This is a genomic window from Saccharothrix stipae, from assembly GCF_054781895.1.
The window spans coordinates 344,598-459,940 of sequence record NZ_BAAGTN010000001.1 but is presented as its reverse complement, the minus strand read 5'-3'; the positions used below and the strand labels follow the sequence as shown (position 1 = coordinate 459,940).

Here is a 115,343-nt window from a genome sequence, read left to right as displayed (position 1 = left end):
CCGCCGGCGGGTCGGGCCACCCCGTGACCGCTCCTAGCGCGACTGGAGGGCGTCGACCGCGACGGCTTGGGCGATCACCACGCGGCGGTCGACGTAGGGGTCGGCGATCTGGATCAGGTAGTGGTCGCGCACCCAGGTCTTCTTGTCCACGCTGAACACCGGCACGCCGTCGCGGACGAAGTCGAAGTGGTAGCGGAACGGGAACGGGACGTTGTTGACGAACGGCAGGAAGCCCCACACGCGGCGCAGGATCGCGATGCCCGCGTTGCGCTCGCTACCGGTGGCCGTCGGCGCGCCCGGCTGGTCGAGGTGCCAGGTGGAGTTGGTCAGCGACTTGCCGAAGTCCTTGCGGAACCGCCCGATGGGCTGCCCGTTGCCCTCGGTCACGTCGTAGCCGCTGCCGAGGTCGATCACCTTGCGCGCGCGGAAGCCCGCGAGCACCTGGTTCTTGCCGGCGTCGGTGTAGATGGTCACCTGCTCCTTGAAGGCCATCCGCTTCTGCTCGACGAAGGCCACGAGCGGACCCGGCTCACCGCCGTTGTCGGCGAAGACCTCGTAGCGGTTCACCATCAAGGTGACCTTCTGGTGCATGTGCAGCACGTTCGTCGCCTGCGTGAGCATCGTCGTCCCCCTGGGTCCGGTGGGACCGCAGTGTCCCACCCGATCGGGTGAAGATCACCACTGGGATCATCCGCTGTCGGACTCCGACCACGACCTCGACGGCAGGTCGGGGCCCCGGGTGCGCCCGACCTGCCGCCGCGGCCCGGTCGATCAGGCGGCCTGCGCCCTGGTGTAGAGGTTCTGGGCGTCGGCGCCGAAGTAGGGGCCGAACATCCAGTTCGGGAACAGGTTGATCTTGTAGCTGTTCACGGAGTTGATCGTGCCGGTGCCGGTGGCCTCGGAGAACGCTCGGAACCACGGGCCGCCGCTGGAGCCGCCGGTCATGTTGCACGTCATGCCGATGCCGTTGCTGAGGAAGGCGTTGAACGTCCGCCCGCTGCAGTAGATGAGCCTAGTGCCGTCGTACGGCGCGGCCGCGGGGTAGCCGAAGGCGTAGGTGTTGTCGGCCCGCGGCAGGTTGAACGCGATGCCCTGCGCACCGACGACGTCGGTGAGGGAACGGCCGTTCAGCTGGCCGACGACGATGGCGCCGATGTCGTAGTTGATGTCCTCACTGGCGTCCCACTGCGGGGTGGCCAGGGTGGAACGGGCGTTCCACGTGCCGTAGGGGGCGTTCCCGTTGTCGTAGGCCGGCACGAACGCCACGTTGGTGTGGTACGCGCCGTCGAGCTTGACGCAGTGGCCGGCCGTGATGACCGTGCTCTTGTTCGCGCTGGTGACGGCGTTGCCGCTGCACGAGGCGTTGCGGCCCTGGTAGGTGAAGAACACGCGACCCGCGGTCGCCACGACGGCGCCGCCGCCGGTCCACGCGCTGCCGCCGTTGGGGAAGGCCATCGGCGCGATGGTGGTGGGCTCGCCGGTCGGGACGGTGACGCGCGGTGCGAAGGGCGAGGCGGTGCGGATGTCCAGCGGAACGGCGGCGCGCATCCGGTCCGGTGTCCAGTACGTTCCGGGTGCGTCCGCCTGTGCCGCCGGGGCGACGGTGATCAGGGACAACGCCAGCGCGCTCGCCAGGGTGAGCAGTCTTGTCACAGCACGGTTCATGATCTTCCACCTTTCGTGGGTCGATCAATGGCAGGGGACCGTGAGGTGAAAGTTACTCAGCGCAACGCACGACCGTTTCCGGCGAACGGGTGAGAAATCTTCGCGTCCGGCGGGCGCTCAGCCTCGTCCGGCGGGCGACACGACTCGGGCCACGGTCCGCGCAGACCGGTGGCGAACTCGGCCGTGGACGGCCGTCGCTCGGGGTCCAAGCTCAGCGACCGCTCGATCAACCGCCGCCACGCGCTCAGGCCCGCCCCGGTCAGCCCGTCGGCGACGTACAGCGACGGGCTGTGGAACGGGTCGACCTCGCCGGGCATGGTCGTGCCGCGGGGCGTCCGGTACTTGCGCACCTCGCCGACGCTCTCCCCGCCGAGGACCTGCACCGCCATCACCGCCGGCGGGTAGACGTCGGCGGCGGGGTGGACCTGTTCACCCCGGACCTGTTCCGGCGCACCGGCCTCGACGTCGAACGAGTCGATCAACGTGACGCCGGACTTCAGCAGCAGCACGTTGTCCGGCTTGATGTCGCCGTGCACGAGACCGCGCGAGTGCAGGTCCACCGGGCACTCGTCGACGCCGTCCAGCACCAGGCGGGTGTTCGGCAGCGACCCGATGACGCTCTCGCACCGGAACGGCCGCCACTCGACCACCTGGCTCCCGCTCCAGCCGACCGGTGCAGCGGTTGAGCCGCTCGATCGGCCCGCCCTGCAGTCCACCGGTGGGCGGAACGGCTTCCTGGCCGTCGACCCGGAGACGGGCACGACCGGCGGACCGGCGGACCCGGCCGTGGCGAACCCTCCGGTCCGCCGGCGGTTTGTGGTCGGCGGGGACGGGGCACCTCATGGTGTCCGGAGCCCCGACCGGAGGGTGTGGCGTGTCGCTTCCTGTCAGTGACGAGCTGTTGGCCGGCCGGTACGAGCTGGCCGGGACGCTGGGTGTCGGCGGGATGGCCGAGGTGCGGCACGGGTGGGACACCGTGCTGCGGCGGGCCGTCGCGGTGAAGGTGTTCCACCCCACCGCGGACGTCGACGCGGGCAGGCGCTTCGACAACGAGGCGCGCACGCTGGCCCGGCTGTCGCACCCCGGTCTGGTCTCCGTGTACGACGCGGGGAGCAGCGGCAACACCGCGTTCGTGGTGCTCCAGTTGGTCGAGGGCCGCACGTTGCGCGCCCGGATCGCGGACGGGCCGTTGTCGGTGGCGGAGGTGCGGGTGTTGGGCGCGCGGTTGGCCGACGCGTTGGCCTACGTGCACGAGCAGGACGTGGTGCACCGCGACGTGAAGCCGTCCAACATCCTGCTTGACGGCGACGAAACGCCCTACCTGGCCGACTTCGGGCTGGCGCACCTGGCCGGCAGCACCCGGTTCACCCGCACCGACCAGCTGGTGGGCACGGCGGCCTACCTGTCACCGGAACAGGTCCGCGGCGGCGAGATCGGCCCGCCCTCCGACGTCTACTCGCTCGGGTTGGTGCTGCTGGAGTGCCTGACCGGCCGCCGTGAGTACCCCGGCGGTGACGTCGAGTCCGCGGTCGCCCGGCTGCACCGGCCGCCGGCCGTGCCCGACGAGCTCCCCGCCGACCTGGTGCGCCTGCTGTCGTTGATGACCTCCCTGTCGGTCCGTCGCCGACCGACCGCCCGCGACTGCGCCCACGTGCTGCGGACCGGTGAACTGCCCGTCGGCGACGACGAGGAACCGACCCTCGTCGCCGTGCCCCGGCCGCGCCGGGAACCGCCGGTCAAGGCGCTCGCCGCCGCGGCGGTCGGGCTGGTCGGCGCGCTCGGGATAGCCTGGGCGGTGTCCGGCGGTTCCGCCCCGGCCACGTCCGACCAGACCTCGACGCCGGCCGTCGTCCAGGGCACGTCCGCGACGCCGACGCCGAGCCCTTCCGCCCAGGCCGCGACCAGCGTGGCGACCACGACCGCCGCGGTCGTCGCGGAGGAGCAGCCCGCGGGCGAGGAGAGACCGGCGCCCGGCCCGGCCAAGTCCGGCAAGGGGAAGGACAAGGCGGGCAAGGGCAAACCCTGAGCCGGCCGGCCCCGGTCCGCTCGCGCGTGGAACCCTGTGGCCTTGATCCGCGTCGGTCCTGCAGTGGCGGCGTGGCGGACCCGGGGGAGTCATGGCGGAGGCGTTCGGGCCTTATCGTGTCGGTGAGCTGTTGGGGCGCGGGGGCATGGGCGAGGTGCACCGGGCCTACGACACGGCGCACGACCGCGTGGTGGCGTTGAAGCGGCTCTCCGCCGTGCACAACGACGACGAGGACTTCCGCGCCCGGTTCCGGCGTGAGTCGCGGATCGCGGCACGGCTGCGTGAGCCCCACGTCATCCCGATCCACGCCTTCGGTGAGATCGACGGCCGGCTCTACCTGGACATGCGGTTGGTGGAGGGGCGGGACCTGGCGGCGGTCGTCGAGGACGGTCCGCTGGACCCGGCGCGGGCCGTGCGGATCATCGCCCAGGTCGCCGGGGCGCTCGACGCCGCGCACGCCGACGACCTGGTGCACCGGGACGTGAAGCCGTCGAACATCCTGGTCACCCCGGACGACTTCGTGTACCTGGTGGACTTCGGGATCGCGCGCAGCCTGCTGCCCGCCGGGACGCACCTGACCGCGTCCGGCGCGGTGATCGGGACGCTGGACTACATGGCGCCCGAGCGGTTCGGGGACGGGCACGCAGACGGCCGCGCCGACGTCTACGCCCTGGCCTGCGTGCTCCACGCGTGCGTCACCGGCAACCGCCCGTTCGAGGCGGAGAGCGCCGCGGCCCTGCTCTGGGCGCACATCCAGCAACCGCCACCCGCCGCCTCGGCTGCCAACCCCACCGTGCCGCGCGAGCTGGACGACGTGATCCGGCGCGGGATGGCCAAGGACCCGGCCGAACGCTTCCCGACCGCCGGAGCACTGGCGACCGCCGCGGCACAAGCCCTCACCGCCTCATCCTCCCCACCCACGCCCGCCCCACCCACGCCCGTGCCGACGGCCGGCCCGGTGGCGCCATCCGGCTCGAACCCGGCGACCGGCTCGAACCCGGCAACCGGCCCGAATCCGGCGACCGGCCCGAATCCAGTGACCGGCCCAGGCCACGCGGTCGGTTCGCGGCCCGGCATCGGTCCGCAGACCGGCGTCGGCTCGAATCCCGGGATCAGCTCGATTCCTGTGGTCGGCGCGGGTCCTGGAAGCCGTCCGAACCCCGCGATCGGCCCCGCGCCCGCACCGGCCCGGACGGCCAACCCGGCGCCTCTGATCAACTCGGGTCCCGTGGGCAACCCCGGCTCGATGGCGAGCCCCCCGGCACCGGCCAAGGCACCGTCCGGCCGCAAGGTCCCGGTCGCGCCGATCGTCGCCGGTGCGGTGGCGGTGGTGCTCGTCGCGGTGGTGTTGGTCTGGTCGACGGACTTGGTGGGCAAGGGCCTGCTCGCGGGCTCGGCCACCGGGACCACCTCCACCGGGACGCCGAGCGTGAGCACGACCTCGTCCACCACCTCGACGTCCCCGACCACATCGACTGCTCCGACCACCACCACGACTCCGTCCGCCGCCGTCGACGAGCAAGCCACCGTCCTGCTCGGCCGGCTGCCGCAGGTCTACCGGGGCAACCCGACCTGCGCGCCGACCCCGTCGAGCGGCGCGGGTGCCGTGGCCACGGTCACGTGCACCAAGGCGAACCAGGAGCACTTCCGCTTCCCACCCCCGGACCAGGCCGTGTTCCACCTGTTCACCGACCGGGCGGCGCAGGACGCGCACTTCCTGGCCGTGGTCGGGGCCAACGGGATCCCGAGGGACGACCAGTACGGCGGCTGCCGGCCCTTGACCCGGCCCGCGCACTACGCCCTGTACTACCGCAGCGTCAGCGGCCCGGTGCCCGGCGAGTACACGACCTGCTTCGTCGCCGACGACGTCGGCCAGCTGTGGTGGGTCGACACCGGCACGTCGACCACGGGCCTGCTGCGGTCGTCGTCGGCGCTCGACCCGGACCGGCTCGACCAGCTCGGCTACTGGTGGAACACGATGATCCTCACCCGGATGTCCTGAGCTCGGCGAGCTTGCGCGCCAGCACGGCCCGTTCACGCTCGTTGCCGCACAACCGCACGGCGTGCTCCAGCTCGGTGCGCGCCTCCTCGGCTCGCCCCGACCGGATGAGCAGCTCCCCGCGCACGCTGGGCAGCAGGTAGGAGTTCGCGAACGCGTCCGAACCCGCCAGGCCGTCCACGATCGCCAGCGCCGCGGCCGGCCCGCGGGCCATCGACACCGCCACGGCCCGGTTGAGGTCGACCACCGGCGACGGCGCGAGCCGCCCGAGCGCCTCGTACAGCAGCACGATGCGCTCCCAGTCCGTCTCCCGCACCGACGACGCGACCGCGTGGCACTCGGCGATGGCCGCTTGCAGCCCGTAGGCGCCCAGACCCCGGCCGACCTTCTCGGCACGGGCCAGCGCCGCACGCCCCCGGCGGATCGCGGCCAGGTCCCACCGGCGGCGGTCCTGGTGCTCCAGCAGCACGGGCTCGCCGTCCGGCCCGGTGCGGGCGGGGAAGCGAGCCGCCGTCAGTTCGAGCAACGCCAGCAGGCCGTGCACCTCGGGCTGGTCCGGCACCAGCCGGGCCAGCACGCGGGCGAGGCGCTGCGCCTCGCCCGCGAGGTCGAACCGGATCAGGTCGTCACCGGAGCTGGCCGTCGACCCCTCGGTGAAGATCACGTAGATCACGTTCAGCACCGAACCGAGCCGCGCGGTCCGCTCCTCGGCCGTCGGCACCGCGAACGGCACCCGGGCCGCGCCCAGCGTCTTCTTCGCCCGCGTGATCCGGGCCTGCACGGTCGCCGTCGGCACCAGGCACGCCTTCGCGATCTCGTCGCTGGTCAGACCGCCGACCACGCGCAGCGTCAACGCCACCCTCGCCTCCCGCGACAGCACGGGGTGGCAGGAGACGAACATCAGCGCCAGCACGTCGTCGTCGATGCGGTCCGGATCCCACAGCACGTCGCCGCCGTCCCGCGCCGGGTCGGCGGGTCCGCCGCCCGAGACGGCGCCGCCCTCGCCCAGCTCGTGCGCCAGGGCGGCGTACCTCTCGTCCAGGGCGGAACGCCGGCGGAACGCGTCGATCGCGCGCCGCCGGCCGACGGTGAGCAACCACGCCGCGGGGTTGCGGGGCACGCCGTCGCGCGGCCAGGTGACCAGCGCCTCGGCCAGCGCTTCCTGCGCCAGGTCCTCGGCCAGCGCGAAGTCGCCGGTGTAGCGCGCGAGCGCACCGACGATCCGCGCCGACTCGATCCGCCAGACGGCGGCGACGGCCCCGCGACCGGTGGGATCGGTCCGGGTCGCCCCGCTCAGAGCTGACCGGTCGCTTCCCGCCACGCCCGCTCCTTCTGGATCCACTCGTTGTCCTGCGGGAACTCGTCGATCGTGGTGACCCGGCGGATCTCGGTCTTGAAGCCGGGGCCGCTGATCGGGGACCGCTTGGCCCACTCGACGGCCTCCTCCTTCGAGGCCACGTTGAGGATGTAGAACCCGTTGAACAGCTCCTTGGTCTCGCCGTACGGGCCGTCGGTGACCACCGGCGGCTCGGAGGAGTAGTCCACGACCACGCCCTCGGCGGCGTCGTCGAGCCCTTCCGCGGCGACCAGCACGCCGGCCCTGATCAGCTCCTCGTTGTACTTCCCGATCGTCTCCAGCATCTCGTTGAAGTCGATCTCCCCCATGCTCGCGAAGGCCTCGTCACTGGCGCGCATGATCAGCATGTACTTCATGGTTCCGTCTCCCTGACGTGGTCCGGGCCCCTCTCGGGCCCCTCTCGCCCCTAGGTCGAACGGGCCGAGCCGTGGATCGACAAGCCCGTCGAACTTTTTTCCGCGAGAGCGCGGGCAGCCTACTTCGAGGAGGTCGTGGGCGCGCCCGGGTGGCGAAGAGAACCAGCGCCACCAGCGCGGACGCCGCGGGCGACGCCCGGGTGACCGAGCCGTCGTCCGCGGCGCAGCGGCGATCACCACACCGATGGTTCCGACGGCCGAGCAGCACCAGACCGCCGCAGACCAGGGCGCAGGCCGCCACCACGTGGCAAGCTAGAGTTGCCGGTTTGGCAAGCTGGAGCGGTGGACGACGATCTGGACAGCGTGTTGACCGCAGTGGGGCCGCGGCTGCGGGCGCTGCGCCGCGCACGTGGCGCCACGCTCGCGGACCTGGCCGAGGCCACGGGCATCTCCGAGAGCACCCTGTCCCGGCTGGAGAGCGGCCTGCGGCGGCCGAACCTGGAATTGCTGCTGCCCCTGGCGCGAGCGCACGGCGTGCCGCTCGACGAACTGGTCGGCGCACCGCCCACCGGCGACCCGCGCGTGCACATCCGCCCGATCCGCCGCCACGGCATGACGCTCATGCCGCTGAGCCGCCGCCCCGGTGGCACGCAGGCGTTCAAGCTGATCATCCCGGGCGCCCCGCCCGGCGCCGAGCCCGAGCCGAAGACCCACGAGGGCCAGGAGTGGCTCTACGTCCTCAACGGACGGCTGCGGCTCGTGCTCGGCGAGCAGGACCTCGTGCTCGTCCCCGGCGAGGTGGCCGAGTTCGACACCCGCGTCCCGCACTGGCTGGGCGCCGCCGACACGGCGCCCGTCGAGGTGCTGGTCCTGTTCGGGCCTCAAGGCGAACGGGTCCACGTGCGCGCCCGGACCTGAGCGGGTCGGTCGCGACCGACCAGCGGGCGGAACCCGCCCGCGCCGCACGGGAAGCCCGCCGGTGTGCCCCTCACCTCGCTGTGACGGGCACACCGGCGCGCGTCATGGGGTCCGGCAGGAGACCGTCGGTGCGGCCCACTGGCCGTTGGCCATCACGGTGAAGCCGAACGTGGTGCTCGCACCGGCGGCGAGGTTGCCGTTGCCGTTGGGCTTCATGGTCATCACGGTGCCGCTGGAGTCCCAGCTCGGCGTGCCGCTCCAGGTCGCCGACACCCGCTGCGGGGAGGTGACCGTGACGGTGGCGGTCCAGCTGGTGATCGCCGACGAACCGGCCCTGATCGTCACCTCGCCGTTGAACCGGTCACCCCACTGCTGGCTCGTGCGGTAGCTCGCGGTGCAGGCGCCGGTGCCCGGCTGGGGCGTGGTGGTCGTGGTCGTCGGACCGGTGGTGGGCGGGGTGTCCGTCGGTGCGACCGCCCGACCGGTCGCCGGCGAGATCATGCCCGCGCACAAGCCGCGGCTCGCCAGGTTGGCGGCGATCTGCGGTACGGCGTTGATCGTCGTCTGGTAGCCGTCGTGCATCAGGATCACGCCACCGCTCTGGAGCGTCGACGCGGCCTGCACGATCTGGGCGGTGCTCGCGCCGTTCCAGTCCTGCGAGTCGACGTTCCACAGCACCTCGGTGAGGCCGAACTGCGCCTCGACCGCCTTGAGCGTGCTGTTGGTCTCGCCGTAGGGCGGGCGGAACAGCTTGGGCGCGACGCCCGTCGCCGACTGGATGGCCTGCTGGGTCTGGGAGATCTCCGAGGTCATCTGGGCCTGGCTGAGCTGCGTCATGTGCGGGTGCGACCAGCTGTGGTTCTCCACCCACATGCCGGCGTCGCGCTGGCTGCGGGTGAGGGCCTGGTTCGCCTGGACGTTGTTGCCCTGGTTGAAGAACGTCGCCCGCAACCCGGCCGACCGCAACGCGTTGAGCAGCGCGGTGGTGGTGTTCGCCTTGGGACCGTCGTCGTAGGTCAGCGCCACGTAACCGTTGGTGCAGTTGGCGTTGTTCGGCGGGGTGGTGGTCGTCGTGGTCGGGCCGGTGGTGGGTGCGGCGTTGAGGGCGTTGAGGGTGGAGGTGTAGGCGGCTTTCTTGTTGCCGGAGCCGTCGAAGAGCAGTGGGGTGCCGGAGGCGCGCCAGGAGTCGGTGTCGCGGATGCCCCAGACGGTGATGCCGGTGCAGCGGGTGACGGCGAGGCAGGCTTGGACGACGCCTTGGTATTGCTGGGCCTGGGTGTTGCCGGAGCCTTCGATGTCCAGTTCGGTGATCTGGACGTCGACGCCGAGGTTGGCGAAGTTCTGCAGGGTGGTGTGGTAGTTCGACGGAACCGGGTTGCCGCTGTTGAAGTGGGCCTGGAAGCCGACGCAGTCGATGGGGACGCCGCGGGACTTGAAGTCCTGGACCATGCGGTAGACGCCCTGGGTCTTGGCGTGCGACCAGTTGTCGGTGTTGTAGTCGTTGTAGCAGAGCTTCGCGTTGGGGTCGGCCGCCCGCGCCGCGCGGAAGGCGGCTTCGATCCAGTCGTTGCCGGTGCGTTGGAGGTTGGAGTCGCGGCGTCCGCCGCCGCTGCCGTCGGCGTAGGCCTCGTTGACGACGTCCCAGGCGTAGATCTTGCCGCGGTAGTAGGTCGCGACCTGGGTGACGTGGTTCAACATCGCGTTGCGCAATGCCGTGCCGGACATGTTCTGCATCCAGCCGGGTTGCTGGGAGTGCCAGGCCAGGGCGTGGCCGCGGACGCGTTTGCCCTGGTTGCGGGCCTGGTTGACGATGCGGTCGGCGTTGCCGTAGCTGAACTGGCCCTGGTTGGGTTCGGTGGCGTCCATCTTCATCTCGTTCTCGGCCGTGACCATGTCGAACTCACGGTTGAGAATCCCGACGTAGGTGGAGTCACCCAGTTTGCTCGCGGCGACCGCGGTGCCGAAGTACCGCCCGCTCTCCGCGGCGGACGCGCCCAACGTGGTGCCGGCGCTGGCCACGCTCGGCAGCACGACGGCCAGCGCGCCGAGCAACCCGACCGCACCGGCCAGGGCCGCGACGCGTCGCCGCCGCCCCTCTCGTGCCACCGGCCTGCCGGCAGCGGTGACAGCAGTTCTGGACATCACTTCCTCCAAGGGTCGAACCGCGGGCAGCCGGACCGAAAGTTGCGATACAGCCGTTTGACGATTTCGAAAACTAAGGCCGATGATCGTGAGAGTCAAGGATTGAAGTTCACCTATAGAGACGCATGAATGCAGGTAGAGCCGTAGGTAGGACTGATCGCACTACCTTCTGCGGCTTACGAAAGTATCGGACTCTGCCGCCGGCGAACGCAGGTCAGGTGTCACCAGGCGGAGCGGGCCGGGGTGATCGGCGGCTGAACCGACCGGACGGGTGCCCCTCCACGAGGTGTGGCGGCATCACACACGGGCGCGGCGGCAAGAGTGGGGCGGTCCACCAGCGACGAAGGGTCGCCCGGGCTCTTAGCGTCGGCGTATCGCACGTGACCGCCATCACTCAACGTGGAGGATGCGCATGTCGGATCGTCGCTCTGCCCGGACCGTGCGCGGTCCCGCCGCGACACTCGTCGCCGTGCTGGCCGTGGTGGTGATCGCCGCGATCCACCTGGTCTCCTCGCCGCCCCCGGCCGCCGCGGCGACCCTGCGGGAGGTCACCGGGTTCGGGTCGAACCCGGGCAACCTGCAGATGTTCCGCTACGTCCCCGACGGGTTGCCCGCCGGTCGCCCGGTTGTGGTCGCCCTGCACGGCTGCACGCAGAACGCCACCGGGTACGGCCCGAGCACCGGGTGGTTCCAGCTCGCCGACCGCTGGCGGTTCACCGTGGTGGTGCCGCAGCAGAAGTCCCAGAACAACGCCAACTCCTGCTTCAACTGGTTCGAGCCGGGGGACACCCGCCGCGGCTCCGGCGAGGCCCTGTCCATCAAGCAGATGGTGGACAAGGCCAAAACGGACCACGGCGGCACGTCCGCCTACGTCAGCGGGTTGTCCGCGGGTGGCGCGATGGCCGCCGTCATGCTCGCCACCTACCCGGACGTGTTCTCCGGCGGCGGTGTGGTCGCCGGGCTGCCCTACCAGTGCGCCACCACGGTGGCCGCCGCGTTCGGCTGCATGAACCCCGGCACGAACCTCACGCCCGCCCAGTGGGGCGACAAGGTCCGCGCGGCGTTCCCCCACTCCGGTCCGCGGCCGAAGGTGTCCATCTGGCACGGTTCCGCCGACACCACGGTCCGGCCGCTCAACGGCACCGAGTTGGTCGAGCAGTGGACCAACGTCAACGGCACCGACCAGGTCCCCGACGTGAGCGACACGGTCGCCGGTCACCCGCACCGGGTCTACGGCGGCACGGTCGAGCACTACTCGATCACCGGCATGAACCACGGCCAACCCGTCGACCCCGGCACCGGGACCACCCAGTGCGGCGGCACGGCCGCGTACATGCTCGACGTCGACATCTGCACCGCCTACCACCTGGCCCGCTTCTGGGGCCTCGACGGCGGCGGCACCACCCCGACCACGACCAGTGGCGGCAACCCCACCACGACGACCCCTCGGCCGCCCTACACCGAGACGGTCACCGGCACCGCCACGGACCACTACGTGGCCCAGCGTGTCGACGTCGGCGAGTACAACACCCTGGGCGCGCGCTACGGCTACAACACGTCCTTCCCGCTCTACCGGTGCGGTGCGGAGTGGACGGACAAGGCCGACTGCTCGGCGATCTGACCGCCCCCGTCGGGACAGCGGGTGCGACCTCGGGCCCGATCGGGGTGGTGGGATCGCGACCTATCCGTGCCGCGATCCCACCACCGCGCCACGATCGCGACGACGCCGCGAGGGGCGTCGTCGCGATCGTCACCAGCGGTCGGAGGTGGCGATCCGCACCAACTGCTCGACGGTCAGCGGCGGCTGGGCGCCGAGCAGGGCGCCGCTGCCCTTCGGCGACTGCCGGTTGCTCACGTGCATGCCGAACACCAGGCCGTCGGGGCGGATGAGCTTGACCTGGTTGGTGACGCCGGAGCCCTCCAGCGCGACCTGGCTCGTGGCCAGGGACGAGCCGTCGGGCAGGTCGCGCACGGTGCAGCCGGGCTCCTCGGGCAGGTCGCACTGCGCCTTGTCGCCGACCCTGCCCGGGTACATCAGCAGGTCGAACCCGCCGGTCACACCGGTCGCGGTGAGCGTGCCGACGATCGCCGCGCCGACCTGCGTGGTCGGCTTGGGCCCGAGGTCGGTCGGCGCACCGGTGGGCGGGCCTTCGGGCAGGGTCATCACCGACGCGCCGGGGCCGGTCTCGGTCACGACGAACGTCGCCAGGTCGCCCAGCACGGCCCGGAACCGCTCCGCCAGCACCTCGGGGTTCTCGTGGGCGGGAGGCGGCGGCGTGGACGTGGTGGTGACGGGCGGCGCGGTCGAGGACGCGCCGGGCTGGGCGGTCCGCGTGACCGGGTCGTCGCCGGGCACGAGCAGCACCGCGCCGGTCGCCACACCGGCCACCACGGCCGCCGCGAGGGCGATCGGCACCAGTCGGGTGCGCGATCGGGACGCGTCGGCACGCGTGCCCGGCGCGATGCCGGGCGGCAGGCCGGCGGTGGCCGCGTCCGCGCGCCGTTCCAGCTCGTCGAACGCGTCGTGGAGCGTGCGCAGGTCGGTCATCTCGTCTCCTGGTAGGTGTGGGGATTGGCGGTCAGGTCGACGCGGAGGGTCGCCAGCGCCCGGGAGATCTGGCTGCGCACCGTCGTCACCCGGCAGCCCAGCTCGGCGGCGATCTCGGCGTCGGGCAGCCCGGCGTAGTAGCGCAGGACCACCGCCGCGCGCTGCCGCCGGGGCAGCCGCGCCAGGCGGCGGATCATCGCGTCCCGGCTCGCCCGCTCGTCGGCGCCGTCGCCGATCCGCGCCACGTCCGGCTCGACCTCGGCCCGGGGCGACGTGCGGGCCAGCCGCCGTCGCCAGGACAGGTACTCGTTGACGACCATCCGCCGGACGTAGGCGTGCGGCTCGGCCATCACCGAGATCCGGTCCCACCGCTCGAAGGCGCGGCCGAGCACGTCGCTGACGATGTCCTCGGCCAGCCAGGTCCGGCAGGTCAGCACCGTGGCGAACCGCATCAGCGCCGGTCGCTGCCCGACCACGTACTCACCGAACTCCATCGGCTCTCTCCCGATCGGCCACTTGGCTTGTGATCACGCCCCTCAACGGGGAACCCGGCCGATCTGTTGCACGCCGTCGGGAAAAAGTCCCCATCCGACCGTCCCGGCACGTCCGGCGAGCATCCCCGTGCGGTTCGGGTGAATCCACCGAACGGGCGATAACCACACCCTGCAGTGGATCTTGCACGTACGGTGGGTGATTATGAGGGCCTGACACGTGCGACGTGTCGCACCCCGAGGCGATCTGACCCCTGGCACGAATGGCGAGCCACCATGACGTTTGTCGCGAGCAACCTGCTGCCGCCGTCGACCGGCTCCGCGGAGGCCCCCGAGGTCCCGCTCGGCTCGGCCGCCGAGGACCTGGTGCCGGTGGCCGACGTCGGCGCCGGCCGCGGGCCGCGGTGGCTCGACGAGTGGCTGGCCGCGAACCTCACGCTGGTGATGTCGTGGCGCCGCACCCTGCACGCGAACCCCGAGCCGATGCGCCAGGAGTTCCGCACCACGGCGATGATCGTGGAGATCCTGGGCTCGCTCGGCCTGCGGCCACGCGTGCTGCCCTCCGGGACGGGCGTGATCTGCGAGGTGGGCAGCGGGCCGCGCGGGGTCGCCCTGCGCGCCGACATCGACGCGCTGACCGTGGCCGAGGGCACCGGCGAGCCGTTCGCGTCCCGCGTGCCCGGCGTCTCCCACGCGTGCGGCCACGACGTGCACACCGCGATCCTGCTCGGCGCGGCGGCGGCGCTGGCCTCCGCGCCGGAACTGCCCGGCCGGGTGCGGCTGCTGTTCCAGCCCGCGGAGGAGGAGCCGGGCGGCGCGCACGACGTGATCGAGGCGGGCGGGGTCCAGGGCGTGGAGCGGGTCTACGGCCTGCACTGCGACCCGAAGGTGCTCGTCGGCCGGATCGGGACCAGGGTCGGACCCGTCACGTCGGCGTGCGACATGCTCGAACTGCGCGTGACGGGGTCCGGTGCGGGCAGGCGCAACGAGCTCAGCGCCGACGTGGTGCACGCGCTCGGCGTGGTGGCGACCGGGCTGCCCGCGATGCTGGCCCGCCGGGTCGACCCCCGCTCCGGGACGGTGCTGGCGTGGGGCCTGATGGACGCGCCGGACACGCCGCAGGGCACGCCCCGCGAAGGCGTCCTGCGCGGCACCCTGCGCACCGGTGACCCGGTGGTCAACGGCCAGTTGCCCGCGCTGGTGGAGGAGATCGTCGGCTCGTTGCTGGGACCGACGGGCGTGCGGTTCGAACTCGACCACGTCCAGGCCGTGCCGGTGGTCGACAACGACCCGGACAGCACCGCCGTGCTCCAGGCCGCGATCACCACCGCGCTCGGGCCGCAGGCCCTCACGTCGACCAGCCAGTCCAGCGGCGGCGAGGACTTCGGCTGGTACCTGCGGCACGTGCCCGGCTCGTACGCGCGCCTGGGCGTCTGGTCGGGCGAGGGACCCCAGGGCGACATCCACCAGCCGACGTTCCACGTCGACGAACGCGCGTTGCCGGTGGGGGTGCGCACGATGGCGCAGGTGGCGCTCAGCGCGCTGACCTCGCCCGCCCCGACCCTCACCAGCGCGCCGTGAACTCGTACCAGGGGCCGTCGATCGGTTCGAACGTGTAGCCCTCGCCGCCCGCGACGACGTCCACCGGCGCCCGGTCCGGGCAGTGGGCGAATCCCGTCGCGTCGAGGAAGCCCGCGTCGGCGACCTTGAGCACGGTGCACCCGCCGGCCCCCTCGACGTTCGCCCACGAGACCGTGAACAACCCGACCCGACGGTCCCCCACCGACCGGTCCGGGGCCGCCTCCACGTCCGCGAGCACGGCTTCGAGCCCCGACCGGTGCGCGGCGAACGCGGCGCGCGGTACCACGCCGGTGTCGACCACCACCTCCGTCGTCACCACCAACGCGGGCACCACCAGGTACGGCCACAGCCCGGCGAGGTGGCGCAGCCGCGGTGGTGGCAGCACCACCACCGCGGCCGCGCCCGTGCACAACCACACGAACCCCACCGCGACCCAGCACAGCAGCGCGAAGACGGACGTGGTGAAGTAGCCGCCGGGCGGCACGTGCGACCACAGCGTGAGCATTACCGGTACGGCCGCCGCGATCACGGTCCACCACGGAGACCACCGACGCGTCACGCGTTCGAGCATCGAACCCCCCTCGTCCGCTCAGGGGGACGTTCCGCGCAGGCCCCGGTTCCACTGTCGAGGTAGTCCTTGAACTGCACGGTCACCGCGTGCGCGTCCGACGGCCAGTTCGGCACCGCGATCGTGCGCGTCCGACCGCCCGTGCCGCGCGCGGTCTGGGTGACGCGGATCGTGCCGGCCGCGTCGGCCCGGGCGGGCAGGTAGCTGTCGACCGCGGTCAGGAACGGCAGCGTGGCGAACGGCGGCAGCACGACACCCGGCGTGGACGTCAGGTCGCAGTGGTCGTCGAACGCGAACGCGGCCAGCACCTGGCGCGACTTCGGCGAGACGGCCGGTGCGAGGACGTCGACGCCGTTGAGCTCCAGCCGGTCGCCGTCGGGTTGGTCCGACCACCACTCGCGGTTGCGGACGACCGTGAGCGCGGTGTGGGTCGGGCACCGGTCGACGTTGTCGGTGATCCCGCCCGGGCGCGACACCGGCAACCGCACGAAGCGGTCGCCGCGCTCGAACGGCTCGAAGTAGGAGTGGTGGGGCAGCTGACCGTCGCGCAGCACCACCAGCTCGTAGTGCGCGCGACCGTTGACGGGCAGCGGGCCGAACGCGCCGTCCGCGCCGGTCCGGACGCTGTGCCTGGGTCCGCCGACCCGCGCGCCGGTGCGGCTGTCGAGCTCCCAGACCTGCACCACGCCCTCGACGCCCGCGTTCTGCGGGTAGTACGTCGCCCGACCCGCGATCCGGACCAGGGCGGGCGGCTCGGGCACCACGCGGGTGGTCCACGCGGGCCGGCCGCGCAGGAACCGGTGCATGTGCGCGAACCCGTCGGCGGACGTGGTGGTTTCGGTGTGGCCCAACGTGGTGAGGTAGACGTTGGTCGCGCCGGTGATGGAGCCGTTGGGTTGCAGGCCGCCCCACAGCGCGAGCGTCGGCACGCCGCCGGGTGGCGCGGCGCTGGACCGCCCGTCGACGTTGACGTACTTGCGGACCGACGCGGCGCGGTCGGGTGCGGCCAGGTAGGCGTGCATGACCGTCGTGCCGCGCGAGTGGGCGATGACGTCCACTCGGGACGCGCCGGTTCGGGCCTTCACGGTGGAGATGAAGGCTTCCAGGCCGGCGATGGCGTGGTCGTTGGTCGGGATGCTGGTGTCGTACTCGTAGGCGTGCAGCGAGGCGTCGGGGTAGCCGTTGCCGGAGAACCGCTTGGCGTTGGACTGCCACTGCTGTGCCGAGCCCTGCTGGCCGTGCACGAAGACGACCGGGGTGGGCACGTCGGCGCGGGCGGGCGCCGCGGCGGCGGTCGACACCAGGGCGGCGATCAACGCCACCAGGGGGATCCTCATCGCGTGCCTCCGACGGCGTCCGCCAGGTTCTGCCGCGCGTCGGCGGGCAGCAGGTAGCCGGCGTGCACGTTGGCCACGTCGGTGGTGACCACCCGCTGCACGTAGTCGCCGCGTTGCGGGTAGAGGCGGGCCAACGTCGCCGCGTCGAACGGCACGTGCGTGCCGAACAGCCGGCAGAACGTCTCGCCGGAGTTGTCGCCGGTGTTCAACGCCCGCGGTGCGGCGACCTGTGACAGCCGGATGCCGCCCAGGGCGAGTCCCAGCCCGTCGCGCTTCTTGGTGATGCCGTCGGCCTCGAACTCCAGCGGTCGGGCGGTCGGCGGCGGTGTGCCGCGCTCGACCCACCGGCGCAGGTGGTCGTAGGACGCGGCGGTGACGTGGTGCATCGGGATCCGGCTGAACGGCGGCCGGTCGCAGTCGTACCGGGGCGCGCCGCCGAGGTCGCGTTCGGAGATCGGCGCCCGGTAGACCTGGCCCTCGTGGCCGGAGTGCGCGGCGCCCGCGACCTCCCAGCGGCGGAACCGGTCGGTGTCGGCCGGGCGCTGAGCGGTCCGCACGTCGGTCTCCGACAGCACCTGGAAGACGGGTTCCGCGCCGACCCGGGTCGGCGCGGTGCCGACGATGAAGCCGTAACCGTCGAACACGGGCTGTTGCTGCGGCAGGACGCGGTCGTACAGCACGGTCATCCGGGCGGCGGACTGGGACGCGCCGATGGCCAGCAACGTCCTGGCCCGCAGTCCGCCCGTGACCGCACCCGAGGCGATCGCGCGGCCCGCCTGGGTGAACACGTCGTAGGACAGCTCGTCGGCGGTGAACCGGCCGCCGCCGGTCACGTCCAGGGTGCCGTACCTGGCCGGGCTCCAGGTCTTGAGCTGGTCGACCCCCACCCGCTGCGCGGACACGCCGACCCACGCGTGACCGGCGCGGACGACGGACTCGGCGTTCCACAGGGCGTCCAGGTCGTACCCGGCGGTGACGTTCTGCCACTCGACCAGCGTCGTGCCGGTGAACTCCCGGGCGTGCGCGGGGCGGCGCACGACGACCCGGGTCGTGTACGGCACGCCGGTGGCGACCTTCGTGCCGTCGGGGGCGAAGCCGTCGGCCGTGCCGGAGAGGTGGAACTCCTCTTCGACGTAGCCGGCGGCGGCGAGGTCGTCGGGCGTGGCGAAGAACGGGTAGGTGTCCTCGATCCGGTCGGCCAACCGGTCGCCCGGCACGGTCCCGGGCAGCGGGCCGACCACGCGCGGCACCGGAGCGGCGGGTGCGGCGGAGGCGGGCGCGGACATCGGGAGGAGCAGACCGAGCACGGCCGCGGCCAGACCGAGGCGACGCCAGGGGGAAGGGGACATACCGGCTCCCACAGCGATGGGGGATGGGGGATCATCGCCGACCGTAGCCGGCCGCGCACGGCGCGCACCAGCACGCGGCCCGATCGTGAGACCGCTGTCGCAGCAGGGCTGCCGGGTCGCGGCGGTCGGTGGACCCGGAGCCTCAGCGGTGCTGGAGCAGGACCGTTCGGGCGGCCGTCTCGGCCAGGTCGGGGTCCAGCGGTGCGCCGGTGAGGAGTTCCGCGTAGAGCGCCGACTCCACGATCCGCACGTACAGGAAAGCCACCTGGTCCAAGGCGGCGGTCGACCACGGCCCGCCGTCGACTTCGAGCAGGATCTCCTTCTGCGCCGACACCGCCCGCCGGTGCACCCCACCGGACGCGTTGAACAGCACCCGCACCGCCGTCTCCGGCTCACCGCGCAGGAACGCCCGGAACGGCCCGGCCGCGCGCAGCTCCGCGACGAACCGCCGCGTCACCTCCAGCACGCCCTCGACCCCGCCGTTCGTGCGCTCCTGCCGCGCACGGGCCAACGACCGGTCGGCCAGCACCCACAGCACGTCGCCGAGCAGCCCGTCCCGGCTGTGCACGACCCGGTACAGCGTGGCCCGGCTGATGGCGAGGCTCGTCGCCAACGCGTCCATGTCCACCCGGCCGTGCCGAAGGAAGAACCGGCAGGCGCCGCGCAGCACCTGGTCCTGGCTCACGACCCGCCGGGCCGAACCCACCGCTCGCCCTCGCTCCCGCCGGCGCGCCCGTCCGGCCACCCCCGCATCATCGCGCCGACCCCGTCCCTCCGCGAGAGCCGTACCGGTGTGTGCGCCAGGTCACTCGTCCTCGCCGGGACGCTGCGAGCCCGTGGTCGAGGTTTACTTCGCGGACGAGGCCGGTTCCTGGAACAGCACGGGCGGCGCGTCGCCGGCCGGACGCGGTGACGTCGACTCCGGTCGGGGCGCCCACTCCTCGACGACGACCGGCTCCAGCTCGACCGCGACGTCCTCGACCACCACGGTCTCCACCACCGGCGCGGCGGTGGCCTGCACGGCCAGCTGCTGCTGGACCTGACCGATCCACATCAACCACATGGCCTCGTCGCGGTGACCGCGGTACTCGGCCTTCAGGCCCGCCAACGCGCCGCGGACGCGGGCGGCGATGACGTTGTCCTCACGCACGGCGGACCAGACGGCGCGCGCGGCGGCGTCTCGGGCCTTGACCAGGAGGCGGACCTGGTCTGTCAACTCCGGTGCGGGCAGGCTTGCCCACGCCGCTGCGATTCTCTGTGCCTTGGTCACGGTGCCATCCTTGTCGAGCGGACGGCGCGCGGTGGCCGTGACGCGATGTTATCAACCTCTCGTTTTTCGAGGTCAGACCCGGGCATTCGGTGACGTTCGGGCACCGGTCGGCTACGTCCGGGGGTCGAGTGCGGCGCGCTCGGACGGCCGGCCACGCCCGGCGGCACGGTTCACCGCCCTGCGTGCTCGAACTCGTGCTTGACCGGGCGGACTTCACCGCGGTGTGGGCCGAGCTGGTCTTCGACGACTGAGCCCTACCGCCCGATCGTGACGCATAGGTCGCGACTCGATCGGGAAGACAGGCACGGTGGAACTCCTCGGCATCGACCCCGTGCGCGCCGCAGGCGGCATCGCCAAAGGGCTGGTCGGACTGGCCCTTGCACCGCTGGAGCAGACCGCCGTGCTGCGCCGCGACCGCCGCAAGGTGTGGTCCTGCCCGGGACGGCTGCACATCGAGGCCCACGGCGTGCACGGCCCGCGGGGCAGGCAGGTGGCCACCCGGATCGAACGCTCCCTGGAAAGCCACCCGGGGGTGCTCTGGGCCCGCGTCAACGCGCCGTCCGCCCGGGTGATCGTCGCCGTCGAAGACCCCGCTCCACCCACGAAGGACCTGGTCGCGCTGGTGCGCCGGGCGGAGTCCGAACCCGCCACCGAGGACGAGCGCCTGGTCGAGGACGAACTGCACCACCCGGCGGACGGCCTCAAGGGCACCAGACTGCTGCCGACCCTCGCCGCCGACGCCGCCGGCCTCGCGCTGGCCGCCCTCACGAAGATCGCGCCGTGGGCGCCGATACCCGGTGAACTGGGCGCCTTGGTCGCCGCGGTCGACCTGCACCCGAGGCTGCGCGAACTGGCCGCCGGTCGGTTGCAGGGGCGGGAACGCGCCGACACCGCCACGTCGGTGGCCGCCGCCCTCGTGCAAGGACTGGCCTCGCGCAGCGAGGGCACGTTGCTCGACATCGCCCAGCGCGTGCAGCAGTGGCGCGAGGTGCGGTCGCACGAACAGGCGTGGTGCGCGGCCGAGGCCGACCTGATCCACGGCCCGGACGACGCCGAGGCCGAGCCGATCGTGGTGGAACGGCCGCGCCCGCTGCCCGAAGGCCCGGTCGACCGCTACGCGCGGCAGGCGTTGGCGGCGGGTGCGGCGGCGGTGGTCGCCGCGATCGGGTTCACCGGGCCGCGCCGGGCCGCCGCACTGGGCGTGGCGAGCCTGCCGAAGGCGCCGACGGTCGGCCAGGCCGCGTTCGCCGCGCAGCTGGGTCACGTGCTGGCCACCAGGAAGGCGCTGGTGATGGAGCGCTCGGCGCTGCGCCGCCTCGACGCGGTGGACGTCCTCGTGCTGGACGAGACCGCACTCGGTTCGGGCCGCTCCGTGCTCGGCGACCTCGTGCCGCTCCCGGACACCGGGCAGGCGAATTCCGGGCCGGCCGAAGCCGCCGAGCGGGCGTTCGCCCTGTTCGACCCCGAGGACCCGACCGCGGTGCGCCGGGACGGCGACTGGGCCATCGGCCCGATCGACCGCCTCGCCCCGCAGGGCCGCAAGGGCGTGCGCGAACAACGCCGGTTGGCGGGCCACGCGGCGGTGCTCGGCCTGACCAAGGGCGGGCGGCTGCACGCGGTGCTCGCGGTGGACGCCGAGACGCCGCCGGCGGTGGACGCGATCGCGGCGGCGGCACGGGAGGCCGGGCTGCGCGTGGTCGTCGCCACCGACCGCGACCACCTGCCGGTCCGGTTCGCCGACCGCCGCGTCCCGTCCGGCAAGGGCCTGGTCGGCGCGGTGCGCGAGCTCCAGGGCGACGGGCACGTGGTGATGCTCGTGTCCGACGACCGCCGGGCGCTCGGTTCGGCGGACTGCGGCGTCGGCGTGCACCGGGAGGGCTGCCCGCCGCCGTGGGGCGCGCACGTCGTCGTCCGGGACCTCGACGTGGCCGTGCTGCTGGTGGAGGCGGTCCCGGCCGCGCGGCGGGTCAACCGGGACGGGATCATGCTCGCCCAGGCGGCGAGCGGCATCGGCGCGGTCAGCGCGTTGAGCACGCGCGGCCCGGCGCCGGCGCGGGGTGCGGCGCGTGCGGTCGACGGCGCGTCGGCCATCGCCTTCGTGGACGGCGTGTGGCGGGCGAAGCGGTTGCCCGGCAGCCGTGCCGCGGCGGTCGCGCCGGCCACCACCCAGCCCTGGCACCTGATGCCCGCGGCCACCGTGCTCGACCGGCTCGGCTCGGGCCGCGACGGGCTGGCCGAAGCCGAGGCGCGACGCAGGCAGCGCACGTCCACCGGGCGGCAGGCCGTCGGCACGAGCCTGGGCAGCGCGTTCCTGGCCGAGTTGGCCAACCCGCTGACACCCGTGCTCGCGGGCGGCGCGGCGGTGTCGGCGGCGGTGGGCTCACCGGTCGACGCGGCGCTGGTGGCCGGTGTGGTGGGCGTGTCGGCGCTGATCGGCAGCGTGCAGCAGGTCGTCACGGACCGGGCGCTGGCCACCCTGCTCGGCCGCTCGGCGGTGCGCGCCACCGTGGTCCGCGACGGCCGCGACCGCCAGGTGACGGCCGACGAGCTGGTGCGCGGCGACGTGGTGCGCCTGGCGGCGGGCGACGTGGTGCCCGCCGACTGCCGCCTGCTCGCGGGTGACGGGCTGGAGGCGGACGAGTCGTCGGTCACCGGCGAATCCCTGCCGGTGACCAAGGACCCGGCGCCGGTGGTGGCCGCGGACCTGGCCGACCGGTCGTCCATGCTCTACGAGGGCACCACGATCGCGGCCGGCGAGGCGCTGGCCGTGGTCGTCGCGACCGGCGACGCCACGGAGGTCGGCCGCAGCATGGCCGCGGCCCGCCGCAACACGCCCACCACGGGTGTCGAGGCACGGCTGACCGAGCTGACCCGCAAGACGCTGCCGGTCGCGCTGGGTTCGGCGGCGGCGGTCACCGGCGCGGGCCTGCTGCGGGGCGTGCCGCTGCGGCAGAGCATGGGCGCGGCGGTGAACCTCGCCGTCGCCTCGGTGCCCGAAGGGCTCCCGTTCCTGGTCAACGCCGCCCAGCTGGCCGCGGCACGACGGCTGGCCGAGCACGGCGCGCTGGTGCGCAACCCCCGCACCATCGAGGCGCTCGGCCGGGTCGACGTGCTGTGCTTCGACAAGACCGGCACGCTGACCGAGGGCAGGCTGACCGTCAGCCGCGTCGACAACGGCCGCCGCGGCGCCGACCTCGACCGGCTCAACGACGAGCTGCGCCGCGTCCTGGCCGCCGCCGTCCGCGCCACGCCCGCCGCCGACGACCCGCGCGACCTCGCCCACCAGACCGACCGGGCGGTGCTGGAGGGCGCCCGGCGGGCCCGGGTCGGCCGCACGACCGGCGCCCGCGGTTGGACCCTGGTGGAGGCGTTGCCGTTCGAACCGTCCCGCGGCTACCACGCGACCGTCGGCCAAGTCGGCCGACGGCGGGTGCTGAGTGTCAAGGGCGCGCCGGAGACGGTGCTGCCGCGCTGCGACGTCGACCCGGGCGCGCTGCGGCGGCTGGAGGAGCGGGTGCGCCGGCTCGCCGGTCGTGGCCACCGGGTGCTGGCCGTCGCCGAACGCGCCGGGTTCGACGGCGACACCGTGACCGACGACGACGTGCGCGGCATGTCCCTGCTGGGTTTCGTCGCGCTGGCCGACCCGGTGCGCGACGGCGCGCCGCCGGCCGCGGCGAAGCTGCGCGAGGCGGGCGTGCGGATCGTGATGATCACCGGCGACCACCCGGCCACCGGTGAGGCGATCGCCGCGGAGGTCAACGGCGGCGACGACATGACCGTGGTGACCGGATCGCGGCTCGACGAGCTGGGCGACGAGGAGCTGGACGCCCTGCTGCCGACCGTGGACGTGATCGCCCGCTGCACGCCCGCGCAGAAGGTGCGGATCATCGAGGCCTACCAGCGGCTGGGCCGGGTGGTCGCGATGACCGGCGACGGCGCGAACGACGCGCCCGCGATCCGGCTCGCCGACGTCGGCATCGCGTTGGGCAGGCGCGGCACGCCGGCCGCCCGTGCCGCGGCCGACCTGGTGGTCACCGACGACCGGCTGGAGACGATCATCGCGGCGCTGGTCGAGGGCCGCGCCATGTGGGCGTCGGTGCGGGAGGCGTTGGCGATCCTGCTCGGCGGCAACCTCGGTGAGATCGCGTTCAGCGTGCTCGGCTCGGCGATCACCGGCCGGTCGCCGCTGACCGCGCGGCAGCTCCTGCTGGTGAACCTGCTGACCGACCTGGCGCCCGCGCTGGCCATCGCGCTGAGCCGGCCCGCCCGCGAGTCCGTGCCCGACCTGCTGCGCGAAGGCCCGACCTCGTCGCTGGGCAGCGCCCTGACCAAGGACATCACCGCCCGCGCGATCACCACCACGCTCGGTGCGACGGCGGCGTGGACGGCCGCCCGCCTCACCGGCCGCTCCCGCCGCGCGAGCACCGTGGCGCTGGCCGCGCTGGTCGGCACCCAGCTCGGTCAGACCCTGGTGACCGGCGGGCTGGACCGCTCGGTGCTCGCCGCGAGCCTCGGCTCGGCCGCGGCGCTCGGCGCGGTGATCCAGACACCGGGTGTCAGCCAGTTCTTCGGCTGCACACCGCTGGGCCCGATCGGCTGGGGCATCGCCCTGTCCAGCGCCACCGCCGCGAACGCCTTGGGCCTGGTGCTGAACCCGCTGGTCACTCGACGTGCTGAGTGACGGTGCCGCGCACGAAGTGCCGCTGCGCCACCAGGAACAGCAGCACCATCGGCACGGTCGCGACGGCGCTCGCGGCGAGCACCAGCTCCCACTGCTCCTCGCCGCCCTCGCCGAACCGGTCCAGCACCGCCTTCAACCCGCGCGGCAACGTGTAGAGCTGCGGCTCGCGCAGGTAGATCAACGGCTTGACCAGGTCCGTCCACGCCGCCTTCAGCTCGAACACGAACACCACGACCAGCCCCGGCTTCGCCAGCGGCAGCGCCATCGAGGTGAACAGCCGCCACGCGCTCGCGCCGTCGACCTTCGCCGCGTCGAACACCTCGCGCGGCAGGCCCAGGAAGAACTGGCGCAGCAGGAAGATGTAGAACGCCGAGCCGAACAGGTTCTGCGCCCACAGCGGGATCTGCGTGGTGGCCAGGCCCAGCGCGTGCCACTCCAGGTACACCGGCACCATCGTCACCGCGCCCGGCAGCATCATGGTCGCCAGCACCACGCCGAACAGCAGGTCGCGGCCCGGGAAGCGGAACATCGCGAAGCCGAACGCCACCAGCGCGCTCGTCACCGTGGCCGCCGCCGCGGCCGCCAACCCCACCGCGACGCTGTTGCCGATCCACGTCAGCAGCGGCACCGCCTGCCACACCTCGACGTAGTTGCCCGGCGAGAACGGCCGGGGCAGCAGGGCGTTGTCGAACACGTGCGCCCGGTCCTTCAACGACGCGCTGACCAGCCACCAGAACGGGTAGCCGAACGCCGTCGTGACGACCAGCAGCGCCGCCCACACCCCGACGCGCTTCACGACCGCTCACCCTCGTAGTGCACGTACCGGCGCGACAACCGCACCTGCACGGCGGTGATGACCGCGATCACCGCGAACAGGCCCCACGCCAACGCCGACGCGTACCCCATCCGCAGCGAGCCGAACGCCTCCTGGAACAGGTGGATCACGTAGAACAGCGCCGCGTCACCCTCGGCCGACGCCTTGGCCCGCGCGCCGAAGAACATCGCGTACGCCTCGGTGAACACCTGCAACGACGCGATCGTGTTCACCACGACGGTGAAGTACACCGTCCCGCTGATGCCCGGCAGCGTCACGTGCCAGAACTGCCGCCACGGGCTCGCGCCGTCCAGCCGCGCCGCCTCGTAGCGCTCCACCGGCACCCTGGTCAACGCCGCCAGGTACAGCACCGCCGTGCTGCCGACCGTCCACAGGCCCATCACCACCAGCCCCGGTTTGATCCAGTCCGGGTCGGTGGTCCAGTTCGGCCCCTGGAAACCGAACCAGCCCAGGAACCCGTTCACCGCGCCGTGCTGCCCGTTGAGCAGCAACAGGAACATGGCCGCCAACGCCACCGGCGGCGTCATCACCGGCAGGTACAGCACGGTGCGGAAGAAGCCGCTGCCGCGCCCCGCCCGGCGCAGCAGGCTCGCCAGGCCGAGCGCCAGCACGATCTGCGACGGCACGTGCAGCGCGGTGAAGAACACCGTGTTCCACAGCGCCGTGCCGACCCGCTCGTCGCCCAACGCCTCGCGGTAGTTCTCCAGGCCGACGAACGCGGGCGGTTTGAGCATGTCGTAGTGGGTCAGCGACAGCCCGAGGCTGAACAGCATGGGTCCGGCGGTGAACGCCAGGAACCCGACCACCCACGGCAGCAGGAACAACCACCCCGCCCGCGACTCGCGTCCGCTCACCGTCACGGCCCTACCTCCCGCCCACCCGCTTGAGCGCGCGTTCCGCCTCGCGCTGCGCCTGCTCCATCGCCTCCCGCGCGTCCTGCCGCCCGGTCAGCACGCGGTTCACCGCGCCCTCCCAGGCGCGCACCAACTCGCTCGCGGCCGGGCTCGGCGCCAGCGCGAACGCCTTGTCCTGCAACGACAGCACCACCGGCACGCCCTGTTCGAGGATGCGGTTGCCCCTCGGGTCGAACACCTCGCGGAAGATCCGCTCGTCGACCACCCGGTTGCCGGTGAACGTGCCGCCGTAGGGCCGCCCGGCCTTCGCCAACGCGTCCCGCCGCGCGGTGGCCGCCTTGACCCACGTCTCCGTGTCGCTCACCGTGACCAGGAAGCGGCAGGCCAGTTCCGGGTGCCGCGCGCCCTTCGGGATCGCCCACGCGTTCCCGCCCGACTCGGTCAACACCCGCCCGTCGCGGTCGGTGAACGGCGCGATCGTCACGTCGGCGTCGGGCGAGTTGGTCGCGAGCGTGTTGACGTACCAGGAGTCCATCGGCATCGCGGCGAGCTGACCGGTCACGTACTGGTTGTTCGCGCCGAACTGGTCGAAGGTGTCGCGGAAGGCCTTGAACGACGCCCAGCCGCCCTGCCTGGCCACCAGGTCGGTGGTGTGGCGGACGGCCTCGACGACGCGCGGGTCGTCCAGCCGGGCGCCCGGGCCGATCAGCTCGGCGCCGTTCGCCTTGGCCCACAGCGGCAGGAACTCGGGCACCTTGGGGTCGAAGCCGATGCGCTCCACCCGGCCGTCGCCGACCCTGGCCAGCCGGTCCGCCAGCGCGGGCAACGCCGACCAGTCCGAGGTGGACAGTGCGGCGGGGTCGAGGCCGGCCGCCCGCACCACCGGGTTGTTGACGATCATCAGGCGGACGCTGGAGAACTCCGGCAGCCCGTACACCCCGCCCTCGTAGGTGACCTGGCGCAGGGCGGCCTCCCGGAACCGGCCGAGGTCGACGCCGTGCTCCCGCAGGCATCCGTCCAGGCCCTGCACCGCACCTCGGGCCGCGTAGCCGCCGAGCTTGCGCCGTTCGGCGTAGACCAGGTCCGGCGGGTCGCCCGCGGCCACGGCGGACAGGAACTGCTGCTCGTCGAACGCGCCCTCGCTGATCCGCAGGTCCACGCCGGGATTGGCCTCGCGGAACACCGCCACGCGTGCCGTCGCGTGCTCGTCGGGCAACCCGAAGCCCATGGTGACCAGCGCGTCGGGCGAACCCGAGCCCAGCCCGCCGCACCCGGAGACGACCAGCGCCAGCGCCACCGCGACCAGGAGCCCCCGCATGCCCGCCTCCCCGTGCCCGACGTCGCCTCGCCGATGACGTCACCGGGACGGTTCCCGCCGCGACCGCCCGTCACACCAAGGTCGCCCGGTCGGCGCACGGCCGGGTGGGCACCCACCGCAGACCCGACCGGCCGACTGCACCAGAATCGGCACGTCACGCCACACGTCACCGATCCCGGGAGGTCGGCCCACCCATGAGTCGCAGCGCACCACCCGTCGGCCGCTGGGTCCACACCTGGGTCTGCGCACCGCAGACGACCGAGCCGGACAACCTGCCGCCCCCGCCGTTCACCCGCGACGGCCTGGTGCTCGCCGACGCCACGCTCCGGCAGACCGCTCGCGTCTCGATCGGCGGTGAACGGCTGCGGCTGCGGTTCTCCAACGCGTTCGGCGGTGCGGCGCTGCCCATCACCGCGGTGTCCGTGGCGCTGCCCGTCGACGGCCGGGCCGGGGTCGGCGCGGTCGAGCCGGGCTCGGTCCGCCCCGTCACGTTCCACGGCCGCACGGCCGTCGTGGTACCGGTCGGGGCGCAGGTGGTGTCGGACCCGCTCGACTTCCCGGTCGCGCCGGAGTCGGACCTGACCGTGACCGTGTTCCTGGCCGACGGGCAGGCGTCCGGACTCGTCACCTCGCACCCCGGCTCCCGGACGACCTCCCACCTGCTGGCGGGCGAGCACGTCGAGGCCGACGACCTGCCGGGCGCGTCGACCACCGACCACTGGTACTTCCTCGGCGGCATCGAGGTGTGGTCGCCACCCACCGCCGCGGCCGCGGTGGTGCTGGGCGACTCGCTGACCGACGGCCGGGGCTCCACCACCAACGGCAACGACCGCTGGCCGAACCGCCTGTCGGCCCGGCTGCGGGCACACCCGGCCACCGCCGACGTGGCCGTGCTCAACCAGGGCACCGGCGGCAACCGCGTGCTCAGCGACGGTATCGGCCCGAGCGCGTTGGCCCGGTTGGACCGCGACGTGCTGGCGCAGTCCGGGGTGGCGTGGCTGGTGGTGTTCGAGGGCATCAACGACATCTGCACCGCGGACGCCACGCCGGTCGCGCAGAAGCAGGTGGTGGAAGACCTCTGCGCGGCCTACGAGCAGATCGTGGTGCGCGCCCACGCGCACGGCATCGCGGTGTACGGGGCCACGCTCGCGCCGCTGGGCGGCAACGGGGCCTACGACGACCGGGACGGGCACCGCGACGCCGCACGGCAGGCGGTCAACGAGTGGATCCGCACCAGCGGGGTGTTCGACGCGGTGCTCGACTTCGACGTGGCGGCACGTGACCCGCTGGAGCCCCGGCGGCTGCGCGCGGCCTACGACGAAGGCGACCACCTGCACATGACCCCGGCCGGCTACCAGGCGCTCGCCGACGCCGTCCCGGTGGAGCTGTTCACCCGGCCCGCGTGAGGTGGCCCGGACCACCGAGGTGTTGCCACGCAAAAGTTTCGTGGCCGCAGCCGTCGAAAGTGGACGTACCCGGGCGTCTCGTTTCCTTGCCCGGAAAGCGAACCCGACATAGGTTGGGGTTGTCACCGCGCCCGGACCGGAGGGAACCCGTTCATGATCGACGTGCACCCCGCGTGGCTGCCCACCTCGGCGTTCCGGCCGGTCGGCTCGCGGCGGATCCGGGTCGTCGGCGCCGGGCCGGTCGTCGCCACGGTGCGCGGCGAGGTCGGGGCGGCGGTGGCCGAGCACGGCGGCGCGCTGGTCGACGACGGCCCGGTGGACCTGGACCTGGTGTGCGGGCCCGACGACGGCGAGGCGGACCCCGAGGCGTTCGTGGTGGGACGCACGGGCACGACCACCTCGGTCCGCGCGATCGACGGGGTCGGCCTGCTCTACGGCCTGCACCACGTGGTGCGCCTGGGCGAGTCGGCGTTCACCGGCGAGGTGGCGCCGGAACGGCACGCGCCCCGGCAGCCGATCCGGATGCTCGACCACTGGGACAACGTCGACGTGCACCCGCAGATGGGCCAGGTCGAACGCGGGTACGCGGGCGGCTCGATCTTCTACGCCGACGGCGCCGTGCGCGCCGACCTGTCCCGGGCACGGGCCTACGCGCGGCTGCTCGGCTCGATCGGCGTCAACCGGGTGGGCCTCAACAACGTCAACGTGCACCGCACCGAAGCCCGGCTGCTGACCGACCTGCGGCCGGACGTGGTGCGGCTGGCCGAGGTGTTCCGCCCGCACGGGATCAGGGTGCACCTCTCGGTGAGCTTCGCCGCGCCGATGACGCTCGGCGGCCTGCCCACGGCCGACCCGCTCGACCCGGCCGTCCGGGACTGGTGGGCGCGCACCACGGCCGAGGTCTACGCCGCCATCCCCGACTTCGGCGGGTACGTCGTCAAGGCCGACTCGGAAGGCCAACCCGGTCCGTTCGCCTACGGCCGCGACCACGCCGACGGGGCGAACGCGCTGGCCCGCGCCCTCGCGCCGTTCGGCGGCACGGTGTTCTGGCGCGCGTTCGTCTACGACCACCACCAGGACTGGCGTGACCGCTCCACCGACCGCGCCCGTGCCGCGCACGACAACTTCGCCCCGCTGGACGGCTCGTTCGACCCGAACGTGGTGCTCCAGGTGAAGGCCGGACCGGTGGACTTCCAGGTGCGCGAGCCGGTGTCCCCGGTGATCGCGGCGATGCCCCGCACCGCGCTCGCGGTCGAGTTGCAGGTGACCCAGGAGTACACCGGTCAGCAGAAGCACGTGTGCTACCTCAACCCGCTGTGGCAGGAGATGCTCGCCTTCCGGCCGTGGGGCGAGGGCGGGCCGACGGTCGCGGACGTCGCCGCGGGCCGTGCCGCCGCGCCCGCCGGCGGTGTGGTGGCGGTGTCCAACGTCGGCGACGACCCGTTCTGGACCGGGCACCCGTTGGCGCAGGCCAACCTGTTCGGCTTCGGACGGCTCGCGTGGGACGAGCGGTTCGCGCCGGAGGCGGTGCTGGACGAGTGGATCGGCCTCACGTTCGGCGAGGGGACGACCGCGCGCGAGGCGTTGCACGACGTCATGGACGGCTCGTGGCTGACCTACGAGCGCTACACCGCGCCGCTCGGCGTCGGTTTCATGGTCAACCCGGGCGACCACTACGGGCCCGGCGTCGACGGCTACGAGTACTCGCGGTGGGGCACCTACCACTTCGCCGACCGCGACGGCATCGGCGTGGACCGCACGTGCGCCACGGGCACCGGCTACGCGGGCCAGTACCCGGCGCCGTGGCGCGACCTCTACGAGTCCGCCGACACGTGCCCGGACGAGCTGCTGCTGTTCTTCCACCACGTGCCCTACGGCCACGTCCTGCACTCGGGGACGACGGTCGTGCAGCACATCTACGACACGCACTTCGCCGGCCACGAGGAGGTGTGCCGGATGGCGGCGACGTGGGCGTCGCTGGAGGGGCGTGTGCCCGACGACGTGTTCGTCCGCGTCACCGAGCTGCTGGCCGAGCAGCTGCGGTGCGCGACCGAGTGGCGTGACCAGGTGAACACGTACTTCCGGCGCAAGTCCGGCGTGCCCGACGCCCGCGGCCGGCTGATCTACTGACGGATCACCAGGACCGCCGTCGGCGCCAGCTCCAGCGGCTCACCGGCCCGCAGCACCCGCCCGTCCAGCAGGTTCGTCCCGTCGACCGGGCACGCCACCCGACGGGCGGGCCCGTGGTTGAGCACGAACAGGTGCCGCGCCCCGTCGGGTGAGACGCGTTCGGCGACCTCGACGTCCGGCACGTCGCCGAGGGGCCCGACCAGCCCGTGCTCGGCCAACGCCGCGCGCACCACGGCGGCCACACCGGCGTCGTCGAGCAACGTCGCGACGTACCAGGCGCCGCCACGCCCCCTGGCCGCCCGGGTCACGGCGGGTGTGCCGGCGTAGAAGTCCGCGCCGTAGGTGCCGAGCACCTCCGCGTCGTCCGGCACGACCACCTCGAACACGTGCCGTGCCTCGTGCTCCGCGCCGAACAGCGTCACCGGGTTCACCACGTCGGGCTGCTGGGCGTCGGTCTCCTCGACCCGCAGCCCGAGCAGCGACGCGAACGGTCCCGGCACGTCGGTGAGGAACGCGTTGTCGTCCTCGTCCACCCGACCGGACAACGCCGTGGTCACGAACGTGCCGCCGCGCTCCACCAGCTCCGCCACGCGTTCGGCCAGGTCGCCCTTCACCATGTGCAGCAACGGCGCGACGACCACGTCGTAACCGGAGAGGTCGGCGGTCACCGGCACCACGTCCAGCGGGACGTTCGCCTGCCACAGCGCCCGGTGGTAGGCGGTCAGCACCTCCAGGTAGCGCACGTTGCGGTTGGGCCCGTCGGACATCTCCACGGCCCACCAGCTGTCCCAGTCGACGAGCAGCGCGACCCGCGCGGGCGTGCGACCGCCCGGCAGCGCGTCACCGACCCGGGCGAACTCCGCGCCGACCTCGGCGACCTCCCGGAACACCCGCGTGTCCGTGCGGCCCGCGTGGTCGAGCACCGCGCCGTGGTACTTCTCGCACGCCCCGCGCGACTGCCGCAGCTGGAAGTACAGCACCGCGTCCGCGCCGTGCGCGACCGACTGCCACGACCACAGCCGCAGCACGCCGGGCCGCTTGACCGGGTTCACGTCCCGGCTCGCGGTGACCGACGGGGTCTGCTCCATGACCCAGAACGGCGCACCGCCGCGCAGCCCGCGCATCAGCCCGTGCGCCAACGCCATCCGCGCGGCCGTCCGCGACGACGAGCGGTCCTCCGGCGGGTAGTTGTCCCACGACGCGAAGTCCAGGTGCGGCGCCCACCGGTGGTAGTCGATCGGCTGGTAGAGGCCCATCATGTTCGTCGTCACCGGCGTGTGCGGCGCGTGCTCGCGGATGGCGGCCTTCTCCGCCAGGAACCCGTCCAGCAGCGCGTCGGACATGAACCGCCGGTAGTCCAGCGTGATGCCCTGGAAGGCGGTGTGGTTCGGCCCGCGCCAGTGCTCCGACAGCGCGTTCGGCGGCTCGACCTCCGCCCAGTCGGTGAACGTGTGCGACCAGAACGTGGTGTTCCACGCGGCGTTGAGCCGGTCGAGGTCGCCGTAGCACAGGCGGAGCCAGGCGCGGAACGCGTCGCCGCACGCCGGGCACCAGCAGGCACCGCCGTACTCGTTGCCGACGTGCCACGCCACGACCGCCGGGTTGCCCCCGTACCGCTGCGCCAGCCGCCCCGCCAGCGCCGCGGAGAGCCGGCGGAAGTCGGGCGAGGACGGGCAGGCGTTGTGCCGCTGCCCGTAGACGTGCCGCCGTCCCTCGAAGTCGACCCGGCACGCGTCCGGGTACTTCCGCGCCAGCCACGGCGGCATCGCGCCGCTGGGCGTGGCCGGCACGATCCGCATCCCCTCGGCCGTCGCGCGCTCCACGATCGCGTCCAACGTCGTGAAGTCGTAGCGGTCCTCGGCGGGTTGGAGGTGGGCCCACGCGAACACGCCGACCGTGACCGTGTTGATGCCGGCGAGCTCGAACGCCGCGTAGTCGTCGTCCCAGACCTCACGAGGCCACTGCTCGGGGTTGTAGTCGCCGCCGTAGCCGATCACCCCGGGCACGATCACCCCGGGCACGCTCTGCCGGGTCACGCGGTGAACCTCTCGGTGGCGTCGCGCAGCACCGGTTCGGCGTTGCACAGCAGGAGGAGGGTGAACGGCGAGGCCAGCAGCGCGAGCACCCAGTCCGAGGTCAGCACGACGAGCCCACCCGCGGCGATGATCAGCGACAACGCGCCGAGCGCGCTCGCCGGCCGTGCGGCGAGGTAGTAGGACGCCAGGCGCGCGGTGTCACGGGTGCGCAGCGAGAGCGTGGACGACAGCACCAGCGCCTGGGTCGACCACACCAGCACCGCCACCGCGACCACGACCAGCACCAGGCCGTACCCGGCGGGCACACCGGCCAGGTCCAGGTTCGCCAGGCTGAAGCCGATCACCGTGAGCACCGCCAGCGCGGGCAGCCACCAGCGCAGCACGTCGAGCCAGTTGAGCCGGTAGCCGCGGCGGAAGTGCCGGGCGGGGGAGAGGTCGCGGTCGTGGAGGAACACCCGCCACGCGTAGACGGCGGCCGACAGCGCCGGGCCCACGGGGGCGAAGCACAGCCCGATGAGCGGCGCGTTGCCCGCGCTGCGGTCGAGGAACAGCAGCGCGAGGAACCCTGGCGCCGTCGTCAGCACGAGCATGACCTCGATGACGATGAACCAGTACACGACGGCCGCGACGCGCGACAGGATGCCCGCGCCGATCTCGGCGGCGGGATCACCCCGTCGTTCGGCGGACACCGTCACGACCTCTCGTGCGGCGCCACGAGCCGGTCGTCGGACGCGCCGAGCAGCCGCCGGTCGTCCAGCCCTTCGTGCTCCTCGGCGTGCACCGGGGTCAGCTCGACGAACGTCACCTCGTGCCGCGCCAGCACCAGGTCCAGCTCGACCCGCCCGTCCACCACCGCCTCCGACCGGTGTTCCACGGCCGGTCGCGCGCAGTCGCGCAGGACGTCGAGCGTGCGCGGGTCGGGGGAGCGGGGACGGCCGAGCTCCCGCCACGCGCCGAACGCGTTGCCGTCGTGCTCGTTGACCCGCTCACGGCGGACGAATGCGCACGGACCGCTCATCGGGACCGACAGCCGCACGTCGTGCCGGCCGGGCGCGTCCGGCCCGTCGGTGCCGCCGACCGGCTGCCAGGCCAGCACGGTGACCCGGCCGTCGTCGGACGAGCACACCAGGTGGTCCGCGCCGCGCGCCAGCACGTGGGCGCCCATCCGGGCCATGAACGCGTAGAGGTGGTAGGTCGGCTTCGGCACCTGCCGGTGCGTGAGCAGGCCGAAACCGCCGTGGAACAACGACGTCGGCACGTCGACCTCCTCGAAGACGTCGCAGAACGTCCAGTAGGAGTACGAGTCCACCAGGTCCGTGCCGCCGGTGAGCACCGGGGCCAGGTAGGCGGCGTGGTAGGCGGTGTCGTGGATCGGGTTGTCCGGCCGGTAGGAGCTGTTGTACTCGGTGATGTGCACCGGCAGCCCGGCCAGCGCGGTGCCCGCGAGGTGCTTGCGCGGCGCGTCGAACTGGTCCAGCAACCGCTGGGGCGCGGTGAGGGTCTGGTAGGTGCCGAACGGCACGGGCTGCGCCGGGCCGGACGAGTAGGCGTGCCTGCTGACGAAGTCGACCGGCACGTCGCGGCGGGTGACGAACTCGGCGAACGGCTCCCACCACTCGTCCGAGCCGGGCGAGATCGCCGGACCGCCGACCTGGAGCCCGGCGTCGACGTCCTTGACGGTCCGCGCAGTGATCTCGTACAGGCGGAAGTACGCCTCCTGGTCGGCGTCCTTCCAGAAGTTCACCAGGTTCGGCTCGTTCCACACCTCGATCGGCCAGGTGCGGACCTCGTCGACGCCGTAGCGGTCCACGAGGTGGCGAACCACGGCGCGGACCAGCGCGGCCCACTCGTCCCAGTCCTTCGGCGGGGTGATGTTGCCCTTCCACCAGAACACCGTGTCGTCGCCCGAGGCGAGCGCGCTCGGCATGAACCCCAGCTCCACGAACGGCCGGATGCCCAGCTCCAGGAACCGGTCGAAGACCTGGTCCACGTAGGTGAACGAGTAGCGGGTCACCCCGTCGTCGGACCGCCGGTGCACGCCCATGTCGTCGGACAGCAGCCCGTGACCGCGGATGAAGCGGAAACCGATGTCGCGCTGCACGAGGGCCAGGGACTCCTGGTAGTCCGCGCGCAACGCCAGGTTGAGCCTGCCCGTGCCCACGCAGTGCCGCCAGGACTCGGAGAGGCGGCCGATCGGCTCGCCGGGGACGGTAACGCGGTTCACGGACCCTCCAGACACGGACACCCACACCGCCAAGTCGCGTCGGGCGCGAACGACCGACGCGACTTGGCCGCCGTCTGCGGAGCAGCGGCAGATTTAACCGTTCTTCTCCTTGTAGCGCTTGTGCGCGCTGTTCACCAGATCGATGTAGTCCTTGGAGCCCTTGGCCTCCAGCTCCTTGACGTAGGCGTCCCACGTCGAGAGGTCGCGCTGGCCGAGGATGAACTGGAGCGTCGACTGCGTGACGAGGTCCTTGAGCGGCGTCTCCCACAGGCCCGCGCGCTCGCGCTCCTCCTCGCTCAGCGGCGCCGGCGGGGAGAGCGGGAGCTGCTTCTTGTTCGCCAGGGTCTTCTGGAAGGCGAGCTCCTCCTCGGTGAACATCGACTGCACCAGCTCGGTGGCGCCGCCGTAGCTGAAGACACCGCCGTGGAAGCCGAAGTCACGCTGGAGGTTCTTCGGCGCGCCGACGTTGATGCCGCCGAAGGCGATCTCCGGGTTGAGCGTCCGCTTGCCGGAGCCGTCCTTGGTGTAGGTCGTGTCCTTGACGCCCCACTTGGTGAACTCCTGGGCCTCGTCGGAGTACCACAGCCAGTCGATGAACTGCATCGTGGCGACGAACTTGTCGCTCTCGGCGAGCTTCGCGGAGACCATCAGACCGCTCTCCAGCCGCGAACCGCGCAGGACGTCGCCGTTCGGGCCCGCCGGCACGGGGATCTTGGCCACCGTCGCGCCGGGGATCTTGGAGACGTTCGGCCGGTAGTCGTTGACGATGTTCTGCGCGTTGCTGCTGATCGCGTACGACTTGCCGCTGGCGAACTTCTGGATCGCCGCGTCGTCCTTCTGGGTGAAGCTCTCCGGGTCCATCAAGCCTTCGGAGACGAGCTTGTGGAAGAACTCGATGAGCTCCTTGTACTCGGGGGTCGCGCCGGCGAACTCGAACGCCTGCTTCTCCTCGTTCCAGAAGGAGTTCTTGACGTAGCCCCAGCCGGCCTGGGCGCCGTAGGTCTGGGCCGCGATGTTGAGGATCGACTTGCCCTCGAAGCGGTCCGACAGCGGGTAGACGTCCGGGTGCGCGGCCTTGATCGCCTTGAGGACGGTGTAGACGTCGTCCCAGTTCTTCGGCGTCTGCAGGCCGAGGCGCTGCAACTCGTCGGTGCGGAACGCCAGCGTGTAGTCCTGCTGCACCTTCTCGTGCATGCCGGGCAGCACGTAGAACTTGCCGTCCTCCTGGCGCAGCGTGTTCAGCTCCGGCTGGAGCTTCCACTTCTCGACCTTCTCCTTGAAGTTCGGCATCAGGTCGAGGTAGTCGCTCACCGGCAGGATCGCGCCCGAGGAGACGAACGGCTCCTCCTGGCCGGGATAGGTCTTGGAGATGATCGTGGGCGCGTCACCCGAGCTGATCAGCAGGCCGCGCTTCTGCTCGTAGTCGCTGTAGGGCACGACCGTCGGCTTGATCGTGATGTTGGTCCGCCGGCTGACCTCCTGCCACAGCAGCCAGTCCTCCTTGAGCGGGTAGTGCGACTGGTCCAGGAAGAGCAGGCTCACGTCCAGCGGCTCGGTGGCCTTGAACTGCGTGCCGGTCTTGTAGTCCGCCATCGACGCGGTCTTCTTGCCGTCGAGGTTGACGCCACCGCCCGCGCCCGCGCCTTCCTCGCTGCACGCCGCCAGGCTGACCACGAGGCTGCCGGCCACGAGAGTCAGAAGCGTGCGCTTCCATTTCGTTCGCATCGTGCTCTCTCCTCAGGTGTTGACACCGTCGTCGACTGAAGCGGACGCGCTACTGCTTGACCGCGCCGAGCATCACGCCCGACACGAAATAGCGCTGGATGAAGGGGTAAACAGCCACGATGGGCAGCACCGTGAGCACCATCGTCACAGCCTTGATGTTCGCCGAGATGGCCACCGCGTTGGTCTCGACGGCGCCGACCGACGTCGCCGAGGTGGCGCCGGCGATCATGTTGCGCAGGTACACCGTCACCGGGAACAGGTCGGCCCGGTCGAGGTAGAGGAACGCCTGGAACCAGGAGTTCCAGTTCGCCACCGCGTAGAACAGGATCATCGTCGCCAGCACGGCCTTGGACAGCGGCAGCACGATCCTCAGGAGGATGCCGTAGGTGTTCAGGCCGTCGATCGCGGCGGCCTCCTCCAGTTCCACCGGCAGGCTCTCGAAGAACGCCTTCATCACCAGCAGGTTGAACACGCTGATCGCGTTCGGCAGCACGATCGCCCAGATCGTGTTGGTCATCCCGAGCCCGTTCACCAGGACGTAGTTCGGGATCAGGCCACCGTTGAAGAACATGGTGAACACCGCGATGCCGACGAGCAGGCCGCGGCCCTTGAGGCGGTGCTTGGACAGCACGTACGCGTAGATCGTGGTGAGCACGATCGAGATCGCGGTGGCCGTCACCGTGTAGATGACGGTGTTGAGGTAGCTGTTCCAGAACGCCGAGTCGGACGCCACGAGCTTGTAGGTGTCGAGGTTGAACCCGCGCGGCACCAGGTTGACCTGGCCGGTGCGGATGTAGACCTCGCTGCTGAACGACTGCGCGACGATGTTGACGAACGGGTACAGCGTCACCGCTACCACGCCGAGCAGCACGACCACGTTGACGACGCGGAAGATCCGGTAGCCGCGCGAGTCGTCCAGCGAAGTGCGGCGTGCCCCGACGGGCTTGTCGATCCGCTCCATCAGGCGCGTCGGGTCGGTGGTCACCACAGGCTCGTCCCCACTGCTCGGCGCGAGATCGCGTTGGCGGACAGGATCAGCGTCAGGCCGATGATCGACTCGAACAGGCCGATCGCGGCGGCGTAGCTGAAGTTGTTGGACACCAGGCCGACCCGGTAGAGGTAGGTCGAGACGACGTCCGCGGTGGGATAGGTCAGCGGGTTGTACAGCAGCAAGACCTTCTCGAACCCGACCGCCATGAAGGTGCCGATGTTGAGGATCATCAGCGTCACCATCGTCGGGCGGATGCCGGGCAGCGTCACGTGCCAGGTCTGCTGCCACCGGTTCGCGCCGTCGATCCGGGCTGCCTCGTAGAGCTGCGCGTCGATCGTGGTCAACGCGGCCAGGTAGAGGATCGTGCCCCAGCCGACGGTCTGCCAGACCTCGGAGGAGACGTAGATCGAGCGGAACCAGCTCGGGTCCTGGATGAACGAGACCGCTTCGCCGCCGAACGCGCGCACGATCTGGTTGACCGTGCCCTCCAGCGAGACCAGCTGCATGACCATGCCGGCCACGATCACGATGGACAGGAAGTGCGGCAGGTAGGACACCGTCTGCACGAACCGCTTGAAGTAGCGCGAGCGGACCTCGTTGAGCAGCAGCGCGAGCACGATCGGCAGCGGGAAGGTGAACAGCAGCGACAGCGCGCCGAGCACCATCGTGTTGCCGAAGACCTCCCAGAAGTTCGGGTCGCTGATGAACAGCTTGACGTACCGCAGGCCGACCCACTGCTCGCCGTAGATGCTGCCGCCCGGCACGAACTTGCGGAACGCGATCACGTTGCCGAGCATCGGGGCGTAGCGGAAGACCAGGAAGAACAGCAACGGGACGATGACGAGCGTGTAGAGCTGCCAATCGCGCTTCCACGCCTTGCGCCACGTGGTCTTGTACCGGGGTGACTTCGGTGCCTTCGGCGGTTTCCCTGGCTGGTCCGGCGCGGCTTCGGCGGCCGGTTCGCTGATCTGGGTGGTCATGCCCGCTCCACCTCCTCGTGGGCGACCGACACGGCGGTGAGCCAACGCCGCGTGTGGTCGACTTCGCGCGGCGGCCCGACGAGCCGCAGGTCCACCGCCTCGTGCACGTCCGCGCTCGACCGGGACACGCGCAGCTGAACGGCGCCCGGTTCCACCACCCGTCGCCCGGCCAGTCCGGTGAACGACGTGACGTCGGCCGGGACGCGGAACGTGACGCGCGCCGACGCGCCGCCGTCCAGCTCCACCCGCGCGTAGCCGACGAGCCGCACGACCGGGCGGGTCACCTGTGCGACCGGGTCGTGCAGGTAGAGCTGCACCACGTCCGCGCCGGGACGGGCGCCGGGGTTGCGCACGTCCAGTTCCAGCTCCACCTCGCCGTCGGTGCGCCACGGCCGGCCGCCGGACACCACCCGCACGGCCGACCAGGTGAACGTGTCGTAGCCCAGGCCGTGGCCGAACGGGAAGGCGTGCGTCGGGTCCACGTTGGACACTTCGGTGCGCCGCCCGAGAGGTGCGGACAGGTAGGTGCCGGGCTGACCGGCCGGGTCGGCGGGGATGCCGACGGGCAGCCGACCCGACGGCGCCACCGCGCCGGTCAGCACGTCCGCGACGGCCCGGCCGCCGAGCTGCCCCGGGAAGAACGCCTGCACGACCGCCGCCGCGCCGTCGGCCAGGTCTCCGATCGCGTACGGCCGTCCGGTGATCAGCAGCAGCACGACCGGCGTGCCGGTGGCGAGGACCGCGCGGACCAGGTCCGCCTGCGCACCGGGCAGGCGCAGGTCGGTCGCGTCGCACCCCTCGCCCGACGTGCCGCGCCCGAACAGGCCCGCCAGGTCGCCGACGGCGACCACGCAGACGTCCGCAGCGGCGGCCGCGGCCACCGCGGCCGCGATGTCGTCGGCGTCGGGCTCGGCGGAGACCTCGCAGCCCTTCGCGTGGGTCACCGTCCCGTCCACGGCGTCGCGCAGCGCGGAGAGCACGGTCGGGATCTCCAGCCCCAGCCCGGCGTCCGGGTGGTGCACGCCGATGTGCGCCGGGAACGAGTAGCAGCCCAGCATCGCCATCGGGTCGTCCGCCAGGGGGCCGACGACGGCGAGTTCCAAGCCCGGGCGCAGCGGCAGCACGCCGTCGTTGGCCAGCAGCACCACGGACTCCCGCGCCAGCCGGAGCGCGACCTCCTGCGCCTCCGGCGAGTCCAGCCGCAGGTCTTCGACGTGGTCGGGCAGCGGCGACCAGTCCGGGTCGAGCAGGCCGAGTTCGGCCTTCTGGTGGAGCACCCGGCGCAACGCCCGGTCGACCAGCGCCTCGTCCACGTCGCCGCGCTCGACCGCCTCGCGCAACGGCGCGCCGTAGCAGCGGACGGTGGGCAGCTCCACGTCCACTCCGGCGGTCAGCGCCAGCGCGGCGGCGTGCGCCTCGTCCTCGGCGACACCGTGCAGCGTCTGCAGGAACTTGATCGCGAAGTAGTCGGCGACCACCGTGCCGTCGAAGCCCCAGGTGTCGCGCAGCAGCGTGGTGAGCAGGCCGGCGTCGGCGGCCGACGGCACGCCGTCGATCTCGGTGTAGGACTGCATGACCGACCGCACGCCGCCGTCGCGGACGGCCATCTCGAACGGCGGCAGGACCACGTCGGCGAACTCGCGCGGCCCGATGGCCACCGGGGCGAGGTTGCGCCCGGCGCGCGAGGCCGAGTAGCCGGCGAAGTGCTTGAGCGTGGCGACGACCCCGGACCGCTCCAGGCCGCGCACGTACGCCGTGCCCACCGTGCCGACGAGGTACGGGTCTTCGCCGATGGTCTCTTCGGTGCGGCCCCAGCGGTAGTCACGCGTGACGTCGAGGACCGGCGCCAATCCCTGGTGCACGCCCGCCGCGCGCATCGAACGGCCGATCAGACCGGCCATCTCGGCGACCAGGTCCGGGTCGAACGACGCGCCCCAGGCCAGTGGCGCGGGGTAGGCGGTGGCCTGCCAGGCGGCGAAACCGGTGAGGCACTCCTCGTGCACCAGCGCCGGGATGCCGAACCGGTTGGCTTCGGCCACCTGGCGCTGCGACGCGGCGAGCGAACGGGCGCCCGCGACCGGGTCGACGGGCCGGGTGCCGAACGGGCGGGTGAGCTGGCCGAGGCCGGCCGAGATGACGTCGTCCCAGATCACCGGGTCGGCGGTCATGTCGTGCTGGTGCGGTGCGACGCCCGCGCCGGAGGGGTCGGCGCCGACCCATACACCGACGAGCTGGGCGAGCTTCTCCTCCGGCGTCATCGCGCCCACGAGCGCTTCGACCCGCTCCGCGACGGGCCGGGTGACGTCCCGCCACACCGCGCTCGGTCGGTCGGCGGCAGTCCGACCGGCATCGCCGACCGGCGTCGCCGCGACCTCCGTCGTCCTGTTCATCATCGACCAGGTACCCCCGATCACGTCCTCGTGAAGACCGAAACTATCGAAGTAACTTCCGACACGCCGGTCCGGTGTGGAGACCGTAGGAGGATCTCCGCACGACGTCAACAGTCCGTGTCCTTCCTGTGTCTTCGCAGTTCACAGGTATGAACAGGGCCCGAAGTGCGCCCTGAAAACGTCAATGATCGACGCTGTGAGCTGCCATGCTGGAGAACGAAAGGTCGAACCTTTACGCTCGGCCGTCGAAACTTTAGATCGGTGTTCGGGGCACCTGCCGGACGCGAACAGGGGGCAGCATGAGTTCGTCGACCGAGCGGGACGCCGGCGCGGTGCCGGAGAAGACCGTGAAGGGCGCGGCGTCCATCTCGTCCATCGCGGCCGAGGCGGGCGTGTCGATCCCGACCGTCTCGAAAGTCCTCAACGGACGCCCGGACGTCGCCCCGGACACGCGTGCCCGCGTCGAGAGCATCATCGAACAGCACCGGTACCGACGGCGGCGGTCACGCCAGTCGTCCCGGCCCGCGCTCATCGACCTCGTCTTCCACGAGATGCACTCGGCGTGGTCGACCGAGATCATCCGCGGCGTGGAACTGGCCGCGGCCAACGAGCGCGCCGCCGTGGTGCTGTCGGAACTCGGCGGGGAGCACCGGCCGCGCCGCGAGTGGTTCGACGACCTGCTGGCCCGCCGGCCGCTCGGGGTGATCCTGGTGCTGGCCGGGCTGGACGCCGAGCAGCGCCGTCAGCTCACCACGCGCAACATCCCGTTCGTGTTCGTGGACACGGCCGGCGAGCCGCCGCCCGGCGTGCCGACGGTGGGTTCGGCGAACTGGGCGGGCGGCCTGGCCGCGACCCGGCACCTGCTCGCGCTCGGGCACCGCCGGATCGCCGTCATCTCGGGGCCGACGACCATGCTGTGCAGCCGGGCCCGGGTGGACGGCTACCGCAGCGCGCTGGAGGACGCGAACGTCGTCGTGGACCCGGATTTCGTGCGCTACGGCGACTTCTACGTCCAGGGCGGTTACGGGCACGGCATGGAGCTGCTCGGCCGCCCCGACCCGCCGACCGCGATCTTCGCCGGCTCCGACTTCCAGGCTCTCGGCGTCATGCGTGCGGCCCGTGAACTCGGACTGTCCATTCCGGACGACCTGTCGATCGTCGGTTACGACGACCTGTCGGTCAGCGAGTGGATCGGGCCCCAGCTGACCACCGTGCGCCAGCCGCTGCGCGAGATGGCGACCACGGCGGCGCAGATGGTGTTCAGCCTGGCGCGCGGCGAGCGCCCGCCGAACGAGCGCATAGACCTCGCCACGGAACTGGTGGTGCGGGAGAGCACGTGCCCGCCCCGTTCGGCTTAGCCCACTGGTCGTCGCCGTTGGCCGCAGAGTCGACTGGTTGATCGCCCAGGGCTGTTGGTGGCTCTTCGGTGTCGCGGTGGCCGGACAGCTGAGCGGGTCGGCTCCGCGACAGAGACGTCGCGGAGTCGACCCGCCGGGAACTCCGCTGTCAGCAGAGCACGCCGCTGCCGCCGTCCTTCAGCAGGTCGTCACGGACCCAACCGGCCACGTTGGTGCGGACGTTGCGCAGGTAGGTCCAGGTGAAGTCGTCGAGGCCGAATGTGTAGCAGTGGTAGTCCAGCCGGTCGGAGGTCTGTACGGTGCCCAGGGCTTCGCACGACGTGGACGATCCGCTGCGCTGCTTGGCCGCGGTTCTGGCGGTGGCCAGCCACGAGCTGGAGTCCTTGTCGGGCGCGGTGGTTCCGCACGGCGCATGTGCCGAGCCGACCTCGTTGCCGGGCTTGGACGACGCGGCCCCGGCCGGGAGTGCGAACATCGTCGCCAGGGCGACGGTGGCACCGGTGACGGCGAGCAGACGTGTTCGAGTAGACATGGTTGTGCCCCCTTGATCACAGACACCAGAAGCCGGCATGGCGACGGACATCCGCGTTGAAAGTCGACGCGACGTGGACTCCCCCGAGTCCCCCTGGTGACAGGAGAACATCTCCCGCGCTACAAGCATTACACGAAAACTTCCCACCGATCGACCGGTCTGCCCGATCAGGAACGGAATACCGTCTGATTGAGCCGATCGGACTGCTCATCGTCGTATGTCCGGCGGTGTCTCCGGAAGTTCCTCCCCAGCCGCGGCTTGCGGCAGGGCACCGTGATCGACGGTTCGAGTCGTCGCACCGAGTCGGGCCACATTGCCGGCGATGTATTCGCGTTGTGCGTCGGTGAACGGCCACCTCGAATACTTCGCAACGGCCGAGGCGACGACGACACCTGAGATGGTCAGCGCGTGGAGCACCACCGGATCGAGAACGGTGGCTGTGGCCGACAGCGGGCCCGGTTGCGGCGCAGGACTCTGTCGGCTGCACGGACCGTTCGATTTCGCCTACCCGACAACCACCCCGACGAGATGCGGTCTCAGCGCAGCGGCGTGTGCGCCGGGTCCACCCGTTCGCCGTCGCGGACCGGGCCCGGTGGGGTGCCGTCGCCGAAGGGGCGACCGCCGAGCGCCTCCCGTCCGTGCGAAGTGACCCAGCCGGACAGGTCCGGCCCGGCGGGCACGATCCCGCTCGGGTTGATGTCCTTGTGCACGACGTAGTAGTGCTGCTTGATCTGGGTGAAGTCGACCGTGTCGCCGAACCCGGGAGTCTGGAACAGGTCGCGGGCGTAGGCCCACAACACCGGCATCTCGGCCAGCTTGTTCCGGTTGCACTTGAAGTGGCCGTGGTAGACCGGGTCGAAGCGCACGAGCGTGGTGAACAGGCGCACGTCGGCCTCGGTGATGGTGTCGCCGACGAGGTAGCGCCGGTCGCGCAGGCGGTCCTCCAGCCAGTCCAGGGCGGTCCACAGGCGGACGTACGCCTCGTCGTAAGCCTCCTGCTTGCCCGCGAACCCGCACCGGTACACGCCGTTGTTGACCTCGGTGAAGACCCGCTCGTTCACCGCGTCGATCTCGTCGCGGTGCCGTTGCGGCCACAGGTCGGGCGCACCCTCCCGGTGGTGGTCGCGCCACTGCGTGGACAGGTCCAGCGTGATCTGCGCGAAGTCGTTGGTCACCACGGCGCCCGTGGTCGTGTCGACGATGGCCGGCACCGTGATGCCGCGCGGGTACTCGGGGTCGCGCTTGAAGTAGGCCTCCTGGATCCGCTCGATGCCCAGCACGGGATCCCGCCCGCCGGGGTCGAGGTCGAACGTCCAGGACCGCTCGTCGTGCGTCGGGCCCGGCAACCCGAGCGAGATCGCGTCCTCCAGCCCCAGCAACCGCCGCACGATGATCGACCGGTTGGCCCACGGGCAGGCCCGGGCCGCCACCAACCGGTAGCGGCCCGCCTCGACCGGGAACCCGTCCCGCCCGTCCACCGTGATCCGCGTGGTGATGTACCGCGTGTCGCGGGTGTACTCCTTGCCCTTCACCGAGTACATCCCACCCCGCCGGTGCTCGGGATTCCCACTGCCGACCGCGGCTGCCGAAGTCTCACTCACGTCCGTGAGCCTACGTCCCCCTACGCCCCGGGGCCTCTTGTCCGCCGAGCCGCCCGGACAGAACGGGGAGCCTGACACGGGGTGGGCGACACGATCGGCGCGCGCGGTTCTGGCAGGCTGCCGCACAGGCGCCGCACGGCGCGACGCGGTGGAGGGATGGGGACACGTGAGCGCTGGAGACCGCCGCTGGACCGATCGCGGTGAGGCCATCGGGCACGCGGTGACCTGGATGGCCCGGTGGAGCACGCGCCTGGCGCTGGTCGCGATCGGCTTCGTGCTGCTGTGGATGCTCATCGGCAGGCTGTGGGTCGTGGTCATGCCGGTGCTGCTCGCCCTGCTGATCACGACCGTGCTGTGGCCGCCCGCCCGGTGGCTGCGCGGGCGCGGTGTGCCCGCCGCGCTGGCCGCGTCGATCGTGCTGCTGGTCGGGTTGGCCGTGCTCGGCGGCGTGCTGGCGCTGATCTCGTCCTCGATCGCCTCCGGCGTGCCCGAGATCGCCGACAGCGCCACCCGCGCCCTCCAGCAGGCCCGGGAGTGGATGGCGGGTCCGCCGCTCAACCTCGGCAAGAGCCAGCTCGACCAGCTGCTCCAGCAGGGCATCGACCAGCTGCAGTCCAGCGTCGGCTCGATCGCGAACGGCCTGATCACCGGGGTGGGCACGGTGACCTCGGGCATCGTCACCGGCATCCTGGCGCTGCTGCTGGCGTTCCTGTTCGTCAAGGACGGGCCCCGGTTCACGCCGTGGCTGCGCGGGGTGATCGGCGAGCGCGCCGGCGGGCACGTGACCGTCGTGCTGGACCGGATCTGGACCACGTTGGGCGACTTCATCCGCACGCAGGCGATCGTGAGCCTGGTGGACGCGGTGCTGATCGGCCTCGGCCTGGTCGTGCTGGGCGTGCCGCTGGCCGTCCCGCTGGCCGCGTTGACGTTCCTGGGTGGTTTCGTGCCGATCGTCGGCGCGTTCATCGCGGGCGCCCTGGCCGTCCTCGTCGCGCTGGTGAGCAACGGCCCGACCACGGCGCTGATCATGCTGGTGATCGTGGTGGTGGTGCAGCAGGTGGAGGGCAACGTGCTCCAGCCGGTGCTCCAGTCGCGGAGCCTGCGCCTGCACGCCGCCGTCGTGCTGCTGGCCGTGACCGCGGGCAGCACCCTCTACGGCATCGCGGGCGCGTTCCTCGCCGTGCCGGTCGTCGCGGCCGCCGCGGTCGTGCTGCGGTACCTGGGCGAGGTCATCGACGGGCGGACCGCGCCGCAACCCGGCGCGCCGGACCTACCGGACGAACCGGATCGCGCCCCCGGCGACGAAGTCCGGTGAACCGAAGTGTCGCGAGGGGAGGTGTCCACGAAGTGAGAGCGTTCCCAGAATAGGGGACGCCAGGGCCCACCCCACGTGATCAGCATCGCTGACCGCGACGCCTCGATCACGGCCGGCAATCGGATCACCGGATGACTCGGTTTCGTGCAGAAACCCGTGGTTATCATGCGGAGATGCTCCGACGCACTTACGACGACCAGGTCTGCTCCGTCGCACGCACACTTGAGGTCGTCGGCGAGCGCTGGACGCTGCTGATCGTGCGGGACGCCCTGTCGGGCGTCACCCGGTTCGACGGCTTCCTCAACCGCATGCCGATCGCGCGCAACGTGCTCAGCGACCGCCTCAACGGCCTGGTCGAGTACGGCGTGCTGGAACGCGTGCCCTACCAGGACCGGCCGCCGCGCCACGAGTACCGGCTCACCGCCCGGGGACGCGAGCTGACACCGGTGATCCTGGCGCTCACCGCCTGGGGCGACCGCCACCTGCCGACGCCCACCGGTCCGCCGAGCGTGGCCGAGCACGCGGGCTGCGGCGGGACCGTCCGCACCCGGATGATCTGCGACTGCTGCGAGCAGGAGGTCGCGCCCGGCACCGTGGTCAGGCGGTCAAACGACGCTGCCACCACACCAGGACGGGCCCGACGATGAGCTCGACGGCGAGCAGCACCAGCATCAACGCGTGCGGCTGACCGACCGTCAGCCAGGACACGAGCCGCGCCAGCCCGCCGACGAACACGGCCGCGCTGACGAACCGCAGCACCGCGGTGGCCTCGCGGACGCGGGGCACCACCGACAGCAGCGCCACGCCGATCGCGAGCCACATCGCCGAGAAGAACCGGTAGTTGCTGTCCAGCGTCGGCCCGGGCTCGGGGCTACCCGGCAGCAGCACGGTCGGTCCGAGCACGACCTCCAGCAACCCGGTGACCGCGGCGAACAGCCCGAGCACCGCCACCACCGCTTGGAACGCCTTCACTGCGACCCCCGTCGTCCGAGCGCGCCGACCTCCGCCGACCTCGGCCGATCCGCCGGAGCCGGCGGACGTCGTGCGGCAGAAGGAGATCCCGCGTCACGATCAAGCTCCCCGGCGTGACGGTACCACCGGGTAACTTCAGCGGACTTCAGCGGGCACGCGGTGGCGGCCGGCGGGTGCCGGTGCGGCTCAGCTCGCGGCCGGGGGAACCGAGGTCGGTGTCGGTTCGAACGAGGCGAGCATCTGCTGCAGGGCGGCCTGGTCCGGGCCGACGAACGCGTCCGCCGAGGGCGCCTCGGAGAGCGTCCGCAGGAGTTCCCCCGTGCGGTCCACGGCCGGCGGCAGGTGGGCGCTGAGGATGAGTTCCGGGTTCATGGCGTGCAGCGGCGCGACCGTGTCGAGGTAGAGGTTCCGGTCGACCGAGTGCACCCACGGGCTGTCCACCGAGGCCCACAGGAGCTGCCCTGCGCGCAGGTCGGCGGACGGGATGGCGGCGACGTCGTCGGCGAGGGCGCTCTCGACGGTCGCCACGGGGGAGCCGAAGCAGTCGGAGCTGAACAGGGCGCCGCTGCGGTCGTCGTGGAACCCCACGGTCGCGGGGCTGTCGTACAGCGGCGGGCGGAGCGCGGTCAGCCGCCGGTCGCCCACGTCGATGGTCTGGCCCGGGTTGAGCAGGTACACGCGGTTCAGCGGCAGGGGGCGTTCGGTGGACATGATGCCCGCACCGATGAAGGTCGTGATCACCCGCGCCTTGGGCGCGGCCGTGAGCAGGTCGAACAGACCGCCGGTGTGGTCGCGGTCGGGGTGGGTGAGCCAGATCCACTCGACGTCGGCTGGGTCGATGACGGCACTGATCGTGTCCACGAAACGGCGGTTCGGCAGGCTCAGGCCCGTGTCGACGACGACGGGTTGGCTCGCGTGCAGCACGAAGGCGTTGACGGTGAGGAACCCCATTCCGGGCACCTCGACGTGATCTGCGATGACGCTGATGTCGCGCCGGACTCTGTTGATGTTCATCGGGTGTCCAATCCCCGAGGTGTGGTGAGCCGTCGAGGGTATGTCCGGGTCGGCCGGAGCGCCGGACGGGTCAGCGCACGCCGCGCGGGCGGAACTGGACGCTGATGCGCGGGCCGACGGCCCCGGTCGCCTTGGGCACGGCGTGCTCCCACGTCCGCTGGCACGACCCGCCCATCACGATCAGGTCGCCGTGGCCCAGCGCGTACCGCACGGTCGCGCCGCCGCCACGCGGGCGCAACGCCAACGCGCGGGGCGTGCCGACGGACACGATCGCCACCATCGTGTCCTCGGTGGAACCTCGCCCGATGGTGTCACCGTGCCAGGCCACGGAGTCGCGCCCGTCGCGGTAGTAGCAGAGGCCGGCGGTGCGGAACGGCTCGCCGAGCTCCTCGGCGTACCAGGCGCTGAGCTCGGCACGCGCCAGCGTCAGCACGGGGTCCGGGAGCGGCACGTGCTCGTCGTAGAAGCAGAGCAGGCGCGGGACGTCGACCACGCGCTCGTACATCTGCCTGCGCTCGGCCCGCCAGGGCACCTCGTCGGCCAGGCTCCGGAACAGCGCGTCCGCGCCGGTCAGCCAGCCGGGGAGGACGTCGACCCAGGCGCCGTCACCCAGCGCGGTCCGCCGCACACCGGTCAGCGGGCGCAGCCCCGGCGCCTCGGCGCCGTCGTCGAACAGCGACACCTGCATGGCAGCAGCATAACGCGAGGTCGAACAAGTGTTCGACCCCAATGAGTTCTATAGCTTCAGTGTTGACTAAAAAGCTCAGGCGTCCGGTTCGGGCTTGCGCCGCCGACCGCCGGTGCGGACCGGCTTGGAGGCATCGTCGACCGGCTCGGTCTGCTGCTTCCCGGCGGCCGCGTCCGCGGTGCCGGGGTGGTCGGCGAGCAGGATGGCGGCCAGCTCGTCGTAGATAGGTGTGCTGCTCATGGAAGATCCTCTACCCCGTTTGGACGGAAGTTACACGCGTGCTCTAGGACACCTACGGCCAGGGTTGCGAAAAGGATCGACGTCGGGCGGAATAGGTCCGATTCGTCCGGGTTCGCCACTCGTTGGTGACCCGGCGCACAACTCGCTAGTGCTTCCGATAGACGGATGTCCTAGTAATCTGGAGGCAGTTCCGCGCTGCCGAAGGAGCCAGTCGTGACCGCTGCCCCGCTGCACACCCCGCTGCACACCCCGCTGCACCCGGTCCGCTTCGTGACGGCGGCCAGCCTGTTCGACGGGCACGATGCCGCGATCAACATCATGCGCCGGATCCTGCAGTCCCAGGGCGCCGAGGTGGTGCACCTGGGGCACAACCGCTCGGTGCGCGAGGTCGTCGCCGCGGCCGTGCAGGAGGACGTGCAGGGCATCGCGATCAGCGCCTACCAGGGCGGGCACGTCGAGTACTTCAGCTACCTGGTCGAGCTGCTGGCCGAGCGCGGCGCGGGGCACATCAAGGTCTTCGGCGGCGGTGGCGGCGTCATCGTGCCCGAGGAGATCGAGCTGCTGCACTCGCGCGGGGTGGCGCGGATCTTCTCCCCGGCCGACGGTCAGGAGCTCGGCCTCGCCCGCATGATCAACACCATGGTGGAGGCGTGCGACCACCCGCTGGCCGAGCGCCCGCCGTCGTCGTGGGACGGCCTGTTCACCGGCAGCGAGGACGTGCTGGCCAGGGCGATCACGTTCATCGAGGCGGGTGCGCTGCCCGGGGACGTGCGCGAGCGGATGGCGCGTGCGGCGGCGGAGCGCCCGGTGCCGGTGCTGGGCATCACGGGCACGGGTGGTTCGGGCAAGTCGTCGTTGACCGACGAGCTGGTGCGCCGGTTCCGGCTGGACCAGCAGGACAAGCTGCGGGTGGCGGTGCTGGCGGTCGACCCGACCCGCCGCCGCGGCGGCGGTGCGCTGCTCGGCGACCGGATCCGGATGAACTGCCTGGACGGCGACCGGGTGTTCTTCCGCTCGCTGGCGACCCGCCGGGCGGGCTCGGAGGTGCCCGACGGCCTGGCCGACGCGATCGTGGCGTGCAAGGCGGCCGGGTTCGACCTGATCGTGGTGGAGACGCCGGGCATCGGCCAGGGTGACGCGGCGATCGTGCCGTTCGTGGACCTCTCGCTGTACGTGATGACGCCGGAGTTCGGCGCCGCGTCGCAGCTGGAGAAGATCGACATGCTGGACTTCGCCGACGCGGTGGCGATCAACAAGTTCGAGCGCCGCGGCGCGGAGGACGCGCGCCGGGACGTGGCGCGGCAGCTGGTGCGCAACCGGGAGGCGTTCGGGGTGTCGTGGGAGGACATGCCGGTCTTCGGCACGTCCGCGGCGACGTTCAACGACGACGGCGTGACCGCGTTGTACCAGCACCTGCGCGGCGAGCTGGGGCAGCGGGGGCTGGACGTGGCCGAGGGCGCGTTGCCGGTCGTGTCGGGCAAGGTCTCGACGTCGGCGGCGACGGTGGTGCCCGCGACGCGGGTGCGGTACCTGGCCGAGATCGCCGAGACGGTGCGGGGCTACCACCGTGCCACCGAGACGCACGTGGACGCGGTGCGGCGGGTGGCGCACCTGGTGGCGGCGCGGGCGGAGCTGGAGGCGGCCGGGCACGACACGGCGGCGATCTCGGCGCTGGTGGAGTCGGCGCGCGGGCAGGTCGACGCGGTGTCGGCGGAGCTGCTGGCGTCGTGGCCGGGGGTGGTGGACGCCTACAGCGGTGACGAGATGGTCGTGCGGGTGCGGGACAAGGAGATCCACACCAAGCTGACCCGGGAGACGTTGTCCGGCAACAAGGTCCGGCGGGTGTCGTTGCCGCGCTACGAGGACGACGGCACGTTGCTGCGGTTCCTGCGCAAGGAGAACCTGCCCGGTCACTTCCCCTACACGGCGGGGGTGTTCCCGTTCAAGCGGGACGGTGAGGACCCGGCGCGGATGTTCGCGGGGGAGGGTGACGCGTTCCGCACGAACCGCCGGTTCAAGTACCTGTCGAAGGGGTCGGAGGCGACCCGGTTGTCGACCGCGTTCGACTCGGTGACGCTGTACGGGCGCGACCCGGACACCCCGCCGGACGTCTACGGCAAGATCGGCACGTCGGGTGTGTCGATCGCGTCGCTGGACGACATGAAGGCGCTCTACGCCGGGTTCGACCTGACCGCGCCGTCCACGTCGGTGTCGATGACGATCAACGGTCCGGCGCCGACGATCCTGGCGTTCTTCCTCAACACGGTGGTCGACCAGCAGGTCGACAAGTTCCGCGCCGAGCACGGGCGGGAGCCCTCGGCGCAGGAGGCGGCGGAGCTGGAGGCGTGGGCGCTGTCGACGGTGCGGGGCACCGTGCAGGCGGACATCCTCAAGGAGGACCAGGGGCAGAACACCTGCATCTTCTCCACCGAGTTCTCGTTGCGGATGATGGCCGACATCCAGGAGTGGTTCATCCGGCGGAAGGTGCGCAACTTCTACTCGGTGTCCATCTCGGGCTACCACATCGCCGAGGCGGGGGCGAACCCGATCAGCCAGCTCGCGTTCACGCTGGCGAACGGGTTCACCTACGTGGAGTCGTACCTGGCGCGGGGCATGGCGATCGACGACTTCGCGCCGAACCTGTCGTTCTTCTTCTCCAACGGCATGGACGCCGAGTACAGCGTGATCGGCCGGGTGGCGCGGCGGATCTGGGCGGTCGCGATGCGCGAGCGATACGGGGCGAACGAGCGGTCGCAGAAGTTCAAGTACCACGTGCAGACGTCCGGTCGGTCGTTGCACGCGCAGGAGATGGACTTCAACGACATCCGGACGACGTTGCAGGCGTTGTGCGCGCTGTACGACAACACGAACTCGTTGCACACCAACGCCTACGACGAGGCGATCACGACGCCGACGGAGTCGTCGGTGCGCCGGGCGATGGCGATCCAGCTGATCATCAACAAGGAGTGGGGGCTGTCGGCGAACGAGAACCCGTTGCAGGGCTCGTTCGTGGTCGAGGAGCTGACCGACCTGGTCGAGGAGGCGGTGCTGGCGGAGTTCGACCGGCTCTCCGAGCGCGGTGGTGTGCTGGGTGCGATGGAGACCGGCTACCAGCGGGGTCGGATCCAGGACGAGTCGATGCTGTACGAGCAGCGCAAGCACGACGGTTCGCTGCCGTTGATCGGGGTGAACACGTTCCTGCCGGAGGACGGCGGGCGGGAGCACGTGACCATCGAGTTGGCGCGGGCGACGGAGGACGAGAAGCGGTCGCAGGTGGAGCGGACGCGGGCGTTCGCGGTGGCGCACGCGGCCGAGGCGGAGCCCGCGTTGCGGCGGTTGAAGGAGGCGGCGGCGTCGGGTGAGAACGTGTTCGCCGTGCTGGTGGACGCGGCGCGGGTGTGCACGCTGGGGCAGATCACCGAGGCGTTCTTCGAGGTGGGCGGCCAGTACCGGCGCAACGTCTGACCGGTCGGCCGGGCCATCGGCTCGTTGCCGCGAGGCGGATTCGCGGTACTACCCTTTCGGTCACCAGATCGGGGAGGGGGAGCATGACGGATCCGCTCGCGCTCTCGGTGCTCGGCGCCGCGGCGCTGACCGAGGGCATCAAGTTCCTGTACGGCCAGGCGACGGAGCTGCTGCGGCGGCGTCGGGAGCGCCGGGACGAGGCGGCCGGGGTCGGTGCCGTGGAGGTGGAGCCGGCGGACGTGCCGGAGCTGGAGGGCGAGCTGCGGTTGCCGCTGCGCGCCGACGGCGCGGTGCTGGACCGGGTCGAGCCCGACCTGCGGGAGCTGCGCCGCAAGCTCCAGGACTACGCCGACGGGGTGGAGCCGATCGCCTCGGACGACCGGGACCTGCTGGAGTCGGCCGACGCGGTGCGCGCGCTGCTGGAGGCGGTCTACGGGCAGCGCATCACGTTCCGCGGCGAGCGGCGGGCGTCCTCCGGCCCGGTGGTCGAGGGTGAGATCGACGTGGACGTCGTGGCCGGGTACGCGGCGGCGGTCCGGGCGCGTGCGATCACCGGCGGCGCCACCGTGCGCGCGTCCGTGCGGGCCAACGAGGTGGCCGAGGGCGGCGAGGTCGTCGGTGTGGACGTGGATCGGATCGGCGGGTGACCGACCCGGCTTACACCGCCTCACCGAGGCCGAGCTGCTCTTCGAGCACGTGGTCGCGCGACGGTTCGGCGTGTCGCCCCGGTACTTCCCGGGCAAGGTGGGAGGCGGGTCGTCGGCCGGTGGGGACGCGAAGTCGCTGCTGATCCGGCTGGGCAACCAGCTCGCCGCGCTCCGGCCCGGCGTGATGGGCGCCGACCTGGACGTGCGGGTCGAGCAGACGGTGGGCGAGGTGCGGGGCCGGGCGACCGGAGTGCGCTGGTCGAGGACCGGTGGTACCGCGACAGCGGTCGGTCCGACCTGCTGGACAGGTACCGCGCCCGTGCGGCGGTGGTGACGGGGGACTGGCGGACCGCGGCGGAGCTGTTCGCCGAGGTGCCGGCGGACGAGCTGGACGACCCGCCCGCGCACCGCGAGGAAGTCGCCCGCGACCTGTTCTACTGCGGCCGGGCGTTGGCCGGGCTCGGTGACCAGGACGGCGCCCGCCGGGTGTGGGAGCCGGCGTTGCGCTGCCCCGACAACGCGGCCTGAAGGACAGCAGGACGACTGCGCGGTTCCCGCCCCGATGTTCGGCCGCTCGTATCTGAACCCCTGCTCCGAAACTCCTATTGAGTGAACCCAAAGGAGCAACCCGGGGCGGTGAAGCCCGATGAAGTGGATAACCGGAGGATCATTCGCAATTCTGGCGTGTGCGTTGGTGGCCGGCTGTGCCGAGGAGCCCGGACGGCCGGTGTCCGGGCAGGCGACCACCATCCAGTCGGCGGCGCCGGGGGAGCCCGACGTGGGCACCGCACCCGCGGAGCCGGGGACGGTCGCACCCCCCGCGCCGGGGGAGCCCACCACGCGCGACACGCCCAAGACCGACAAGGACGACCTGCCGGGGGTGCCCGGCAGTCCGATCACCTACGACCCCACCAACCTCCAGGGCTTGCACCCCGAGCGGGTGCGGAGGGTGATCGAGGAACGGGTGGCGGCGGAGTTGCCGCCCCACTGCCGGGCGACCCTGTGCGGGATCAAGTTCGCGTACTCGACGACGCAGGACGGCGAGAAGTGCTTCCGGTCGGCCTCGCCGACGACCGTGTACCCCGGCGGCACCATCACGTTGTTCGTCGGGCTCACGTGCGACCAACCCGAGCGGGACGAACCCGTCACGGAGGAGCCCGCACCGGAGGAGCCCGCGCCCGGCGAACCCGAACCCGGCGAACCCGAACCCGGGGAGCCCGAACCGGAGGAGCCGGCCGGACCGACCACCACCACGACCGTGCCGACGGTGGGCGGCGAGGGATGAGCACCGCCGGCACCCGCCGGTCGGTCGCCACACCCGCGCCGCAGGCGGCGCCCGACCCCACCGACCCGCAGACGGGACCGGGGCGGGCGCTGCGGATCGTGGCGTCGGTGGTCGCCAACACGACCCTGCTCACGGCACTGCTGTACTTCTTCGGCCTGGTGGCCACGCAGGTGTTCTTCGCCCACTTCCGGGTGCACTACACCCTGCTCAGCCAGACCCCGGACGAGATCCTGGCGCGTGGCGCGGACGGCCTGTTCATGCCGCTGGCCGGTATCGCGATCGCCGTCCTGGCCGTCACGTTCCTGGCCCGGTACCTCAGGGCGCGGCTGTCGCCACGGCGGTGGGCGGTGTTGCTGCACGTGTGCACGCCGGTCGCCGCCCTGCTCGGGCTCGCCCTGCTCGCGGTGGCGGTGCCGATCACCGTCGACCCCGAGCCGTTCCGCGTCTACCCGGGCCTGCCGGGGTTGGGTTTCGCGGTCGGCGTCGTGCTGCTGGCGTTCGCCTGGCGGCAGTGGGGTGCCACCGCTGGCCGGGGACGCCGGGGTTCCGCGTTCGGCGTGGTGGAGTCGCTGGCGGCGTTCCTGCTGGTCAGCATCGGTCTGTTCTGGTCCGTCGGCGACTACTCGTCCTCGGTCGGCACGCGGCGCGGCGCCGAGACCGAGGTACGGGTGCCGCAGATGCCCGCCGTGGTCGTCTACAGCAAGCAGAGCCTGAACCTGACCGGGGAGGGCGTGCGCCAGGTGTCCTGCGCGCAGGCCGACGCGGCCTACCAGTACCGCTACGACGGGCTGAAACTGCTGCTCCAGTCGGGCGGCCAGTACGTGTTCCTGCCCGCGACGTGGGGATCGTCGGCGGGCACCGCGTTCGTCGTGCCCCGCACCGACTCGCTGCGCCTGGAGTTCGGGCCGCCGGACAGCAGACCGGCGCCGTCGTGCTGACGCCGCCGTGGTGCTGACCGCCGCTCACCGGCTGGAGGCCCGCACCACCAGCCTGGTCGGCAGGAACGCGGGCGACGGCTTGTCGCCGCCGTGCACCATGGTCAGCACGGCCCGTGCCGCGGCCACCCCGATCCCCGCCTTGTCCTGCGCCAGCGTGGTCAGCGGCGGGTCGACCAGGGCGGCCAGCTCGATGTCGTCGAACCCCACCACGGCCAGCTCGTCCGGCACGCGCAGGCCCGCGTGGCGTGCGGCCAGCAACGCGCCCACCGCCATCTCGTCGCTCGCGCAGAACACCGCTGTCGGCGGCTCGGGCAGCGCTATCAGCGACCGCATCGCCGCCTGCCCGCTCGGCCGGTAGAAGTCGCCCTCCACCACGTACTCCGGCGGCACGGCCAGACCCGCCTCGCCCATCGCCGCGCGGAAGCCGTCGAGCCGGTCCGCGGCCGGGCGGTTGGTGCGCGGCCCGGTGATCGTGGCGATCCGGCGGTGGCCCGTGTCGACGAGGTGCCGCACCGCCATCGCCGCGCCGCCGACGTTGTCCGACGTCACGTACGTCGCACGGGGACCGTCGACGGCCACGTCCACCGCCACGCACGGCAGCCCGGACTGGGCGAACGCGGCGAACGCCGGGGCGTCGGACCCGCTGTCGATGAGCACCAGCCCGCCGAGGTGGTGCCGCCTGGTCATGTTCACGTACGCCACCGGGTCGGCCAGCGACGCGCCGACCGCCCGCAGCGCGGCCGACCCGCTCGTGGCGAGCATCAGCAGGTGGTAGCCGTGCGCGCTCAGCGCCGACTTCAACCCGATCAGCAGCTCCTGCAGGTACGGGTGCCGCCAGCCCGGCCTGCGGTGGTCGGTGTCCCACACCAGACCGATCAACCCCGACCGCTTGGTGGCCAGCGCGCGGGCCGACTCGTTGGGCCGGTAGTCCAGCTCGCGGGCCACCCGCTCCACCACTTCGCGCTTTTCCTTGCTGACCGTCAGCGGCTGGTTGAAAACGCGCGAAACGGTCGCCACGGACACCCCGCACAGCTGGGCGATCTCACGGATCGTGGTCATCTCCCGCCTTTCTTTGTAACCGCTTACAGACCCTCCGTCAGGGTGTCCTGACCAGGGTGGACACGGTATCACCTGCGGAAACGTCGGAGCGCTCGATCGGTGAGGTTATCTGTTCGTTACTTGACGGTATCGCGTGGAAACGGCTGTCATGTAGACCACACCGGCCGGGCGCAGATCCCGGTCGAATTCGCCGGAAACCCCCGGAACGACCTGCGCGGGTCCGGCGTGCCCGAATAAGGCCCGCTTTGTGAGGTAGAGGGAGAGCCGCGATATGAGACGAACTCCGACCCTGGTCGGCGTCGGCCTGCTGGCCGCGAGCCTGCTGGCCGGCTGCGGCAGCGGCAGCGGCGACGGCAAGACCAGGATCACCATCGGGCTGTTCGGCAACTTCGGCTACCAGCAGCTGTTCGAGGAGTACGAGAAGGCGCACCCGGACGTCGACATCACCGACCGCACCGCCTCCTACTCCGACCACCACAAGAACCTCGCCGCCCACCTCGCCACCAACAACGGCGCCGCCGACGTCGAGGCCGTCGACGTCGGCTACATCAACCAGTTCAAGGCCAACCCCGGCCAGTTCGTCGAGCTGAAGTCCGACGTCAAGGACCGCTGGCTGGACTGGAAGTGGGAGGGCTCGCTGTCCAAGGACGGCAAGCAGATCGGCTACGGCACCGACGTCGGCGGCCTGGCCATCTGCTACCGCCGCGACCTGTTCGAGGCCGCGGGCCTGCCCGCCGACCGCGACCAGGTCTCCGCGCTGTGGCCCACGTGGGAGCAGTTCATGGCCACCGGCGAGCGGTTCGCGGCCAAGGCGCCGGCCGGCGCGAAGTTCTTCGACGGCGGGCCGACCGTGCTCAACGCGATCGTCGGCCAGGCGCCCACCGGCTACTACGACAAGGACGACAAGATCGTCGTCGGTGACAACGCCGACATCAAGAAGGGCTGGAGCCTCGTCGCCCAAGGCGTCGCCAACGGCCTGTCCGCCGGTCTGCTGCACAGCACCCCGGCCTGGAACACCGGCTTCAAGCAGGGCCAGTTCGCCACCCTCGCCTGCCCGGCCTGGATGATGGCCAAGATCAAGGACCAGGCGCCCGACACCGCCGGCAAGTGGGACCTCGCGGCCGTGCCCGGCGGCGGCGGCAACTGGGGCGGTTCCTACCTGACCGTGCCCAAGCAGGGCAAGAACGTCGACAAGGCCGTGGCGCTGGCCACCTGGCTCACCGCGCCCGAGCAGCAGGCCAAGGTCTTCGCCACCGCCGGCCTCCTGCCGTCCGCGCCGAAGCTCTACAGCGAGCAGTCGGTCGCGCAGAAGACGGACCCGTTCTTCAACAACGCGCCCACCGGCAAGGTGTTCACCGACGCCGCCCGCGCGCTGAAGCCGCAGTACCAGGGCCCGAAGGCCGGTGACGTGCAGACCGAGCTCGGCAACGCCATGCAGCGCGTCGAGCAGGGCAAGCAGAGCCCGGACGAGTCGTGGACGCAGTTCGTCGGCGACGTCAAGAGGCTCGAAGACTGATGAAGACGGACTGGCGCGAACGCCGCCACCGGTGGGACATCCGGTACGCGCCGTACGCCTACATCGCGCCGTACTTCCTGCTGTTCGCGGTGTTCGGCCTGTTCCCCCTGCTCTACACCGCGTGGGTGTCGATGCAGGACCGCAACCTGCTCGACGGCGACGCGGCCACCTTCATCGGCATCGACAACTACGTCGAACTGCTCACCGCGGACCCGTACTTCTGGAACGCCATGGGCAACACGCTGAGCCTGTGGCTGCTCACCACCGTCCCGCAGATCCTGTTCGCGCTCGGCATCGCGCAGCTGCTCAACCGGCGGCTGCGCGGCCGGACGTTCTTCCGGATGGGCGTGCTGCTGCCCAACATCACCTCCGTGGCGGCGGTGACGATCATCTTCGCGCAGCTGTTCGGCCGTGACTTCGGCCTGATCAACTGGGCGCTGGAGCTGTTCGGCGCCGGCCGGGTCGACTGGCAGGCGGGCACCGGCAGCTCCCACACCGCCATCGCCGCGATGGTGGTGTGGCGCTGGACCGGCTACCACGCGCTGATCTTCCTGGCATCCATGCAGGCCATCCCGACCAGCGTGTACGAGGCGGCGCGGCTGGACGGCGCGAGCGCGTGGCAGCAGTTCTGGCGGATCACCGTGCCGATGCTGCGGCCGCAGATCATCTTCTCCACCGTGATCGCCACCGCGGGCAACATGCGCCTGTTGGCCGAGCCGCTGCTGTTCAACCCCGGCGCGGGCGCGGCGACCGGCGGCTCGGACCGGCAGTTCCAGACCGCCGCGCTCTACCTGTACGAGCAGGGCTTCGCGAAGTTCGACTTCGGCTACGCGTCGGCCATCGCGTGGCTGCTGCTCATCGCGACGGTCGTCATCACCGGGCTGAGCTACCTGGCCGCACGCCGCATCCGGACCGACTGAGAGGGCTGGACATGACCACCGTGCTCGAACCGCAGGCGCCGGCCACGCCCGCGCCACCCCGGCGGCGCGGGGCGTTGCGGCTGCCCGGACCGTGGACCTACGCGGCGTTGATCGCGGTGCTCGCCGGGTCGGCGTTCCCGGTGTACTGGTCGCTCGTCGTGTCGTCGCAGACGCCGGACAAGGTCGACAGCGTGCCGCCGGTGCTGGTGCCCGGCGGCAACCTGTTCGCCAACATCTCGCGGGTGTTCGACCAGTCGGACTTCGCGCTGGCGATGATGAACTCGCTGATCGTGTCGGGGACGATCACCGTCTCGGTGGTGTTCTTCTCCACCCTGGCGGGCTTCGCCTTCGCCAAGCTGAGGTTCCGCGGCCGGTCGGCGCTCATGCTGCTCGTCGTCGCCACCCAGGCCGTGCCCACCGAGCTCGGCGTGATCCCGCTGTACATGATGATGAGCGACTTCGGCTGGGCGGGGGAGATCCACGCGGTCATCGTGCCCGGCCTGGTCACCGCGTTCGGCGTGTTCTTCATGCGGCAGTACTTCGAGCGGGCGGTGCCCGACGAGCTGCTGGAGGCGGGGCGGATGGACGGGTGCAGCTCCCTGCGCCTGTACTGGCACGTCGTGCTGCCCGCCGCCCGCCCCGCCGCCGCCGTGCTGGGCCTGTTCACGTTCATGCAGGCGTGGAACGACTTCTTCTGGCCCCTGGTCGTGCTGACCCCGGAGAACCCCACCGTGCAGACCGCCCTGTCCACCCTGGCCAGCGGCTACACCACCGACTACACCCTCGTGCTCACCGCGGCGACCATCGGCACCGTGCCGGTGCTCGCGGTGTTCCTGCTGTTCGGCCGGCAGATCGTCGGCGGGATCATGCAGGGCGCGTTGAAGGGGTGAAGGCTCCGCTTCGCCGGCATCCTTCCCACAGTTCACCTGTCGACCGCTTGCCTAGGAGTTTCAGTTGACCGACTTCCCCCGAGGATTCCGCTGGGGCGTCGCCACCTCGGCCTACCAGATCGAAGGGGCCGTGGACGCCGACGGGAGGGGCCCGTCGATCTGGGACGCGTTCGGCGCGGTGCCGGGCGCCGTCGCCGGTGGTGACACCGGGGCCGTGGCGTGCGACCACTACCACCGGATGCCGGAGGACCTGGCGCTGCTGGGCGAGCTCGGCGTGGACGCGTACCGGTTCTCGGTGTCGTGGCCGCGGGTGCTGCCGACCGGCGCGGGCCGGGTCGAGCCGCGCGGGCTGGACTTCTACAGCCGGCTGGTCGACGGGCTGCTGGAACGCGGTATCGAGCCGTTCCTCACGCTGTACCACTGGGACCTGCCGCAGGCGTTGGAGGAGCTGGGCGGCTGGCGGTCGCGGGACACCGCGCAGCGGTTCGCCGAGTACGCGGTGATCGTGCACGACGCCCTGGGCGACCGGGTGACGAAGTGGACGACGTTCAACGAGCCGTACGTGTCGGCGATCGTCGGCTACGGCGAGGGCAGACACGCGCCCGGCGCGCGGGAGGGCCACGGCTCCCTCGCCGCCGCGCACCACCTGATGGTGGCGCACGGGCTCGCGGTGCGGGCCATGCGCGGCACGCCGGGCCACGAGTTCGGCATCGTGCTCAACCAGTCTCCGTCGACCCCGGTCACCTCGTCGGAGGCCGACGTCGCCGCCGCGCGCCGGCACGACCTGCTGCTGCGCCGCCAGTTCACCGAACCGCTGTTCGCCGGCCGCTACCCGGACGACTACGAGGACACCTTCGCGGGGGTCACCGACCTGTCGTTCCGGCACGACGGCGACCTGGAGCTGATCTCCACGCCGCTGGACTACGTCGGCATCAACTACTACTACCGGCAGCACGTGGCCGACGCGCCGCACCGCGACCCCGACCCGGCCACCCGCACGTCCATCGACATCGGCATCGACACCACCCGCCTGCCGGACGTCCCGCGCACCGCGATGAACTGGCCGGTCGAACCGGAAGGGCTCACCCGGACGTTGGTGGGGCTCAGGGAGCGGTACCCGAACCTGCCGCCGGTGTACGTGACCGAGAACGGGTGCGTCTACCCGGACAACCCCGGGTTCGTCGACCAGGAGCGCATCGACTACCTGCGCACCCACCTCGCCGCGGCCCGTGACGCGATCACCGCCGGGGTCGACCTGCGCGGCTACTTCGTCTGGTCGTTCCTGGACAACTTCGAGTGGGCGCACGGCTACAAGCACCGGTTCGGCCTGGTGCACGTCGACTACGAGACCCTGGTCCGCACACCACGGGCGAGCTTCTACTGGTACGCGGACCTGATCGCCGGGAAATGAGGTCGCGAACGACCGACGCGACCTCGCGAGTGGTGCGGGCCGGGCGTCGTGGACTGCCGACCCGGCCTCGTGGTGAGGGCGGGTCGGTGTGGTGACCGGGTCACCGTGAGATCGCGGTGATCTGCGAGGTCACCGTCGCGCGGAGGCGCGTCCGTGCGACGGTGGCCGTGACGTTGTGACCGGTTCGGGTGGTGGCGGTCGGAGTGCGGGGAGGGCAGGGTCGGAGCGGGAGGCGACTGTGGTCGTGCCGCGATACCTGCCCGATCCCGGGCCGCGGGCGTTGGCCGTGCGGTTGGGTGCGCTCGCGACGGCCGGTGTGCCGGTGCGGTGCCGGGTGTACGTCGGGCTGCACGAGCCGGGGGAGACCTCGCCGCCGCACGCCGTCGTCACCCACACCATCGCCCGGCACCTCGCGTCCGGCACGACGGCGGCGTTGCCCCGGTTCACCACGAACCCGTCGCCGATGCAGCGCGTGTACGACGCCGCCTCGCTGGGACGGGTGGACGCGATCGGCGGCGACCTGGCGGTGTTCCCCGCCGACCTGGCCTCCGACCTGTGGTCGCGGGTCCGCGAGCGGTCGGTCGAGCCGGACGACCGCGTGACGGCGGCCGACCTGCTGCTGCGCCTGGGCTACCAGCGGCACGCGGCGGACGTGCTCGGGATGGCGCAGGTCGACCCGCGCACCCACGTGTTCGACCCGACCACGGCCGTGAAGCAGCTCGCGGTGCTGTTCTGGCACCCCCACCGACCCGCCGACCTGGAGGCCCTGGCCCTGCGCGGCGCCCGGGACGAACGCCTGCCCGCCGACGCGCGGCGCACGCTCGCGCTCTTCGTCGTGGTCCGCAACGGACGCCGGGGCGACGACACGCCCGCGCTGCACGAAGCCGCCGCCCTCGCCCGAGCCCTGCCGCCGGCGGACGGCCTGGCGTGGCAGTCGCTGCACCGCGCCCTGGCGTTCATCCCGTTCCTGCGCGGCGACGTGGTGGGGACGTTCCGGCTGCTGGACCTGGCGTTGGAGGCGCAGCTGGAGGTCCGGCCGACCACCGCGCTCGACCGGCTGGCCTGGGCCGACCACGCGTTCCCCCTGCACGAGACGATCGCCAGGACCCACCTGCGCACCGGCTCACCGGACCGCGCCGTCACCGCGTCCGACGAGCTGGTGTCCCTCGCGCCGCACGACCACCGCACGTGGGCCGTGCGCGGGGACGCCCTGCTGGCCGCCCGGCGGTGGCGCGAAGCCGTCGAGGCGTTCGACCGCGCCGTCGCGCTGGGCGGCCTGCCCGCGGCCCGTGCCGCGTTCCTGCGCGGCTGGGCGCTGGACCGGCTCGGCCGCCGCGCCGACGCGACCGACTCCTACCGGCTCTCGCACCGGATCGACCCGACCGTCACGGCCACGGGTTCGGCCCGCACGACTTCCCGTCCGGGGTGACCACGACACCCTGGTCGCTGCCCGTGGTGATCGACGCCAGCCCGTCGTTGTCGACGCTCAGCGTCTGCTGCATCATCACCGGCGCCGGCGCGCCGTCCCGGGGGCACACCTCGTGGCCCAGGCCGAGGAAGTGCCCCACCTCGTGGTTGACCGCGTAGAGCCGGTAGCGGCGCAGGTCGTCGCCGTAGGTGTGGGCGCCGCGGAACCAGCGCGCCGTGCTCAGGTGCACGGCCGGCCCGATCCGGCACGACGTGTCGTACGGCAGCTCGAACCCGCACAGCGACCGCGCGGTGCGCTGCGAGGTCAACCGGATCCGCAGCTCCGGCTCCACCCCGCCGCCCACCCGTCGGAACGCCTGCCGCGTCGACCACCCGCGCGGGTGGCGCAACGCGTAGTCGACCACCGCGGCGAACGAGTCGTCACCGTTGGGCAGCACCACCCCGTCCTCGACCTCCACCGCGTAGGTGATGCCGGACGTGCCGCCGCCGCCCGGTGGCGGCACGACGTGCCACGTGCCCGCGCCCTGCTCCGGGAACGCCGGACCGGGCGGCAGGTCCGCGCCGGAGCGCAACGCGTCGACCACCGGCGTGCTGCGCGTCGAGGCCTGCGGCGGCGCGGGTGGCACGACCCCGGAGGTGGGCCACGCCACGGTCGTCGGCCGCGCCGCCGTGCCGACGTCCAACGCCACCACGGTCGTCGCGGCCAGGCAGACCCCGGTCAGGTAGGGCAGGAGCGGGAACCACCTCATGCGGGCTCCAGGCCGGCCGATCCGTAGGTGCAGGCCGCGTTCCAGAGCAGGAACGACGGCGCGCCGGCGTCCCGGGTGGCCCGCACCTGCGCCTGCACCTCACCCGGGCCGTAGTGGTGGCCCAGCGAGAACGCCTGCAACCACGGCACCACGGTCGCGCCGGTGCCGCCGGTCATCCCGACGAAGTCCGCCACCGACGCCCGCACGATCTCGTACGGCATGGCGTTGGGGTTGCCCACGCCGTACTCGCCGGGACCCCAGTGCGACGGGTAGACCATCGGCGCCACGTAGTCCACGTGCGCGGCGATGGCCGGGATGTCCTGCGCCACGTCGGTCGGGCTGTGCGCGGCGATGCCGAACACCGACGCGCCCAGGTAGGCCCCCTTCGGCCGCACGGCCGCCCGGTTGTCCCTCAGGAAGTCCACTATGGACTGCTCAGGGCTGGTGGCCAGGCCGGGGAACACCATCTGCCCGAGCGGGCCGTCCGGCCGCCGCACGTAGTCGTAGAGGATGTCGTCGAAGCCCAGGGACGCGGCCTCCTCGGCGATCGCGATGTTGTAGGCGCGGACCTCCGGGTTGGCGAAGTTGGTGAACGCGTACTCCCCGTAGTGCGCCGACCAGGGCGCGCCCGACGAGTTCTGCGCCACCCGGTCGCGCGCGCCCGAGTCCCACGACGCCTTGCCCAGCACCGGGTCGCGGAACGCCACCAGCCTGCCGACCACCCGCAGCCCCATCTTGTGCAGCTCGTCGATCGCCGCGCGGGCGTCGTAGTAGTTGCGGTTCGCGCCGATCTGCCTGGCCAGCGGCACCTGCGAGTCGTAGCCGATCTCGCCGCTCTCGTCCTTGATGTCGAGCTGCACGGTGTCGATGCGGCCCTCGCGCGCCATCGCCAGCACCGGGTCGCGCAACGACGCGGTCGCCCAGGCGGCGGCGCTCATGTGCACGCCGCGCATCCCGGGGTGGGTGACCTTGACCGCGACGTCGTGCCGCTGCGCGTTGCCCGCGGCGTCGGTGGCCTCGACCCGGATGCTGGCGGGCACCTCCTTCAGCGACGCCTCGAACCTCCCGTCGCGCAACGGCACCTGCTGGTCGCCGACCTTCACCGACTCCGCGCCGTCCGCGCTGCCCTTCACGGTCACCGGACCGCGCGGCGACCCGGCCTCGGCCACGTCCACCGTCAACGCGGGTGGCGTGGCGTCGACGGTGAACTCGCGCTCCACCTCGACGTCGGGCATCCACGGCAGCGGGTTGGCCGCCCGGACCGACAGCGTGTGCCTGCCCTCGGCGAGCTTCACCCCGGTCAACGTCATGCGGCCGTCGGCGCGTCGTGCCTCGACCGGCTGTCCGTCCACGTGCACGGTGACACGGTCGAGCCCACCGGCGTCGGCGGTGGTGATGGACACGCGCTCGACACCCGAAGGAGTGACAGCGGATCCCTCGCCCAGCTCCGCCACGGCGAGCCCGACGCCGCGGCCGTGCAGCATCGTCGTGACGACCCCCGCGATCAGCAACAGCACCACGACACCGACCGCTGGTATCAGCACGCGCTTGAACTTGCGGGGTGACTCCGACATCAGGCGACTCCGATCTCGACGTGGCTCGGCCACCTGCGGCTTAACCGGGAAGTCGAGCGCCAAACCGAAGGTCATCCGATGGGGTGTACGGCGGTGTCGACCGGCTCCGGACGCGAAATCATCCGGGGGTGAAGAGCATGTCGCCCAGGCCCGTCCGGACCGTTGTGGCGCTCGTCGCGGCCCTGTGCTGCGCGTGCGCCGCCCAACCGGCGGCCGAGCCGCCCGGCGAGGCCGCGGCGCAGCTGCCCGGCCCGTCCTCGGCCTCCCCGCCGTCGTCCTCGGCGGCACCGGACCCGGCGGCCGTGGGCGCCAACGAGCTCGGCCAGGTGCCGATCCTGATGTACCACCGGCTGGTCGAGCAGACGACGTCGGTCTACGACCGGACCCCGGCGGCGTTCCGCGCCGAACTCGAACGGCTGGCCCGCGAGGGGTACGTGCCGGTGACCACCGCCGAGTACGCGACCGGGCGCATCGACCTCCCGGCCGGCGCGCACCCGGTCGTGCTCACGTTCGACGACGGCGACGCGACCCAGTTCGCGCTCGGCCCCGACGGGCAGCCGGCGCCCGGCACGGCCATCGCCATCCTGCTGGACGTGGCCGCCCGGCACCCCGGCTTCCGACCGGTGGCCAGCATGTACGTCAACGCCGGGCCGTTCGGGTCACCCGACGGGGCCGCCCTGCGCTGGCTGCGCGACCACGGGTTCGAGATCGGCAACCACACGCGCGACCACACCAACCTCGCGCTGGCCGGTGACCAGGGCGTGCAGGAGGCGATCGCGGCCGGGCAGCGGGAGATCCAGCAGGCCGTGCCCGAGTACCGGGTGTCCAGCCTCGCCCTGCCGTTCGGCGCGATCCCGGCCAACGGCGCGCTCGCCCTCCGCGGCGGCTCCGGCGGGACGTCGTACGAGTACGCGTGCGTGCTGATGGTGGGCGCGGGACCGGCGCCGTCGCCGTACGCGGCGGACTTCGACCCGCAGAACACCCCGCGCATCCGGTCGCAGGACCCGACCGGCGAGGACGCCCGCTACGGCTCCTCGGTGTGGCTCGACCAGCTGGCCGCCGCACCGGCGCAGCGCTACACCTCCGACGGCGTGCTCGACCGCATCTCCTACCCGGCGTCGGCCGGCGTCGCGCCCGCACCGCAGTTCGCCGACCGTGCGGCCGCCTACTGACCGCGACCCAGGGGGCACGAGGCCTCGCACGGCCGCCGCCTACCGCGTCGGTCGGGTCCCAGGTCGGTCAGGGCGTTCAGGCCGTGGCGCGGGCGTGGTTGCGCAGGGCGACCGCGGCCCGTTCCAGGCTGCCCAGCACGCCCGGCGGCAGCTCGTGGTGGCGCCCCACCACCTCCTGCGCCATGACCTGCATCGGCGCCGACTCCTCGGCCTCCACCACCGCCAGCACCTTGAACGCGGTGCCCGGCGGGAACACCACCCGCTCCTGGATCACGCTGCCGAACGAGTCGACCACCGACACCCGCCGCCCGGTCACCGACCAGAGCAGGAACTCCACCCGCCCGTCGACCGGCACCGAAGGCCCGGCCACGGTGTTGAGCAGACCGTGCTCCACCAGCACGTCACCCGTGCGGAACCGGCGCGGCTCGCCCCAGCACACCGTCACGCCCTGGTGCGTCGGCAGCCGGCGCAGACCCGACACCACCGCCGCCGCGTACGGCCACAGCCGACCCAGCTTCCCGCTGCGCAACGCCTCGACCAGGATCTCCTCGTCGTGCCGCAGGCACGCCGACACCGCCGCGAGATCGGTCACCACCGCCTCGAACGCCTCCGGGTCGTCCGGGCGCTCCACGATGTGCCGGCACGCCACCGCCGCGTGCTCGCCGTAGCGCTCCCCGAGCATCCGGCGCAGCGCATCCCGCTCCGGCTCCGTGCTGCGGTGGTCGACCGGCACGACCTCCTCGCCCACCTGCTCGCCCCACACCGGCGCGGGGGAGTCCGCCAACGGGCCGTCCACGCTCAGCGGCACCGGCTCGTCGGCCGGCACGGGCGGCGGCGGCTCCTCGGCCACCGGCGGCCGCGGCATCGGCGCCGGGTCGCAGAACACGACCTTCAGCAGCCGCCGCACCTCCGGCTCCAGCCGTTCCACCAGCGACGCGCCCGCCACCGCGACCGCGCCCGCCGTGGTGCGACCGGGCGTGCCGACGGTCAACCGAGCCCACTCCGGGTCCACCGGCAGGGACCGCACCTCAGGGCCGTTGTCCTCCGCGTCACGCACCCACAGCCCGGACGGCACGACCTCCAGCACCACGCCACCGCCGAGGTCGAAGACACCCGCGCCGCGCTCGACCAGCCCGGGCACCGGCACCCGGTAACCCGACACGATCGGCGGACCCGCCGGGGTGTGGCGCACCTCGGTCACGTACGGCCGCCAGGTCTGCTGCCCGCGCGGGTTCACCGCCACCACCGCCGCGCCGTTGCGCAGCGAACCCACCGGCAAGCCCGTGTACAGCGAGATCGGCTCACCGAGTTGGTCGGCCACCGCCTGCGCCTGGTGCTCGCCGCCGTACCAGACCAGCCGCACCCGCGACCGCGCCGCCGACGGCAGCCCGCCGAGCAGGCGGCACACCTCGTCGGTCGGGATCGGCGGCTGGCCCGGACCGCCGACCACGACGGTCAGCACGTTGTCCCGGCACGGCAGGCCCAGGACCGCCCGCGCGTCCGGCGCCTGGGGATCGAACTGCGTCCGTTGCGCGCGCAGCCACAGCCCGGCCGGGATGGGCTCGGAGATGCCGACGTCACCGGTCGGCCACGGCGTGTTCGGGTCGACCGCCTCCCAGTTCGGCACCGGGAACCGCCTGCCCATCGGCACCGGCGAGGCACCCGGCAGGAACCGCAGCCAGCAGCCGTACCCGCCGTTGCCCGCGACGAACGCCGCGCCCGGCACCGTGGCGACCGCGCCGTCCGGCGCCACCACCTCGGCCTGCAACTGCTCGGTCAGCCACTGGGCGGGCGCGGTCGGCCGCATCGAGCCGGAGTGCGGCGTCATCAGCCGCACCGGGCCGCGGCCCTGCAACGCGGCGGCCACGGCGGGCCAGAACGAGGTCTCGTCGCCGTTGGGCGGGTCGATGACGACCACCGTGCGACCGCGGTCGACCGGCAGGCTGCGACCCAGCGCGACCGCGGCCGGACCGGCACCGCCGGGCGGCCCGACCACCAGCGCCGCCCCCGCGAACGAGGCCGAGAACTGGGCCGGTGCGGGCACGGGCGGCGCGGTCTGGACCACGGGTTCTCGCTCGACCACCGGCTCCACCTGCGGGGCACGCTCCTTCGGTGCGGCACGTCGGAACATCAAGGCGCCCGATCACCTCCAGGCACGACAGCGCGGGAACGCCAGCACTCTACGCGGATGACACCCGAACGGGGGTAGCCGCACTCGACCACGGCCGTCCACTGTGGACCGCAGAACGGCTCCCACCAGGGCGCCGAACGCCACGTGGTCGGCCCACTGCGCCGCCCGCGGCAAGGCCCGGACCGCCGGGAACCGCCGCCCGACCACCTCCAGGTCCACCACCGCGACGACCGCACCGGCCACCGCGCCCGTGCGCGCGTCCAACGACCACCGCCGGTCCACGGCCGCCAGCACGACGGTCCAGCAGGCCGACACGCCGAAGTGCGCGACCGCGCCGCGGATCACACCCGTGCCTCCCAGCAGCGTCGCCGCCGCCCGCGTCGAACGCAGAACGTCACCACCGGTCAACACCGCGTGCACGGTCGACGGCACTCCGCTCAACGTCGACGCGACCAGCCAGGCCCGCACCAGGCGTGGACCCGCCGCGCGACGGGTACCAATCCGGGAAGGCCGCCCGCACTCGTGGAGCCTCTGCTCCATATGTGATGCCATCCTTCGAACCTGTGTTCGAGCACGCTATGGCAAGATCGCGGATGACTTGCCGGAACACTTGTCCGACGGTAATCGGTGGGACCGGGAGGGACGCGAATCCCGTGCCACCCTCCTCGGTTACCGTGAACCGCTCGACGCACGCCACGACCTGGGGAGACCGACCCGGTGACCGCTGAGATCCTGTACGGGGCCGACGACCTGACCCACCTGGAGGGTCTGGAGGCGGTACGCAAGCGCCCCGGCATGTACATCGGGTCCACCGACAGCAGGGGCATCAACCACCTGTTCACCGAGGTGGTCGACAACTCCACCGACGAGGGCGTGGCCGGCCACGCCACCAAGATCGTCGTCACCCTGCACGCCGACGGCAGCGTCCAGGTCGACGACGACGGCCGCGGCATCCCCACCGGCACCCACGCCAAGTCCGGCCTGTCCGGCGTCGAGCTCGTGCTCACCCGCCTGCACGCCGGCGGCAAGTTCGGCGGCTCCGGCTACAAGACCTCCGGCGGCCTGCACGGCGTCGGCGCCTCCGCCGTCAACGCCCTGTCGCACCGCTTCGACGTCGTCGTCCGGCGCGAGGGCAAGACCCACGAGATGTCGTTCGCGCACGGCGTCCCCGGCGTGTTCGACGGCCCCGGCCCCAAGGCCGCCTTCACCCGCCAGTCGGGCCTGCGCGTCACCGGCCGCACCAAGCGCACCGGCACGTCCATCCGCTACTGGCACGACGCCCGCTACTTCGAGAACAGCGCCGCGCTCGACGTCGAGGCCGTGCGCACCAAGCTGCGCAACACCGCGTTCCTCGTCCCCGGCGTGACCTACGTGCTGCGCGTCGCCACCGACGGCGCGATCGCCGAAGAGACCTTCCACTACCCCGGCGGCCTGGTCGACATGGTCGACCACCTCGCGCCCGCGAGCGAGAAGCCGGTCTCCGGCACCCTGCTCATCACCGGCGACGGCATCTACCACGAGAACGCGGCCGACGAGAACGGCGTCATGCGGTCCAAGGTCGAACGCCAGGCCGAGGTCGAGATCGCGTTGCGCTGGGGCACCGGCTACGAGCGCACGGTCGAGTGCTTCACCAACACGATCCGCAACGTGCACGGCGGCACGCACCGCCGCGGCTTCGAACGCGCCGTGCTCAAGGCGGTCCAGGACGCGATCGGCAAGACCAGGGGCCTGCTCAAGCCCAAGGAGGACCCGCCGACGCTGGACGACGTGCTGGAGGGCATGACCGCCGTCGTCCACGTCCGCATCCCCGAGCCGCAGTTCACCTCCCAGACCAAGGACGAACTGTCCACCGCGGGCATCACCAAGGTCACCCTCGGCGTGGTCGAGAAGCACATCAAGGCCTGGACCGAGGACCGCCGCACCAAGTCCGAGGCCAAGGTCGTCCTGCAAAAAGTCGTCGACGCCGCCCGCGTCCGCCTCACCCAGAAACACCAGAAGGACGCCGCCCGCCGCAAGACCGCCCTCGAAGGCGCCGCGATGCCCGCGAAACTGGTCGACTGCCGCACCACCGGCGTCGCGCGCAGCGAGCTGTTCCTCGTGGAAGGCGACAGCGCCCTCGGCTCGGCCCGAATGGCGCGCGTCTCGGAGTACCAGGCCCTGCTCCCGTTGCGCGGCAAGATCCTCAACGTGCAGAAGGCCAGCCTCGCCGACACGCTGCGCAACGCCGAGATCGCCAGCATCGTGCAGGTCCTCGGCGCCGGCACCGGCCGGACGTTCGACCTGACCACGATGCGCTACGGCCGGGTCATCCTGATGGCCGACGCGGACGTCGACGGCTCGCACATCCGGACCCTGCTGATCACCCTGTTCGCCAAGTACATGCGACCGGTGATCGAGGACGGTCGCCTCTACGCCGCCATGCCGCCGCTGCACAAGGTCATGACCAAGGGCCGCAACGCCGAGACCCACTTCACCTTCAGCCAGCGCGAGATGGAGCAGAAGGTCGCCAAACTGGAGAAGGCCGGCAAGACGGTGGTCAAGCCGGTGCCCCGGTTCAAGGGCCTCGGCGAGATGGACGCGGACGAGCTGTGGGAGACCACGATGAACCCCGCCACCCGCTCCGTGCGCCGCATCACCATGCACGACGCCGAGGCCGCGGAGGCCGCGTTGGAGCTGCTGATGGGCGAGAAGGTCGAGCCGCGCCGCGCTTGGCTCGTCGAGTCGTCCGCCCGCGTCGACCAGTCCGCGATCGACATCTGACCCGCCTGACACACGAGGGAACGACCGACCATGGCACGCCGCAAGACCCCCACGACCAGGGTCGACCCGTCCGCCTTCGACCGCGCGGGCGCCCAGGTCTTCGACAACTCCCTGACCACCGAGATCGAGGACTCCTACCTGGAGTACGCGTACTCGGTGATCCACTCCCGCGCCCTGCCCGACGCGCGGGACGGCCTCAAGCCGGTGCACCGCCGGATCCTGTTCTCGATGAACGAGCAGGGCTACCGCCCCACCAGCGCCTACGTGAAGTCCTCGCGCGTGGTCGGCGACTGCTTCGTGCGCGGCGCGCTCGTCTCGACGCCGCGAGGCCTGCGGCCGATCGAGGACATCGAGGTCGGCGACCTCGTCCTGGACGGGCGGGGCGAGCCGGTCGAGGTCCGCGAGGTCTACCGGAACCCGGTGTCGGAACTCGTCCGCGTCACCTGGTCCGACGGCCACTCGATGCTCGTCACCCCGGGCCAGCGGTTCCGCACCGGCGTCGACCCCGACCGCTGGACCGACGCCGACTGGACCGCCGCCCGCGACCTCACCGGCGCCCGCACGGTCGGGTTCGGCTCCGAACGGCACGCCAACCTGCTCGCCGACGGCGACGCGACCGGTTTCGTGCTCGGCCTGCTCGCCGCGTCCGGTGACGTGCTCGCCGACGGCCGGGTGCGCCTGGAACTGGCGGACGCCGAGGCCGTCGACACCGCGCACGGCTGGGCCATCGCGCACGACATCACCACCTCCCGCGAGAAGGACGCCGACCGGCTCACCCTCACCTTCGCCCGCCACCCCGACCTCGAAGCCGCCGCGACCGGTCGGCTGGACGCCGTGCTGCGCGACCGGTCGACGTGGACGCCGTTCCTCGCGGGCCTGTTCACGGCCACCGGTGGCGTGCGCGACGGCCGCGACGTCGTGCTGCCCGGCGGCGAGGCCGAGTACGCCGTGCTCGCCGACGCCGGCATCCGCACCCGCCGTGACGCGACGACCCTGACCGTCACCGGCCGTGACGCCGCGGCGCTCGCCGTGGCGCTGCTGCGCTGGACCGGCGTAGGCCCGCTCCAGGACGGCCTGGTCCAGGTGATCCGCGCCGCCAGGCACGCCGCCGACGAGCCGTTCCCGCACGTCGTGTCGGTCGAACCGGCCGCGCCGGACACCACCTACGACATCCAGGTCGCCGCCCCCGAGCACGCGTTCGTGGTGAGCGGTTTCGTGGTGCACAACTGCATGGGCAAGTACCACCCCCACGGCGACACCGCGATCTACGACGCGATGGTCCGCCTGGCCCAGGACTTCTCCCTGAACACCCCGCTGGTCGACGGGCACGGCAACTTCGGCTCTCCGGACGACGGCCCTGCCGCCTCGCGTTACTGCTTGGTCGGCGATACCCGAGTTCGGCTTGCCGATGGCACCAGTCCGCGCATCGCGGATCTGGTGAAACTTCCGGCAGACGCCGAAGCCGACGCGGATTTCGAGGTGTTGGACAAGGACGGCAAGGCGGTCCGGGTCAACAAGGTCTTCAACTCGGGTGTGCACCCCACGATCCGCATGGCGACGAAGTCGGGTTTCTCGCTGCGCGGTAGCGAGAACCACCTCGTGCTCTGTCTTGAAGCCCCGATGGGCGTGCCGATCTTCCAGTGGCGCCGACTGGACGAACTCAAGCCCGGTACGGTCGTGGCGGTCGCACGAAACGCCTGGTCGCAGGTCGTGCCGACGGCTCAGGAGTACATGCTCGGCATCCTCGGCGGCGCGTGGGTCTCGGAGGGCTACGCCAGCGAGACCCGGGCGGGTTTCAACAACACCGACGAGCACTTCTTCACTGAGGTGCTGCACGCGTACGACCAAGTGGTCGCTGGTCGACGGTACGTCTCGGAGCGGCACACCCGCCAGGACCGGAAGCTGATCCGCGAGATCGACATCCAACACCACGCCGGCGGGATGGAAGCCTTCCGGAAGAGCGTGCTCGCGGAGTTCATCGGTCACCAGGCGCGGGAGAAGTTCGTTCCCGAATTCGTGTGGAACGGCGGGTTGGGCGTAAAGCGCGCGTTCCTGATGGCGGCGTTCGAGGGTGACGGTGGTTGTCGCGAGGCCGACAACGGCTTCACGGTTCAGTACAGCACCTACAGTGCCAAGCTGGCTGCGCAGTTGCAGGAACTGTTGGCTGAATTCGGCGTGATCGCCACTCGTCGCCAGTACCGACGCCCCAACGGCTCGGTGGAATACCGCTTGGTGGTGTCGGGCCTCCGGAATGTTCGGGCCTTCGCGGAACGCGTCGGGTTCCTGAGGACCAAGCAGGCGAAGTTGAACGTCCTGCTCCGTCGGTCCCCGCTGCGGGCGCACCGGTTGAGCATGGACAGCGTGCCGTTCGTGGCCGATTACGTCCGCGGTGCGCTGGACTTCGATCGCCGCGGCAGCGGCCGCAAGTGGCTCACGAAGCACAACTTCGACCGGGTCGAGCGGTGGGAGACCGAGCGTCTGCGGATCATCGACCGGATCAAGGACACCGAGGTTCTGGCCACGATCCTGCCGGTCATGGACTCGGGTTACCGCTTCGAGGCGGTGACCGAGGTGGAGGCGTGCGAGCCGGCCGAGGTCTACTCGGTCCGGGTGGAGTCCGACGACCACTCGTTCCTGGCGGGCGGGTTCGTCAACCACAACACCGAGGCACGGATGTCCCCGGCGGCGATGTTGCTGGTGGGGGAGTTGGACGAGGACACGGTCGACTTCCGGCCCAACTACGACGGGTCGTTGCAGGAGCCGTCGGTGCTGCCTGCGGCGTTCCCGAACCTGCTGGTCAACGGCACGTCGGGGATCGCGGTCGGGATGGCGACGAACATGATCCCGCACAACCTGGGCGAGGTCGTGGCGGCGGCGCGGCACCTGGTGACGCACCCGGACGCGACGCTGGACGAGTTGATGGGGTTCATCCCCGGCCCGGACCTGCCGACCGGTGGTGTGCTGCTCGGGTTGGACGAGGTGCGCAAGGCCTACGAGACCGGGCGCGGTGTGGTGCGGATGCGGGCCAAGGTGGAGACCGGGTTGCTGGAGGGCAGCCGCGGTCGGCAGGCGATCACGGTCACCGAGCTGCCCTACGGCGTCGGGCCGGAGAAAATCATCGAGAAGATCACCGACGAGGTGACGAAGTCCAAGCGGTTGACCGGGATCTCCGACGTCAAGGACCTGACCGACCGCGAGAACGGCACCCGCGTGGTGATCGAGTGCAAGGTCGGGGTGAACCCGCAGGCGCTGCTGGCCGACCTGTACCGGCTCACGCCGATGGAGCAGTCGTTCGGCATCAACAACCTGGTGCTGGTGGAGGGCCAGCCGCGGACGTTGGGGCTCAAGGCGCTGCTGGAGGTGTTCCTCAAGCACCGCTACGAGGTGGTCACGCGGCGCACCCGGTACCGGCGGCGCAAGCGCGAGGACCGGCTGCACCTGGTCGAGGGCCTGCTGCGGGCGTTGCTGGACATCGACAAGGTGATCAAGCTCATCCGGGGCAGCGAGAACGCGGCCGCCGCGAAGGAGGGCTTGATGAAGTCGTTCAAGCTCTCCGAGATCCAGGCGACCTACATCCTGGACACGCCGTTGCGCCGGTTGACCCGCTACGACTCGTTGGAGTTGGAGGCGGAGCAGGAGAAGCTGCGCAACGAGATCGCCGAGCTGAGCAAGATCCTGGACGACCCGGCCGTGTTGAAGAAGGTCGTGTCCGCGGAGTTGGCGAAGGTGGCCAAGGACCTCCAGCAGGAGCGCCGGACCGCGCTGCTCGACGGTGACCTCAAGGAGGTGCTGGCGGCGTCGAAGCCGGCCGGGCCGCTGGAGGTCGCCGACGACCCGTGCCAGGTCATCCTGTCCGCGACGGGGTTGGTGGCGCGGACGGCGGCCGAGTCGGAGGAGTCGTCGGAGGCGCGTCGGCGCAACGGGCGGATCAAGCACGACGCGGTGGCGGCGACCGTGCACACGACGGCGCGTGGTCAGGTGCTGCTGGTAACGAACCGGGGGCGGGCGTTCAAGACGGACGTGCTGCCGCTGCCGGTGTTGCCGGAGCAGAGCGGCACGGTGTCGTTGAGCGGTGGCATGGCGGCCGGTGAGCTGGTCGACCTGCAGGCCGGTGAGCGGGTCGTGGGCATCGCGCCGTTGACCGACACGGAGGCGCCGGGGCTGGCGCTGGGCACGAGGTCGGGCACGGTGAAGGTGTGCGCGCCGGAGTGGCCGGTGCGGTCCGACGAGTTCGAGGTGATCACCCTCAAGGAGGGTGACGAGGTGGTCGGTGCGACCTGGTTGGCCGACGCCGCGCAGACGCTGGTGTTCGTGACGTCGGACGCGTCGCTGTTGCGGTACTCGGCGTCGCTGGTGCGGCCGCAGGGTCTGCGGGGCGGTGGCATGGCGGGTATCAACGTGGGGTCGGACGCGCGGGTGGTGTTCTTCGCCGCGGTGCGCACGGACGACGACGAGCACGGTGAGCCGATGGTGGTCACGTCGACGGGGCAGAGCGTGAAGGTGACGCCGTTCGCCGCGTACCCGGCGAAGGGGCGGGCGACGGGTGGTGTGCGGGCGCACCGGTTCCTCAAGGGTGAGACGGCGTTGGCGCTGGCCTGGGTGGGGCCGCGGCCCGCGGGCGCGGCGGACAACGGTGCGCCGGTCGAGTTGCCCGCGCCGGACGAGCGCCGGGACGGTTCGGGGCACGCGCATCCCGGGCCGGACGTGGTGGGTCACCTGATCGAGCGCGACTGACAATCGTTTTCGATAGGCTCGGTGGGGTGACGACACGACTGAGCTTCGCCGACGCCGAGGAACTGCGGCGCGGTTGGGACGTGCGGCAGGAACCGTTCCTGCCGCACCGGGACGAGGCGTTCGCCGTGCTGGCGGACGTCGCCGTCGGACGTCGGGCGCTCGACCTCGCGGGCGGCACCGGGTCGATCGCGGCCCGGCTGGTCGGCGCCGAGGTGACGGTGCTCGACGTCGACCCGGTGCTGTTGGCGATCGCCCGTGCCGCGCTGGGCGACCGGGTCGCGGTGGTGTCGGCCGACCTGGGCGCGCCGGGGTGGGGCGCCGGGCTGGAGTTCGACGCCGTGGTGGCCGGGACCGCGCTGCACTGCTTCGGCCCGGACCGGTTGCGGGCGCTGTACGGGGAGGTCCACGACGTGCTCGCGCCGGGTGGCGTGTTCGCCAACGCCGACCGGATGCCCGAGGTCGGGCCGGTCGCGTCGGGCGGGGACGGCATGGCGGGGTGGCACGAGTGGTGGGCGGAGGCGCTGGCGCACCCGGCGTTGGCCGAGGCCGCCCGGGACCGGGTGGACGGCGGGTCCGCCGACTTCTACCCGCCCGCGTCCTGGCACCTGGAAGCGCTGCGCGCGGCCGGGTTCGGTGACGTCGAGGTGCGGTGGCGGCGCGACGACACCGCTGTCGTGGTCGGGCGTCGGATGCGTTGACCGGCGACCGGCCGTGCCGAGGGACACCCGGACGGGACGGCGACCGTCCGTGACGGTGAATGCGCTGACGGCGACCGCCGCTCGTGGGAGAGTCGGTGCGTGGTCACGGGCACACCGCGCGTCTTCGTCAGCTACTCGCGCCGGGACTTCTACTTCGCCGAGGCGCTGACCTCCGAACTCGCCGCCACAGGACGGGTGCGCCCGTGGCTGGACGTGGCGAACCTGCGCCCGGGCACCGACTGGTCGGCGGCCATCGACGCCGCGCTGGACGAGTCGGACGCGGTGATCCTGGTGGCGTCGCCCGCCGCGCTGCGATCGCCCTATGTCCGTGACGAGTGGCAGCGCGCGCTGGCGGCGGGCAAGCCGATCCACGTCGCGTTGGCGCGACGGACCCGATTACCGGACGAGCTGTCGTCGTTCCCGGTGCACGACCTGCGCGGTGACGTCCGGGCGGCGGCTCGACGGCTGGCCGCGTTGCCGCCCACGGGGCACCGGTCGATCCCCGTCGCGTGGCCGGTCGCCCTGGTCCACGTGGTGTGGTTGCTGTGCCTTCTCTGCTTGGTCGTGGGCGCGGTGTTCGGTTGGCACCTCTACGACGTGTTCAGCACCATCGCCGGGACGCGGCGCGGCGACGAGTCGCGGTACGCGCAGGTCGCGTTGGCGCTGGCGGTGCTGAACGCGGTGATCGCGCTGGGGATCGCCGGTCTGCCGGTGACGCTGGTCCGGCGCACGGCTTCCGCGGAGGCCCTGTTCGTGGGCTTCCTGAGCGCGGCGGCCGCCCTGGGGCTGACCCTCACGCTGGGCGGCCTCCAGACGATCCTGCATGCCTACCGGACGTTCCCCGATCCCGGCCCGCTGCGCGTGACCTCGGCGGCCTGGCCCTACCTCGCCGGTGTGGTCGCCGCCGTGATCGGGGTCGGGACGATCCGCCGATCCCGGTCGTTGCGCCTGCGGATGCCGACGGGGCAGGACCTGCCACGCCGCCGTCGGCGGTTCGCCCCGTCGCCCGTGCCGGGGCCACCGGGTCCGCCCGAGACCTTCGACGTGCGCAGCCAGCCCGCCGACACGCCCATCGCCGCCCAGTTCTTCGCCGGCTGCCGGCAGGCGGGCCTGCGCCGGGACCGCACCGATCCGCGCTGGACGTTCATCCTCGTCGGCACGCGCACCGACCTGACCTCGTTGGCGCACGCCCGCGAGGTCTTCGGGCCGGGTGCGGTGTTCGTCCAGGCGACCAGCCTGGAGCTGCCCGAGGACGATCACGAGCTGCGGCGCCACCAGTGGATCGACTTCCGCCGGCAGGACCAGGTCGAGCTCCAGGCGCAGCTGCGCGACCTCGGCGCCGCGCCGGTCACCGTGCCGGTCGCGCCGGACCGCTTCCGCGGGCCGCTCCGGGTGGAGTACTTCCTGCGGGTGGCGGTCGGGCTCGTGGCGTTCACCGCCGCCGCGCCGTTGGCCCAGGTCGTGGCGGGTGGCGGGGTGCGCGTGGTGCCGGCCGCGGTGGTCACCCTGCTGCTGGCCGCGGTGCTGGCGCCGTTGACGTGGCGCACGGCGACCCGGGACATCACCGCCGGCCAGTGGCGCCTCCGGGCCGTGCTGGCGTGCGTGCTGTTCGCGGCCTGGAACCTGTTGCCGCTGACGGGCGGTACCGCGCCACCGCTCATCCGGATCGTGCTCGTCGTCATGCTTGCCGTGTCGTTGGCCGGGACGTTGCAGGTGGTGCGGCTGCAATGGCTGCCGTCGGAGGAGACCGTGCGGCAACCGCACCTGACCCGGGCCGTGGCGCCGAAGGTGCTCGGCCGGCCGATGTCGATCGGGGCGATCGCGTTCGGCCTCGGCTACCTGCACACGCTGCTGTTCGCCTGGTAGCCCGCGTCAGCCCTCGCGTCGTCCGCCCTGGAAGACCGGGCCGTAGCGCTCCAGGTTGGCGTTGGGGTGCAGGATCGCGTGCAGGTTGAGCGCGTGCGCGTCCCGCTGGACGCGGTGCGACGCCGGTCCGATCCCGCCGAGGACGTCGACCGCGTCCCGGGCCCGCAGGCAGGCCTCGCCCAGGTCGCGGCGCACGCGGGCGCGGTCCTCCGGGGTCCACTCCTCGCCGCCGGCGGCCTTGAGGTCGACCGCGGCGGCGGTGCGGCGGGCGTGGAACTCGGCCTCGTCGGCCAGCACGGTCGCCTCCCTGAGCGCGGCCGCCGACGCCGACCCGCGGGCCGCGTCCACCGCCGCGCGCGCCAGCCCGGCGGCGGGTGCGCTGACCGCGGCGCAGGCGGCGGGCATGAACGGCGCGCGGAACATCGGGGCGGACGCGTCCGGGTGCGCCCGCAGCACGGGCGCCAGGCGCAGCACCCGCTCCGCCGGCACGAACAGGTCCTTCGCCACCGTGGTCACGCTGCCGGTCGCGCGCAGGCCGGTGGTGTGCCAGTCGTCCACGACCTCCAGGTCGACCGACGGGATGGCCAACGCCACGGGCACGCGGTCCGGCGCCAGGATCGCGGCGTTGGTGGTCCAGTGGCTCTGCGACGCGCCCGTGGTGAACGCCCACCGCCCGTTGACCAGCACCCCACCGCCGACCGGCTCGGCCGTCGCGGTGGGACTGAGGATGCCGGTGACCCGCACGTCCGGCTTGGCGAAGACGTCCTGCCGCACGCCGTCCGGGAACTGGCCGACCACCCACGTCGAGGTCGCCCACACCGCCGCCGTCCAGGCCGCCGACCCGTCACCGCGGGCCAGCTCGGCGATCACCTCGACCACCGTGGCCAGGTCCGCCTCGTGCCCACCGTGCTCGGCGGGCACCCGCAGGCGCAGCACGCCCGCGTGGGCCATCGCCTCCAGCGCGCCCTCGTGCAGCCTGCGGTGCTCGTCACCCCAGGCGGCGTGGGCGCGCAGGACCGGGACGATCTCCGCGGCGCGCCGGACCAGCTCGTGCTGCACCCTGCCGTGCCTCCCCCATCGGTGACGCGTGCCACTCACCTTGGCGTGCTCCGCGCCACCGGACAACACCGGAATACCCGGTGATCCGGTACCGTTGTGCCCAGTAGTTGAAAGCGCAACTATCAGATCGAGGAGTGGCCATGCAGTTCGGTGTCTTCACCGTCGGCGACGTGACGCCCGACCCCACCACGGGGCGGACGCCGACCGAGGCCGAGCGCATCAAGGCCATGGTCGCCATCGCGCTCAAGGCCGAAGAGGTCGGCCTGGACGTGTTCGCGACCGGCGAGCACCACAACCCGCCGTTCGTGCCGTCGTCGCCGACGACCATGCTCGGCTACGTCGCGGCGCGCACCGAGCGGTTGATCCTGTCCACCGCCACCACGCTGATCACCACCAACGACCCGGTGAAGATCGCCGAGGACTACGCCATGCTCCAGCACCTGGCCGACGGCCGGGTCGACCTGATCATGGGCCGCGGCAACACCGGCCCGGTGTACCCGTGGTTCGGCAAGGACATCCGCGACGGCATCGACCTGGCCATCGAGAACTACGCCCTGCTGCACAAGCTGTGGCGGGAGGACGTGGTGGACTGGGAGGGCAAGCACCGCACGCCGCTGCAGTCGTTCACCTCCACCCCGCGCCCGCTCGACGACGTGCCGCCGTTCGTCTGGCACGGCTCGATCCGCAGCCCGCAGATCGCCGAGCAGGCCGCGTACTACGGCGACGGCTTCTTCGCCAACCACATCTTCTGGCCCAAGGAGCACTTCCAGCGGCTGATCGGCTTCTACCGCGAGCGCTTCGAGCACTACGGCCACGGCGCCGCGCACCAGGCGATCGTCGGGCTCGGCGGCCAGGTGTTCATGCGCCGCAACTCGCAGGACGCGGTCCGCGAGTTCCGGCCGTACTTCGACAACGCCCCGGTGTACGGGCACGGCCCGTCGCTGGAGGAGTTCACCGAGCAGACGCCGCTGACCGTCGGCAGCCCGCAGGAGGTCATCGACAAGACGCTGACCTTCCGCGAGCACTTCGGCGACTACCAGCGCCAGCTGTTCCTGATGGACCACGCGGGCCTGCCGCTCAAGACCGTGCTGGAGCAGCTGGACCTGCTCGGCGAGATCGTGCCGACGCTGCGCCGCGAGTTCGCGGTCGGCCGCCCGGCCGACGTGCCCGACGCGCCCACCCACTCCTCGATGCTGAAGGCCGCCGTCGACGGGGTGAGCAGCCGATGACCGCGCTCGCGGTCGTGCAGGCCGGGCTCAGCTCGCCGTCGTCGACCCAACTGCTGGCGACGCGGCTGGCCGAGGCCACCGAACGGCTCGTGCCCGGCCTGGAGGTGCGCACGGTGCACGTGCGGGACGTGGCGCGCGACGTCGCGGACAACCTCGTCACCGGGTTCCCGAGCGCGCGGCTGCGCGAGGTGGTGGCGTCGGTGGTCGGCGCGGACGCGGTGATCGCCGTGACGCCGACGTTCAACGCCTCCTACAGCGGGCTGTTCAAGTCGTTCGTGGACGTGCTGGAGCCGGAGTCGCTGGCGGGCAAGCCGGTGCTGATCGGCGCGACCGGCGGCACCGAGCGCCACTCGCTGGTCCTCGACCACGCGCTGCGCCCGCTGTTCGCCTACCTGCGGGCGGTCGTGGTGCCGACCGGCGTGTACGCCGCGTCGTCCGACTGGGGCGCGCAGGGGTTGCCCGGCCGCGTCGACCGGGCCGCGGGCGAGCTGGCCGACCTGCTCGTCGGCCGGGCACCGGTCGAGCGGGCCGACCACGGGTTCGTGCCGTTCGACCAGCTCCTCGCCGGCCGGTGAGCGGCGGCGGAAATGGACCTGACCACCGGTCGCGCGCCGAATAGGGTTCGGTCCATGTCCGCCTCGCTGGAGCTCGCGGTGCGCAACGCCGCCGTCCTGACGACCGCGCTCGCCCGCGCCCGCGGGCACGACCTGATCACCCGCCCGGGGTTCCTCGCGATCAGCGGGCCGACCCTGCTGCGGGTGCTCGCGGTGCGCCCGAACCCGGACCCGGACGACTTCGCCGAACTGGAACTGCTGGTCAAGCGCGCCGAGGCACGGGTCGTGGTCGAGGACTCGTTCGGCACGATCGACGGCGCGGCGCTCGGGCTCACCGCACGGCACCTGCCCGTGATGATCCGGCCGCACGAGCCCGTGCCGCCGCCCGCGGTGCGGATCACGCCCGTGCGCACGGCCGACGAGTGGGCGGTGGCCGAGCAGGTCGTGGTCGACGGCTTCCCGCTGCCGGGCTTCCCGACCGGCAACGGGCTGCCCGTGGCGCTGAAGGACCGGGATGGCTTCCGGATGCACACGGCGTGGCTCGACGACTCGGTGGCCGGGGCCTGCCTGACCGTCGAGGACGACGACTCGGTCGGCGTGTACTGGGTGACCACCCTGCCCGCGCAGCGCTCACGCGGCGTCGGCCGCGCCCTGATGCACGCGGTCATCAACGAGTTCCCGGTGCCCATGACGCTCACCGCGGCCAAGCCGGGCCGGCCGCTGTACGAGTCGCTGGGCTTCTCGGTGGTCACCCTCGCGACCTGGTGGTCGAACGCCGACTGACCGCTCGGCACGTGACGCCCCCGGCGCGGCGCCCGGTCGACGAGCCCGTCCCCGGCACCGCCGAAGTGCGGCCGGGCAACCCGCAATTCCGCCGGTCTCCTCCCCGCCCCGAGCCGTTACCTTGGAAGGATGACCGCAGAGTTGGCGCAGCGGTCCCGGCTGGCCGCGGTGGACAACCTGAAGGTGCTGCTCGTCGCCTGGGTGATCGGCGGGCACGCTCTCCTCGGGTACTCGGCGGTGGGCGGGTGGCCGTACGACGAGGTCAACGAAGTCACCTTCGAACCACACGTCGAAGTGGTGCTCGCGGCCGTCATCGGACCGTCCGGGCTCTTCCTGATGGGCACCTTCTACCTGCTGTCCGGCCTGTTCGTGCCGGAGTCGGTGGCACGCAAGGGCGCCGGCCGGTTCGTCGTGGACCGACTCGTGCGCCTGGGCATCCCGTTCGCGCTCTCGGTGCTGCTGGTGTGGCCGCTGACGCTGTGGGTGGCCTACCGCGCCGCCGGTCACGACGTCACGCCGTGGTGGGTCTTCACCCACCGCGACCCGCTGCTGGACTCCGGCTCGCTGTGGTTCGTCGAGATCCTGCTGCTGTTCTCCGTCGCCTACGCGCTGTTCGGCCGGCCGCGCGCGACGCCGGTCACGCTCACCGGCGGCCACCTGGTGGCCGTCACCGCCGGTGTCGTGGTGAGCACGTTCGCCGTGCGGCTGTGGTTCCCGGCGCGCAGCGGCCAGATCGGCGACCTGCACGTCTGGTGGTGGCCGCAGCTGATCGCCATGTTCGGGGTGGGGATCGTGGGCGCGCGCTCCGGCCTCGCCCAGCGCGTGCCGGACCGGATGTGGCGCGGCAGCCGGGTGGTCGCGGCGCTGACCGTCCTGGCCGTGCCGGTCGTCGCGGTCGCCCTGGGCGTGTCGGACCTGGCCGGTCAGGCGGGACCGTTCCTCGGCGGCTGGCGGTGGGAGGCGCTGGTGTTCGCCGTCGTGGAGGCGGTGCTCGTGGTCGGCGGGTCGGTGTGGCTGCTCGGCCTGGCGCAACGGCGGCTGACCCGCACCGGTCCGCTCGCCACCGCGCTGGCCCGCGGCGCGTTCGCCGCGTTCTTCATCCAGGGGCCGGTGCTCATCGTGCTCGCGGTGGCGGCCCGACCCCTGCCGTTCCCGGCCGAGGTGAAAGCGTTCCTGGTCGCCGCGGCCGCGATCGCGGTGTCGTTCACGGCGGGTTGGGCGTTGACCACGAGAACGCGCGCGGGTCGTTTTTTCTGATTGGCCGACCGGCCGCCGGCAATCGGCAACAATGGTTGCGGGTGAATATCCGGTTGAATGCGCGGGCGCCGTGTGCTCACGTGGTGGGAAGCCCGGACGGGTGACGTCGGCACGACACCTGGCGGTTTCCACACCGTGGGACACCTGGGCATACCCGGGACGGGGACGGGCCGCTCCATGTGGGAGACTCCCGGCCATGGCTCCTCTTCGCTTCGCCCTGCCCAACAAGGGCTCGTTGAGTGCTCCCGCGGCCCAAATGCTGGCCGAAGCGGGTTACCGGGTGAACAGGTCCGGCCGTGAGCTGATCGTGGCGGACCCGGCAAATGATGTGCAGTTCTTTTTCCTGCGGCCCCGCGACATCGCGGTGTACGTGGGGGAGGGGTCGTTGGACGTCGGCATCACCGGTCGTGACTTGCTGCTCGATTCCACCGTGTCGGCGAAGGAAATCCTGCCGCTCGGCTTCGGCCGGGCGTCGTTCTACTTCGCGTCCAAGCCCGGCGGCATCCACGACGCCGCGGGCCTGGAGGGCAAGCGGATCGCCACCAGCTACCCGAACCTGGTCGAGCACCACCTGGCCGACCTCGGCATCAAGGCGCACCTCGTGCGGCTCGACGGCGCGGTGGAGACCGCCGTGGAGCTCGGCGTGGCCGACGCGATCGCCGACGTCGTGGAGACCGGCATCACGCTGAAGACCTCGGGCCTGGAGACGTTCGGCTCGCCGATCCTCAAGTCCGAGGCCGTGCTGATCCAGGGCGACACCGTGGCCGACGCGCCGGACGCGGTGCGCGCGGTCGAGATCCTGCACCGCCGGTTGCAGGGCGTGCTGATCGCCCGCCGCTACGTGATCCTCGACTTCGACTGCCCGGTCGAGGCGCAGGAGGAGGCGTTCAAGCTGGTGCCCGGCATCGAGTCGCCCACCGTGTCGCCGCTGGCCCGCGAGGGCTGGGTGGCCGTCCGCTCCCTCGTGCCGCGCGACGACGCCCCGTTCATCATGGACGAGCTGTGGCGCGTGGGCGCCCGCGCGATCCTGGTCAGCTCCCTGGACACCTGCCGCATCTAGCACCAGCTCACCCGGACTCCACGTTTCCGCACGTCACAGCGTGTGGAGGCGTGGAGTTCGGCGTTCTGGCGGGCCGCCAGATCCGGTCTGGCAGGCCGTCTCGCGCCTCCTTGGTGAGAGGAGGTGGCACATGCAGCCGCTGCACATCGCGGTGATCGTCGGCAGCACCCGGGAAGGACGCGTCGGCGACGGCGTCGGCCGGTGGGTCACCGAGGTCGCCGCACAGCGCGCCGACGTGGAGCCGGTCGTGCTCGACCTGGCCGACTACGACTTCCCGCCGTGCTACCCGGGTCAGCCGACGCCCGAGATCCGGCGGTTCACCGGGCAGGTGGCGGACGCGGACGGGTTCGTCGTCGTCACCCCCGAGTACAACCGCAGCTTCCCGGCCTCCCTCAAGCAGGCCATCGACTACGCCTACGACGAGTGGCACGCCAAGCCCGTCGGGTTCGTCTCCTACGGCTACCGCTCCGAGGGCTTCCACGCGGTCGAGCACCTCCGCTCAGTTTTCACCGAGTTGCACGTCATGACAGTGCGGACGAACGTCGGCGTGAACCTGCTCGTCGACGAACCGCTCGACACCGAGCACCGCCGCCGCGCCGCGGACGCGATGTTCGACCAGCTCACCTGGTGGGCGTCGGCCCTGAAGGATGCCCGCACCCGACGCCCGTACGTCTCCTAGTGAAAGGGAAACCATGAACGCCATCGAAACGTCGGGCCTGGTCAAGGTCTTCGGCGACACCCGAGCGGTGGACGGCGTCGACCTGACCGTGCCCGCCGGGACGGTGTACGGCCTGCTCGGCCCGAACGGCGCGGGCAAGACGACGACGGTCCGCATGCTCGCCACGCTGCTACGACCGGACGACGGGGAGGCGCGGGTGTTCGGTCACGACGTGCGCGCCGACCCGAACGCGGTCCGTCAGCTGGTCAGCCTCACCGGGCAGTACGCCTCGGTGGACGAGGACCTGACCGGCACCGAGAACCTGATCCTGCTGGGCAGGCTCCTCGGTCACAGCCGAGCGCACGCCCGTGCCCGGGCCGGGCAGCTGCTGGAGGCGTTCGGGCTCACCGACGCGGCCGCCAAGCAGGTCAAGCACTACTCGGGCGGCATGCGCCGCCGGCTCGACATCGCGGCCAGCATCCTCAACACGCCGAAGCTGCTGTTCCTGGACGAGCCGACCACCGGCCTCGACCCGCGCAGCCGCAACCAGGTGTGGGACATCATCCGCGCGGTCGTCGCGCACGGCACCACCGTGCTGCTCACCACGCAGTACCTGGACGAGGCCGACCAGCTCGCGTCCCGCATCGCGGTCATCGACCACGGCAAGGTCATCGCCGAGGGCACCAAAGGCGAGCTGAAGGCGTCGGTCGGTGTCGGCGCGGTGCACCTGCGGCTGCGTGACGCCGACCAGCGGCCGCGGGCGCAGCAGGTGCTGGCCGGCGCGCTGGAGGCCGACGTGCAGCTGGACGCCGACCCCGTCGCGCTGACCGCGCGGCTGTCCGGCCGGGCCACCGAGCAGGCCGCCGAGGCGTTGGCCCAGCTCGCCCGCGAGGGCATCACCGTCGACACGTTCTCCCTCGGCCAGCCCAGCCTGGACGAGGTCTTCCTGGCCCTCACCGACAAGAAGGAGGCGGCGGCGTGACCGTCACCAAGGAAGTCGAACTCCTGCCCGCGCCCAAGGCGGAGGACTTGGCGGCGGTGCTGCTGGAGACCGAGCAGCCGCGCCGGCCGACCGCGCTGTCGGCGTCGCTCACGTTCGGCTGGCGGGCCGTGCTCAAGATCAAGCACGTGCCGGAGCAGCTGTTCGACGTGACCGCGTTCCCGATCATGATGATCCTGATGTTCACCTACCTGTTCGGCGGTGCGCTGGCCGGGTCGCCGGGGGAGTACATCCAGTACCTGCTGCCCGGCATCACGGTGACCAGCGTCGTGATGATCACCATGTACACCGGTGTCGCGGTGAACACCGACATCGAGAAGGGCGTCTTCGACCGGTTCCGCACGCTGCCGATCTGGCGGCCCGCGCCCATGGTCGGGTACATCCTGGGCGACCTGCTGCGGTACGTGCTGGCGTCGTTCACCATCATGGTCGTCGGCCTGATCCTCGGCTTCCGGCCCGAGGGCGGGTTCGTCGGGGTCGTGCTCGGCGTGGCGCTGCTGGTGGCGTTCTCGTTCGCGTTCTCCTGGATCTGGACGATGTTCGGCCTGCTGCTGCGCAGCGAGAAGTCCGTGATGGGCACGAGCATGCTGGTGCTGTTCCCGCTGACCTTCCTGTCGAACGTCTACGTCATGCCGACCACGATGCCCGGCTGGTTGCAGGCGTTCGTCAACGTCAACCCGATCACCAAGCTGGTCGACGCGGTGCGCGCGCTGATGGCGGGCGGCTTCGACGCGAACGCGATGACGTGGACGCTCGGCTACGGCGTCGTGTTCACCGCCGTGTTCGGCGCCTGGACGATGCGGTTGTACAACCGGAAGTGACCCGACGGGCCGGGACCTAGAGCCGGAAGCGCTCGTGTCCCGAGTAGACGCACGTCGCCCCGGTCGACACGGTCTCCCGCAGGTGGGCCGCGAGACCGGGGTGGCGTTCGTCCAGTTTGCGCAGCGTGTCGCGGATGCGGGCGGTCACGGCCTTGCGGGCGCGTTCGGCCTCGTCGCCCAGCCGCCGGGTGCGACCGGCCAGACCGGCGGCGGCGCGCAGCTCCTCCAGCAGGGCCGCACGTTCGCGGTCCAGGGCGGCGGCGCGCTCGTCGTCGAAGGCGCGGTCGATCTCGTCGTCCAGCTGCGCCAGCCGCCGCCGGTACCGGGACTTGGCCTCGTCGTCGAGCACCGCGTCACCGCCCAGCCGCGCGGACGCCACCGCCTCCGGCGCCAGCAACGACACCGCCGCCACCGGCTCACCAGGGCTGCTCAGCAGCACGTGCAGGTCGCGCAACCCCTTCGAGTCCGGCACCCGCACCGTGACCCCGTTGAAGGACAACGCCCACACGTCACCGTCGCGGCGGAACTCGCAGGCGGTCCGGTCGGGCGACGACGTCAGGCCCAGCGCCGCCGCGTCCCGCGCGACCGAGGCGACCAGGTCCGCGGCCGGCACGCCCTGCGCGCGCAACGCCTCCACCAGGTGGCGGCCGGCCCGCACCGCCCACGGCCGGGCCCGCATCCGCTCGGCCGACCGCTGCGCCGCGACCAGCTCCTCGGCCGCCTCGTCGCACCGGCCCAGCGCCAGGTCGACCAGACCGAGCCACAGGTCCACCGGCCCGCTGATGTCGCACCCGTACAGCGACACCAACCACTTGCCCCGGTGCGGCGCCAGCCGCTCGCGCACCCGTGCCGCCAACTCCCGGTCACCCGCCGCGTGGGCGTACTGCGCCTGGAACCGCAACCACAGCGGCTCGAACGCCTGCTGGAAGCGGTCGTCCTGCACGCGCTGGTCGACGTGGACCCGCGCGGCCGCCACGTCACCGCGTTCGAGGGCGGCGATGCCCTCCAGCAGACCCGGGAACGGGTGGCTGCTCGCCCGGATCTCGGCCGCCAGCTCGTCCAGCGCGGCGAACCCGCCCTGCGGCAGCAGCAGCGCCCACCTCAGGTGCAGGTACATCATCCGGAAGCCGACGTGGCTGCTCGCGCCCATCTCGGTCGCCTTGGCCAGCAACGCCTCCGCCTCGGCGAACCGGCCCTGCATCGCGGCGATGATCGACTGGTCGATGGCGGCGGAGAAGTTGAACCGGGTCATGCCCAGCCGCTCCGACAGCGCGACGAACGCGTTGACCTGGTCGAGGTAGCGCGGATCGCCCAGTTCCACCAGCGCCACCCACCGGAACGAGGTGGCGAAGTGCTCGGCGGTGTGGTCGCCGCTGCGCCGCGACACGGTGATCAGCTCGCCGGTCAGGGCCAGCCGCTGCTCGGCGTTGCCGATGCCGGAGGTGGTGTCGTGGGTCGCCCACAGGCCCGAGGCCAGCGCGTCGTCGTCGCCACCGCCCCGCGCCGCCTCGGTGGCGTGCAGGCTCATCTCGCGCGCCAGCACCTCCGTCGGCAGGTCCGCCGGCGGCCCGATCAACCGGCCGTACGCCTCGCGCACCGCGGCGGTGGCCTGGCCCTCGTCCTCGGCGAACCGGTAGACCGCGAGCGCGACCCGGGCGAACGGCTCCGGGTCGGCCAGTTCACGCGCCCACGCCGCGGCCTCGTCGAAGATCCGCCGCGCCTCGGCGGGTTCGGCGCAGTGGTAGAGCTCGTTGCCCAGCTCCAACGCGACCGCGATCCGCCGGCGGGTGCCCTCGGCCCGCTCCAGCGCCCGCCGGTAGTGCCCGGCGGCCTCCTCGACCGCCATCCGGCGGCTCGCGTCCCGCGCCGCCGCCACGATCAGGTCCACCGCGCGGTCGGCGGGCAGTTCGGCACCGGCCAGGTGCGCGTGCCGGGCCAGGTCGCCGGGGGACACGCCGTCGGTCGGGTCGCCGTCCAACGCCCGCACCACGGCCGCGTGCCGAACGTCCACGTCGGACAGCGACGCGTACAACGTCTCGCGCACCAGGTCGTGCGCGAAGGCGAACCGGCCACCGCCCAGCCCCAGCACCAGCCGGGCCTGCGCGGCCTGGTCGAGCAGCCGGTCCACCGCCGGCACCGGCAGCGACGCCGTCGCGGCCAGCACCCGGCGGTGGAACTCGTGCCCGAGCACGGCGGCGGCGGTGAGCAGGTCGCCGACCTGCGCGGGCAGCAGCGACAGCCGGCGCCGCAACGCGTCCCGCACGCCGGGCGCGATCGCGGTCACCGGGCCGCCGCCGTGCCACAGCCGGGCGGTCTGCTCGACGAAGAACGGGTTGCCGCCGGTGCGCAGGTGCACCTCGGCGACCAGGTCGGGATCGGGCTCGCGGCCCGCCGTGCGCGCCATCAACTCGCCGACCTCGGCCGGTGCGAGACCGGTCAACGCGACCGTGGCGGCACGGCTCAGCAACGGCGTCATCATCGGCCGCAGCGGGTGGTCCTCGGCGTCGACCTCGGTGTCGCGGTAGGTGCCGATGAGCAGCACGCGTTCGAACCAGGTGTGCTGCGCGGCGAACTCCAGCAGCTTCAACGACGCCGGGTCGGCCCAGTGCAGGTCCTCCAGCACGACCACCACCGGCCGCTGGTGCGACACGGCCACCAGCGCCGTGGTCACCGCGTCGTAGAGGGGGAAGTTCTCCGGGGTGTGCTGCGAGGGCGCCTCGCCGAGCAGCACCGCCAACGGGCCCCGGTCGACGGCCTGCCACTCCTCGGCGGTGGCGGCCCGGCGCAACGCCCGGATCACCTGCACCCACGGCCAGTAGCCGGGCGCGCTGTCGGAGTCCCAGCACGAGCCGCCGAGCACCAGCGCGCCCTGCCGCCGCGCCTGCTCGGCCGCGCCGGTCACCAAGGTCGTCTTGCCGATCCCGGCCTCGCCGGCGACCAGCACGACACCGCCGTGGCTGACCGTCGCGCGGTCGACCTCCGCGCGCAGCACCCCCGCTGGGTGATCACGTCCGATGAGTCGCATGGCAGGGTGAAACCTAACCCACCGGACCGACGATTCCCCGGCGTTCAGGCGATGTCGGACCCACCCAATTCGCTCAGACGTGCGAACGCGGCGTCCACCGCGCCCGGCAACGCGGCCGGTTCACCGTCCGCCACCGCGTTCCCGGCCAGGTAGCAGGCCAGCGCGACCTGCGGCGCCAGCGCCGCCACCTCGGCCGACGCACCCCGGTCGAGCAGGGTGGCGCGGAAGAGCTCGGACAGCCGCGCGAACTTCCGCGCCGAGCGGTCGCGCAGCTCGGGGTTCTCGCGCAGCAGCCGTTCGTGCGCGCGGTAGTGCTCGCCGTCCGCGGTCAGCTCCCGGCACAGCCGCACCACGACCTCGCGCAGCTGCGCCACCACCGAGGCCAGGTCGGTGACCGGCGGCGACGCCCGGAGCCGCGTGGTCAGCTCCTCGACCAGCGCCTGCTCGTCGGAGAACGCGACCTCCTGCTTGTCGCCGAAGTAGCGGAAGAACGTGGTGCGCCCGACCTCGGCCCGTTCGGCGATGTCGGCGACCGTCACGGCGGCGAACCCGCGTTCGGCGAACAGCTCGAACGCCGCCGCCACGATCTGCTCCCGCGCGCGCTGTTGCTTGCGCTCGCGCAGCGGCGCCCGTCCCGACATGCGCTCAGCATAGCGGCCCGGTACGAAGTCCAGTACGGTACTCAGTACCAGTTCGAACTAGGTACCAGGAGTGATCGTGGGGACGACCCTGATGACCGGCGCGAGCCGGGGCCTCGGCCGCGAGGCCGCCGAACACCTGCTGCGCCACCACCCGGACCGGCACCTGCTCGTGCTCAACCGCAGGCCAGGTCTGGCCGTCGAACTGGCCGAGCGCACGGGCAACCGCAACGTCTCCGAAGTGGTGTGCGACCTGGCGTCGTTCGCCGACATCCGCCGGGCCGCGGCCGAGGTCGACGGGCCGCTGGACGGGTTCCTGGGCAACGCCGGCCTGCAGATGGCCACCACCCGCAAGGTCACCGCCGACGGTGTCGAGATGACCTTCGGCGTCAACGTGCTGGCCTACCACCTGCTGCTGAACCTGCTGCTCCCGCGCTTCACGAACCCGGCGCGGATCGTCGTGGTGGCCAGCGACGTGCACGACAGCGCGCACAACAGCATGGGCCTGGTCCCGCCGCCCCGGTGGGACGACCCGCGCGCGCTGGCCCGGCCGGGGCAGGAGGACACCGGTGTCGCGGGCAGGCGCGCGTACGCCACCAGCAAGTTGGGCGTGATCTACCTCGTGCACGCGCTGCGCCGTCGGCTGCCCGAAGGCGTGGACGTCTACTCCTACAACCCCGGGTTGGTGCCGGGCACGGGGCTGGCGCGCGACGCGGGCCGGGTCGGCCGGGCCGTGTTCGGCGTGGTCGGCACCGCGCTGCGCGTGCTGCCGACCGTCACCGGCAAGGTCAAGGCCGGTCGGCTGCTCGCGGAGGCGATGACGGGCCCCCGCCCCGGTGACAGCGGCGCCTACATCAGCCGGGGCGAGGTGATCCCGTCGTCGCCCGAGTCCTACGACGAGCGGCGCGAGGAGGAGCTGTGGACCGTCGCCGACGACCTGTGCGGCCTCACCTCGGCCGACACGACCCCGAGCCGGACCGCCGGGCACTGAGCCGGACCGCCCGGCACTGGGCCGGCACGTCCTGAGCCGGCCCGCCCGGGCCGCTCACCGAGGAGCGACCCGGGGCGGTGCGCGTCAACCGAGCGGTTCCACCCAGATGTTGCGGAACCGGACGTTCTCACCGGGATCGCCGTGGTCCTGCAACCGCAGCGGTCCTGCGGTCGGGCCCTCGGCCGCGCCGCCGCCCGTCGGCCCGTCGACCACGAAGTCCTGGTGGACGGTGACGCCGTTCCACACCACGGTGACGCGGGCGTTCGCGATCTTCACCCCCGCGCTGTCGAAGCGGGCCGCCCGGAACGTGACGTCGTAGGTCTGCCACGTCCGCGGCGCGGTGCCCGCGTTGGGCGAGGCGGCCCTCTTCAGGTAGATGCTCCCCGCGTCGTCGGCGGCCAGCGGTTGCTTGCCGAAGCTGTCCAGGATCTGCAACTCGTACCGGTCCTGGAGGTACACGCCGCTGTTGGCCCGCTGCTGACCGGTCACGTCCGGGGGCAGGTTCGGCAGCCAGAACTCCAGGTGCAACCTGAAGTCGCCGAACACCTGCCGGCTGCGGATGTCGCCGCCCAGCGCCTCCATCGAGCCGTCGGCGACCGGCCACGACGGCGCGCTGCCGTCGGCGTTGCGCCAGTTCTCCGTGCCGCCACCCTGGTAGAGGACGACGCGCTGGGCCGGCGTGACCGTCAGGTGGTCGAGGTTGACGTGCCCGATGTCGCCGCCGTCCACCCGGTAGGCGATGGTGTTCGCGCCGGCCCGCAGCGTCAACGCCTCGGTGTGCGTGGCCCACGTGTCCCAGGTGCCGGTGTCGGCCAGGGCGACCTGCCTGACCTTCGCGCCGTTGACGTACACGCTCACCGTCTTGGTCCCGGAGGACGGGTTCGGCCCGTTGCTGTAGCGCAGGCCCACGTTGTGCGAGCCGGCCACCGTCGCGTTCACCGCGAACCGGGTGGTCGCGCCGGGGGTGCCGTAGCCGTCCACGAAGCCCGCGCCCGAGTAGCCGGTGTGGTCGGTGTTGACCCCGGCGCCACCGGACAGGGCCGCGCTCTCCGCCTCGAACGACTGGGTGGCCGACGGCGCGGTCCCGACGAGGTTGTTGAGCGTGTACCAGGCCTCGGTGTTCCAGAGCGGCACGCCGGTGTTCGAGGAGAACGGGCGCGGCGAGCGCAGGTGCACCACCCGACCGGCCTTGAGGCCGTTGAGCTTCAGCGTGACCTTCCGGCCGTCCGCGGACAGCGTCGCCGACGCGACCGACAGGTTCTCCTGGTCGACCTTCGGCCCGCCGTACGTGGGCGCCGCCGCGTACCGCCACTGCGCGGCCCGGTAGCGACCGGCGAGCCCGGCCGCGGTCGCCGCCGACAGCGGCTGGGTGTACTCGACCTCGAACCCTCCCGCGATGGCGCGCATCGCCAGCACGTCGAACGTCCGGCCGCCGTTGGGGGTCAGCTTCTGCAGGCCGTACGTCAGCTTGCCGTCCTGGCCCCAGTTGCCGCCGTCACCGATGCCGCCGGCGTAGATCGCGCCGTCCGGGCCGAGGCTGATCCGGTTCACGCCGGCCTCCAGGCCCTGCGTCATCCGGAACACCGCACCCTGGTACTCGCCGTTCACCTTCTCCAGGAACGCGCGCTGCAAGCCGCCGTAGGTGACGTCACCGAAGATCATCTGACTGGCGTACGGGCCCTGGGTCAGGTGCAGCGGCGTGCTGGGCGAGTTCGCGATCTCGTTCTGCGGCAACCACAGCACTGGTGCGGTGACCGGGTTGGCGTCGAACGGGCCGGCCGGGGTGGTGTAGTGGTTGAAGAACCGGTCCTGCTTGACGTGCACCATCTTCGACGCGGGCAGGTAGCCGCCCTGGTTGTCGTTGACGAACATCCCGCCTTCCGGTCCCCACCCGATCCCGTTGGGCGTGCGCAGGCCGCCCGCGATGTAGTCGACCTGCCCGGTGGCGCGGTCGACCCTCACCGCCGTGCCCCGGTTCGCGGCGGGCTGCGGGTTGGTCGTGGCACCGCCGGTGTTGATCGCGACGGACAGGTTGAGGTAGAAGAACCCGTCCTTGTAGAGCAGGCCGAACGCGAACTCGTGGAAGTTGCCGCCGTACGGCCACGTCGCCACCGCCCGGGACTGGTCGACCACGTCGTCGCCGTTGACGTCGGTCAGCTCGGTCAGCTGGTGCTTCTGCGAGACGTAGAGCCGGCCGTCGAGCGCCTTCAACCCCATCGGCTCGCGCAGGTTCGTCGCGATGCGCTTGGTGGTGACCCGGTCGGGCGAGGTGGCCCCGGTGACGTTGCCGAGCAGCCAGACCTCACCGGTGTCGGTGCTCTTGCCGTTCCAGGTCGCGATGGCCAGCCTGCCGTCGGGCAACCAGTCCATCGCGCTGACCCGCGGCTGGAAACCGGTGGGGCGCAGGTCGGTCAGCGTGAAGTCGGGGTGCACGGCGTTGAGCGGCAGCCCGTCGCCGGGCGAGTCGGCGACCGTCGCGCACTCCTTGCGGCCCGGCGCGGTGACCCGGACGACGCCGCTGTCCGTGCTGAGCGCCGAGTTCGGCACCACCGTGAAGCCGGTCGCGCCCGGCGGCCGCCACTGCAACGTCAACTGCTGGCCGCCGTCGCGCTCGAAGTGGTCGATCAGCAGCGAGTGGTACCCGGTCGACAGCGTGACCGAGCCGTCCTTGGGATCCGGCCCGTGCAGACCGTCGTGGTCGACCACCACGGCGCCGTCGATGGACAACCGCGAGCCGTCGTCGCTGAGCAGCCGGAACGCGTAGCTGCCCGCCTGGGTGACGTTGATGTTGCCGGTGACCTGGGCGACGAAGCGGTCGGCGAACCCGAAGTCGGTCGTCGACGCCCAGTCGACGGTGGGCATGAGCTTGTCGACGTTGGGCGTCTGGGCGGGCTTGAGGGTGCAGAGCCGGTCCAGGGACACCTGGATGTCGAAGACCCGCAGCGTCACGCCGGGCTCTTGCGGTGGCACGGCGTCGCTCTTGGGATCCGCCGTCGCGAGTCCCGGTCCGGTGATCAGCAGGGTGGCGGCCAGGAGGCCGAGTGCGGGGTTGCGCGTCCGGCGCGCTGTCCATCTCATGATCCATGCTCCAGGAGGGCAGGGACGACCACGCGTTGTCCGACGTCGTCGTCGCACGGTTGCAGGGTCCGCACGCGGTGGCGGGCAGGGGAGTCGGGTGCGGTCACGGGGATGGCGAACGTGATGAACGGTAGGTGGGGGACAGTGGTCTAGTCCATAACTTTCGCTGATTCTGACCTGACTTTTGTCTGGTTCATGCACAAGTTCGGAAACCTTGGTCGTGGGCGTTTGCGGCCCTATGCTTCTGGGAGCGCTCCCAGAACGGCATCGGAGCCCGTGCCCCAGCCAACGGCGGTGAAGGGACAAACGACGTGAGGTTGTTGCTGCTCGTCTCGCTGCTCGTGCTGAGCCTCGCCCCACCCGCGGTCGCCGCCGCGCCGGGCGAGTGGATCGAGGCCGAGGACGGCGTGCTGTCCGGCGTCGTGGTCGAGACGACCGTCGAGGGCTTCTCCGGCGCAGGCTACGTCGGCGGTTTCGACGAAGCCGCCGACCACGTCACCGTCACGATCCAGGACAGCCCCGGCGGGCTGCACGACCTCACCGTCCGCTACGCCGCGCCCAACGGGCCCAAGCACACCGCGGTGTCGCTCAACGGCAGCCCGGTCGGCGAGGTGGCGCTCGCCGAGAGCGCGGGCTTCACCGAGGCCACCGGCGCGAAGCTGCTGCTGGTCGAGGGCGACAACACGGTCACCTTCACCACGAGCTGGGGCTGGTACCTGATCGACGCGATCGGCGTCGCGCCGAGCGCCCCGTCCGCGCCGGGCGTGCACGAAGCCGAGGACGGCGAGCTGAACGGCACCGTGGTCGAGTCCGGCGTGGCCGGCTTCTCCGGCCGCGGCTACGTGGCCGGCTTCGACACCGGCACGGACAGCGTCACCATCACCATCCCGGACAGCCCCGGCGGGCTGCACGACCTGTCGATCTACTACGCCACGCCGTACGGCCCGAAGACCGCGTCGCTGTCGCTCAACGGCAGCGGCCTGGGCGACGTGCGGTTCCCCGAGCACCCGACGTTCACGTCGATCGCCGCGGGCAAGGTGCTGCTGGTCGAGGGCGACAACACGGTCACCATCACCAACAACTGGGGCTGGTACCTGATCGACGCGATCAAGGTGACGCCCAGCGCGCCGCGCGGCCCGCACCAGGTCACCGGCGCGCTCACCGACCCGGCCGCGACCGCCGAGGCCAAGGGGCTGATGCGCTACCTGGCACAGAACTACGGCGAGACGATCCTGTCCGGCCAGCAGGACCAGGCGAGCATCGACTGGGTCGAGCAGAACATCGGCGAGGCGCCCGCCGTCGGCGGCTACGACCTCATGGACTACTCACCCAGCCGGGTCGAGCGCGGCACCGTGGGCCAGGACGTCGACCACGCCCTCGCCTACGACCGGCGCGGCGGCATCGTGACGCTGGCCTGGCACTGGAACGCGCCGTCCGGCCTGATCGACCAGCCCGGCAAGGAGTGGTGGCGCGGCTTCTACACCGACGCGACCACCTTCGACGTGGCCGCCGCCCTGGCCGACCCCACCTCGACCGACTACCGGCTCCTGATCCGGGACGTGGACGCGATCGCGGTGCAGCTCAAGCGCCTGGCCGACGCCAAGGTGCCGGTGCTGTGGCGGCCGCTGCACGAGGCCGAGGGCGGCTGGTTCTGGTGGGGCGCCAAGGGACCGGAGCCCACCAAGCAGCTGTGGCGGATCCTGCACGACCGGCTGGTCGGCCACCACGGGCTGCACAACCTGATCTGGGTGTGGAACTCCGTCTCGCCCGACTGGTACCCCGGCGCCGACGTGGTCGACGTGGTGAGCATGGACTCCTACCCGCCGCAGGGCGACCACGGCCCGGTGATCGGCCCGTACGAGCGGCTGGTCGAGCTGGGCGGGGACAAGAAGCTGGTGGCGCTGGGCGAGGTCGGCTCCATCCCGGACCCCGACCTCCTCCGCGCCTACGAGGCCCGCTGGTCCTGGTTCGTCACGTGGTCGGGCTCGTTCATCCAGGACGGCGTGGTCAACCCGCGCGACTTCGTCCAACGCGTCTACGACCACGCCGGCGTCGTCACGCTCGACGAGCTGCCGGACTTCAAGACGACCCAGGGCGAGTGCACGGCGACCATGCGCGTGGTCGCGCAGTGGGGCACCGGGCACCACGTCGAGATCACCCTGCGGCACCAGGAGAACTCGCCGTCCGCGGGCTGGCGGGTGAGCTGGCCGCTCGCCTCCGGGCAGGCCGTGCGGCACGCCTGGGGCGCGACCATCACCACCGACGGCACGACCGCGACGGCGAGGAACCTGTCGTGGAACGCGGCCGTCAAGCCCGGCCAGAGCACCACGTTCGGGTACCTGGCCACCGGCTCCCCGACAGCGCCTGCGTTGACTTGCGCTATCGGGTGATCGCGTCCGGTGGACCGGCGGGAGCGAACAGGGGACCGGACGCGGTGTCCGCACCCACCTCCCGCCACCACCGGGCTTGCTCGGGTGTCGTGACGCCGGCGGCGGTCAACCCGATCCCGGCGTCACGCACCACCTCCAGCACACCGGCCAGCGCCCGCGCCACCGCCGAACCCGGCCTCGCGGCGGGCGACTGCGCCACCCGGACCGCCCGCACCGGCACCCCGTCCAGCAGGCGCACCAGGTCGTCGGGCGCGGCGGTGAAGTCCTCCAGCTCGACGCCCACTTCCTCCTCGGCCAGGTAGCGCAGGTTGTCGGCCGCCTCACCGCGGTCGCCGAACAACGCCTGCGCGGGCGCGCCCAGCCGCAGCGACGGCGCAGGCAGCCCCGTGTCGGCCAGCACGTCGCGCACCACGCCCTGCAGGTCCGGGTCCGCGGCCTGGCTCGGCGTCAACGCCCACCGCACCGGCAGGTCGCGGTGCAGCTCCCGGCGCCACGACCGGGCCTGCTCGCACGCCACCCGCAGCGCCCACGTGCCCAGCGGCACGATCAACCCGGTGTCCTCGGCCAGGGCCAGGCACTGCTCGTGCGGCAGGGCGCCCAACCTCGGGTGGTCCCACCGCAACACCGCCTCGGCCGACTCCACCCAGTCGTCCGCCAACCGCACCACCGGTCGGTACAGCACCTGGATCTCGCCGTTCTCCCACGCGCCGGGCATGGTCGCGGCCAGGCTGAACGTGCGCCGGTCGCGGCCGTCCTGCGCCCGGTCGGACAGCTCCCACTGCCGGCGCCCGTTGTGCTTGGCGCGCCGCAACGTCAGGTCGGCCGAGTCGAGCAGGTCCGCCGGCGCGGAGTCGCGCGGCGGCCGGTGCACCACGCCGATCGTCGCCGACACCGCGACCCGGTGGCCGTCGGAGTGGAACGGCGCGGACAGCAGGTCGTTGATCCGCCGGACCATCGTCACCACGTCGGGCGTGGCCGGCGTGTTCTCCACCAGGATCGCGAACTCGTCGTACCCGAACCGGGAGACCATCGCGTTCTCCTCGGCCACCACCGCCGCCAGCCGACCGGCGACGACCTTGAGCACGTGGTCGCCGACCTCGCGGCCGAGACCGCCGGTGATCCGGGAGAAGCCGTCGAGGTCGAGGTGGAACACGCTGACCCCGGCGCCGGGGTCGGCCGACCGCAGCGCGTGCTCCAACCGGCTGGAGAAGTACTGCCGGTTCGGCAGCCTGGTCAGCACGTCGTGCAGCGCCTGGTGGTTGAGCTGACCCTGCAACAGGTTGACGTCGGTGGCGTCCTCGGCGAGCACGATCACCTGTGCCCGGCCCTCGGTCCGGCGCAGCGGCGACAGCGTGAGCGTCACCCACGCCAGCTCGCCGTCGGCGCGCAGCAGCCGGCGCGGCTGGGTCGTCGACGTCGTGCCGACCTCGGCCAGCTCCGCGAACTCGGCCCGCAACGCGGTCCGCTCGTCCGGGTGCGCCAGCGCGAACAGCGACATCCCGGTCAGCTCGGCGGGCGGCCGGTCCACGATCCGGGCCAGCGCGGCGTTGGACCGCACCAGGGTGCCGTCCGGGTCGGCGGTCGCGATGCCGGTGGACAGGTGGTGCTCCAGCAGCTCGAACCTCGCCTCGCTGTACTGCAACTCCACCTGCGCCTCGCGCATCGCCTTGTACAGCGAGCGCCCCAGGTGCTCCTGCTGGGTCAGCACGGACGTGCGCACCTTGTCGACGAACCCGGCGGAGAGCGAGGCGATGACGTCCACCACGCGTTCGCGCAGCTTGTCCGGCGGGGCGAGCCCGGGCATGGCGAGCAGGCCCCTGCTCACGACCTCCACCGACACCTGGAGCGCCTCGGCCGTGGTGCAGTTCAGCGCGACCAGCGAGTCGCCGACCTCCCGACCGGCGCGCTGGGCCAGCGACTCGGTGGACACCCCGGCGCACAGCCGCTCGACCAACCCGAGCAGTTGCCGTTCGAGTTCGAGGGTGGTCAGCGGGATGAACGTGCGGGAGCTGAGCAGGTAGGCCCACTTCTTCGCGAGCTTGGTACGGGCGCGCAGGCCGTCCGCGTCCTGGGGGAGCGCAGCGGTCATCAACGGCCTCCGGCCACCGACTCGCGGTCGGGCTTGCGGCCGACACCGGCCCACACCTGTGTGTTGTCCTCGGCCCGGTCGGCGATGTCGCCCGCGCCGCCGGGCCGCCACAGCGCGTGCCCGACCACACCGGGCTCGATCAGCTCGTAGCCGTCGAACAACGCCGTCACCTCGGCGTGCGTGCGGTACACCAGGTTGTCCTTCGACTTGCTCTCGCGCACGGTGTCCGCGGCCCGCCGCATGGTCTCCGCGCGATCGTCGGCGGTGGCGTGCGAGATCACCATGAAGCTGCCCGGCGCCAGCCGGTCGCGGTACCGGCCGAGCAGCTCGACCGGCTGCTCCTCAGGCCTGATGAAGTGCACCACCAGCAACAACAGCAGCGCGACGGGCTCGTCGAGGTCCAGCATGCCGGTCACCTCGGGCCGGCGCAGCACGTCCTGCGGGTCGCGCAGGTCCGCCTGCACCGCCGTGGTGTTCGGGTCGTCGGCCAGCAGCAGGCGGCCGTGTGCGACCGCCACCGGGTCCTTGTCGACGTAGACCACCCGGCAGTCCGGCGCCACCTCCTGCGCGATCTCGTGCACGTTGCCCACGGTCGGGATGCCGGAGCCGATGTCGAGGAACTGCCGCACCCCCCGTTCGGCGAGGTGGGTGACCGCGCGGCGGAGGAAGGCCCGGTTCAGCCGGACCAGGTCGCGCGCGCCGGGCAGGACGCTCAGCATCTGGTCGCCCATCGCCCGGTCCACGGCGAGGTTGTGCGCTCCGCCGAGCAGGTAGTCGTAGGTCCTGGCGACGCTCGGCACCGTGACGTCGATGCCTTCGGGGACCCAGTCCAGGTCACTCATGGCGCACTCCAGGGCTTTCGCGCTTCGGTGGGGACGGGCGGACCATGACATCCAACCGCCTGCGTGCCGCACGCACCAGCGGATCCAACAACTTAACTCTAATGCGCGATCCCGCCGGACTCCGAACGGCGCATAGAGTGCACGCCGTCAATCACTTGCTGGAACCAGGGAGCGGCATCCGATGACCGCCAGTCCGAATACCAGCAACACCCCGAAACCCGAGGCGTCCACGGTTCCCGGCCGATTACCCGGCCTCGGGCACACCGCCGCCATGCTGCGACAAAGGCTCGAGTTCACCGCCGACCTGCGGCTGCACGGCCCCGTCGTGCGCGTCTACCTGGGGCGACTCCCGCTGCACTTCGTCACGAACGCCGAATTGACCCACCAGGTGCTCACCGGCGAGACGGACAAGTTCGACAAGGGCATCTTCGTCGACAAACTCCGGCGCGCGTTCGGGAACGGCCTGGTCAGCACCAACGGCGATATCTACCGCAGGCAACGCCGGATGATCCAGCCGGCGTTCCACCGCCGACCCCTCGCCCGGTATTCGGAGACGATGACCGCACTGGCCGCCGACCTGGCGAATTCCTGGCGGGATGGACAAATCCTGCAACTCGACCGCGTGATGCAGGACCTGGCGATCTCCGTGGTCGGCCGCACGCTGTTCTCCGCCGACTTCGGGCCGGCGGTCAGCGCGGAGATCCGGGCGCACACGCCGACGTTGATCCGGCTCGGGGTGGTCCGCGCGCTGTCGCCCGCGGTGGTGGAGAGGTTGCCGATCCCGGCGAACCGCCGCTTCGACCGGGCCATCGCGCACGTGCACCGGGTCGTCGACGACGTGGTCGACTCCACCCGCGGCGACCGGGACGACCTGCTGTCGGTGCTGCTGAACGCGCGCGACGAGGACACCGGCGCGGCCATGGACCGGCAGCAGGTGCGCGACGAGGTCGTGACCCTGCTCACCGCGGGCACCGAGACCACCGGGATCGCGCTGGCCTGGCTGTTCCACGAGCTGGCCCGCAACCCGGAGGTGCGGGGGCGGGTGCAGGCCGAGGTGGACGACGTGCTCGACGGCCGTGCCGCGACGATCGACGACCTGCGCCGGCTGCCGTACCTGGACCGCGTGATCAGCGAGGTGCTCCGCCGCTACCCGCTGTGGATCATGCTCCGGCGCACGAACGCGCCGGTGTCGTTGGGCGGCGTGCGATTACCCGCCGGCGCCGAGGTCGGCTTCAGCCCGCACGCGCTGCACCACGACCCGCGCTACTACGACGAGCCGACGCGCTTCGACCCCGACCGGTGGCTGCCCGAACGCGCCGCCGCCCTGCCCAAGGGCGCCTACGTGCCGTTCGCGGGCGGCCTGCACCACTGCCCGGGACACGCGTTCGCGCACATCGAGATCGCGATCGTCGCGGCCACCCTCGTCGCCCGGTGGCGGCTCGTGCCCGTGCCGGGCCAACCGGTGCGCCCCAAGGTGATCGGCCTGCTGTACCCCGACCGGCTGCCGATGACCGCCCACTCCCGCTGATCCGTTCCGATGACGATGGAGGTCCTCTTCCCTTGCGGTACACACTCGCCGCCGGCCTGGTGGCGCTCGTGCTGGCGTCCTCGCTGACGTCCGCGACCGCCTCGGCTGCCACCACGTGCCGTGACGTGGACGCACCGGTGACCGTCCTCGGTCACCGGCAGGTCGTGCACGGCACCCTGTGCGTCCCGGCCGGCGCCGCCACCGTCCAGCTGCTCGTGCCCGGCTCCACCTACAACAGCTCCTACTGGGACTTCCCCGACGGCAAGCACTCCTTCCGCGCCGCGCAGAACGCGGCCGGCTTCGCCACCTTCGCCGTCGACCGGCTCGGTACCGGGCGCAGCTCGCGACCCCTGGCCGTGACGCTGACGGCGTTCGTGCAGGCCGACGCCATGCACCAGGTCGTGCAAGGCCTGCGGTCCGGCGCGTACGGGCCGCGGTTCGGCCGGGTCGTCATCGGCGGCCACTCACTCGGTTCGGCGATCAGCGTGGTGGAGGCGGCCACCTACCGGGACGTGGACGGCGTGCTGCTGACCGGCATGACGCACCGGGTGAACCCGGTCGGCGTGGCGGCGGCGTTCGCGAACTTCCGCCCGGCCAACCTCGACCCGAAGTTCGGCCTGCTCCACCCGCTCGGCTACCTGACCACCGCGCCCGGCACCCGGTACGCGAGCTTCCACGCGCCGGGATCGCTCGTGCCGGAGGTGATGGCGCTGGAAGAGTCCACCAAGGACGTCTTCTCGCCGACGGAGGCCGCCGACGGGCTCGGTGTGGCCGTGCTGCTGCCGTACAGCCTGCTGATCGACGTGCCGGTGATGACCGCCGTCGGTTCCCGGGACGCGGCGGTGTGCGGCCTGCTCGCCACCGACTGTTCGACCTCGGAGACGCTGCGCGCGGCCGAGGCGCCGTACTTCCGGGGTCGGCTGCGCGCCCACGCGCTGCCCGGCTACGGCCACTCGATCAACCTCGCGCCGAACGCGCGCGACTACTACTCGGCGGTCTCCTCCTGGGTGTTGGAGGAGGTTGGCCGCTGATCGGTGGTGCGGGGTCCGCACGCGCCGCGGACCCCGCACCCCGCCGCGTCACCGCGTGGGCACCTCCGCCCACACCACCTTCCGGTCCTCGTGGTGGTCGAACCCCCAGCGCACCGACAGCCGGTTGATCAGCAGCAGCCCGCCGCCCGCGGCCGGGTCGTCCGATCTGCCCAGCACGGGCAGCAGGCTGGGGCTGTGGTCCTCCACCTCGACCCGCACGACGTGCCGCTCGTCCACCCGCAGCAGGCGCATCCGCCACGGCCCTTCGGCGTGCCGACGCGCGTTGCCCACCAGTTCCGCGGCGATCAGCACGAGGTCGGCGACGCGCTGCTCGTCCACCTCGTAGGCGACTTGCCCCACCAGGGCGGCGACGTCGTCGGGTGTTCGGACGCCGCCCAGCGTCGAGTCGAGCCCGTCGTCAGGCAGGTCCACCATGTTCACGGCACGCTCCTCCGGCACCCTGTCTGCTCAAGGCGCACGCACCAGGTAACCGCTGTGCGAACGTGTCAAACCACCATTTCGGTCACGTGTCGTGCCAGCCGGGCTGACGCCGCGCAGCGAACCGGTGATCGTCCGCTGTTACCCTCCGCCCGTGGTCACGGAGATCGACATCCGGCTGGACGACGGCCGCACGCTGCACGCGTACGACTCCGGCACGGGCGACCTGGCCGTGTTCTGGCACCACGGCACGCCGAACATCGGCGCGCCACCGGCACCGCTGTTCCCCGCCGCGCAACGGCTCGGCCTCCGCTGGGTGTCCTACGACCGCCCCGGCTACGGCGGGTCGACGCCGGACCCCGGCCGTGACGTCGCCTCGGCCGCCACCCTCACGGCCGCCGTCGCCGACGCGCTGGGCATCGACCGGTTCGCGGTGCTCGGGCACTCCGGCGGCGGCCCGCACGCCCTCGCCTGCGGCGCTTTGCTGCCCCAACGGGTGTCGGGCGTGGTCAGCGTGGCCGGGCTCGCGCCGTACGACGCGGACGGGCTCGACTGGTTCGTCGGGATGGCGGCGTCCGGGGCGGCGTCGTTGCGCGCGGCCGCGGCCGGACGGGAGGTGAAGGAGCGGTTCGAGGCGTCGGGCGTCGAGTACGACCCGGAGTTCACCGAGGCCGACTTCGCCGCCCTCACCGGTGATTGGTCCTGGTTCACCGACGTCGTCGGCCCGGCCGTGCAGGCCGGACCGGCCGCGTTGATCGACGACGACCTGGCCTACGTCGCCCCGTGGGGCTTCGATCCCGGCGATGTGACCGTGCCGGTGCTGCTCCTGCACGGCGGCCGCGACCGCGTGGTGCCCGACTCGCACGCCGAGTGGCTGGCGCACCGCTGCCCCGCGGCCGAACTGCGCCGATCACCGGACGACGGCCACATCTCGATCATCACGTCCGCTCCGTCCGCCTTGGACTGGCTGCGCCGGCTGGCCTGAGCCCCGCGGTCGGAAGGCGCGGGCGGCTTGAGCCCCGGGGTCTGGGAGTGCGGGCGGTTTGAGCGCGACGGTCGCGAAGTGCGGGCGAATCTGAACCCCATGGTCGGGAAGTGCCAGCGGGCCTGCGCCCCACGGTCAAGGAGCGCGAGCGGGCTTGAGCCCTGCGGTCAGGGGGTGCGGGCGGCCTCGGGTGCCAGTTCCTGTGCCAATTCCACCGCCGCGCGCGCCGGGTCGTGGGCGAAGCGGCTGGGGAACGCGTCGTGCACCCGCCAGCCCGCGCCGCGCAGGGCACGCCACCGGGCCAGGTGCGCCGCCGCGCCGTCCGGGTGCGGTCGGGTGTCCAGGGCGACCGCCGACCGCCGTTCACCCACCACCAGGTCCACCCGCCACTGACCCACCGGGTAGCCGGTGCGGGTGGTCAGGCCGAGGTTCGTCAACTCCGCCGCCAACCGCGTGGTCCACTCGTCGGACGGCGCCACGCCCTCGGTCTCCGTCGGCGGGGTCTCCGCGTGCCGCAGGTAGTCCCCGACGAGGCCGACCGGTGCCTCGGCCGACGTGATCACGTGCACCAGCCGCCGCGCCCGCGTGGTCAGCACGGCCAGCAGGTTCGGGTCGTTGGCGAACCGCCAGGCGGCCGGCCGGTCGGCGTCGGTCAACGCCAGGCTGATCACGACCTCGTCGAACTCCGAGCCCTGGACGCCGTGCACGGTGCCGACGCGCACCCCGCCCGTGGTGATCTCGTCCAGGCTCAGCCGGTCGAGCAGGGCCTGTTCCAACGCGTCCGCCTGCGCCCGGAACGGTGTGATCACCCCGATCGAGCGGACACCGGCGGCGATCCGACGGCGCAGGTGCGCGAGCACGGCGTCCACCTCGACCTCGTTGACGCCCTTGTCGTCACGGACCCCGTCGACCTCCTCGACGTCGATGCAGTCCACGTCCGCGATGGCCGGGTGCGTGGTCAGCAGCGCGATCCGGCCTTCGTAGAACCGGGTCGCGGCGAACCCGATCAGGTGCGGCGCGCAGCGGTGGTGCTCGGTGAGCCAGTGCACCCCGGACGCCGCCGCGCCCGCGTCGAACAGGCTGACCTTCGGCACGTCCAGCCGGTCGGCCAACGACTCCGTGCCCTCCGCGGTCAACGCCTCGCGCACGGCCTGGTCGCCGACGAACGACACGTGCCGCAGCTGGCGCGGGTCGCCACCGATCACCGCCCGCCTGCCGCGCACCAGAGCGGGCGCCGCCAGCGGCTGGTCGACGTGGCTCGCCTCGTCGATCACGACCAGGTCGAACATGCCCGGCACGGCGGGCAGGATGTCCTCCACGTCGGCCAGCGTCCCGACCCACAGCGGCAGGGCCTGGACCAGGTGCTCGGTCGAGACGTCGGCCAACGCCCGCCGCCGCGCCGCCCGACCCGACCGCAACGCCGTGGCCAGCGCCGCCACCGCGCGCCTCGGCCCGGCGCCACGACGGCTCACCGCCAGGGTGGCCAGCCACGCCGCGATCGCGGTGTGGCCGCGCGCGTCCTCCTCGGCCAACAACACCCGCAACGCCGCCAACGACGTGCCGCCGTTCGCGGCGACCCGGACCTGCGCGGCGGACTGCTCGGCGGCCCGCACCGCCGCCTCCAGGTCCGCCACGCCCACCTCGTCGCCCGCACCCGCGAGCCGCCGCGCCGACCGGACCGCCCACCGCGTCCGCAGCCCGCCGAACAGCCCGTGCCGGGGTCGCAGCAGCTCGTCCAGCCGGTCGAAGTCCGCACCCTCCTCGAACGCCCGCGGCGCGACCGACCGGTGCGCCGGCATGAGCGCCTGCAACCGCAACGCCGCCTCGGCCAGCTCCTCGTCCCGCAGCGCCGCCCCGACCGCGCCCTCGATCCGCGCCACCGCCGCGACGGCCCCCTTCCGGGACCGGTCGAGCTGGTCCAGCTCGCCCTTCCCGGTGGTGGCGGCGAGCCCCGTGCTCAGCTCCCGCGCCATCTCCTGCCGCAGCTCGGAGTCGCCGAACAGGACCGGCACCGGCCCGCCGGCCCGCCGCAGCGCCTCACCGAGCACGTCGGCGGCGTTGCGGGTGCGGCTGGCCAGCAGCACGGACCGACCCGCCGCCACCGCGTCCAGCGCGATCGCGGCCAGGGTGTGCGTCTTGCCGCTGCCCGGCGGCCCGCCGATCACGGTCACCGGTGCGACGCGGGCGTTCAGCAGGGCCGCGCGCTGGCTCGGGCTCAACGGCAACGCGCCGTCCACCACCCCGTCGACGTCGACGGGCGGGTCCTCGGCCGACGAGTACAGCCCGGCCAACGCGGTCGCCTCGACGCCGCTGCGGCGCGCCCACGTGTAGAGCGCCGCGCCGCGCTCGGTGCTGACCACCGGCTCACCCGCGTGCAGCCCGGCACCGGCCACCACCACCAGCCGGTCGCCGCCGATCAGCTCGCGCGGGTCGTGCCCGGGCCCGAGCACCGGGACGTCGGAGAACCCGCCGGCGGCCAACGTCGCCTCGATCCACTCCTTGCCCTTGGCCAGCCGCGTCTCCAACTCCGCCGCCTTGGACCAGTCGGCCAGCAGCGGGAACAGCCCCACGTCGCCGGCGACGTGGAACACGTAGGCGCGCCGCCCCGCCGGGTGCAGCCGGACCGGCCGCGACACCAGCGGCAGGCAGACCCGCCTGCGCTGGCCGTTCACCGTCGCCGGTCCGCACAGGAACGCCCAACCGAGCCGCAGCAGCCGGTCCTCCTGGTGCAACGCGTCGAACGAGGCCAACCGGTCGACGGTCGCCTGCTGGTCGGGTCGCGCGGTCCACGGCACCGGTGTCCAGGACGGCAGTTCCCCGGCCTGGGTGAGGGCCCGCCAGCCGGCCTCGTCCGAGCCGAGCCACACCAGCCCGGCGGTCTTGGTCAGGTCGAGCTGCACCCGCTGCGGCTGCTCGGCCGCGCTGAGACGGGCCAGCGTGCGCAGGACGGCGGGAACGGTCACGCGGAAATCCTGCCATCCGGGTCCGACAGCGGAACCGGGTTCGCGCGTGCCCGCTGAAGATCGCGAAGCCGGGGCTCAGGTGCCGCGGACCCCGTCACGTCGCCCTGGCGGCGCGTCGTACCGGCCGGCCATTCCGCCGGGCCCGCTGCCTCAGGGGCGCCCGTAGAGGTCGGGATAACCGGATCCGGTGAAATAATCGGCGAACGGGTTGATCGCGGCGGTCAGCCGGATCAACGCGCCGTCATTTTCGAGCGCTTGTTGGATCACCTGCCGATGACCCGGGTGCGCGCCGAGCACCAAGATCACCTCGGCGACGTGTTCGGCCTTCACCGCGTCGCCGATGGCGGCGAGGCATTCGCGCACGGCCAGCGCGTCGGTGCGGGCGATCCGACGGCCCAGGCCGGCCATCCGGGCGGGGTCGGCGGCCAGCGCGGTGGTGAACCCGGGCACCGCGACCTCGTCACGGGCCAGGTCGCCGAAGTCCGCGAGCAGTGCCAACGACAGCATCTCGTAAGCGGTGCGGATCCGTTCGGCCCCGATCGACTGCTGGTCGACCCGGAACGCCCGGACCAGCCGTTCGGCCGCGGCCACGACGTCCCGCCGCCGCACGATGCCATCGGCGTTGGAATCGAACAACCGCAGGCGGCGCGCAAATCTTTCGATGAGGTCACCGTCTCCCATGACGAACCTCGATGCATTTCATCCGCGGCCCCCTGAGCCGATGTTATCGGCAGCGGACCCCTATTATCACTACCCGAAGGGATGAACGCGTTTTCGGATCGGCGCACGGCAACCTCACCGGCCGACCGGGCGGTCCCTGACCTCAATCGCCCTGGGCGGCACGCACCTCCGCGAGCACCGGTGAGTCACCGCCCCCGCCGACCAGCTCCCGGTTCGTGCCCGACACGGGTGGACCAGGCCGAGGACGCGGGAGCCGGCGAAGCCGTGCACGGCGTCCTGGTGGCCCTGTACCGGCGGTCCCGACCCCGGCACACTGGAGATCGGCGGCGCTTCCCCCGTTGCCCGACACTAGGGGGAACGACCATGACCAGGTACCGGGCGGCGTTGGCCGCCGCCGCGCGAGGCTGGCCCGTGGTGCCGTTGCGCCCGCACGGGAAGGTGCCCGCGCTGCGCGGCTGGGACGACGAGGCGACCCTCGACCGCGACCGGATCAGGCACTGGTGGTCGCGCCGCGCCTACAACGTCGGCATCTCGTGCGGTGCCGCCGAGTTGCTGGTGGTCGACCTGGACGTGCCGCACGGCCGCGAGGCGTTCGCCCGCCGCGCCTGGCAGCACGGCGAGGAAGACCCGCGCGACACCTACACGGTGGCCACACCCAGCGTTATCAACGGGTGTTCAAGCGGTCTCATCCCTGTCTGTGACGAGGGATGTCGGCCTGTGTTCCAGCTCGTTGAATCAGTGCTATCCGAGGGTGTGATTCAACGAGCTGCAGCGTCCGGGTCGGATCGGGTGGGGCCGTGATGAGGCGCGAGCGGCTTGTCGAGGCGGCGTTGGCTGCTGCCGGGCGTGGGTGGTACGTGTTTCCGGTGGTGCCGGGAGGCAAGACGCCGGTGGTTCGTGAGTGGGAGTCGCGGGCGACGACCGAGCGTGGCCAGATCCTCCGGTGGTGGGCGGGGCATCCGAGGAGAAATGTCGGCATCGCGGTCGGCAGGTCCGGCTTGGTGGTGGTCGACCTGGATGGCGCGCGAGGGGACGCGCCACCTGAGCGATTCGCCGGGGCCAGGCATGGGCTGGATGTGCTCGCGATGCTCGCGGCCGAGGCTGGCGAACAGGTACCGGTCGACACCTACACCGTGGCCACCCCTCGCGGTCGCCACCTCTACTTCCTTGCGTCCCAAGGGATCGAGCTGCGCAACACAGCAGCCAGACTGGGATGGCGCGTCGATACCCGAGCCCACGGTGGCTACGTCGTCGGTGCTGGTTCGAGGCGAGTCGAGGGCGTCTATCGGGTGATCCGCCGGGTTCCGGTCGTCGAGCTGCCCGCCTGGCTCGCGGAGGCGCTCGCGCCCCGGCCTTTGGTCGAGCCGGCGCCGCCGATGCGGCTGTCGCGACGCCGTGCGACCGCCTACGTCCGGGCGATTGTGGAGGGCGAGGCGCACGAGGTGGCGGCAGCTCGCACCGGCGCCCGGCACGACACCTTGTTCAAGGCCGCCTGGACACTCGGGCGGCTGGTCGGTGCTGACGAATTGGATGAAGGCGAGGCTTGGCACGTGCTGCTGGACGCCTCGGCCCGGCATGTCGGGACGGACGGCTACACGGCCCGCGAAGTGGAGCGCACCATCAGGGATGGCATCGCCTACGGCAAGCGGCGGCCTCGGTGGATCACCGGCGTTCCCGATGACGAGGTCGGAGGTGGTCGGTCTTCCGACCAAGTCGGCTGAAGGATTGTGCCGCCGCCGGTGGTCACACGGTCGGGTGGATCAGGGCGGTTGTGGCGTTTCTGTCGAGGTCCGGTCGTTGATGCGTTCCTACAGTGGATCTTCATCAACGAGGTGGGACGGCGACGTGGCTCATGCTTTGGCGGTACGGCCCTCATCGGGTCGGCGGACGTGGACGGTGATCGACGCCTGCTATCGGACGGTGGCGCCGGTCGAGGAGTGGCTGGAGTCGCATCGCGGCGAGTGGTCGCCGAACACGGTGCGCGCGTATTCGACGGCGTTGTCCCAGTGGTGGACGTTCCTGGAGCAACGAGGCGAGGCCGGGCAGTGGCGTGAGGTCGGGGTTCCTGCGGTGACGGGGTTCCTGTCGTGGCTGCGCAACGGTCGCACGGTCGAGCACACGTTGGTGCCTCCGGAAGCTCAGCCATCGCCGGAGACGCTGGAGGCGCGGTTGGCTGCGCTGATCTCGTTCTATCGGTGGCAGGAGGCGGTCTCCGAGGTTCCGGTGGCTTCCAGGTTGCTGCGGGGGATTCCGCGTCGCAGGCCCGCGCAGGGCCTGTTGGCGCACCTCGACGCCCGTTCCGCGCCTCGGTCCTCGTCCCTGGTGCGGGTGCGGCGGCACCGCGGCCGTGACCGCCCACCGGTGCTGCTGCCGCAGCAGATGCAGGCCATCGTGGACGGCTGCGCACGGTTCGACCGGACGGGCGGGACGTGGGTGGGCAACCTCCGCGACCGGCTGCTGTTCGCGCTCTTGGCAGAGACGGGCTGCCGACTCGGCGAAGCGCTGGGCATGAGGATCAACGACTTCGTCATGGGCCGGGGCGGCACACCCTACGTCGAGATCGTGCCGCGTGAGGACAACACCAACGAGGCGCGGGTGAAGATGATGCGTCCGCGACGGGTCTACGTCGGCGCGGACCTGGAGCGGCTGTTCGCCGACTACCTGACCGAGTTGGCCTGCCGCGCTTCCGGGTGGGGCATCGCGGTGACGGCGGACTCGCCACTGCTGGTCAACCTGGACCGACCGCCCCTGCTCGCGCCGCTGCGTGAGGGCACGGTCCGGGACAAGCAGAATTCATTGCGCCGCAAGCGGATTGGGGCACCGGGCTGGACACCGCACTGGTTCCGGCACAGCCACGCCACCGCGCTGCTCCTGGCCGGCACACCGGACTGGGTGGTGTCGCGGCGGCTGGGTCACGCGCACGTGCAGACCACGCTGAACCTCTACGGCTGGGTCCTGGAGGACGAGGCGTTGCGCGCCGCCGCGAACTGGAAGTCCTTCACTGGCGGCTGGCGGGTGACCGACGGTGAATGACGACATCCGCCGCCTACGCCCAGCCGGTCGGATCGACCCGGTCGAAACACTGCGACGGGACCTCCCACCCGCTTGGCGCGGGCCGGTCATCGGCCCCGACATCCCAGGCTGGCACTCCCCGCCCGGCGCTCACCTGCACGTAATCAACCTCGAGGGTCTGCCCGACACCATCGCGGCTGAACTGGCTTGGATGGCGCACTGGCAGGAAGTCGTCGACGGCACACCGGCATCGGTCCAGCCGATCAACCAGTTCGCGATGGCCCTGCGGCACGCGATGCGCGAACACCACCCGTTCCCCGGCTCGATCCGCGAGATGAGCTGGGAGACCGCCGAGGCACTGCTCGGCTGGTTCTACGCCACCCGATGGAAACGGCTTCCACCCGAGTCCGCCCGGAGCCGCCTGCACTCCGTGTTCCGGATCGCCCGGCTGGCCCTGGTCGCACGCTGCAACCAGGGTCACTGGTGGGAATTGGACGAATGGCACCCCCGCTGCGACCCGCGGATCCCCATCTCCGATAGGGAACCGCACAGCGCCCGGATCAGGCCCGGACGGATCGTCCACCCGTGGCTGCGCGCCGCGGTGAAATGGCATCTCGGTACCTGCCTGGAGGCTGGCACCCTACGTTGGGCGACCATCAGCCAGGCCCGGCTGCTGGTGCGTTTCGACCGTTGGCTCAGCGTCGCCTTCGTCGACGCCACCGAGGTCGTCACCGCCCCGGCCGAAGCCGGGCGACACGCCGCGTCGTTCCGCCGATGGGTCGCCGACCCGACCAACCGCGCGGAGCGACCACAGGACCTTCCCCCGACGGGCAAGGTGAGGCCACGCCAGATCAACGGCGACCTGCAGGCCGTCGCCGAACTGTTCGCGTTCGTCGCAGCCAACCCCGCCGACGCCCGAGCCGTCCTCGGCCCCTCGCCGCTACTGCAGGTCACCGAAACACACGTGGCAGGCTGGCTGCACCAGGCGTCCGTCCGCACGCCCCGGGCGAACGACCTCAATGATGAACACTACGTCGACGACCACGCCCTCGCGCAGATCTCCGCCGCGTTGCCCCTGATCGGCCTGCCCTGCGGCGAGCACATGACCATCACCCGCAGCGACGGAACCCAGGTAGAGGCCGAAGGGTTTGGCGACCCGCAGGCGATGCGCATGATCCTATTGCAGATCCTCACCGGCCGCCGTTCGAGCGAAATCCGCCTCTGCGAGTTCCATTGCCTGTCGGCGGTTCCGGATCCACCCGCCGACACCGACGGGAACAAAGTCACCCGCTTCCGCTACGCCCAAAGCAAGATCGACATCGCACCGGACACCATCCTCGTCGACCAGGAAGTCGTCGCGGTCGTCGAAGAACAACGGCAGTGGCTCCGCGACCGGCATCCCGGCGTCGAAAACCGCCGCCTGTTCACCCAACGGAGAAGCAACCTCGGCGGGACCAAGTCCTACAGCGCGGGCACCTACGGCCGCGCCCTGCGGATGTTCAGTGAGATCGTGCAGATCAAGGACGGCAAAGGACAACCGGTCGAACTGAGCCACACCCACCGGTTCCGGCACACCAGACTCACCCGCCTCGCCGAACTCGGACTGCCCGTCAAGGTCCTGCAACGCTACGCCGGCCACGCCACGCCGACCATGTCGATGCACTACATCGCCAAACGTGAGGAACATGCCGAACAGGTCTTCGTGGCCACCGCGAAGTTCAAAGCGGATGGCACTCGTGTCCAGTTCTCCCGCGAAGACCACGACAGTCTGCACCTGTTCGACCGCGCGGACCGGTTCCTGCCCAACGGCTGGTGTCTGCTGCCGCCTCTGCAAAGCTGCGACAAGGGCAACGCCTGCCTGACCTGCTCGGTGTTCGTCACCGACGAGACCCACCAGAACTCGCTGGAGCGTCAACTCGCCGACACTGCCGGGCTGATCAAGCGCTCCACGGACGCGTTCGAAGCACGGCACGGCCGCCCGATGCCCGATGACAACGTCTGGCTCGCCCAGCGTCAAGCGGAACAGGCCGCCCTGACGCAGCTGCTGGCCAAGATGCGCGACAACCCCGGACGAGCTCTACAGGGAGGCGGTTGCGGCGCAGCTGCACCATCCGGTGGTCCGGTTCCGATCACTCTCGACTTCGCCCGCCACCGAAAGAGCCAGTCGTGACCGACACCCGAGCACGTCGCGTCGCCACCTTGGCCGCAGCGGCCAAGACCAAATCGGAAACCAAGACCCTCGCCGCGGAGCAGGCCATCCGTGCCCTGGTCAAACGCGGCGAGCCGATCAGCTTCCAAGCTGTCCAACGGGAAGCCGGAGTCTCCCACGCGTTCCTCTACAACCACCCCGAGCTACGCCCACGCATCGAGCAACTCCGTGCCCAAGCCCGTCCACACCACGCCCCGCCGCAGCCGCCACCAGACGCCGAAAGCACCCTCGTCCTTGCCTTGACCAGCCAGATCACCAACCTTAAGAAACAACATCGGGAGGAAACCCAAGCCCTGCGCGCCGCCCTCGAACAAGCCCACGGCGAAAACCTCGACCTCCGCCGCGAACTCGCCCGCCGTGGATGGAGTGCGCCCGTCATATCCGACTGATACGACTCGGCTTCAGTCAGCCTGGACGGTAGCGCTGAATTCTCTGAGCGGCATTCGGACCCTCTCGCGGAGGATTATGTGCGACAGGAGCGCTTCGTCGCACAATGCGGAAAGTTCCTGTTGCGGTCCAAGTACGATGGCGGCGATAAGTGCTCGACGGAGAATTTGGCGCAGGTGTTTTACGGCATCGTCCACCATCTCGGCCTTTGGTTCGTCACCATGGGCAATGCTATTTCGGACGCCATAGGCGCGATAAACTTGATCGTAGATCACCTGTCGGTGTTCGTCATTCCTGCCCACGAGTACGGCTGCCCGTTGCGCCGCGCGACGACGTAGGTCGATCTTGTCCTCGTCGCCGGCTGAGAGGAGGTTCTCCAAAGCGGACACGTAACCGAATACAACCTGCGGTCGATCATCCTGAAAGAAGACATCGCCGTCTTGGGAAACATCGCCACTGGTTTGCAAGAACTTAACAGCGCTACGGCGCACACGATCACGTGCTTTGGTGAAACGCTTCTTTTCTGCATTTGTCGAAGGTGTGTCCCACTGCCTCATTCGAGCATGCAGCTCATTTATAAATCGGATGAAACGAAAACCTTGTGAGTCTTCGACGTGGAGTGGTCCGAGGAGTGGTATCTCAATTTCATCGGTGCCGTCCGGGTTGACGCTATAGGTGCTCGGCAGCGAAGCGTATACCCGATCGGCGGCGCGACCTGGTTCCACAAGATACTCTGCCACGGCTTTGACCGGTGTGTCGTTCCATAGGTTGAGCAGCAGTAGCGGCTCCCACTCCAAGGAGAAAGTCGGCTTATTTCGAAAGGGCCACCAGATTCCGTGTCCACTTGTGGGCTCCTCTTCGGGGTCTGGAATTGACAAGACTACGTGCCAACCGAATGTGAGCAATGGATCCCACACTGAATTCGCCGCGTAGTCTGCCGCAACCGGTACGGGGCGCAGTGCCTCCCAATCATCGCTGCCTGGTTGCCACAGCCGCCACCCGACTGTCTCGATCGGAGCAGGAACGGTCCAGTCGATGTCCAGGACGATGTGCCGCCACATCTGTTCCGCAGGCCCGGCCAGATAGGCGGCGACCTCGCTAGCGAGAGTGTCAGCGTCAAACTGGTGCCCAGCGCGAAGCAGCCCGGCGATGCCGAGACGGTGAAGTGCCTGCGCATCAAACTTTCGGCCAGCTGGCCTACGTTCCACCACGTCACCGGATGCTGCACCCCGCCGACCGCGGCTCGACTGCTCGTCGAGATACCTGTTAGCCCGTGCGGCATCGGCGGCTGCACCGCGGACCTCGTTGGCGCACGACCAACTTGCCATCGCATCCGCCGCCTCGCGATCAGCCAAGCTTGCGAGTTCTGGCAGCCGCTCGCAGGCCTCGGCAACGAACCTCGCGATCGCAGTCAGTAGGGCTTGGTGCTCTGTCATCACAACAGTCCACGCTAGCGGCGAAGTAGGCCACGTCCCAGCTCATAAGAGGAACGGCCATAGGGCCGCGCACGTCGGCACGCAGCCGCAGGACGGCATTGCCGGTCGACACTAGCTGCATCCTCTCCGTGAGTAGTTCAGTTTCGCCCTGCTCGCCCGACTCGTTCCATCGATCACAGGAACGTCCCCACCTGCAAGGACCAGTCAGTGTCCTGATCAATCCTGTGATAACCAGCGGGGGAGAGCACCGCTACTTCCGGGCGCCGGACGTGCCGCTGGGCAACAGCGTCGGCAAGATCGCGCCGCACGTCGACACGCGGGGCGTCGGCGGGTACGTGGTCGCCGCCGGCTCCCTCCTGGTCCACGGCCGCTACCGGGTGGTGCGGGACGCGCCGGTCGCGCCCGCGCCGGAGTGGCTGGTCGCCGTGCTGACCCCGCCGCCGCCCGAACACCTGCCCATCCCCACCCAACGACCCTCGCCCCGCCGGGTCGACGCCTACCGCGCGGCCGTGGTGGAGGGCGAGGCGGAACGCGTCCGCGAAGCCCGGCCGGGCGCACGCGCGCACATCGTGTTCACCGCCGCCTGCCGGCTCGGCGAACTGGTCGGCGCCGGCTGGCTGGACGAGACCACCGCGATGGCGGTGCTGCTGGCCGCCGCCTCGGGGCACAACGGCATCGAGGGCTGGGCCGAGCGGGAGGCGTTGCGCCACGTCGAGAACGGCATCGCGCTGGGCCGCCGCCGACCCCGCGTGCTGCGCTGACGCTCACTCCGGCACGTCCACCCCGTCGCGGTCGGCCCACGCCAACAGCGGCTCCAGCGAGAACACCGCGTCGTCGATCCCGGCGTGCAGGTCGCCCAGTTCCGCGAACCGGGCCGGCACCGTGGCGATGGTGAGGTCGCGCGGGTCCAGCGAGTCGATCTCGTCCCACCGCACGGGCGTGGACACCGTCGCCTCCGGCACGCCCCGCACCGAGTACGCCGCGGCGATCGTGTGGTCACGCGCGTTCTGGTTGTAGTCCACGAACAGGCTGCGCGGGTCGCGGTCGCGTCGCCACCAC

Annotated in this window: 92 protein-coding genes and 4 pseudogenes (2 of these 96 cut by a window edge); 50 read left to right on the top strand and 46 right to left on the bottom strand. The window is 71.9% G+C overall.

The window, feature by feature from the left end:
- A protein-coding gene (locus ACYVLT_RS01995; protein WP_461118316.1) for a tetratricopeptide repeat protein crosses the window boundary here: on the top strand, positions 1-27 show its end. Its footprint begins 4,479 nt before the window's first position; only the last 27 of its 4,506 coding nucleotides appear in the window; the start codon falls outside the window, past its left edge; its stop codon occupies positions 25-27.
- Between the two features lie 6 nt (positions 28-33).
- On the opposite strand, the gene ACYVLT_RS01990 is transcribed toward ACYVLT_RS01995, so the two are convergent.
- The 3 genes from ACYVLT_RS01990 to ACYVLT_RS01980 form a co-directional block, all read right to left on the bottom strand.
- Complete coding sequence (locus ACYVLT_RS01990) at positions 34-621, bottom strand: LURP-one-related/scramblase family protein (RefSeq protein ID WP_461118315.1); 588 nt, start codon at positions 619-621, stop codon at positions 34-36.
- Positions 622-771: 150 nt separating this feature from the next.
- Positions 772-1,665, bottom strand: a complete 894-nt coding sequence (locus tag ACYVLT_RS01985) for a trypsin-like serine peptidase (protein ID WP_461118314.1) — start codon at positions 1,663-1,665, stop codon at positions 772-774.
- A gap of 56 nt (positions 1,666-1,721) precedes the next feature.
- Complete coding sequence (locus ACYVLT_RS01980) at positions 1,722-2,315, bottom strand: protein kinase family protein (protein ID WP_461118313.1); 594 nt, start codon at positions 2,313-2,315, stop codon at positions 1,722-1,724.
- A 224-nt stretch (positions 2,316-2,539) separates the two neighbouring features.
- Between ACYVLT_RS01980 and ACYVLT_RS01975 the strand changes: the two genes are divergently transcribed.
- Positions 2,540-3,691, top strand: a complete 1,152-nt coding sequence (locus ACYVLT_RS01975) for a serine/threonine-protein kinase (protein ID WP_461118312.1) — start codon at positions 2,540-2,542, stop codon at positions 3,689-3,691.
- A 91-nt stretch (positions 3,692-3,782) separates the two neighbouring features.
- Positions 3,783-5,693: a serine/threonine-protein kinase gene (locus ACYVLT_RS01970; protein WP_461118311.1), complete on the top strand. Its 1,911-nt coding sequence runs from the start codon at positions 3,783-3,785 to the stop codon at positions 5,691-5,693.
- Here ACYVLT_RS01970 and ACYVLT_RS01965 read toward each other — a convergent pair.
- Both ACYVLT_RS01965 and ACYVLT_RS01960 read right to left on the bottom strand, forming a co-directional pair.
- On the bottom strand, positions 5,677-6,987 hold the full coding sequence (locus ACYVLT_RS01965; RefSeq protein WP_461118562.1) for an RNA polymerase sigma factor: 1,311 nt from the start codon (positions 6,985-6,987) through the stop codon (positions 5,677-5,679). The two genes, ACYVLT_RS01970 and ACYVLT_RS01965, sit on opposite strands and share 17 nt — an antisense overlap.
- The gene (locus tag ACYVLT_RS01960; RefSeq protein WP_461118310.1) at positions 6,984-7,403 is read right to left on the bottom strand and encodes a YciI family protein; all 420 of its coding nucleotides are present in this window, start codon (positions 7,401-7,403) and stop codon (positions 6,984-6,986) included. The genes ACYVLT_RS01965 and ACYVLT_RS01960 overlap by 4 nt, the downstream gene beginning before the upstream one ends.
- A gap of 342 nt (positions 7,404-7,745) precedes the next feature.
- Between ACYVLT_RS01960 and ACYVLT_RS01955 the strand changes: the two genes are divergently transcribed.
- A complete protein-coding gene (locus ACYVLT_RS01955) occupies positions 7,746-8,321 on the top strand; it encodes a helix-turn-helix domain-containing protein (protein WP_461118309.1) in 576 nt (191 codons plus the stop codon).
- 102 nt (positions 8,322-8,423) lie between these two features.
- Here the strand turns inward: ACYVLT_RS01955 and ACYVLT_RS01950 are convergent, their stop codons facing one another.
- Together ACYVLT_RS01950 and ACYVLT_RS01945 are read right to left on the bottom strand one after the other, a co-directional pair.
- A complete protein-coding gene (locus tag ACYVLT_RS01950) occupies positions 8,424-9,071 on the bottom strand; it encodes a cellulose binding domain-containing protein (protein WP_461118561.1) in 648 nt (215 codons plus the stop codon).
- Positions 9,060-10,463: pseudogene (locus tag ACYVLT_RS01945) on the bottom strand (endo-1,4-beta-xylanase); the annotation flags it as partial. The pseudogene ACYVLT_RS01945 and the gene ACYVLT_RS01950, both read right to left, overlap by 12 nt.
- Positions 10,464-10,875: 412 nt before the next feature.
- On the opposite strand from ACYVLT_RS01945, the gene ACYVLT_RS01940 reads away from it, so the two are divergent.
- The gene (locus ACYVLT_RS01940) at positions 10,876-12,084 is read left to right on the top strand and encodes an extracellular catalytic domain type 1 short-chain-length polyhydroxyalkanoate depolymerase (RefSeq protein ID WP_461118308.1); all 1,209 of its coding nucleotides are present in this window, start codon (positions 10,876-10,878) and stop codon (positions 12,082-12,084) included.
- A 129-nt stretch (positions 12,085-12,213) separates the two neighbouring features.
- Here the strand turns inward: ACYVLT_RS01940 and ACYVLT_RS01935 are convergent, their stop codons facing one another.
- Positions 12,214-13,011 carry a hypothetical protein gene (locus tag ACYVLT_RS01935; protein ID WP_461118307.1) on the bottom strand — a complete coding sequence of 266 codons (798 nt, stop codon included), beginning with the start codon at positions 13,009-13,011 and terminating at the stop codon, positions 12,214-12,216.
- Positions 13,008-13,505, bottom strand: a complete 498-nt coding sequence (locus ACYVLT_RS01930; protein WP_461118306.1) for a SigE family RNA polymerase sigma factor — start codon at positions 13,503-13,505, stop codon at positions 13,008-13,010. The genes ACYVLT_RS01935 and ACYVLT_RS01930 overlap by 4 nt, the downstream gene beginning before the upstream one ends.
- Positions 13,506-13,778: 273 nt before the next feature.
- Between ACYVLT_RS01930 and ACYVLT_RS01925 the strand changes: the two genes are divergently transcribed.
- On the top strand, positions 13,779-15,083 hold the full coding sequence (locus ACYVLT_RS01925; RefSeq protein ID WP_461118305.1) for an amidohydrolase: 1,305 nt from the start codon (positions 13,779-13,781) through the stop codon (positions 15,081-15,083).
- Here ACYVLT_RS01925 and ACYVLT_RS01920 read toward each other — a convergent pair.
- The 5 genes from ACYVLT_RS01920 to ACYVLT_RS01900 form a co-directional block, all read right to left on the bottom strand.
- Positions 15,067-15,588: a hypothetical protein gene (locus ACYVLT_RS01920; protein ID WP_461118304.1), complete on the bottom strand. Its 522-nt coding sequence runs from the start codon at positions 15,586-15,588 to the stop codon at positions 15,067-15,069. The genes ACYVLT_RS01925 and ACYVLT_RS01920 overlap by 17 nt on opposite strands.
- Positions 15,589-15,638: 50 nt before the next feature.
- On the bottom strand, positions 15,639-16,988 hold the full coding sequence (locus ACYVLT_RS01915) for a hypothetical protein (protein WP_461118303.1): 1,350 nt from the start codon (positions 16,986-16,988) through the stop codon (positions 15,639-15,641).
- Complete coding sequence (locus ACYVLT_RS01910; RefSeq protein ID WP_461118302.1) at positions 16,985-18,337, bottom strand: alpha/beta hydrolase domain-containing protein; 1,353 nt, start codon at positions 18,335-18,337, stop codon at positions 16,985-16,987. The genes ACYVLT_RS01915 and ACYVLT_RS01910 overlap by 4 nt, the downstream gene beginning before the upstream one ends.
- Before the next feature lie 142 nt (positions 18,338-18,479).
- Positions 18,480-19,043, bottom strand: a complete 564-nt coding sequence (locus ACYVLT_RS01905; RefSeq protein ID WP_461118301.1) for a QsdR family transcriptional regulator — start codon at positions 19,041-19,043, stop codon at positions 18,480-18,482.
- A gap of 141 nt (positions 19,044-19,184) precedes the next feature.
- Entirely contained in the window at positions 19,185-19,607 is a 423-nt protein-coding gene (locus tag ACYVLT_RS01900) for a hypothetical protein (RefSeq protein WP_461118300.1), read from the bottom strand.
- A 128-nt stretch (positions 19,608-19,735) separates the two neighbouring features.
- Here ACYVLT_RS01900 and ACYVLT_RS01895 point away from each other — a divergent pair, with 128 nt between their 5' ends.
- Positions 19,736-19,858 carry a hypothetical protein gene (locus tag ACYVLT_RS01895; RefSeq protein ID WP_461118299.1) on the top strand — a complete coding sequence of 41 codons (123 nt, stop codon included), beginning with the start codon at positions 19,736-19,738 and terminating at the stop codon, positions 19,856-19,858.
- Between the two features lie 56 nt (positions 19,859-19,914).
- The gene (locus ACYVLT_RS01890) at positions 19,915-24,288 is read left to right on the top strand and encodes a cation-translocating P-type ATPase (protein ID WP_461118298.1); all 4,374 of its coding nucleotides are present in this window, start codon (positions 19,915-19,917) and stop codon (positions 24,286-24,288) included.
- Here the strand turns inward: ACYVLT_RS01890 and ACYVLT_RS01885 are convergent.
- From ACYVLT_RS01885 to ACYVLT_RS01875, 3 genes are read right to left on the bottom strand one after another with little or no spacing between them, the layout of a single operon-like run.
- Positions 24,269-25,084, bottom strand: a complete 816-nt coding sequence (locus ACYVLT_RS01885) for a carbohydrate ABC transporter permease (RefSeq protein ID WP_461118297.1) — start codon at positions 25,082-25,084, stop codon at positions 24,269-24,271. The genes ACYVLT_RS01890 and ACYVLT_RS01885 overlap by 20 nt on opposite strands.
- The gene (locus ACYVLT_RS01880; RefSeq protein ID WP_461118296.1) at positions 25,081-25,983 is read right to left on the bottom strand and encodes a carbohydrate ABC transporter permease; all 903 of its coding nucleotides are present in this window, start codon (positions 25,981-25,983) and stop codon (positions 25,081-25,083) included. The genes ACYVLT_RS01885 and ACYVLT_RS01880 overlap by 4 nt, the downstream gene beginning before the upstream one ends.
- Positions 25,984-25,987: 4 nt before the next feature.
- On the bottom strand, positions 25,988-27,295 hold the full coding sequence (locus tag ACYVLT_RS01875) for an extracellular solute-binding protein (RefSeq protein ID WP_461118295.1): 1,308 nt from the start codon (positions 27,293-27,295) through the stop codon (positions 25,988-25,990).
- 194 nt (positions 27,296-27,489) lie between these two features.
- Between ACYVLT_RS01875 and ACYVLT_RS01870 the strand changes: the two genes are divergently transcribed.
- Together ACYVLT_RS01870 and ACYVLT_RS01865 are read left to right on the top strand one after the other, a co-directional pair.
- Positions 27,490-28,701 (top strand): SGNH/GDSL hydrolase family protein, encoded by a 1,212-nt coding sequence (locus tag ACYVLT_RS01870; protein WP_461118294.1) that lies wholly within the window; start codon positions 27,490-27,492, stop codon positions 28,699-28,701.
- A gap of 153 nt (positions 28,702-28,854) precedes the next feature.
- Positions 28,855-30,831: an alpha-glucuronidase gene (locus ACYVLT_RS01865; protein WP_461118293.1), complete on the top strand. Its 1,977-nt coding sequence runs from the start codon at positions 28,855-28,857 to the stop codon at positions 30,829-30,831.
- Here ACYVLT_RS01865 and ACYVLT_RS01860 read toward each other — a convergent pair.
- From ACYVLT_RS01860 to ACYVLT_RS01830, 7 genes are all read right to left on the bottom strand, one after another.
- The gene (locus ACYVLT_RS01860; protein ID WP_461118292.1) at positions 30,825-32,867 is read right to left on the bottom strand and encodes a beta-galactosidase; all 2,043 of its coding nucleotides are present in this window, start codon (positions 32,865-32,867) and stop codon (positions 30,825-30,827) included. The genes ACYVLT_RS01865 and ACYVLT_RS01860 overlap by 7 nt on opposite strands.
- Entirely contained in the window at positions 32,864-33,556 is a 693-nt protein-coding gene (locus tag ACYVLT_RS01855; RefSeq protein WP_461118291.1) for a DUF624 domain-containing protein, read from the bottom strand. The genes ACYVLT_RS01860 and ACYVLT_RS01855 overlap by 4 nt, the downstream gene beginning before the upstream one ends.
- A gap of 2 nt (positions 33,557-33,558) precedes the next feature.
- Positions 33,559-35,091, bottom strand: a complete 1,533-nt coding sequence (locus ACYVLT_RS01850; protein WP_461118290.1) for a GH39 family glycosyl hydrolase — start codon at positions 35,089-35,091, stop codon at positions 33,559-33,561.
- A 93-nt stretch (positions 35,092-35,184) separates the two neighbouring features.
- On the bottom strand, positions 35,185-36,780 hold the full coding sequence (locus ACYVLT_RS01845) for an ABC transporter substrate-binding protein (protein ID WP_461118289.1): 1,596 nt from the start codon (positions 36,778-36,780) through the stop codon (positions 35,185-35,187).
- A gap of 85 nt (positions 36,781-36,865) precedes the next feature.
- Positions 36,866-37,801, bottom strand: coding sequence for a carbohydrate ABC transporter permease (locus tag ACYVLT_RS01840; RefSeq protein WP_461118288.1), 936 nt, complete (start codon positions 37,799-37,801; stop codon positions 36,866-36,868).
- Positions 37,798-38,787, bottom strand: coding sequence for an ABC transporter permease (locus ACYVLT_RS01835; RefSeq protein ID WP_461118287.1), 990 nt, complete (start codon positions 38,785-38,787; stop codon positions 37,798-37,800). Before ACYVLT_RS01835 ends, ACYVLT_RS01840 begins: the two co-directional genes overlap by 4 nt.
- The gene (locus tag ACYVLT_RS01830; protein ID WP_461118286.1) at positions 38,784-41,177 is read right to left on the bottom strand and encodes a beta-xylosidase/alpha-l-arabinosidase; all 2,394 of its coding nucleotides are present in this window, start codon (positions 41,175-41,177) and stop codon (positions 38,784-38,786) included. Before ACYVLT_RS01830 ends, ACYVLT_RS01835 begins: the two co-directional genes overlap by 4 nt.
- Positions 41,178-41,476: 299 nt before the next feature.
- On the opposite strand from ACYVLT_RS01830, the gene ACYVLT_RS01825 reads away from it, so the two are divergent.
- On the top strand, positions 41,477-42,535 hold the full coding sequence (locus ACYVLT_RS01825) for a LacI family DNA-binding transcriptional regulator (RefSeq protein ID WP_461118285.1): 1,059 nt from the start codon (positions 41,477-41,479) through the stop codon (positions 42,533-42,535).
- Between the two features lie 148 nt (positions 42,536-42,683).
- Here ACYVLT_RS01825 and ACYVLT_RS01820 read toward each other — a convergent pair whose 3' ends face one another.
- Together ACYVLT_RS01820 and ACYVLT_RS01815 are read right to left on the bottom strand one after the other, a co-directional pair.
- A complete protein-coding gene (locus ACYVLT_RS01820) occupies positions 42,684-43,067 on the bottom strand; it encodes an SH3 domain-containing protein (RefSeq protein ID WP_461118284.1) in 384 nt (127 codons plus the stop codon).
- 536 nt (positions 43,068-43,603) lie between these two features.
- The gene (locus tag ACYVLT_RS01815) at positions 43,604-44,608 is read right to left on the bottom strand and encodes a glutathione S-transferase family protein (RefSeq protein WP_461118560.1); all 1,005 of its coding nucleotides are present in this window, start codon (positions 44,606-44,608) and stop codon (positions 43,604-43,606) included.
- A gap of 226 nt (positions 44,609-44,834) precedes the next feature.
- On the opposite strand from ACYVLT_RS01815, the gene ACYVLT_RS01810 reads away from it, so the two are divergent.
- Both ACYVLT_RS01810 and ACYVLT_RS01805 read left to right on the top strand, forming a co-directional pair.
- Entirely contained in the window at positions 44,835-45,983 is a 1,149-nt protein-coding gene (locus tag ACYVLT_RS01810; protein ID WP_461118283.1) for an AI-2E family transporter, read from the top strand.
- A 173-nt stretch (positions 45,984-46,156) separates the two neighbouring features.
- Positions 46,157-46,630, top strand: a complete 474-nt coding sequence (locus ACYVLT_RS01805) for a winged helix-turn-helix transcriptional regulator (protein ID WP_461118282.1) — start codon at positions 46,157-46,159, stop codon at positions 46,628-46,630.
- On the opposite strand, the gene ACYVLT_RS01800 is transcribed toward ACYVLT_RS01805, so the two are convergent.
- The 4 genes from ACYVLT_RS01800 to ACYVLT_RS01785 all read right to left on the bottom strand — a co-directional run bounded on the left by ACYVLT_RS01800 (position 46,581) and on the right by ACYVLT_RS01785 (position 48,897).
- On the bottom strand, positions 46,581-46,955 hold the full coding sequence (locus ACYVLT_RS01800) for a DUF4345 domain-containing protein (RefSeq protein WP_461118281.1): 375 nt from the start codon (positions 46,953-46,955) through the stop codon (positions 46,581-46,583). The genes ACYVLT_RS01805 and ACYVLT_RS01800 overlap by 50 nt on opposite strands.
- Positions 46,956-47,141: 186 nt before the next feature.
- Positions 47,142-47,969 (bottom strand): MBL fold metallo-hydrolase, encoded by an 828-nt coding sequence (locus ACYVLT_RS01795; protein WP_461118280.1) that lies wholly within the window; start codon positions 47,967-47,969, stop codon positions 47,142-47,144.
- A 70-nt stretch (positions 47,970-48,039) separates the two neighbouring features.
- Positions 48,040-48,657, bottom strand: a complete 618-nt coding sequence (locus ACYVLT_RS01790; RefSeq protein ID WP_461118279.1) for an alpha-ketoglutarate-dependent dioxygenase AlkB — start codon at positions 48,655-48,657, stop codon at positions 48,040-48,042.
- A 75-nt stretch (positions 48,658-48,732) separates the two neighbouring features.
- Positions 48,733-48,897, bottom strand: coding sequence for a hypothetical protein (locus ACYVLT_RS01785; protein WP_461118278.1), 165 nt, complete (start codon positions 48,895-48,897; stop codon positions 48,733-48,735).
- 228 nt (positions 48,898-49,125) lie between these two features.
- Here ACYVLT_RS01785 and icmF point away from each other — a divergent pair, with 228 nt between their 5' ends.
- The 6 genes from icmF to ACYVLT_RS01755 all read left to right on the top strand — a co-directional run bounded on the left by icmF (position 49,126) and on the right by ACYVLT_RS01755 (position 55,232).
- A complete protein-coding gene (icmF, locus tag ACYVLT_RS01780) occupies positions 49,126-52,362 on the top strand; it encodes a fused isobutyryl-CoA mutase/GTPase IcmF (RefSeq protein ID WP_461118559.1) in 3,237 nt (1,078 codons plus the stop codon).
- Between the two features lie 83 nt (positions 52,363-52,445).
- Complete coding sequence (locus ACYVLT_RS01775; protein WP_461118277.1) at positions 52,446-53,009, top strand: hypothetical protein; 564 nt, start codon at positions 52,446-52,448, stop codon at positions 53,007-53,009.
- Positions 52,981-53,343, top strand: coding sequence for a hypothetical protein (locus ACYVLT_RS01770; protein ID WP_461118276.1), 363 nt, complete (start codon positions 52,981-52,983; stop codon positions 53,341-53,343). The genes ACYVLT_RS01775 and ACYVLT_RS01770 overlap by 29 nt, the downstream gene beginning before the upstream one ends.
- Entirely contained in the window at positions 53,340-53,537 is a 198-nt protein-coding gene (locus tag ACYVLT_RS01765; RefSeq protein ID WP_461118275.1) for a hypothetical protein, read from the top strand. The genes ACYVLT_RS01770 and ACYVLT_RS01765 overlap by 4 nt, the downstream gene beginning before the upstream one ends.
- 199 nt (positions 53,538-53,736) lie before the next feature.
- On the top strand, positions 53,737-54,294 hold the full coding sequence (locus tag ACYVLT_RS01760) for a hypothetical protein (RefSeq protein WP_461118274.1): 558 nt from the start codon (positions 53,737-53,739) through the stop codon (positions 54,292-54,294).
- The gene (locus ACYVLT_RS01755) at positions 54,291-55,232 is read left to right on the top strand and encodes a hypothetical protein (protein WP_461118273.1); all 942 of its coding nucleotides are present in this window, start codon (positions 54,291-54,293) and stop codon (positions 55,230-55,232) included. Before ACYVLT_RS01760 ends, ACYVLT_RS01755 begins: the two co-directional genes overlap by 4 nt.
- 24 nt (positions 55,233-55,256) lie before the next feature.
- Here ACYVLT_RS01755 and ACYVLT_RS01750 read toward each other — a convergent pair whose 3' ends face one another.
- On the bottom strand, positions 55,257-56,291 hold the full coding sequence (locus ACYVLT_RS01750; RefSeq protein ID WP_461118272.1) for a LacI family DNA-binding transcriptional regulator: 1,035 nt from the start codon (positions 56,289-56,291) through the stop codon (positions 55,257-55,259).
- A gap of 271 nt (positions 56,292-56,562) precedes the next feature.
- On the opposite strand from ACYVLT_RS01750, the gene ACYVLT_RS01745 reads away from it, so the two are divergent.
- The 5 genes from ACYVLT_RS01745 (at position 56,563) to ACYVLT_RS01725 (ending at position 62,457) form a co-directional block, all read left to right on the top strand.
- Positions 56,563-57,807 (top strand): ABC transporter substrate-binding protein, encoded by a 1,245-nt coding sequence (locus tag ACYVLT_RS01745; RefSeq protein ID WP_461118271.1) that lies wholly within the window; start codon positions 56,563-56,565, stop codon positions 57,805-57,807.
- Positions 57,807-58,727, top strand: a complete 921-nt coding sequence (locus tag ACYVLT_RS01740) for a carbohydrate ABC transporter permease (RefSeq protein WP_461118270.1) — start codon at positions 57,807-57,809, stop codon at positions 58,725-58,727. Before ACYVLT_RS01745 ends, ACYVLT_RS01740 begins: the two co-directional genes overlap by 1 nt.
- Positions 58,728-58,738: 11 nt before the next feature.
- Complete coding sequence (locus tag ACYVLT_RS01735) at positions 58,739-59,617, top strand: carbohydrate ABC transporter permease (protein ID WP_461118269.1); 879 nt, start codon at positions 58,739-58,741, stop codon at positions 59,615-59,617.
- 64 nt (positions 59,618-59,681) lie between these two features.
- The gene (locus tag ACYVLT_RS01730; protein ID WP_461118268.1) at positions 59,682-61,028 is read left to right on the top strand and encodes a GH1 family beta-glucosidase; all 1,347 of its coding nucleotides are present in this window, start codon (positions 59,682-59,684) and stop codon (positions 61,026-61,028) included.
- Between the two features lie 238 nt (positions 61,029-61,266).
- A complete protein-coding gene (locus ACYVLT_RS01725) occupies positions 61,267-62,457 on the top strand; it encodes a tetratricopeptide repeat protein (RefSeq protein WP_461118267.1) in 1,191 nt (396 codons plus the stop codon).
- Here ACYVLT_RS01725 and ACYVLT_RS01720 read toward each other — a convergent pair.
- Both ACYVLT_RS01720 and ACYVLT_RS01715 read right to left on the bottom strand, forming a co-directional pair.
- Complete coding sequence (locus ACYVLT_RS01720) at positions 62,414-63,205, bottom strand: DUF3152 domain-containing protein (RefSeq protein ID WP_461118266.1); 792 nt, start codon at positions 63,203-63,205, stop codon at positions 62,414-62,416. The genes ACYVLT_RS01725 and ACYVLT_RS01720 overlap by 44 nt on opposite strands.
- On the bottom strand, positions 63,202-64,779 hold the full coding sequence (locus ACYVLT_RS01715; RefSeq protein WP_461118265.1) for a putative glycoside hydrolase: 1,578 nt from the start codon (positions 64,777-64,779) through the stop codon (positions 63,202-63,204). Before ACYVLT_RS01715 ends, ACYVLT_RS01720 begins: the two co-directional genes overlap by 4 nt.
- Positions 64,780-64,916: 137 nt before the next feature.
- Here ACYVLT_RS01715 and ACYVLT_RS01710 point away from each other — a divergent pair, with 137 nt between their 5' ends.
- Complete coding sequence (locus tag ACYVLT_RS01710) at positions 64,917-65,951, top strand: polysaccharide deacetylase family protein (protein WP_461118264.1); 1,035 nt, start codon at positions 64,917-64,919, stop codon at positions 65,949-65,951.
- A 76-nt stretch (positions 65,952-66,027) separates the two neighbouring features.
- Here ACYVLT_RS01710 and ACYVLT_RS01705 read toward each other — a convergent pair whose 3' ends face one another.
- Positions 66,028-68,034, bottom strand: coding sequence for a hypothetical protein (locus tag ACYVLT_RS01705; RefSeq protein WP_461118263.1), 2,007 nt, complete (start codon positions 68,032-68,034; stop codon positions 66,028-66,030).
- Positions 68,035-68,094: 60 nt separating this feature from the next.
- Positions 68,095-68,622 (bottom strand): hypothetical protein, encoded by a 528-nt coding sequence (locus tag ACYVLT_RS01700; RefSeq protein WP_461118262.1) that lies wholly within the window; start codon positions 68,620-68,622, stop codon positions 68,095-68,097.
- A 177-nt stretch (positions 68,623-68,799) separates the two neighbouring features.
- Between ACYVLT_RS01700 and ACYVLT_RS01695 the strand changes: the two genes are divergently transcribed.
- The 6 genes and pseudogenes from ACYVLT_RS01695 (at position 68,800) to ACYVLT_RS01670 (ending at position 78,140) form a co-directional block, all read left to right on the top strand.
- Positions 68,800-70,842 carry a DNA gyrase/topoisomerase IV subunit B gene (locus ACYVLT_RS01695; protein ID WP_461118261.1) on the top strand — a complete coding sequence of 681 codons (2,043 nt, stop codon included), beginning with the start codon at positions 68,800-68,802 and terminating at the stop codon, positions 70,840-70,842.
- A gap of 30 nt (positions 70,843-70,872) precedes the next feature.
- Positions 70,873-72,435: pseudogene (locus ACYVLT_RS01690) on the top strand (DNA gyrase subunit A); the annotation flags it as partial.
- Between the two features lie 27 nt (positions 72,436-72,462).
- Positions 72,463-73,110: pseudogene (locus ACYVLT_RS01685) on the top strand (LAGLIDADG family homing endonuclease); the annotation flags it as partial.
- Positions 73,111-73,500: 390 nt separating this feature from the next.
- A pseudogene (locus tag ACYVLT_RS01680) lies at positions 73,501-75,576 on the top strand (DNA gyrase subunit A); the annotation flags it as partial.
- Positions 75,577-75,602: 26 nt separating this feature from the next.
- Entirely contained in the window at positions 75,603-76,274 is a 672-nt protein-coding gene (locus ACYVLT_RS01675; RefSeq protein WP_461118260.1) for a class I SAM-dependent methyltransferase, read from the top strand.
- A 99-nt stretch (positions 76,275-76,373) separates the two neighbouring features.
- Positions 76,374-78,140, top strand: a complete 1,767-nt coding sequence (locus ACYVLT_RS01670) for a TIR domain-containing protein (protein ID WP_461118259.1) — start codon at positions 76,374-76,376, stop codon at positions 78,138-78,140.
- A 6-nt stretch (positions 78,141-78,146) separates the two neighbouring features.
- On the opposite strand, the gene ACYVLT_RS01665 is transcribed toward ACYVLT_RS01670, so the two are convergent.
- Positions 78,147-79,199 carry an acyl-CoA dehydrogenase family protein gene (locus tag ACYVLT_RS01665; RefSeq protein ID WP_461118258.1) on the bottom strand — a complete coding sequence of 351 codons (1,053 nt, stop codon included), beginning with the start codon at positions 79,197-79,199 and terminating at the stop codon, positions 78,147-78,149.
- Between the two features lie 140 nt (positions 79,200-79,339).
- On the opposite strand from ACYVLT_RS01665, the gene ACYVLT_RS01660 reads away from it, so the two are divergent.
- The 8 genes from ACYVLT_RS01660 (at position 79,340) to ACYVLT_RS01625 (ending at position 86,561) form a co-directional block, all read left to right on the top strand.
- Positions 79,340-80,428 carry an LLM class flavin-dependent oxidoreductase gene (locus tag ACYVLT_RS01660; RefSeq protein ID WP_461118257.1) on the top strand — a complete coding sequence of 363 codons (1,089 nt, stop codon included), beginning with the start codon at positions 79,340-79,342 and terminating at the stop codon, positions 80,426-80,428.
- Positions 80,425-81,003 (top strand): FMN reductase, encoded by a 579-nt coding sequence (locus ACYVLT_RS01655; protein WP_461118256.1) that lies wholly within the window; start codon positions 80,425-80,427, stop codon positions 81,001-81,003. Before ACYVLT_RS01660 ends, ACYVLT_RS01655 begins: the two co-directional genes overlap by 4 nt.
- 54 nt (positions 81,004-81,057) lie before the next feature.
- The gene (locus tag ACYVLT_RS01650; RefSeq protein WP_461118255.1) at positions 81,058-81,765 is read left to right on the top strand and encodes a GNAT family N-acetyltransferase; all 708 of its coding nucleotides are present in this window, start codon (positions 81,058-81,060) and stop codon (positions 81,763-81,765) included.
- A 129-nt stretch (positions 81,766-81,894) separates the two neighbouring features.
- A complete protein-coding gene (locus tag ACYVLT_RS01645; protein WP_461118254.1) occupies positions 81,895-83,022 on the top strand; it encodes an acyltransferase family protein in 1,128 nt (375 codons plus the stop codon).
- Positions 83,023-83,218: 196 nt separating this feature from the next.
- Positions 83,219-84,082, top strand: a complete 864-nt coding sequence (gene hisG / locus ACYVLT_RS01640) for an ATP phosphoribosyltransferase (protein WP_360463252.1) — start codon at positions 83,219-83,221, stop codon at positions 84,080-84,082.
- A 130-nt stretch (positions 84,083-84,212) separates the two neighbouring features.
- Complete coding sequence (locus ACYVLT_RS01635; RefSeq protein WP_461118253.1) at positions 84,213-84,761, top strand: NADPH-dependent FMN reductase; 549 nt, start codon at positions 84,213-84,215, stop codon at positions 84,759-84,761.
- Between the two features lie 13 nt (positions 84,762-84,774).
- Entirely contained in the window at positions 84,775-85,722 is a 948-nt protein-coding gene (locus ACYVLT_RS01630; RefSeq protein ID WP_461118252.1) for an ATP-binding cassette domain-containing protein, read from the top strand.
- Positions 85,719-86,561 (top strand): ABC transporter permease, encoded by an 843-nt coding sequence (locus ACYVLT_RS01625; RefSeq protein ID WP_461118251.1) that lies wholly within the window; start codon positions 85,719-85,721, stop codon positions 86,559-86,561. The genes ACYVLT_RS01630 and ACYVLT_RS01625 overlap by 4 nt, the downstream gene beginning before the upstream one ends.
- Before the next feature lie 16 nt (positions 86,562-86,577).
- On the opposite strand, the gene ACYVLT_RS01620 is transcribed toward ACYVLT_RS01625, so the two are convergent.
- Together ACYVLT_RS01620 and ACYVLT_RS01615 are read right to left on the bottom strand one after the other, a co-directional pair.
- Complete coding sequence (locus ACYVLT_RS01620) at positions 86,578-89,586, bottom strand: ATP-binding protein (protein ID WP_461118250.1); 3,009 nt, start codon at positions 89,584-89,586, stop codon at positions 86,578-86,580.
- Between the two features lie 44 nt (positions 89,587-89,630).
- Positions 89,631-90,227 (bottom strand): TetR/AcrR family transcriptional regulator, encoded by a 597-nt coding sequence (locus ACYVLT_RS01615; protein ID WP_461118249.1) that lies wholly within the window; start codon positions 90,225-90,227, stop codon positions 89,631-89,633.
- A 76-nt stretch (positions 90,228-90,303) separates the two neighbouring features.
- Between ACYVLT_RS01615 and ACYVLT_RS01610 the strand changes: the two genes are divergently transcribed.
- Positions 90,304-91,215 (top strand): SDR family NAD(P)-dependent oxidoreductase, encoded by a 912-nt coding sequence (locus tag ACYVLT_RS01610; RefSeq protein ID WP_461118248.1) that lies wholly within the window; start codon positions 90,304-90,306, stop codon positions 91,213-91,215.
- 84 nt (positions 91,216-91,299) lie between these two features.
- Here ACYVLT_RS01610 and ACYVLT_RS01605 read toward each other — a convergent pair whose 3' ends face one another.
- A complete protein-coding gene (locus tag ACYVLT_RS01605) occupies positions 91,300-94,293 on the bottom strand; it encodes a family 16 glycoside hydrolase (protein ID WP_461118247.1) in 2,994 nt (997 codons plus the stop codon).
- Between the two features lie 311 nt (positions 94,294-94,604).
- On the opposite strand from ACYVLT_RS01605, the gene ACYVLT_RS01600 reads away from it, so the two are divergent.
- Positions 94,605-96,683, top strand: coding sequence for a glycosyl hydrolase (locus ACYVLT_RS01600; protein WP_461118246.1), 2,079 nt, complete (start codon positions 94,605-94,607; stop codon positions 96,681-96,683).
- Here ACYVLT_RS01600 and ACYVLT_RS01595 read toward each other — a convergent pair.
- Positions 96,673-98,772 carry a putative bifunctional diguanylate cyclase/phosphodiesterase gene (locus ACYVLT_RS01595; RefSeq protein ID WP_461118245.1) on the bottom strand — a complete coding sequence of 700 codons (2,100 nt, stop codon included), beginning with the start codon at positions 98,770-98,772 and terminating at the stop codon, positions 96,673-96,675. The two genes, ACYVLT_RS01600 and ACYVLT_RS01595, sit on opposite strands and share 11 nt — an antisense overlap.
- Positions 98,772-99,614: an SAM-dependent methyltransferase gene (locus ACYVLT_RS01590; RefSeq protein ID WP_461118244.1), complete on the bottom strand. Its 843-nt coding sequence runs from the start codon at positions 99,612-99,614 to the stop codon at positions 98,772-98,774. The genes ACYVLT_RS01595 and ACYVLT_RS01590 overlap by 1 nt, the downstream gene beginning before the upstream one ends.
- Before the next feature lie 181 nt (positions 99,615-99,795).
- Between ACYVLT_RS01590 and ACYVLT_RS01585 the strand changes: the two genes are divergently transcribed.
- Entirely contained in the window at positions 99,796-101,142 is a 1,347-nt protein-coding gene (locus ACYVLT_RS01585; protein WP_461118243.1) for a cytochrome P450, read from the top strand.
- Positions 101,143-101,174: 32 nt separating this feature from the next.
- Entirely contained in the window at positions 101,175-102,173 is a 999-nt protein-coding gene (locus ACYVLT_RS01580; RefSeq protein WP_461118242.1) for an alpha/beta fold hydrolase, read from the top strand.
- Between the two features lie 48 nt (positions 102,174-102,221).
- Here the strand turns inward: ACYVLT_RS01580 and ACYVLT_RS01575 are convergent, their stop codons facing one another.
- On the bottom strand, positions 102,222-102,608 hold the full coding sequence (locus ACYVLT_RS01575; RefSeq protein WP_461118558.1) for an ATP-binding protein: 387 nt from the start codon (positions 102,606-102,608) through the stop codon (positions 102,222-102,224).
- A gap of 157 nt (positions 102,609-102,765) precedes the next feature.
- On the opposite strand from ACYVLT_RS01575, the gene ACYVLT_RS01570 reads away from it, so the two are divergent.
- Positions 102,766-103,596, top strand: a complete 831-nt coding sequence (locus ACYVLT_RS01570; RefSeq protein WP_461118241.1) for an alpha/beta fold hydrolase — start codon at positions 102,766-102,768, stop codon at positions 103,594-103,596.
- A gap of 167 nt (positions 103,597-103,763) precedes the next feature.
- Here ACYVLT_RS01570 and ACYVLT_RS01565 read toward each other — a convergent pair whose 3' ends face one another.
- Positions 103,764-106,559: an AAA domain-containing protein gene (locus tag ACYVLT_RS01565; protein ID WP_461118240.1), complete on the bottom strand. Its 2,796-nt coding sequence runs from the start codon at positions 106,557-106,559 to the stop codon at positions 103,764-103,766.
- Between the two features lie 150 nt (positions 106,560-106,709).
- The gene (locus tag ACYVLT_RS01560) at positions 106,710-107,240 is read right to left on the bottom strand and encodes a hypothetical protein (protein WP_461118239.1); all 531 of its coding nucleotides are present in this window, start codon (positions 107,238-107,240) and stop codon (positions 106,710-106,712) included.
- A 363-nt stretch (positions 107,241-107,603) separates the two neighbouring features.
- Between ACYVLT_RS01560 and ACYVLT_RS01555 the strand changes: the two genes are divergently transcribed.
- The 5 genes from ACYVLT_RS01555 to ACYVLT_RS01535 all read left to right on the top strand — a co-directional run bounded on the left by ACYVLT_RS01555 (position 107,604) and on the right by ACYVLT_RS01535 (position 112,850).
- Positions 107,604-108,041 (top strand): bifunctional DNA primase/polymerase, encoded by a 438-nt coding sequence (locus ACYVLT_RS01555; protein WP_461118238.1) that lies wholly within the window; start codon positions 107,604-107,606, stop codon positions 108,039-108,041.
- Positions 108,041-108,961 carry a bifunctional DNA primase/polymerase gene (locus ACYVLT_RS01550; RefSeq protein ID WP_461118557.1) on the top strand — a complete coding sequence of 307 codons (921 nt, stop codon included), beginning with the start codon at positions 108,041-108,043 and terminating at the stop codon, positions 108,959-108,961. The genes ACYVLT_RS01555 and ACYVLT_RS01550 overlap by 1 nt, the downstream gene beginning before the upstream one ends.
- A gap of 175 nt (positions 108,962-109,136) precedes the next feature.
- Positions 109,137-110,273, top strand: coding sequence for a tyrosine-type recombinase/integrase (locus ACYVLT_RS01545; protein WP_461118237.1), 1,137 nt, complete (start codon positions 109,137-109,139; stop codon positions 110,271-110,273).
- Positions 110,266-112,422, top strand: coding sequence for a tyrosine-type recombinase/integrase (locus ACYVLT_RS01540; RefSeq protein WP_461118236.1), 2,157 nt, complete (start codon positions 110,266-110,268; stop codon positions 112,420-112,422). The genes ACYVLT_RS01545 and ACYVLT_RS01540 overlap by 8 nt, the downstream gene beginning before the upstream one ends.
- Positions 112,419-112,850 (top strand): DUF6262 family protein, encoded by a 432-nt coding sequence (locus tag ACYVLT_RS01535; RefSeq protein ID WP_461118235.1) that lies wholly within the window; start codon positions 112,419-112,421, stop codon positions 112,848-112,850. Before ACYVLT_RS01540 ends, ACYVLT_RS01535 begins: the two co-directional genes overlap by 4 nt.
- Positions 112,851-112,862: 12 nt before the next feature.
- On the opposite strand, the gene ACYVLT_RS01530 is transcribed toward ACYVLT_RS01535, so the two are convergent.
- On the bottom strand, positions 112,863-114,284 hold the full coding sequence (locus ACYVLT_RS01530) for a hypothetical protein (RefSeq protein WP_461118234.1): 1,422 nt from the start codon (positions 114,282-114,284) through the stop codon (positions 112,863-112,865).
- Positions 114,285-114,412: 128 nt separating this feature from the next.
- Here ACYVLT_RS01530 and ACYVLT_RS01525 point away from each other — a divergent pair, with 128 nt between their 5' ends.
- Positions 114,413-115,045 carry a bifunctional DNA primase/polymerase gene (locus tag ACYVLT_RS01525; RefSeq protein ID WP_461118233.1) on the top strand — a complete coding sequence of 211 codons (633 nt, stop codon included), beginning with the start codon at positions 114,413-114,415 and terminating at the stop codon, positions 115,043-115,045.
- Between the two features lie 3 nt (positions 115,046-115,048).
- Here the strand turns inward: ACYVLT_RS01525 and ligD are convergent, their stop codons facing one another.
- Positions 115,049-115,343: the 3' end of a non-homologous end-joining DNA ligase gene (gene ligD / locus ACYVLT_RS01520; protein WP_461118232.1), read on the bottom strand. Its footprint extends 647 nt past the window's final position; only the last 295 of its 942 coding nucleotides appear in the window; its start codon lies off the right edge, out of view; its stop codon occupies positions 115,049-115,051.

Coding starts and splice junctions, on each gene's coding strand:
- ACYVLT_RS01615 (WP_461118249.1), bottom strand. CDS start 90,227: ATGTCGGGACGGGCGCCGCTGCGCGAGCGCAAGCAACAGCGCGCGCGG.
- ACYVLT_RS01720 (WP_461118266.1), bottom strand. CDS start 63,205: ATGAGGTGGTTCCCGCTCCTGCCCTACCTGACCGGGGTCTGCCTGGCC.
- ACYVLT_RS01785 (WP_461118278.1), bottom strand. CDS start 48,897: ATGAGCAGCACACCTATCTACGACGAGCTGGCCGCCATCCTGCTCGCC.
- ACYVLT_RS01575 (WP_461118558.1), bottom strand. CDS start 102,608: ATGGTGGACCTGCCTGACGACGGGCTCGACTCGACGCTGGGCGGCGTC.
- ACYVLT_RS01835 (WP_461118287.1), bottom strand. CDS start 38,787: ATGACCACCCAGATCAGCGAACCGGCCGCCGAAGCCGCGCCGGACCAG.
- ACYVLT_RS01815 (WP_461118560.1), bottom strand. CDS start 44,608: ATGTACTCGGTGAAGGGCAAGGAGTACACCCGCGACACGCGGTACATC.
- ACYVLT_RS01870 (WP_461118294.1), top strand. CDS start 27,490: ATGAGTCGCAGCGCACCACCCGTCGGCCGCTGGGTCCACACCTGGGTC.
- ACYVLT_RS01985 (WP_461118314.1), bottom strand. CDS start 1,665: ATGAACCGTGCTGTGACAAGACTGCTCACCCTGGCGAGCGCGCTGGCG.
- ACYVLT_RS01935 (WP_461118307.1), bottom strand. CDS start 13,011: ATGACCGACCTGCGCACGCTCCACGACGCGTTCGACGAGCTGGAACGG.
- ACYVLT_RS01605 (WP_461118247.1), bottom strand. CDS start 94,293: ATGAGATGGACAGCGCGCCGGACGCGCAACCCCGCACTCGGCCTCCTG.
- ACYVLT_RS01710 (WP_461118264.1), top strand. CDS start 64,917: ATGTCGCCCAGGCCCGTCCGGACCGTTGTGGCGCTCGTCGCGGCCCTG.
- ACYVLT_RS01940 (WP_461118308.1), top strand. CDS start 10,876: ATGTCGGATCGTCGCTCTGCCCGGACCGTGCGCGGTCCCGCCGCGACA.
- ACYVLT_RS01865 (WP_461118293.1), top strand. CDS start 28,855: ATGATCGACGTGCACCCCGCGTGGCTGCCCACCTCGGCGTTCCGGCCG.
- ACYVLT_RS01530 (WP_461118234.1), bottom strand. CDS start 114,284: ATGACAGAGCACCAAGCCCTACTGACTGCGATCGCGAGGTTCGTTGCC.
- ACYVLT_RS01560 (WP_461118239.1), bottom strand. CDS start 107,240: ATGGGAGACGGTGACCTCATCGAAAGATTTGCGCGCCGCCTGCGGTTG.
- ACYVLT_RS01970 (WP_461118311.1), top strand. CDS start 3,783: ATGGCGGAGGCGTTCGGGCCTTATCGTGTCGGTGAGCTGTTGGGGCGC.
- ACYVLT_RS01960 (WP_461118310.1), bottom strand. CDS start 7,403: ATGAAGTACATGCTGATCATGCGCGCCAGTGACGAGGCCTTCGCGAGC.
- ACYVLT_RS01875 (WP_461118295.1), bottom strand. CDS start 27,295: ATGCGGGGGCTCCTGGTCGCGGTGGCGCTGGCGCTGGTCGTCTCCGGG.
- ACYVLT_RS01825 (WP_461118285.1), top strand. CDS start 41,477: ATGAGTTCGTCGACCGAGCGGGACGCCGGCGCGGTGCCGGAGAAGACC.
- ACYVLT_RS01620 (WP_461118250.1), bottom strand. CDS start 89,586: ATGCGACTCATCGGACGTGATCACCCAGCGGGGGTGCTGCGCGCGGAG.
- ACYVLT_RS01735 (WP_461118269.1), top strand. CDS start 58,739: ATGACCACCGTGCTCGAACCGCAGGCGCCGGCCACGCCCGCGCCACCC.
- ACYVLT_RS01595 (WP_461118245.1), bottom strand. CDS start 98,772: ATGACCGCTGCGCTCCCCCAGGACGCGGACGGCCTGCGCGCCCGTACC.
- ACYVLT_RS01630 (WP_461118252.1), top strand. CDS start 84,775: ATGAACGCCATCGAAACGTCGGGCCTGGTCAAGGTCTTCGGCGACACC.
- ACYVLT_RS01700 (WP_461118262.1), bottom strand. CDS start 68,622: ATGGAGCAGAGGCTCCACGAGTGCGGGCGGCCTTCCCGGATTGGTACC.
- hisG (WP_360463252.1), top strand. CDS start 83,219: ATGGCTCCTCTTCGCTTCGCCCTGCCCAACAAGGGCTCGTTGAGTGCT.
- ACYVLT_RS01655 (WP_461118256.1), top strand. CDS start 80,425: ATGACCGCGCTCGCGGTCGTGCAGGCCGGGCTCAGCTCGCCGTCGTCG.
- ACYVLT_RS01910 (WP_461118302.1), bottom strand. CDS start 18,337: ATGTCCCCTTCCCCCTGGCGTCGCCTCGGTCTGGCCGCGGCCGTGCTC.
- ACYVLT_RS01990 (WP_461118315.1), bottom strand. CDS start 621: ATGCTCACGCAGGCGACGAACGTGCTGCACATGCACCAGAAGGTCACC.
- ACYVLT_RS01775 (WP_461118277.1), top strand. CDS start 52,446: ATGACGGATCCGCTCGCGCTCTCGGTGCTCGGCGCCGCGGCGCTGACC.
- ACYVLT_RS01930 (WP_461118306.1), bottom strand. CDS start 13,505: ATGGAGTTCGGTGAGTACGTGGTCGGGCAGCGACCGGCGCTGATGCGG.
- ACYVLT_RS01795 (WP_461118280.1), bottom strand. CDS start 47,969: ATGAACATCAACAGAGTCCGGCGCGACATCAGCGTCATCGCAGATCAC.
- ACYVLT_RS01750 (WP_461118272.1), bottom strand. CDS start 56,291: ATGACCACGATCCGTGAGATCGCCCAGCTGTGCGGGGTGTCCGTGGCG.
- ACYVLT_RS01550 (WP_461118557.1), top strand. CDS start 108,041: ATGAGGCGCGAGCGGCTTGTCGAGGCGGCGTTGGCTGCTGCCGGGCGT.
- ACYVLT_RS01790 (WP_461118279.1), bottom strand. CDS start 48,657: ATGCAGGTGTCGCTGTTCGACGACGGCGCCGAGGCGCCGGGGCTGCGC.
- ACYVLT_RS01650 (WP_461118255.1), top strand. CDS start 81,058: ATGTCCGCCTCGCTGGAGCTCGCGGTGCGCAACGCCGCCGTCCTGACG.
- ACYVLT_RS01920 (WP_461118304.1), bottom strand. CDS start 15,588: ATGCTCACGCTGTGGTCGCACGTGCCGCCCGGCGGCTACTTCACCACG.
- ACYVLT_RS01755 (WP_461118273.1), top strand. CDS start 54,291: ATGAGCACCGCCGGCACCCGCCGGTCGGTCGCCACACCCGCGCCGCAG.
- ACYVLT_RS01925 (WP_461118305.1), top strand. CDS start 13,779: ATGACGTTTGTCGCGAGCAACCTGCTGCCGCCGTCGACCGGCTCCGCG.
- ACYVLT_RS01830 (WP_461118286.1), bottom strand. CDS start 41,177: ATGAACAGGACGACGGAGGTCGCGGCGACGCCGGTCGGCGATGCCGGT.
- ACYVLT_RS01660 (WP_461118257.1), top strand. CDS start 79,340: ATGCAGTTCGGTGTCTTCACCGTCGGCGACGTGACGCCCGACCCCACC.
- ACYVLT_RS01745 (WP_461118271.1), top strand. CDS start 56,563: ATGAGACGAACTCCGACCCTGGTCGGCGTCGGCCTGCTGGCCGCGAGC.
- ACYVLT_RS01820 (WP_461118284.1), bottom strand. CDS start 43,067: ATGTCTACTCGAACACGTCTGCTCGCCGTCACCGGTGCCACCGTCGCC.
- ACYVLT_RS01585 (WP_461118243.1), top strand. CDS start 99,796: ATGACCGCCAGTCCGAATACCAGCAACACCCCGAAACCCGAGGCGTCC.
- ACYVLT_RS01555 (WP_461118238.1), top strand. CDS start 107,604: ATGACCAGGTACCGGGCGGCGTTGGCCGCCGCCGCGCGAGGCTGGCCC.
- ACYVLT_RS01590 (WP_461118244.1), bottom strand. CDS start 99,614: ATGAGTGACCTGGACTGGGTCCCCGAAGGCATCGACGTCACGGTGCCG.
- ACYVLT_RS01635 (WP_461118253.1), top strand. CDS start 84,213: ATGCAGCCGCTGCACATCGCGGTGATCGTCGGCAGCACCCGGGAAGGA.
- ACYVLT_RS01805 (WP_461118282.1), top strand. CDS start 46,157: ATGCTCCGACGCACTTACGACGACCAGGTCTGCTCCGTCGCACGCACA.
- ACYVLT_RS01715 (WP_461118265.1), bottom strand. CDS start 64,779: ATGTCGGAGTCACCCCGCAAGTTCAAGCGCGTGCTGATACCAGCGGTC.
- ACYVLT_RS01740 (WP_461118270.1), top strand. CDS start 57,807: ATGAAGACGGACTGGCGCGAACGCCGCCACCGGTGGGACATCCGGTAC.
- ACYVLT_RS01915 (WP_461118303.1), bottom strand. CDS start 16,988: ATGAGGATCCCCCTGGTGGCGTTGATCGCCGCCCTGGTGTCGACCGCC.
- ACYVLT_RS01645 (WP_461118254.1), top strand. CDS start 81,895: ATGACCGCAGAGTTGGCGCAGCGGTCCCGGCTGGCCGCGGTGGACAAC.